Here is a 115343-nt window from a genome sequence, read left to right on the forward strand (position 1 = left end):
TGCTCCTCGAAGAGGGACGCCTCCCACAGCGCCGACTCGACCAGCGCCTCGGGGGTGGCCTTCCCGTACTTCTGGAGGAGGCGGCGGTCCAGCGAACCGGCGTTCACCCCGATGCGGATCGGCGTGCCGTGGTCGCGGGCCGCCTTGGCGATCTCCTTGACCTTGTCGTCGAACTGCTTGATGTTGCCGGGGTTCACCCGCACCGCCGCGCAGCCCGCCTCGATCGCAGCGAACACGTACTTGGGCTGGAAGTGGATGTCCGCGATCACCGGGATCTGCGACTTGCGGGCGATCGTGGAGAGGGCGTCCGCGTCGTCCTGGGTCGGGCACGCCACCCGCACGATCTGGCAGCCCGACGCGGTCAGCTCGGCGATCTGCTGAAGGGTCGCGCCGATGTCGGACGTACGGGTCGTCGTCATGGACTGCACGGAGACGGGGGCGCCGCCGCCGACCGCCACCGGTCCGACCTGGATCCGCCGGGAGGCCCGCCGCTCGGCGACGGGCCGGACCGGTACCTCGGGGACGCCCAAGGGAATGGCGGTCACGGGGTCAGTCCCGGTTCCCGCCGACCGTCTCGCGCATGGCCCGCAGCGACTCCTTCAGCGAGCCCATGGTGGCGAGGACGGCGGTGGGCTCGTAGCCGCAGTGCGCCATGCAGTTGGCGCAGCGCGGGTCCTTGCCCCGGCCGTACTTGTCCCAGTCGGTCTTCTCGATGAGTTCCCGGTACGTGGGGACGTAGCCGTCGCTCATCAGATAGCAGGGGCGCTGCCAGCCGAAGAGGGAGTAGTTGGGGATGGCCCAGGCGGTGCAGGGGAAGTCGACCTTGCCCTCCAGGAAGTCCAGGAAGAGCGGGGAGTGGTTGAGCCGCCACCTGCGGCGGTTGCCGCCCGCGAACGCCTTCTTGAACAGCTCCCGGGTCTGTTCGACGCCGAGGAAGTGCTCCTGGTCGGGGGCCTTCTCGTAGGCGTAGGCGGGCGAGATCATCATCTCGTCCACCTTGAGGTCGTCGTTGAGGTAGTTGAGCACCTCGACGATGGTCTGCGGGGTGTCCGTGTTGAAGAAGGTCGAGTTGGTGGTGACCCGGAAGCCGCGCCGCTTGGCCTCCTTGATCGCGGCCACCGCCTCGTCGAAGACGCCCTCCTTGGCCACCGACTCGTCGTGGCGTTCGCGCAGTCCGTCGATGTGGACGGCGAAGGCGAAGTACGGCGAGGGGGTGAACTTCTCCATCTTCTTGCGCATCAGCATGGCGTTGGTGCACAGGAAGACGTACTTCCGCTTGGCCACCAACTGTCGCACGATCTCATCGATCTGCGGATGCATCAGGGGTTCGCCACCGGCGATGGACACCATCGGCGCGCCGGACTCCAGGACGGCTCCGACGGCCTGGGCCACCGGCATGCGCTGCTTGAGCACCCCGGCCGGGTGCTGGATCTTCCCGCAGCCCTCGCACTTCAGATTGCAGGCGAACAGCGGTTCAAGCTCCACGATCAGCGGGAACTTGTCCCGCCGGCGCAGCTTTTGTTCGGCCAAGTATGTAGCGACCTTGATGGACTGGCGCAGCGGCATGGCCATCTGGCTCACCTCCTGGGGAGCAGCACATTACGGTGCCATTCGAAAAAGTTAGGCAGTACGGATCGCAGGACGCGGAAAGCTGATATTCCACCGCGAAGCGTGCCGATCCTGACCAGTTCATGTTCTGGAGCGTCCACGACCACCCGGACGGCCGCAACCGGGCGCTCGCCCGCGCGGACGGCGCTCAGCAGCGTGGCCGCCGATTCCATGTCGACGGCGATCGCGCCGGTGGCCAGCAGAGCGGACCGTTCCGGACCACGGACGACATGGTCGGAGCCGGTCAGCGGCCCGGTGTGGACGCTGCGGCCGGGCAGGGCCCGGGTGAGTTCCCTGACGAGTGCCTCGGTGCCCGCGCAGGCGATCGTGCCGCGCGGGTCCCGGGTCTCCTCGGCGACCACCAGGTCACCGGGGTGCATACCGGGGGCGAGTCCGGCGCAGAAGCCGGTGGCGAGGACGGCGGCCCCGGTCAGGGCCGGGTCGGCGAGGACCCGGCCCAGGGACCGCTCGGCGGCCCTGGGGCCCATGCCGGTGCGCACGACGGTGACCGGCCCGCTCGCACCGCCCCGGTCGCCCAGGCGCAGGGCGAGGTGCTCGATGCCGAGCGCGCAGGCGATCAGCAGCGGTGCGGCGGCGGGCTGGGGGGCCATCAGCCCTCCCCGGCCCCGGTCAGCGCGCCCTCCCCCACCCCGGCGAACGCTCCCTGTCCGGCCACGGCGAACGGGTCGCCGTGCACGTACCGGCCCAGAGCGGTGAGCGGGAAGACCTGCCGGTAGAGGTGGTAGTTGATGGAGAAGTCCCAGGGGAAGCCGGTGCCGGTGAAGTAAGGCTCGTCCCAGGAGCCGTCCTCCCGCTGGGTGGTGACGAGCCATTCGATGCCGCGTTCCACGGCCTTGGACTCCTGCTCACCGGCCGCGAGCAGCGCCATCAGCGCCCAGGCGGTCTGTGAGGCGGTCGAGGCGCCGCGGGCGCTCCAGCCTCTGGAGTCGTCGTAGGAGCGCAGGTCCTCGCCCCAGCCGCCGTCGTCGTTCTGCACCGACTCCAGCCAGCGCACGGCCCGGCGGATCGCCGGGTGCGAGCCGGGCAGGCCCGCGGCGGTCAGGGCGGGGACGGCCGAGCCGGTGCCGTAGAGGTAGTTGACGCCCCAGCGTCCGAACCACGAGCCGTCCGGCTCCTGTTCGGCGAGGAGCCAGGAGATCCCGCGCCGGGTGCGCGGGTCGTGGGCGAGGCCCTCGACGGCGAGCATCTCCACGACATGGGCGGTGACATCGGCCGAGGGCGGGTCGATGACCTCGCCGAAGTCGCAGAAGGGGAGCTTGTTCGGGAACGGGCTGGTGTTGTCGACGTCGAAGGCGCCCCAGGCCCCGTCCTTCGACTGCATGCCCAGCTCCCAGCGCACCCCGCGCGCCACCGCCTTGTCGACGCGGGCCCGGTCGGGGTGGCGGACCCGGCGCAGCGCGAGAATGACCTCGGCGCTGTCGTCGATGTCGGGGTAGTTGTCGTTGTGGAACTCGAACGCCCAGCCGCCGGGCTGGAGTCCGGGCCGCTTGACCGACCAGTCGCCGGGGCGCACGACCTGTTCGCTGAGCATCCAGTCGGCGGCCTTGACCAGTTGGGGGTGGTCGGCGGGTACGCCCGCGTCGGCGAGCGCGATGGTGGCCAGACAGGTGTCCCAGACCGGGGACTGGCACGCCTCGATCATCCGGGCGCCGTCCTCGCGCCAGACGGTGTAGCGGTCGAGGGACTCCAGGCCCGCGCGCATCACGGGGTGGTCGAGGTCGTAGCCGAGCAGGTGCAGGGCGATGATCGAGTACACGGCGGGCGGCTGGATCCCGCCCCAGGCCCCGTCGTTCTCCTGCCGCTCGATGATCCAGCGGGCCGCGGTGTTCATCGCGGCGCGGCGCAGGGCGCGCGGGGCGACCTTGCGGTACTGGTGCAGTGCCCTGTCGAGGCGTTGGAAGAGGCCGTCCCAGCTGGTCGCGGGGGCGAGGGGCGGCTTGGGGCGGGGCAGTGCGGGGTCGGCGTGCAGTTCGTCGAGCGGGAAGGGCGCCGGGCGGACCGGGCGTTTCGCGGAGACGATGGTGAGCGGCACGATGGTCTGGCGGGCCCAGCAGCCGAAGTCGTAGATGTTGAGCGGGACCCATTTCGGGAACCAGATCAGTTCGGGCGGGAGTTCGGGGAGGTCGTCCCAGCTCCACCAGCCGAACAGGGCGAGCCAGATCCGGGTGAAGACCCGGGCGGAGGCGAGGCCGCCCTGGGCGCGGATCCAGGTGGCGGCGCGGGCCATGTGCGGGGCGTCGGGCGCGTCGCCTGCGAGTCGGAGGGCGACGTACGCCTCGATGGTGGCGGACAGGTCGCCGGGGCCGCCGAAGAAGCTGGCCCAGGTGCCGTCCTCGCGCTGTTCGCCGCGGATGAAGAGGGCGGCGGCGCGGGTCGTGGATTCATCGCGGATGCCGAGGAACTGACGGAGCAGCAGATCCTCGGCGTCCATGGTCACATTGGTCTCCAGGTCGCCCTTCCACCAGCCCTGGGCGTCCTGGAGGGACAGCAGGAAATCGGTGGCGCGCAGGGTTGCGCGCCGAGCGGCCTCTTCGACCCCGGCCGCGACGGGGGTGGTGCTTTCGCTGGCCGCGGCAGCGCGGGGCGGCAGGGCCCCGGTGCTTCCGTCGGTCGTCGCTGTCATGGCTTCCCCTTCGTGCAGTGTGCAGGTGGTGCGTCTGCTGGGTCCGCCGTCGGCCGGTGCCTGATGGTCTGCTGCGCGCACCGGCCGGCGACTACGCGAGGATGGTTCGACCGATAGCGATCATCTCTTTCGTACGACGACGAAGTCGGCGAGCGCCGTGAACCGTGCCCGCACCGCGTCGGGCATGTCGATGGCGTCGAGGGCTTCGATGGCGGTGGTGTGCTGACGGCGGGCTTCCTGGGTGGTCCACTCCCGGCCGCCCGCCTCCTCGATCAGGGCGGCGCGGGCGGCGAACTCCTCCTCCGAGAAGTTCTCGAAGTCGCTGGCCTTGGCGTCGGCGGCGAGGATCTCGCCGAGCCGTTCGGAGGCCGGACCGCCCGCCGCGAGCGCGGCGACGACCGGCAGGGACTTCTTGCGCTGGCGCAGATCGCTCCACGCCTGCTTCCCGGTGGCGTCCGGGTCGCCCCAGATGCCGAGGAGGTCGTCCACGGCCTGGAAGGCGAGGCCGAGGTGGTGGCCGTACTTCTCCAGGGTGTCGGCGGTGCGGTCGTCCGCTCCGCCGAGCACGGCGCCGATGGAGCTGGCGCAGGCCAGCAGGGCGCCGGTCTTGTTGCCCTCCATCTCCAGGCACTCGGCGACGGTGACGCGGTCGCGGTGCTCGTAGGAGATGTCCTGGGCCTGTCCGTCGATGAGGGCGCGGGTGGCGGTGGTCAGCCGGCGGGCGGCGCGGGCCGCCTCGGCGGTGCCCAGCTCCAGCAGGACGTCGTTGGCCAGCGCGAACAGGGCGTCGCCGACCAGGATGGCCTGGGCGGGGCCGTGCACCTTCCAGACGGTGTCGCGGTGCCGGCGCTGTTCGTCGCCGTCCATGAGGTCGTCGTGGAGCAGGGAGAAGTTGTGGATGAGTTCGACGGCGACGGCACCGGGGACGCCGGTGCCGGGCGAGGCGCCGGTGACCTCGGCGGAGAGTACGGCGAGGGCGGGGCGGACGGCTTTGCCGCCGTCGCCGTCGGCGGGCCTGCCCTGGGCGTCGATCCAGCCGAAGTGGTAGGCGGCGACGGTGTCCATGGGGGGTGCCAGACGGTCGACGGCCGCCTTCAGCACCGGCGTGGCGAGGGTTCGGCCGCGCTCCAGGAGCGCGGTCACGTCCACCGCGTCGGCAGCCGTGGTGGCCGGGGGCACAGTGGGCACAGTCTCTCCTCTTGTCGCGGTACCGCGGGTTGTCGCGGTACCGGGGGTGCGGTGGCCTGCCCCGCGCGCGTCGGGTCTCATGCGGCCTCCTCGACGTCGAAGAGGTGCGCGGGGCGGGGGCGTCCGAGGGCGCTCAGGGCGGCCTCGGCCGCGCTGACACCGCTGCGGACCGCACCCTCCATGGTCGCGGGCCATCCGGTGGCGGTCCACGCTCCGGCCAGGTAGAGGCCGGGGGTCCGGGTGCGGGCGCCGGGCCTGAGCCGGCCGACGCCGGGGGTGGGAGCGAAGGTCGCGGTGCGCTCCCGGGTCACGAAGAAGTCCTTCACCTCGGCGTCCCGGGTGAGCGGCAGCAGCCGGTTCAGCTCGGGCAGGTACCGCTCGCGCAGCACGGAGACCGGGAGGTCGATCTCGTCCTGCGCGGCGGACTGGGACAGCGCGAGGTACTGGCCCTCCTTCAGCCCGGAGGCCGCGGTGCGGTCGAACACCCACTGCACCGGGGTGCCGAGGGCGGCGAGGAACGGGGTGCCGAGGACGGTGCGGTCGTAGATCACATGGACGTTGAGGATCGGGGCGGTGCCGATCTCCAGGAGCCGCTCGGGGGCGTCGAGCGCGCCCTGCGGGAGCAGGGCGTGGGCCTCGCGCTGGGGCACGGCGAGCACGACGGCGTCGGCCTCGACGCGTTCGCCGGGAACCTCCACGCTCCACCGGCCGTCTGCGAGGGTGGAGACGGAGGTGACGCGTGAACGGACCTCGGTACGGACGCCCGCGGAGTCGAGCGCCTTGCGGGCCAGCCGGTCGTGCAGTTCGCCGAGCGGGACGTGGGCCCAGCCGATGTCGGCCGCGCCCGGTTCGGACAGCAGACCGGTCTTGAACACCATCGCGGCGAGCGACAGCGAGGCGTCGCCCGCGACCGCGTTGAGGGTGGCGACCCCGACCAGGTCCCAGAGGGCCTCGACGGCACGCGCCGACTGGCCGTGCGCGGCCAGCCAGCCGCCGAAGTCCTGTCGGTCCAGGGCCGGATCGGTGAGGTCGAGCCCCTTGAGCGCGAGCGCGGCCCGGCCGACCTTGGCCCGTTCGGCGAGCGAGAGGTGCGGGTAGGTCGCGAGTCCCCGCCCCAGATGCAGGGGGACGGGCAGCGCGTCGCGCCGCAGCCGGCCCAGCCGTCGCCCCTCGGGGCGGTCGACGTCCACGACGGGTACGTCGAGGCGGTCCTGGAGCGGGGCGAGCGCCGTGCCGTCGATCCGGTCGAGGAACCAGCGGTAGGCGGTGCAGCAGCGCAGATACACGTGCTGGCCGTTGTCGACCGTCAGATCGCCGCGGGGGAAGGAGAAGGCGAGGCCGCCCAGGCGTGGCCTGCCTTCGAGCAGGGTGACGCGCAGCCCCGCGTCCGCGAGCGCGAGCGCGGCGGTGACACCGGCCAGGCCCCCGCCGACGACGACCGCGTCGCGCCCGGGTGCCGCCGGTACGGTGCGGTCCTCGCGTGGCTCCGTGCTGCCGTCGGTCATGACGCGCCCTCCCCTGAGCGGATGTGGGACGTCGCTCCGCGACGGCCGTCGGGCGCGGGGGGAAGGTCCCGCGCCGTGCGCCCGCGAATGTGCCGTGCCCTGTGTCGCCGGCCCGGTGGGCCGCCCTGCCCCAGGTCGTCCATCAAGCGCGCCTCCTGACGGTCCTGCGGGTGACGGTGCGGGTGTCGAGACCGGACAGTCCGCGGACGGCGACGTACGCCTTCTCGCGGCCGGGCAGCGAGACCCGGCCGCGCAGCACCGCCTCGGGGTCGCGTTCGATGCGGTCCAGCAGCCTGCGGTAGATGCCGGCCATGGCGGCGACACAGGCCCCGCTGCGCCGGTCGAGCATGGGGAGCAGCCGGTAGCCCTCGGCGAAGAGGGCACGGGCGCGGCGCACCTCGAAGTGGACGAGGCCCGCGAAGTCGGAGCCCTCCGGCGGGAGCGGTCCGGCGAACCCGGCCGAGCAGCCGAACTTGGCGAGGTCGTCGGCGGGCAGGTAGGTGCGTCCGCCCTCGGCGTCCTCGCGCACGTCGCGCAGGATGTTGGTGAGCTGGAGGGCGAGCCCGAGGGTGTCGGCGTACTCCGCGGCCCGCTCGGCGCCGCGGGCGCCCGCCTCGGTGCCGAACACGCCGAGGGAGAGCCGGCCGATGGCGCCCGCGACGCACCGGCAGTAGACCTTGAGGTCGTCCCAGGTCTCGTAGGTCTCGCCCCGTACGTCCATCTGGACGCCGTCGATCAGTTCGTCCAGCCCTTCGAGCGGGACGGGGAAGGCCCGGGCGGCGTGGCTGAGGGCGACCGCGACCGGGTCGGTGTCGTCCTCGGCGACCTCGCCGCCGCGGACCCGGGCGAGCAGCAACCGGGTCTCGTCCAGGCGGGCGAGCTTGACGTCGTCGGCCAGGTCGCCGTCGCCGATGTCGTCGACCCGGCGGGAGAGGGCGTACAGGGCCGACATCGCCCGCCGCTTGGGGGCGGGGAGCAGCCGGATGCCATAGGCGAAGTTCCTGGCCTGCTGTCCGGTGACGGTCTCGCAGTAGCTGTAGGCGGCGAGTACCGGCGCGGACAGGTGCGGTGTGACCTCCACGGCCCGGATCACCCCTCTCCTCGCAGAGTGACGCCCACCTGGCCCAGCAGCCGGAGCCTGCCGGGTTTCGGCGGGCCGGGAAGGACGTCGTACGCGGCGGCGGCGATCGCGTCGATCGCCGCCCTTCCCCCCGCCACGAACCCCGCGAGCAGCAGCCTGAGCCTGCCGTGGACGCTCCCCACGAGGGGGGCGCCCTCGGTCAGCAGATCGCGGGCGCGTTGTGCCTCGTACGCGATGAGGGCGCGTACCGAGGCGCCCGTGACCGGCGCGGCGAGGTCGGCTTCTTGCACGTGGAAACGCTTCATGTCCTCTGCGGGAAGGTAGATCCGGTCGCGGCCGAGGTCCTCGGCGACGTCCTGGAGGTGCTCCACGATCTGCAGCGCCGTGCAGATGGCGTCGGAGCGGCGGATCCGCTCGGGGGTGGCGGTGCCGGTGACGGCGAGGACGAGCCGGCCCACCGGGTTGGCGGAGAGTTCGCAGTACGCCAGGAGGTCGTCGTAGGTCTCGTAGCGGCTGACGAGCTGGTCCTGGCGGTTGGCGGCGATCAGGTGGAGGAAGGGCTCGGGGGTGAGGCCGTGGCGGTGGACGGTGGGCCGGAGCCGGCGCAGCAGGGGGTGGTGCGGTACGCCGTCGAAGACCCGGCGCAGGTCGGTCTCGAAGGCGTCGAGGAGGTGGAGCCGGTCCTCGGCCCGGTCGGGCGGCACGCCGAGGAGGCGGGCGTCCGCTCCGCCGGGGGCCAGGTCGCCGTCGCCGATGTCGTCCACCAGACGGGCGAAGCCGTACAGGGCCATGAGGTCGGCGCGCCAGGCGCGGGGCAGGAAGCGCGGGGCCACGGGGAAGTTCTCCGCGGCGGCCTTGTCCAGCGTGTCGCGTTCCGGATCGGGGGCGTGGGTCGCCGCGGCGGCCGTCATCGTCGGCTGCCCGGGGCGGGGACGGCACACGCTGCGAAGAGCTGGGGAGTTTCCGTAGCCATTGCCGTCACATCTCCCGTTCTACACTGCCTACCCAATACACACTATTTCGGACACGCCGCCCAGCGCTCCCCACGACGACCCCGGTACCGTGGGCGCGCATTATCGCCCCACTTGCCGTGATTCGGCACCCGTACAGCTTACGTTGTACAACGCGTGCAGGACCGTGGGGGTGTCCCAAGCATCACAAGAACACACCGATTGGCTCCAAGATTCCTTCGGCGAGCCATAGTTGACGTTTCCTTTGCAGACGCGGACCCCGCCGCGCGAGTTGCGACGGGGCCCGGGGCAATCGGGCGACCACCCCGCGAGGCTCCCTCGGGGACGGGGCGGCCGGTCCGCCAGGAACTGCCGGAAGAACCGGAAGAACCGGAAGGCGCAGAAGACCTAGAAGACCTAGAAGACGCAGCAGAACCGGAAGACGGGGAAGAACCCGGACACGGGCCTAGCGGCCGGTGAACTTTTCGTACTCCTTGAGGACCTCTTCGGTGGGGCCGTCCATCCGCAGTTCGCCGCGCTCCAGCCACAGCACCCGGTCGCAGGTGTCGCGGATCGACTTGTTGTTGTGGCTGACCAGGAACACCGTGCCGGCCTGCTCGCGCAGCTCCCGGATCCGGGCCTCGGAGCGCTTGCGGAAGGCGGCGTCGCCGGTGGCGAGGGCCTCGTCGATCATCAGGACGTCGTGGTCCTTGGCGGCGGCGATGGAGAAGCGGAGCCGGGCCGCCATGCCGGAGGAGTAGGTGCGCATCGGGAGGGTGATGAAGTCGCCCTTCTCGTTGATGCCCGAGAAGTCCACGATCTCCTGGTACCGCTCCTTGATCTGCTCGCGGGTCATCCCCATCGCGAGACCGCCGAGGATGACGTTGCGCTCGCCGGTGAGGTCGTTCATCAGGGCGGCGTTCACCCCGAGCAGGGAGGGCTGGCCGTCGGTGTAGACCTTGCCGCTCTCGGCCGGGAGGAGTCCGGCGATGGCCCGCAGCAGGGTGGACTTGCCGGAGCCGTTGGAGCCGATCAGACCGATGGCCTGGCCGCGGTAGGCGGTGAAGGACACCCCGCGCACGGCGTGCACCTTGCGCACCCCGCGCTCCTCGCCGCGCTTGACGATCCGGCTCAGGGCGGCGGTGGCGCTGCCCTTGCCGGTCTTGGCGCCGTTGACGCGGTACACGATGTGCAGTTCGTCGGCGACGACGGTGGGGATCTGCTGTCCGGGAAGCTGCTCAGCCACGGCCGTACTTCTCCTCAGCCTTCCAGAAGTACACGAACCCGCCCACGGCGAAGAGCACCGCCCAGCCCCCGGCGAGCGCCCAGACGTGCTGGGGCAGGTTCTCCGAGCCGTAGTCCTCGATCAGCGCGAAGCGCATCAGGTCCATGTAGATGGCCGCCGGGTTCCACTGGAGGATGTTGGCGATCCACTGCGGCTTGTTGGCCAGCATGATCGGGATGGAGTACATCACCCCGGAGGCGTACATCCAGGTCCGCATCACGAACGGCATGAGCTGGGCGAGGTCCGGGGTGGCGGAACCCGCGCGGGCCATAATCAGGGCCAGTCCGGTGTTGAAGAGGAACTGGAGCGCGAGCACCGGCACGATCAGCGCCCAGGACGCGTCCGGGTAGCTGCCGAAGGCGCAGGTCACCGCGAACAGCACGATCATCGAGAAGAGCAGTTGCTGGAGCTGTTGCAGCGCGAAGGAGATCGGCAGCGAGGCGCGCGGGAAGTGCAGCGCGCGGACCAGGCCGAGGTTGCCGGAGATCGCCCGTACGCCCGCCATCACCGAACTCTGGGTGAAGGTGAACACGAACACACCGGTGACCAGGAACGGGATGTACACGTCCCGGGACATGCCGCGGTCGGCCTGGAGGATCACACCGAAGATGAAGAAGTAGACCGCCGCGTTGAGCAGTGGGGTGACCACCTGCCACAGCTGGCCCAGCTTGGCCTGGCTGTACTGGGCGGTGAGCTTGGCTCTGGAGAAGGCCATGATGAAGTGGCGGCGGTCCCAGAGCCGGCGGACGTACTCGACGAGGGAGGGCCTGGCCCCGCTGACGGCCAGGCCGTGCTTCGCGGCGATCTGGGCCGCGGTCAGCGACTCGTCGGGCGACACGGGCGCGGTCACCGCGATCGTGTCGTCATGCGTTGTCTCACTCACTGGTGGCAGAAACTTTCGTCATCGATGTGCGCGACCCCGCGGGGCCTGGCCCGGAGCCGGGCCGGGCCCGCCGGGCCTGGCCCGAGGGCACCCGTCAGGGACGAGCTTGTCAGATCACCGGTGGCCGGCCCAGTCGGGTCAGCCGCCACACCGTACGCCACTTCATGGGCCGGCGGGGACCGCACGGACTGCTCCAGCCTTCCTTGAACCCGCCGAACCAGGCGCGCAGCGCGGGCCGGGAGGGGCGCCGGGCCAGCGTGAGCAGCATCCAGACGCCCAGATAGACCGGGACGAGGAGGGCGGGAAGGTGACGCCGGGCCAGCCAGACCCGGTTGCGGGCGACCATCCGGTGGTAGACCGCGTGCCGGGACGGGGCGGTCGTCGGGTGGTACAGGACCATGTCGGCCCGGTAGTCGATCATCCAGCCGGCGTCCAGGGCCCGCCAGGCCAGGTCGGTCTCCTCGTGGGCGTAGAAGAAGTCGTCCGGGAGACCGCCGACCTCGGCGATGACCGCGGTGCGTACGGCGCTGGCGCCGCCCAGGAAGGTGGTGACCCGCGAGGAGCGCATCGGGTCGGAGGCGCGCAGCCGCGGGACGTGGCGGCGCTGGGTCTGTCCGGTGTCCGGGTCGGCGATGCGGAAGCTGATGATGCCGAGCTTCGGGTCGTCGCTGAAGGCCCGGCGGCACAGTTCGGCGGTGTCGTGGTGGGCGAGGAGCCCGTCGTCGTCCAGGAAGAGCACGATGTCCACGTCCCGGCCCGCGGGCCCGAACGCCTCGACGCCGACATTGCGCCCGCCGGGTATCCCGAGGTTCTCGGGCAGTTCCACGGTGCGCACCCCGGCGGGGACCTCGGGGACGGGCGAGCCGTTGCCGACGACGACGACCTCGACGCGGTCGCCCTCCTGCTTGGCTATGGAGTCCAGCAGGGCGCGCAGTTCCTCGGGCCGGTTGCCCATGGTGATGACGACGACGCCGACCTTCTCGGCGGGGGCCGCGTTCACCGGAGCCTGCTCGACACGAGGATGGACACCAGGTGCAGCACCGTCTGGAGCAGGGCGATCCCGGCGAGGACGGCGACGCCCAGGCGGGTGAAGAAGAGATCGCCGCGGGAGGCGTCCAGGATCGCGAGCAGCAGGATCAGCAGGGACGCCTCGATGCCGAGGATCAGCCGGTGGAACTTGAGGGCGGCGGCGGCCTTGCGGGCGAGTGCCATGCCGGAGGAGCGGGGTTCGGCGGCGGACTCCTGGACCGGGGGCAGCCCGCCCTGGTGCCGGGCGACACCGACCAGGTCGGTCTCGGCCTTGATGAGGATGGCGCCGAGGGCGGCGAGGGTGCCGAGGAAGGCCCACAGCCAGTCGATCCGGCCGCTGCCCCACACATCGGCGGCGCGCAGCCCGAGGCCGACCAGGACGGCGGCGTCGGTCAGGTAGGCGCCGACGCGGTCCAGGTAGACCCCGCCGAGGGAGAACTGCTGCCGCCAGCGGGCGATCTCGCCGTCCACGCAGTCGAGCAGCAGATACAGCTGGACCATGACCACACCGAGCACGGCACCGGTGATGCCCGGCACCAGCAGCGCCGGGGCGGCGAGCACACCGCACAGGGTCATCAGGTACGTGAGCTGGTTGGGCGTGATTCTGGTGTTCACCAGGTAGCGGTCGACCCGCAGCGAGACCTCACGCATGTAGAGGCGTCCCGCCCAGTGCTCACCGCTGCGCCGGTCCTTGACCCCGGCGGGGTGCACGACCGGCCTTAGTTCAGCTACCGATGGCCTTGACATAGTCGGCGTAGATGTCCTTGATCTGGTCGGTGTTCAGGTCGAGGTGCTCAAGAATCGTGTAGCGGCCGGGCCGGGTGCGGGGGGCGTACTCCACGACCCGGACGAACTCCTCCGGGGTGAAGCCGATCTCCTGCGGCAGCACCGGCAGCCCGTGCCGGCGCAGTACCGCGGCCATGTAGGCGGACTCCTCGTGCGCGCCGCGCAGGTACATCGCGAAGGCCGCGCCGAGACCGCACTGCTCGCCGTGGGCGGCGGCGCGCTCGGGGTACAGCAGGTCGAAGGCGTGGTTGATCTCGTGGCAGGCGCCGGAGGAGGGGCGGGAGTCGCCCGACACCGACATGGCGATGCCGCTGAGGACCAGCGCCTCGGCCAGCACCTGGAGGAAGTCGTTGTCGGTGATGCCGCCGGGGTGGCGCAGCACCGCCTCACCGGCCTGGCGGGCCATGGCGGCGGCGAGGCCGTCGATCTTCTCGCCCTTGACGGCGTGGGCGAGTTCCCAGTCGCGGATCGCGGAGATGTTGGAGACGGCGTCGCCGATGCCGGCCCGGACGAAGCGGACCGGGGCCTGGCGGACGACGTCGAGGTCGATGACGACCGCGATGGGGTTGGGCACTCCGTAGGAGCCGCGCCCGGCGTCGTTGTCGAGGGTGGCGACCGGGGAGCACAGTCCGTCGTGGGCGAGGTTGGTGGGGACGGCGACCAGCGGCAGGCCGACACGCGCGGCGGCGAACTTGGCACAGTCGATGATCTTGCCGCCGCCGAGGCCGACGAGGGCGTCGAAGTGGCCGGCCTTCATCTCGCCGGCCAGGCGTACGGCGTCGTCCAGGGTGCCGCCGCCGACCTCGAACCAGGTGGCGCCGGGCAGGGAGGGGGCGATCCGCTCGCGCAGCCGGGCGCCGGAGCCGCCGCTGACGGCGACGGCGAGTTTCCCGGAGTGGGATATTCGCTCGTCGGCGAGGACACAGCCCAGGTCGTCCAGGGCGCCCGCGCGGATGTCGACGACGACCGGCGAAGGGATCAGCCTGGTCAGTACCGGCACGCGATCTCCCGTCCCCGGGCCAGATCGTCGTGGTTGTCTATCTCGACCCAGTCGAGGTCGCCGATGGGCGCCACGTCGATCCGGAAGCCGCGGTCGACCAGCGCCTGGTAGCCGTGCTCGTAGAACTGCTGGGGGTCGGTCTCCCAGACGCCGCGCAGGGCCTCGGCGAGGTCGGGGGCGGCGTCGCCCTCGATGAGGGTGACGCCGATGTACTCGCCGGTGGCCTCGGCGGGGTCCATCAGCTTGGTGATCCTCGTCACTCCGCGCTCGGGGTCGGCGACGACCTTCATCTCCTCGTCGGCGAGGTCCTTCACGGTGTCGAGCGCGAGGATGACGCGCCGGCCGTCGCCGCGGGCGGCGAGGAGGGTCTGCTCGACGGAGACGGGGTGGACGGTGTCACCGTTGGCGAGGATCACGCCGTCCTTGAGGACGTCACGGCCGCACCACAGGGAGTACGCGTTGTTCCACTCCTCGGCCTTGTCGTTGTCGATGAGCGTCAGCTTCAGTCCGTACGTCCGCTCCAGCGCTTCCTTGCGGGCGTACACGGCTTCCTTGCGGTAGCCCACGATGACCGCGGCCTCGGTGAGGCCGATCTCGGCGAAGTTGCCGAGGGTCAGGTCCAGCACGGTCGGCTCGCCCTCGACGCCCTCGGGGCCCACCGGCACCAGTGCCTTGGGCAGGGTGTCGGTGTAGGGGCGCAGACGCCGTCCTGCGCCGGCCGCCAGGACCAGGCCGATCATGCGGGTTCTCCTTCGTCGTGTACGGCGGGTGCGCCCCCGAGGTGGGAGGCGACCCAGAAGCGGACGCTCTCGGCGAGCACCAGCAGTGCCAGGGCCACGGCCAGGACCGTGAGCGCGACCGCGAACTGCGCTCCGGTGAGCAGTGCGGCGAGCAGTGCGACCAGCAGGGTGCGCCCGTCGTGTCCCCCGGCGGCCCGCACCAGCCAGGCGGGCGGCGCCCCGGCGTTCCCGCGGATGCGGTAGACCGTGTCGTAGTGATGGTAGGCGACGGCGGCCACCAGCCCGAAAGCCGCGGGAAGTGCTCCGTTCGCCTCTGATTCAGCCGCGAGGATCAGCACGGTGCCGTACTCGGCGGCCCGGAAGAAAGGCGGGACCAGCCAGTCCAGGGCGCCTTTGAGGGGGCGGGCGACGGCGGCGGCCGACAGCAGGACGTAGAGGACGGCGGCGCCGGCGGTCGCCCAGCCCGCTCCCCACAGCGCGGCGCAGATCACCAGGACGCCGCCGCCGACGGCGGCGGCGACGGGCGCCGGGACCGGCGGGACGAACCGCTTGAGGGCCTCGGCGAGGGGTCCGCTGTCCGCGAGGTCGGCGAGGGCCTGGGCGGCGCGGCCGGTGCGCCGGGCCTTGCGGGTCAGGGAGCGCAGGACGCGGCCGGCGGTGGTGTAGGCGGCGGCGAAGGCACAGCCGACCAGCAGCACGACGAGGGTGACGCGGGGGGTGGTGACCGCGGTGAGGACGGCGATCATCGCCCAGCGCTCACCGATCGGCAGCACGATCATCCGGCGTACCCACACCGTCCAGCCGACGCCGTCGAGGCGGCCGGAGAGGGCGGCGGTGGGGCTGGTGTTGGCGGCGGCGTCGTGGTTGGCCTCGTTGAAGGAGAAGTCGACGACGTGCCGGCAGGTCTGGAGGACCATGGCGCCGAGCGCGAGCGCCCAGACGTCGTCGCCGCCGCGGGCCGCGCCGAGGGCGAGTCCGGCGTAGTAGGCGTACTCCTTGGCCCGGTCGAAGGTGGCGTCGAGCCAGGCGCCGAGGGTGGAGTACTGGAGCGAGTAGCGGGCGAGTTGGCCGTCGGCGCAGTCGAGGACGAAGGAGGCGATCAGCAGCACTCCGGCCGCGACATAGCCGCCGCGGGTGCCGGTGGCCGCGCAGCCCGCCGCGATCAGGGCGGTGAGCAGCGAGGCGGTGGTGACCTGGTTGGGGGTCAGTCCCCGGCGGGCGCACCAGCGGGCGACGTAGCGGGAGTAGGGACTGATGAAGAAGGTGGTGAAGAAGCCGTCGCGGGCCTTGACCGCGGACTTCAGGCGTACGGCCTCGTCGTCCACGGCGGCGACGGCCTGCCGTGCCTCGTTGCGGGCCTGGGGGTCGCCCGGAACCTCGGCGACCAGGCTGCCCAGTTCGGGCCGGTACACCTCGGCGCCGTCGGCGGCCAGGGCGGCGCCGACCCGGTCGGGGAGGCTGTCGACGACGACCGTGCCCTCGGCGGAGCGCTCGCGGGCCATCGCGCGGGTCAGTTCCTGGCGGGCGGCCGGGCGGGCGGTGACCGCGCCGGGGAGGGCGGCGAGCGGGAAGCGGGGGTCGGTCAGGCCGAGCCGCAGCGCGTGCGCGTGGCCGACGAACCGGGCGTCCACGATCGCGACCCGCTGATCACCGGGCACCTGGGCGAGGAGCGTCTCGGCGTCGGTGGCGCCGGAGGCGATGCGCACCTCGAAGCCGAGCGACCGCAGATCGCCCTCCAGGGACGATCCCGGCCCCGGCTGACCGGTGAGGATGGCGGTCGACAACCGAACTTCACTCCCTGGGTGGCGACGCGTCCGCGCCGGTCATGAGCATGATGGGGACGCCCCCTGGGCGGCACCAACTGCACCGGGCGGGCGGCGTTCGGCAGAGGCTATCGGATGATCAGAAGACCACGTTCACCGCCCGTTCATGGTCCGGACGGCACGCCGTGCCCTGCCTGCACTGACGATCATCATGCGGGATGGCGGGGCCGCCGTACAAAATCCTGACGGGAACGAAGCGGCGGATCGGGCGTTTCCCGGGCATTGGGACCGGGGCTCCAGAGGTGCCGGGCGCGGGTGCCGGTGCGGGCGGGCGCCGAGCCGACGGCGGGGGCGCTCCGCCGGGCGCTTAGGGTGGGCGTCCATGACGTGGCTGATCACCGGCGGTGCCGGATACATCGGGGCCCATGTGGTGCGGGCCATGACGCGGGCGGGCGAGCGGGTCGTCGTACTGGACGATCTGTCGTCCGGGGTGCCCGCCCGGCTCCCGGCGGACGTGCCGGTCGTCAGCGGGTCGTACCTGGACGGGCCGCTGCTGCGGCGGCTCCTCGCCGAGCACGCGGTGACCGGGGTGGTGCATCTCGCGGCGCGCAAGCAGGTCGCCGAGTCGGTGGCCCGTCCCGTGCGCTACTACCGGGAGAACGTCGGCGGTCTGGCCACCCTGCTGGAGGCGGTGGCGGAGGCGGGCGTGGAGCGCTTCCTCTTCTCGTCCTCGGCGGCGGTCTACGGCAGTCCGGACGTGGCGCTGATCACCGAGAGCACGCCGTGCGCCCCGGTGAACCCGTACGGCGAGACCAAGCTGGCCGGTGAGTGGCTGGTGCGGGCGCAGGGCGAGGCGCACGGCATCGCGACGGTGTGCCTGCGCTACTTCAACGTGGCGGGCGCCGCCGCCCCCGAACTGGCCGACACCGGGGTCTTCAACATCGTCCCGATGGTCTTCGACCGGCTCACCCGCGACGAGGCCCCGCGCATCTTCGGGGCGGACTACCCGACGCCGGACGGCACCTGTGTGCGCGACTACATCCATGTCACCGATCTGGCCGAGGCGCACGTCGCGGCGGTCCGGCGGCTCTCGGACCGGTCCGCGAAGGGCGATCTGACCGTGAACATCGGACGCGGCGAGGGCGTCTCGGTGCGTGAGCTGGTGACCCTGATCGGCGAGGTGAGCGGCGACACCCGTCCGGCGGTCGTCGACCCCCGCCGCCCGGGGGACGCTCCGAGGGCGGTCGCGTCCGCCGCGCTCGCCGCCCGGGAACTGGACTGGACGGCCCGCCTCGGGGTCCGTCAGATGGTCGAGTCGGCCTGGCGGGGCTGGCAGCTCCGCCAGGGCTGACCCGCCCGCGCGGCTCCTCGCGCCCCGTCGGGCCTCTCACCCGCCTGCGCGTCCTGGTCCGGCCCCGACCCGCCCGCACGCCCCTGGTCCGGCCCTGGCCTGCCCGCACGCCTCTGGTCCGGCCTCTGACCTGCACTCCGTTTCCGCAGGTCAGAGGTGATGACAACGGTGTTCACTGCCGCGTTGCCTGATACCCCCCGCCCGTAGTTCACTGTGATCGCGGACCAGCACAGGAGGCGGTTGTCCATGGGTGTCGGGCATGACCACGCGCACGCCCCGCCCGGCGGCGGCGGTACCGGCACGGCGGCGTCGGCGTACCGGGGGCGGCTGCGCATCGCCCTGGGGATCACGCTCACGGTGATGGTCGTGGAGATCGTCGGCGGGGTGCTCGCCGACTCCCTCGCGCTGATCGCGGACTCGGCGCACATGGCCACCGACGCGGTGGGCCTCGCGATGGCCCTGCTGGCGATCCACTTCGCCAACCGGCCGGCGAGCGAGCGGCGCACCTTCGGCTACGCCCGCGCGGAGATCCTCGCGGCGCTGGCCAACTGTCTGCTGCTGCTCGGTGTCGGCGGCTATGTGCTGTACGAGGCGATCCAGCGGTTCATCACCCCGGCACAGACGCAGGGCGGGCTGACCATCGTGTTCGGTCTGGTCGGCCTGGTGGCGAACATGATCTCGCTGTCGCTGCTGGTGCGCGGCCAGAAGGAGAGCCTGAACGTCCGCGGCGCCTTCCTGGAGGTCGCGGCGGACGCGCTGGGCTCGGTCGCGGTGCTGGTGTCGGCGACCCTGGTGCTCACCACCGGCTGGCAGGCCGCCGACCCGATCGCCTCGCTGGTGATCGGCCTGATGATCGTGCCCCGGACGCTCAAGCTGCTCCGGGAGACCCTGGACGTGCTGCTGGAGTCGGCGCCCAAGGGGGTCGACATGGCGGAGGTGCGGGCGCACGTCCTGGCCCTGGACGGAGTCGAGGACGTGCACGATCTGCACGCCTGGACGATCACCTCGGGCATGCCGGTGCTCTCCGCCCATGTGGTCGTACGGTCCGACGTCCTGAACGCCCTGGGCCACGAGAGGATGCTCCACGAACTCCAGGGCTGTCTCGGGGACCACTTCGACGTCGAGCACTGCACCTTCCAGCTCGAACCGGTCGGACACGCCGAGCACGAGGCACGGCTCTGCCACTGACCGCGCGGCCCGGCGCCGCGGACCCCGGCACAGGGGGCGTGCGCTGATCGGCGTGCGCTCCCTCGCGCGGGGGACATGCCGGGAGTGCCCGGGAAGTGCCGGGCGGCGCCCGATTCGTACGGCAGACTGGGGCGAGGACCGAGGCGAAGGATGGGTATGCCGATCACACCTGCCACCGCGACGCACAGCTCGTCGAACGGCACCGAGGAATCGATCATGCTGGAACTGGTCGACGAGAGCGGAGTGGCCATCGGCACCGCCGAGAAACTCGCGGCGCACCAGCCCCCCGGACAGCTGCACCGGGCGTTCTCGGTGTTCCTCTTCGACGAATACGGCCGGCTGCTCCTCCAGCGGCGCGCGCTCGGCAAGTACCACTCCCCCGGTGTCTGGTCCAACACCTGCTGCGGCCACCCGTACCCCGGCGAGGCGCCGTTCGCGGCGGCGGCCCGGCGGACCTACGAGGAGCTGGGGGTCTCGCCGTCACTGCTGGCGGAGGCGGGGACCGTCCGGTACAACCACCCGGATCCGGCCTCGGGCCTGGTGGAGCAGGAGTACAACCATCTCTTCGTCGGCATGGTGCAGGCACCGCTGCGGCCGGACCCGGAGGAGGTCGGCGAGGTCGCGTTCGTGACGGCGCAGGAGCTGACCGAGCGGCACGCCGAGGGCACCTTCTCGGCCTGGTTCATGACCGTGCTGGACGCCGCGCGGCCCGCGATCAGGGAGCTGACGGGTCCGTCGACGGGCTGGTGAGCACCGCTCGGGTGCGCGGGGCCGGGCGGGAGCCTCCCCCGCGCCCCCGGCCCCGCGCGTCCCCGTCCCCCGGCCCACCGCGCCCCCGCGCCCCCGCGCCCGGGGACGCTCCCGCCCGGCGACCCGGCTCAGACCAGCCCGGGCACCCCGGGGATCCCGAGGGGCTTGAGCGGCAGGGCCGCCCAGATCACCTTGCCGCCGCTCGCCGTGTGCTCCACGTCGCAGGCCCCGCCCGCCTCCCGGGTGATCTCCCGCACCAGCAGCAGCCCCCGGCCGCCGGTCTGGCCGTGGTCGGCCTCCAGGGCGGTCGGCCGGTAGGGGTGGTTGTCCTCCACCGACACCCGCACCCACTCGGCGCCCACGGCCACCTCCACAGCGAGCATCGGCGAGAGCAGCGCCGCGTGCCGCACGGCGTTCGTGACCAGCTCCGACACGATCAGCAGCAGCCCCTGTGCCAGATCCTCGGAGACCGGCACCCCCTGCCGCGTCAGCAGGTCCCGCACGGCGTGCCGGGCCTGCGGGACCGAGGCGTCCACGGCGGGGGCGGTGAACCGCCAGACCCCCTCGTACGGCAGCGGGGGCGCCACCGTCGCCCTCAGCAGTCTCTCCGCGCCGCCTTCGGGGCATGGACCGGACTCAAGCCCGTAGTCGTCCATCGTCCGGTCGCCACCCTTGTGCTCGATTGTCACCACACGAAGAGTGTTGGGAACGGTTCGCCCCGGACCGGGTGACTGAACTGAAGTCAGCAATTATCGAACACTTCTGATCGTTGCCGTGTGTCGTGGTCGGCTCAGGGACTGCTCCTGACACCTGATGCCGACTTCGCGAACTCTTCGGGTTGTACGGGTTTGACCCCGGCGGCGTCCGGACCGCCGACCGGCCGACGTCGGCGCCCTGCCTGAGCGGCCGTTCAGTGGGCCCGGATAGCATCCCGCGCATGGAGCCGCAGCTGAGACACCGGGTCGCCGACTCGGTCGCCACCGTCGTCATCCACCATCCGGCCAAACGCAACGCCATGACCACCGCCATGTGGCGGGCGCTGCCCCCGCTGCTGGAGACCCTGGCCGCCGATCCCGCCGTACGCGCCCTGGTGCTGACCGGGGAGGGGCCCACGTTCTGCGCGGGCGCGGACATCTCCGGGCTGCTGGCGGCCCCCGACGAGGCACGGGACCTGGCGGTGGCCGCCGAGGAGGCGCTGGCCGCGTTCCCCAAGCCGACCCTGGCGGCGGTCCGGGGGCACTGCGTGGGCGGCGGGGCCCAGCTCGCCGCCGCCTGCGATCTGCGGTTCGCGCAGGAGGGCGCGCTGTTCGGGGTGACGCCCGCGAAGCTCGGGATCGTGTACCGGTCCTCGTCCACCCGGCGGTTGGTCGCGCTGGTCGGGCCGGCCACCGCCAAATACCTCCTGTTCTCGGGCGAGTTGATCGACACGGCACGGGCGCTGCGCACCGGCCTGGTGGACGAGGTGCTGCCCGAGGGCGAACTCGACGCGCGGGTCGCCGCGTTCACCTCGGTCCTCGCCTCACGCTCGCTGCTGACCCAGGCGTCGGCGAAGGAGTTCGCGAACGGGCGCCTCGACCGGGACGCCCACTGGGAGGAGCAGGGGCGCGGCAGCGGGGACCTCGCCGAGGGCGTCACCGCCTTCCTGGAGCGCGGTCGCCCCCGCTTCGGCTGGACCGTACCCGCGGCGGACCGGCCTGCTCCAGGCTGAACCGGCTGCTGTCGCGCATCGCCGCGACGAGGTGCGCGGGCGCCTTCTCGGGGGACCCGGCGTCGTAGGGCGGCTGCGGGTCGTACTCCGTGCCGAGCTGCACGGTCCGGGCCACGTCGTCGCCCGCGATCCGGCCGAGCAGGGTCAGGCCGCCGTCCAGGGTGGCCGTACGGATCCGGTAGGAGCCCGGCGTGTGCTTCTCGGCCCCGGCGAACACCTCCACCGGACCCGTGACATCGAGACTCTGCACCCCGTCGAGGAGGAGCACCAGAACGGTTCGCTGTGCCATGGCCCGATTCTTCGCGCACCCCGCCATGGCCGCAATGACGAACTTCCCACCTTTTCTGCCACCGCGGACATGCATGCGCGGCGGTACGCGGGTACCCGTCCCCGGACAGGAGCCAGTCAGGAGCCAGTCAGGAGCCGGATAGGAGCCGCTCAGAGGAAGAACGAAAGACCGTAAGTCGTCACAAAAGAGTCATTACAAAAGAGACATAACTGAACGAAAGGAATTTTCACATGCTGCGAGCCATCGCGGACGTGCTGCGCCAGATCGGCGGAGCCGTCGCCACGGTCGTCACCCTGCCCTTCCGCGCCCTCGCCCGGCTGTTCGGCGGAGCCTCCTCCTCCGGTCGGCGCGGAGCGCGGCGCGTCTGAGGGATCCGGCCGTGCCGGATGCCGCCCTGATCCCCGGTTGTCGGTGTCACCTGCCACAATTGCCGCGCAACCCGAAGTGGATAAGGCGGTACGGGACGTGACGACACCCGGGTCCCTGGCAGTGGGGTCCATCGAAGGCAGGATCGCCGAGGAACTCGGCGTACGGGAGCGGCAGGTCAAGGCCGCCGTGGAGCTGCTGGACGGCGGTTCGACGGTGCCCTTCATCGCCCGCTACCGCAAGGAAGCGACGGAGATGCTCGACGACGCGCAGTTGCGCACGCTTGAGGAACGGCTGCGCTATCTGCGGGAACTGGAGGAGCGCCGGACGGCGATCCTGGAATCCGTACGCGAGCAGGGCAAGCTCACGGACGAGTTGGAGGCGCGCATTCGCGGCGCCGAGACGAAGGCCCGACTGGAGGACATCTACCTTCCCTACAAGCCCAAGCGGCGTACGAAGGCGCAGATCGCGCGCGAGGCGGGCCTGGAGCCGCTCGCCCAGGGGCTGCTCGGCGACCCGACGGTGGAGCCGCAGGCCGCCGCCGCCGCGTTCGTGGACGCCGACAAGGGCGTCGCCGACGCGCAGGCCGCGCTGGACGGCGCCCGCGCGATCCTCACCGAGCGGTTCGCGGAGGACGCCGACCTGATCGGCGAGTTGCGTGAGCGGATGTGGGGGCGCGGGCGGCTGGCCGCGAAGGTGCGTGAGGGCAAGGAGGAGGCGGGAGCGAAGTTCGCCGACTACTTCGACTTCGCCGAGCCCTTCACGGCGCTGCCCTCGCACCGGATCCTCGCCATGCTGCGCGGCGAGAAGGAGGAGGTCCTGGATCTCGTCCTGGAGCCGGAGGAGGCCACCGACGGCCCGTCCTCGTACGAGGGGCTGATCGCCCACCGGTTCGGGATCGCCGACCGGGGCCGCGCCGCCGACAAGTGGCTGACGGACACCGTCCGCTGGGCGTGGCGCACCCGGGTGCTGGTGCACCTCGGCATCGATGTGCGGCTGCGGCTGCGTACGGCCGCCGAGGACGAGGCGGTCGGGGTGTTCGCGGCCAATCTGCGCGATCTGCTGCTCGCCGCCCCGGCGGGCACCCGCGCGACGCTCGGTCTCGACCCCGGGTTCCGCACCGGTGTGAAGGTGGCGGTGGTGGACGCGACCGGCAAGGTCGTCGCGACCGATGTCATCCACCCCCACGTCCCGGCCAACCGGTGGGACGAAGCGATCGCCAAGCTGGCCCGGCTCGCGCGGGACCACGCGGTCGACCTGGTCGCCATCGGCAACGGCACGGCCTCGCGCGAGACGGACAAGCTCGCCGGTGAACTCATCACGAAGCACCCCGAGCTGAAGCTGACCAAGGTGATGGTCTCCGAGGCCGGCGCGTCGGTGTACTCGGCGTCCGCGTTCGCCTCGCAGGAGCTGCCGGACATGGACGTGTCGCTGCGCGGCGCGGTCTCCATCGCCCGCCGTCTCCAGGACCCGCTGGCCGAGCTGGTGAAGATCGACCCGAAGTCGATCGGCGTGGGGCAGTACCAGCACGACCTGTCCGAGGTGAAGCTGTCGCGCTCGCTGGACGCGGTGGTGGAGGACTGTGTCAACGGCGTCGGCGTGGACGTGAACACCGCGTCCGCCCCGCTGCTGGCCCGGGTCTCCGGCATCACCTCCGGCCTCGCCGAGAACATCGTGGCCCACCGGGACGCCAACGGCCCCTTCACCTCCCGGGGCCAGTTGAAGAACGTGACCCGGCTGGGGCCGAAGGCGTACGAGCAGTGCGCGGGCTTCCTGCGGATCCGCGGCGGCGACGACCCGCTGGACTCCTCCAGCGTGCACCCCGAGGCGTACCCGGTGGTGCGGCGGATGGTGAAGACCGCCGGCCAGGAGGTCGCCGCGCTGATGGGCAACACCTCGGTGCTGCGCTCGCTGCGGCCCGGTGACTTCGTGGACGAGTCGTTCGGTCTGCCGACCGTGTCCGACATCCTCAAGGAGCTGGAGAAGCCGGGCCGGGACCCGCGGCCCGCGTTCAAGACGGCCACCTTCAAGGAGGGCGTGGAGAAGCTCTCCGACCTGGCGTCCGGGATGGTCCTGGAGGGCGTGGTCACCAATGTGGCCGCGTTCGGCGCCTTCGTGGACGTCGGTGTCCACCAGGACGGGCTGGTCCATGTCTCCGCGATGTCGAAGACGTTCGTGAAGGACCCCCGCGATGTGGTGAAGCCGGGCGACATCGTGAAGGTGAAGGTGCTGGACGTCGACATCTCGCGCAAGCGGATCTCGCTGACCCTGCGGCTGGACGACGAGGCCGCGCCGCAGGAGCGCGGGGCCGGTGGCGGCGGCCGGCCGCAGCGGGGCGGCGGGCGTCCGCCGCAGCAGCGGCAGGGCCGTGGCGGTGAGCGGGGCGGGCAGGCCCGTGGCGGTGAGCGGGGTGAGCGGGGCGGCTCGCGTCAGGCGGCGACGCCGCCCGCGAACAGCGCGATGGCCGACGCCCTGCGCCGGGCGGGGCTGCTGAACCCGAAGGACGGAAAGCGCCACTGAGCCGTCCCCGGACGAGCCCGGACCACGGGAAGCCCGGTCCTTCGTGTGCCGCGAGGGGCCGGGCTTCCCCGGCTTCGCCCTGAGGGCCCGGCCCGCACCGCCCCGCCCCTGTCGGACCCGGCCCCTACAGTGGCGGTATGACGACTTCGCGTGCCGCCACCGACCCCGCCCTACGGGTGCTCACCTGGGATGTCATGGCCTCCGGCGGCTACGAGACCTGCTGGGCGGAGCCGGGCGCGGACACCCTGCGGGCGCGGGGCCGGGCCGTCGGACTGACCCCGGAGCCGTACTGGATCTCGTACACGCTGGAGACCGGTGAGGGGTTCGTGACGCGGCGGCTCACCGTGACCGCGGAGACGGCGGCGCGCACCCGCACCCTGGACCTGCGGCGCGACGACGCGGGGCGGTGGACGGCGGACGGGGAGCGGCTGCCGGAGGTCGACGGGGCGCTGGACTGCGATCTGGGGCTGTGTCCGCTCACCAACACCATGCCGGTGCTGCGCCACCGTATGCACCGGGAGCGCGGTGAGCGGGAGTTCCTGATGGCCTGGGTGTCGGTGCCGGATCTGACCGTGCGGGCGTCCCGGCAGACGTACACGCATCTCGCGCGGACCGGCGGGGGCGGCGGGCGGGTGCGGTACGCCTCCGGGACCTTCCGCAGCGACCTGGACCTCGACGCGGACGGGTTCGTCCTCGACTACCCGGGGCTGGCCCGGCGCCTGACTGCGCGTTAGGTCGGGTCCGCTCAGCGTTCGGTGACCTTGCCGTCGGCGACCTCCAGGCGCCGGGTGACCTGCACGGCGTCCAGCATGCGGCGGTCGTGGGTGACCAGCAGGAGCGTGCCCCGGTAGGTGTCGAGGGCGGATTCCAACTGCTCGATGGCGGGCAGGTCGAGATGGTTGGTCGGCTCGTCCAGGACGAGCAGGTTGACGCCCTGGCCCTGGAGCAGGGCGAGGGCGGCGCGGGTGCGTTCGCCGGGTGAGAGGGTGTCGGCCGGGCGCAGCACGTGGTCCGCCTTCAGGCCGAACTTGGCGAGGAGGGTGCGGACGTCGACGGGGTCGACGCCGGGTGCGGCGGCGCTGAAGGCGTCGAGCAGGTTGCGCGGGCCGTGGAAGAGGCCCCGGGCCTGGTCGACCTCGCCGACCAGGACGCCGGAGCCGAGGGCCGCGTGCCCGGAGTCGAGCGGGACCCGGCCCAGCAGGGCGCCGAGCAGGGTGGACTTGCCGGAGCCGTTGGCGCCGGTCACCGCGATCCGGTCGGCCCAGTCGACCTGGAGGGTGACGGGGCCGAACGCGAACCGCCCGGGGTCGCCGGGGTCGCCGTGCCGTACCTCGGCGTCGCGCAGGCTCGCCACGACGGCGCCGGAGCGCGGGGCCGCGGCGATCTCCATGCGCAGGTCCCACTCCTTGCGGGGCTCCTCGACCACATCGAGGCGCTCGATCATGCGCTGGGTCTGGCGGGCCTTGGACGCCTGCTTCTCGCTGGCCTCGCTGCGGAAGCGGCGGCCGAGCTTGTCGTTGTCGCCCGCCTTGCGCCGGGCGTTCTTGACGCCCTTGTCCATCCAGGTCCGCTGCATCTGGGCGCGGTCCTGGAGGGCGGCCTTCTTGTCGGCGTACTCCTCGTAGTCCTCGCGGGAGTGGCGGCGGGCGACCTCGCGTTCCTCCAGGTAGGCCGCGTAGCCGCCGCCGTAGAGGTGGGTCTGCTGCTGGGCGAGGTCGAGTTCGAGGACCTTGGTGACGGTGCGGGTGAGGAACTCGCGGTCGTGGCTGACGACGACGGTGCCGGCGCGCAGTGCGCCGACGAAGCGTTCGAGGCGCTCCAGCCCGTCGAGGTCGAGGTCGTTGGTGGGTTCGTCCAGGAGGAAGACGTCGTAGCGGGACAGGAGCAGGGAGGCGAGGCCGGCGCGGGCCGCCTGGCCGCCGGAGAGCGCGGTCATCGGCTGGTCGAGGCCGATCACCAGGCCGAGGGAGCCGGCCACGTCCTCGGCCCGTTCGTCGAGGTCGGCGCCGCCGAGGGCCAGCCAGCGCTCCAGGCTGACGGCGTACGCGTCGTCGGCGCCCGGCGCCCCGTCCACCAGGCCCTGGGTGGCCTCGTCCATGGCGGTCTGGGCGGCGGCGACGCCGGTGCGGCGGGCGAGGAAGGCGCGGACGCTCTCCCCCGGGCGGCGCTCGGGCTCCTGCGGGAGGTGGCCGACGGTCGCGGTGGCCGGGGAGAGGCGCCGTTCGCCCTCCTCGGGCGGGGTCAGTCCGGCGAGCAGCCGCAGCAGGGTGGACTTCCCGGCTCCGTTGGCGCCGACGAGGCCGATCACGTCGCCGGGCGCCACGACGAGGTCGAGCCCGGTGAACAGGGAGCGGTCGGCGTGGCCGGCGGCGAGGTTCTTGGCGACGAGGGTGGCAGTCATCAGAGGGTCGATAGTAGTCGGCGCGGGGGCGGCCCGGTCGCTGTGGCACCGCTTCCACCGGTGGCACACCCGGGGCGTCGGACGGCTCCTTCCGCTACCGTCGCGGTGTGCTGAGCGGACAGAGGGACGATGTGATCGTCGTCGGTGGCGGGGTGGTCGGGCTGACGACGGCCGTGGTGCTGGCCGAGAGCGGGCGCCCGGTACGGCTGTGGACACGTGAGCCGGCCGAGCGGACCACGTCGGCGGTGGCGGGCGGGCTGTGGTGGCCGTACCGGATCGAGCCGGCCGCCTCCGTGCACGCGTGGGCGCTGCACACGCTGGGGGTGTACGAGAGTCAGGCCGCGTCGCCCGGGACGACCGGCGTGCGGATGGTCGAGGGGGTGCTGGGCGAGACGGACCCCGACGAGGTACGGGGGTGGGCGGCGGCCCGGCTGCCGGGGCTGCGGGCGTCCACGCCGGACGAGTACGGGGGCCGGGGCACCTGGGCGCGGCTGCCGCTGGTCGACATGGCGGCGCATCTGCCGTGGCTGCGGGAGCGGTTGGCGGCGGCGGGCGGCACGGTGGAGGAGCGGACCGTGTCGCCCGGGTTCCCGGAGGCGGACGCGGCGGTCGTGGTCAACTGCACCGGGCTGGGCGCCCGCACGCTGGTGCCGGACGCCTCGGTGCGGCCGGTGCGCGGTCAGTTGGTCGTGGTGGAGAACCCGGGCATCCGCACCTGGCTGGTCTCCGGCGACGAGGCGGCGGGGGACGGCGTCAAGTCCTACTTCTTCCCGCAGCCGGGCCGGCTGGTGCTGGGCGGCACGGCCGAGGACGACGTGTGGTCGACCGAGCCGGACCCGGCGGTGGCGGCGGAGATCGTACGGCGGTGCGCTCGGCTGCGTCCGGAGATCGCGGGGGCGCGGGTGCTGGAGCACCGGGTGGGGCTGCGGCCCGCGCGGGACGCGGTGCGCCTGGAGCGGGAGCGGCTGCCGGACGGCCGGCTGCTGGTGCACAACTACGGGCACGGCGGGGCGGGTGTGACGGTGGCGTGGGGGTGCGCGCGGGAGGCGGCGGCGCTGGCGGAGGGGTGAGGCCCCGTCCCCTGCGCCGGCTCCCGGGCCCGGGGCGGTCGGCTCCGGGCCCGGGGACGGTCACTCAGTGCTTGCCGATGGGGTCGCCCTCCACCTCGGTTCCCACGCCGGGTCCGACGCGGAGTTCGAACTCGCCGTCGTAGCGCTTGTGGCCCTCGATGACCGCCAGTTCGACGGCCTCGGAGCCCATCTCCTCGCGCACGATGAGCGGGTCGCGGCGCAGGTCGCGCATGAGGGCCACGCACATGAAGAGCATCACGACGACGAACGGGGCCGCCGCGAGGATCGTCAGGTTCTGCAAGCCGGTCAGCGCGTCGCCCTGGCCGCTGCCGACCAGCAGCATGACGGCGGCCACCGCGCCGGTCACCACGCCCCAGAAGACGACGACCGAGCGGCCGGGCTCCAGTACGCCCTTCTGGGAGAGGGAGCCCATGACGATCGAGGCGGCGTCGGCGCCGGACACGAAGAAGATGCCGACGAGAATCATCACCAGGAGGCTGCTGACGGTGGCGATCGGGAACTCCTGGAGGACAGCGAAGAGCTGTGCCTCGGGGGTGGACTGGTCGCCGACCTTGCCCTGTTCGGCCAGCTTCATCGCCGAGCCGCCGAAGACCGCGAACCAGACCAGGCTGACCGTGCTGGGCACGAGGATCACACCGCCGATGAACTGGCGGATGGTGCGGCCCCGGCTGATCCGGGCGATGAACATGCCGACGAAGGGCGTCCAGGAGATCCACCAGGCCCAGTAGAAGACGGTCCAGCTGCCCAGCCAGGCGGCGACGCCCTCACCGCCGCTGGCCTCGGTGCGCCCGGCGAGGTCGGGCAGGTCGCCGAGGTAGGCGAAGACGGAGGTGGGCAGCAGGTCGAGCACGATGACGGTGGGTCCGGCGACGAAGACGAACAGGACCAGCGCGAGGGCCAGCACCATGTTGATGTTCGACAGCCACTGGATGCCGCGCTCGATGCCGGAGACCGCCGAGGCGACGAAGGCGAGGGTCAGTACGGCGATGATGCTGACGAGCACGCCGGTGCTGACCTGGTCCATCCAGTCCAGCTCCTGCATGCCGGAGCCGATCTGGAGGGCGCCGAGACCGAGGGAGGCCGCAGAGCCGAAGACGGTCGCGACGATCGCGAGTATGTCGATGACCCGTCCGCTGAGCCCGTTGGCGTTGCGCTCGCCGATCAGCGGGGTGAACACGGCGCTGATGCTCTGCCGGCGACGGCGGCGGAAGGTGCTGTAGGCGATGGCGAGGCCGACCACGGCGTAGATCGCCCAGGGGTGGAGCGTCCAGTGGAAGAGCGTGGTGGCCATGGCCGTCTCCATGCGCTCACCGGAGTCGCCGGCGCCGGTGCCCGGCGGGGGCGTGAGGTAGTGCGCGAGGGGCTCGCTGACGCCGTAGAACATCAGGCCGATGCCCATGCCCGCGCTGAACATCATGGCGACCCACGAGACCGTGCGGAACTCCGGCGCCTCGTCCTCCGCGCCCAGCCGGATCCGGCCGTAGCGGCTGATGGCGAGCCACAGGGCGAAGACTACGAAGCCGGACGCGGCCAGCATGAACGCCCAGCCGCCGTTCTTCATCAGCCCGTCGAGCAAGGTGCTGGACACACTCTCCAGCGTGTCGGTCGCGACGGCACCCCACACGACGAACGCGAGGGTGAGGGCGGCGGTGACCCCGAACACGACCCGGTCGGTCCTCGGCCGGCCCGAGGCCGGCAGATGCGCTTCCGGGGGCGGCGGTAGATCTCCGGGTTCCGGGGCGTTCGTGCGCTGACTGTCGTGCGTCACAGGCGGGCCTTCCATGGGGAGAGGGACGTGAAGGACAGGAGAAACGCTCCTGCCCCCTACGCGCTTACCACATGTGGCGCAATCTGCACCCACCCAGGGGACCGGTGTCCGATCACCCGCCCGCCGAAACGTACCCGGTCGGAACGCTGGGGGTGGGGGCGGGGTGCCTGCCGACGCCCGAGCCGGGGATCTGCCGGGGGCGGCCCGACGGGCCTCTGCACGGCCGGAAACGGGCGGGTCGCGCGGGGGCGTGGGGGGCGGGTCGGCCGGGGGCCGGTGCGGCGGGTCGGCCGGGGGCCGGTGCGGCGGGTCGGCCGGGGGCCGGTGCGGCGGGTCGGCCGGGGGCCGGTGCGGCGGGTGGGCCGGGGGCTGCGCCCGACGGGTCCGCCGGGGCGGGGGCGGGCGGGTCGGCCGGGGGCCGGTGCGGCGGGTCGCGCGGGGGCGTGCGGGGCGGGTCGGCCGGGGGCCAGTGCGGCGGGTCGGCCGGGGGCTGCGCCCGACGGGTCCGCCGGGGCGGGGGCGGGAGGTTGCTGGGGCCCGCGCCGGCAGGCCGTCCCAGGGCGGCCGGTCTCTCTGGCTCCGGTCCGGCGGGCCGGAGCCAGACAGGTCTGCCGGGGCCGTGCCCGGCGATCTTCCCGGGGCCAGGTGTGGCGGGCCTCTCTGCCGGCGTTCCGGATATCGGTCAGCAGTCGAGCCAGGGCACCCGGGCCAGCAGTGTGGCCCGGGTGCCCTGCGCCGGCCCCTCCGGGAGCAGGGGCCAGCGGCAACGGCTCGGAACTCCCGGCCGACAGCCCGGCCCGGGGCTGCTGGATCGGCGGCTCGCCCCGGGCCTCGTGGCCGGCGCCCCGGCCCGGGGCGAGCGGGCGGCAACGCAGACCGGGGCTTCCAGTCGGCGGGGTGCCCCGGGCCCTGTGGCCAGCGACCCAGCCCGGGGCGACCCGGCGGCAAGGCGGACCGGGGCTTCCAGCCGGCGGGGTGCCCCGGGCCCTGTGGTCAGCGACCCGGCCCGGGGCGACCTGGCGGCGGGTTGCGCAGGGGCCCGTGGTCAGTAGCCCCCGCCCGGGGCGGGTCGTCGGCGATGGGGTTCGGGGGTGTCAGCAGTTCGGGATCGGTTGGGCCGGTGTCAGGTGGTAGGTCGCTCGTTCGTCCAGGAGCAGGGGGACCAGTGCGCGCAGGGACTGTCGCAGTGGTACGTATCTGCCGTCGCCGTCCGTGCGGGTGCGGATGCCGTGGAGGGCGAGTTCGTCCTTCACGTCGGCGTACTGGGCGTCGGTGAGCCGGTAGCCGCAGGGCGGGTCCTGGATCACCTCGGCACTGTCGGGCGGGTCGTTGTCGGCGCCGCCGAGGTAGACGGGGCCCGAGTCGCGGTACCCGGCGATCCGGGCCGCGCCCGTGGCCGACTCGATCCGGCCGCGTCGCTCGTCGCTGAAGTCGAACAGGCCGTCGAGGGCGGCGAGTTGGGAGTGGACGCGGCGCCGGTTGTTGAGCGACTCGTCCCGCTGCTCGGCCTCGGTGACCGGGTCGACGCGGCTCTCGATGAGCAGACCGGCCGCGTGCTTGGCACCGGACATGTTGCGCAGGATGCGCTCCTGTCCGTCCCCGGCGACCTGCCGGAGCGGCTCACCGGTGTCGGGGTCGGTCCAGATCCCGTAGGTGCCGGTGGAGTGGCCGGCGTCCCGCGCGGCGGGCCGGACGTACGCCTCGGACAGGGTTCGCGCCTCGTCGTGCACGGCGTCGGCCGTGTTGAGGTTGCGCGGCCACAGGTCGAACAGGTCCTTGTCGTAGTACCGGGGGGTGGCCCCGTACTCGTGCAGGTCGTAGATGATGTCGGGCTCGCGGTCGCGGACCACGGCGGCCAGGGCGCGGCCCTCGTTCGTGGCGAGGGCGACGTGGTCGCGGTTGATGTCGACGCCGTCCGCGTTGCCCCGGGTGTCGGCGGCCCGGCCGTCGGGGTTGGCGGTGGGCACCACGAGCACGGTGGTGCGCTCCAGGAAGCGCCGGGTGTCGCGGTCCTTGGCGTGGGCCAGGTCGCGGACGGTCGTCAGACAGGCTTCGCGGCCCGAGGGTTCGTCGCCGTGCTGACTGCACACCAGGAGCACGGTGTGGGCGCTGTCACGGGCGCCGACGCGGACGAGTTGCAGCGGCCGGTTCTGCCGGGTGGTGCCGATGCGGGAGATCGACACCCGGTCGCTCGCCCGGTCCACGGCGGCGAGGAACCGCTGTTCCTCGGGCTGGGTGGTCCAGCGGGCGCCGTCGGTGCGTTCGAACCCGGTGCGCGGGGGCGCCGCGTCGGCGGCCCGGGCGGGGGCGGTCAGCAGGGACGTGGTGAGTGCCGCGGTGACGGCGGCGGTGGTCAGGGCCAGGGCGCGGGAACGGCGGTTCACCGGCCTCCCTCCGGGACGCGCTGGACGGTGGCGGGCGGCTCGACCCCTTCGAGTCCGGCGGCCGGGGCGGCGGCGCGGGCTCCGGCGGTGGCGCGGGCGAAGGCGCCGGTGCCGCCGACGACGGGGACGTGCGCCGTGGTGCGGGAGAGGTCGAGGCCGAGGGTCGGCCGGTCCGCGGGCGGTTCGATCAGCCCGCCGTCGGTGCCCGCGACGATCAGCGCGAGCCGGTGTCCGGCGGGTACGACATGGTCGGTGGCGGCCAGGTCGAGGGTGAGGGTGTACGCCTTGCCCGGGGTGAGCGGGCGGCCCTCGCCCGGCGAGGCGTGGGTGCCGAGGTCGGCCCAGCCGCGGCTGAGGACGGTGTGCTCGACGTCCGCCGTGCGGGCCGCGGTCTCCCGGAAGCAGGCGCTGTCGCCGGTGGTGCTCGCGCCCCAGCAGGTGCGTTCGGGCAGGGTGCTGATGCCTTCGCCCGCGGCGGAGTAGTCGCGGATGGTGGCGGGGCCGAGGTCGACGAGGACGGCGCTGAGGTGGGCCGTCGGGGTGCTGGGGGTCGCGGTGACGGTGACCTTCGAGGAGCCAGACAGCCGCAGGTCGCGGGTGAGCGGGGCGGTGACGAAGCCGGCCTTGTCCGGGGTGGACACGCCGATGTCGGTGGCCCAGTCGCCCTCGCCGCGGGCGGGGTCGTCGGTGAAGGTCTCGGTGCCCTTGCCGGTGCGCAGGCCGAGGGTGCCGACGCCGGGCTCGGTGCCCTTGGCGGGCTTCAGCCGTACGGAGTCGGTGGCGCGGGGCGGCCACACGTCGGAGGTGACCCACTGGTCCGGCCGGCGCTCGATGTCGGCCATGGGCTCGTCGTCGATGCCGTTGTCATAGCCGAGGAGTTCATGGTCGAACCAGCGGTGCAGGGTGTTCACCCAGTCGGCGCGGCGGAAGTCGAAGGGGTCGACATGGCCGACCTGGGAGAGCCAGATCTTGCGGTCGACGCCGTTCTTCGCGAGGGCGTCCCACCACTGGCCGAAGTGCTTGGCGCGGACGTTGAGGTCCTGGGTGCCGTGCACGACGAAGACGCTGGCCTCGACGTCGTCGGCGTCGGGGACGTAGTTCCGCTCGGACCACAGCCCGGTCCAGTCGCCGGTGCGCGGGGCGCCGTCCACGATCTTCTGCTGGACGGCGGCGCAGCGGGCGCGGGCCTCGGGGCTCTCGACGTAGTTCGACAGCCAGTCGGGGCCGGAGTCGAAGAGCGGGGCGCCCTGCGAGAAGTAGTAGTCGTACCAGGAGGAGATGGCGCCGATGGGGACGATGGTCTCCAGGCCCTCGACCCCGGTGGCGGCGACGCCGTTGGCGATGGTGCCGTCGTAGCTCTTGCCGATCATGCCGGTGCGGCCGTTGGTCCAGTCGGCCGAGGCGCGGGTGGTGCCGGTGCGGGTGGTGTAGGCGGTGCCGCGGCCGTTGAGCCAGTCGATCACGGCCTTCGCGGACTGGATGTCGGAGCGTCCGCCGACGTCGACACAGCCGTCGGAGCGGTTGGTTCCGGCGAGGTCGACGCCGACGAAGCCGTAGCCGCGGGGCACGAAGTAGTTGTCGTAGTACAGCGGCATCTGCACGATGTCGCCGTCGGCGTCGTACGTCTTGCGCTGGCCGTCGTTGCCGCGCCCGCAGCAGGAGTAGTACGGGCTGGCGTCCATGATGACGGGGATCTTGCGGCCCCGCTGGGCGGGTTCGGACGGCCGGACGATGTCGACGGCGACCCGGTCGGTCCGCCCGTCGCCGTCCCCGTCGAGCCGGGTGTCCACCCAGACGGCCTCGCGCACGGCGCGGTCGTAGGAGTAGACCGGCTGGCTGGTGCGCGGGCCGGTCCCGGTGGCGGTCGCCTGGGCGGGGGTGAGGAGGGTGGCCATCAGGGCGGCCGTGGCCGCCGTCGCGAGCGGTCTCCAGATCGTGAAGCGCGTGCGTTTCGGCATGCGGCGGACGGTACCCCGGTCAACTCCCGCGCAGAAGAGGGCGGCTGAGGGAGTGCTGTGAAGGTGTGTGGCCGGATCTCGCCGCCGGAACGGGTGTGTTCGGAGGGGTTCACGACCCTTCATGTCGGCCGAATGGCGATCGTGTGACAGGTGGGGCCGTGGACAGCCCCGGGGGGACAGGGCGTACATAGGGTTCGAACAGTCTTCGGTCCCCCCTGATCCGGTTCACCCGACCGGATCCCTACGACTTGGAGCTTTCGTGCACCGCAGATTCATCGCGCCGGGCGCGCTCGCCGCGGCCTCCCTGCTGCTGGCGATCCCGGCATCGGCCGCGAGCGTGTCCCCCGGCGCACCGGGCATCGGCGACCCCTACTACCCGGACTACGGCAATGGCGGCTACGACGTCTCCCATTACGACCTGCGGCTGAAGTACCGGCCCGCCGACGACCGTCTGGAAGGCACCGCGACCCTCCTCGCCCGCACCACCCAGGAGCTGAACCGGTTCAATCTGGACTTCCTGCTGGACGTCTCCGAGGTGCGGGTCAACGGCGTCAAGGCCGCGTTCCGGACAACCGGCGAGCACGAGCTGGAGATCACGCCGGGGAAGACCCTGGCCAAGAACACACCGGTCACCGTGGTCGTGCGGTACGCGGGCGTGCCGTCGTCGGAGCAGGCGTACGGCTTCACCAGCTGGCTGCGTACCCCGGACGGCGGGGTCGCCGCGAACGAGCCCGAGGCGGCCTGGTGGTGGTTCCCCAGCAACGACCATCCGCTCGACAAGGCGACGTACGACGTCTCCGTCCAGGTCCCCGACGGCACCCAGGCCATCTCCAACGGCACCCTCCAGTCGGCCGTCTCGCGGGCCGGCTGGACCCGCTACAACTGGCGGTCGAACAAGCCGCAGGCCAGCTATCTCGCCACCCTCGCCGTCGGCCGGTTCGACCTCACCACCGGCACCACCGAGAGCGGCATCCCGGTCGTCAACGCCTACAGCAAGGACCTGGGCGACCACGCCGGCGCCGCGCGGGCCAGCATCGAGCGCACCGGTGAGATCGCCGACTGGCTGACCGGGTACTTCGGGCCGTACCCGTACAACGCGCTCGGCGGCTACGTCCCGAACACCACCACCGGGTACGCGCTGGAGACCCAGACCCGGCCGTTCTACAGCCCGCGCCAGTTCGCCAACGGCTCCAACACCTCCGTCGTCGTCCACGAGATCGCCCACCAGTGGTACGGCAACCTGGTCTCCGTGGCGGGCTGGAAGGACATCTGGATCAACGAGGGCTTCGCCCGCTACTCCCAGTGGCTGTGGTCCGAGCACGAGGGCGAGGGCACGACCCGGGAACTCGCCGACTACGCGTATGCCTCCCGGCCCGCCGGCGACCCGTTCTGGAAGGTCAGGCCGGGTGACCCGGGCCCGGACAACCAGTTCCACTCGGCCGTCTACGACCGGGGCGCGCTGGCGCTCCAGGCGCTGCGCGAGGACATCGGGGACGAGGACTTCTTCACCCTCCTCAAGGGCTGGCCGAAGCGGTACGCGCACGGCAACGCCACGGTCGCCGACTTCCGCCGCTACGCCGAAGAGGTGAGCGGACGGCCGCTGGCCGCGCTGTTCGACACCTGGCTGTATCAGCCGTCCAAGCCGGGGGCACCGGCCGCCGCCGAGGCGTCCCTCGGCACGGCCAAGGCCCCTGAGCAGCCCAGGTCGTGGAAGAAGATCGCGGCGACGAACGACGTGCACGCGCACTGACGGGGAGTCGGCGCGCCGGGTGCGGCGCCACGGTGCCGCACCCCTGCCGTCGCTGAGACGCGCGCCCGCGCTGACGCGCCTGACCGGCGTCGTCGGTCTACGGTGGGCCTGTGCGCCGGGCGGCCCGTACGGCACGGGCCGTCCTCGTGGCGTGCGGGCCCCGGCTCCGCCCGGCGGTCCGTGGGACGAGAGCGAAGGAGCCGTCGGGTGCGGGACGTCGCGATCATCGAGGCACCGTCCGTGCTGGGACTGCGGCCCACCGGGGTCGAGGAACTGCCCGGGGCACTGCTCGGCGCGGGTCTCGCCGAGGGCGTCGGCGCGCAGCGCGCGGGCCGGGTGGAGCCGCCGCCGTACGAGCCCGAACGGGATCCGGCGACCGGGGTGCTCAATCCGGCCGGTATCGCCGAGTACTCCGTGCGGTTGGCGGACGTGGTGGGCGAGGTGCTCGACACCGGCCGGTTCCCGCTGGTGCTCGGCGGGGACTGCAGCATCCTGCTTGGTCATCTCCTCGCGCTGCGGCGGCGGGGCCGGTACGGGCTGCTGTTCCTCGACGGGCACACCGACTTCTACCAGCCCGAGGCCGAGCCGGTGGGCGAGGTGGCCTCCATGGAACTGGCCGTCGCCACCGGGCGCGGGCCTCGGGTGCTGACCGATCTGGAGGGCCGGGCGCCGCTGGTCCAGGACGCGGACGTGGTCGCGCTCGGCTTCCGGGACGCCACCGAGTCGGCGGTGTTCGGCAGACAGCCGCTGCCGGACGCGCTGCACACGATGGATCTGCACACGGTCCGTGAACTGGGCGCGGCCGAGGCCGCCCGGCGGGCCGTGGAACTGCTCACCGCGGACTCCGGCAGCGCCGGGTACTGGCTGCATCTCGATGTGGACGTGCTGGACGACGCCGTGATGCCCGCCGTCGACTACCGGCTCTCGGGCGGGCTGGCCTGGGAGGAACTCGACGCGCTGCTGGACGCCGCGCTCGCCTCGCCGGGGGTGGTGGGGATGGGCGTCACGATCTTCAATCCCCGGCTGGATCCGGACGGGGACATCGCGTTGCGGCTGACGGAATGCCTGGTGAGGGCGTTCGAGAGAGCGCGCGGGGGTCCTTCGGGGGGCTGAGCGGGAGCGGGCCCTTGGGGGGTGTGGGGGGCCGACGGGGGCTGTGTGTCGGGGGGGGGCGATGGGGCTGTGTGGGGCCGACGGGGGGGCTGTGGGGGGGGTGGTGACCGGGCTGTGTGGGGCCGACGGGGGCTGTGGGGGGCCGCTTCGGGGCTGAGCCCGGGTTGCGACGGGTGGTGTTGTCTCGCGTGGTTCCCCGCGCCCCCGAGGGGTTGTCGCCCGACGTCAGTCCGTCATACGGGTCAGTTCGCCCGCCGTCGTGCGGGACGCCTTGCGCCGGATGGCGTACCAGCCCACCACCAGCATCGCCGCGATCACCGGGATCAGCAGCAGGGTCCTGCGGCCGACCTCCGGGTCGTTCCACATCATGCCGAGACAGGCCAGCAGGAACGCGATCGTGGCGATCTCCGTGACAGGGCTGCCGAAGAGCCGGAAGTGGGGGCGCTCCAGCAGGCCCGCCCGGGCGCGGCGCACGAAGATCAGATGGCAGATCATGATGATCACCCAGGTGCTGATGATCCCGAGCGAGGCCACGTTCAGCACGATCTCGAACGCCTGGGCGGGCACGAGGAAGTTCAGGCCGACGCCGAGCACACAGACGCCGCAGGTCAGCAGGATGCCGCCGTACGGGACCTGGCTGCGGTTCATCACCGCCGTGAACTTGGGGGCCGAGCCCGCCATCGCCATGGACCGCAGGATGCGGCCGGTGGAGTAGAGGCCGGAGTTCAGGGAGGACATGGCGGCGGTCAGCACGACCAGGTTCATCACATCGCCGGCCGCCGGGACGCCGATCTTCGACAGGACGGTGACGAAGGGGCTCTCCCCGGCGGAGTAGGCGGAGCCGGGCAGCAGCAGGGCGAGCAGGGCGACCGAGCCGACGTAGAAGATGCCCACGCGCCACATGATGGAGTTCACCGCGCGCGGGACGACCTTCTCCGGCTCGGCGGTCTCACCCGCGGCGACACCGACCAGTTCGAGGGCGGCGTAGGCGAAGATCACGCCCTGCATGACCAGGACCACCGGCATCAGTCCGTGCGGGAAGACCCCGCCGCCGTCGGCGATGACTCCCGGGCCGGGCGTGGTGCCGCCCACCTCCTGCCGGGTGACCAGCAGGAAGATTCCGATCAGCATGAAGCCGACGAGGGTGGCGACCTTGATGATCGCGAACCAGAACTCCATCTCGCCGAAGATCTTCACCGAGATCATGTTCACGGCCAGCACGACCGCGAGCGCGATCAGCGCCAGCACCCATTGGGGTACGTCGGTGAACATGCTCCAGTAGTGCGTGTAGAGCGCGATCGCGGTGATGTCGGCGATTCCGGTGGTCGACCAGTTGAGGAAGTACATCCAGCCCGCGACGTACGCCCCCTTCTCGCCGAGGAACTCGCGCGCGTACGACACGAAGGAGCCGGAGGAGGGCCGGTACAGGACCAGCTCGCCGAGGGCACGGACCACGAAGAAGGCGAAGATTCCGCAGACCAGGTAGGCCAGGGCGAGTGCGGGGCCCGCGTTGTTCAGCCGGCCGCCGGCACCCAGGAAGAGGCCGGTGCCGATGGCGCCACCGATGGCGATCATGTTGACGTGGCGGGCCTTGAGGTCCTTGCTGTAACCGGCGTCGCCCGCGTCCGCGGGGGTGGCGGTCGCCCCGCTCCCGGCGGTGGCCTTGGCCGTGTCCACGGCGTCGTTGCTCACGGGTGGTACCACTCTCTGGTGCGCCCCAGCGGTGTGCGCTCGGGTGTCCGTACATGCCTCGGTCCGTGCCGCGTGACCTGAGGTGACCCGGCACAGACCGAAGGTGCATCTTTCCATATGCATCGGCTGCAAACCGCGTTCGGCGATGGGCGGGGGGGTGATCCAACGGTGGTGTGGGTGGTGTCACAGTGGCGGTGGTACAGCGATACTGCTGCACATGACGACCGACACCGGGGAGCGGCCCGGGCCGCCCCTCACCATCGACGAGCTGGCCGCGCGGGCGGGCGTCACGGTGCGGACGGTCCGCTTCTACGGGACCAAGGGGCTGCTGCCGCCGCCGGTGCTCGGCCCGCGCCGCGTGGGGCACTACGGGCCGGAGCATCTGGCGCGGCTCGGGCTGATCGAGGAGTTGCAGCACCAGGGGATGACCCTGGCCGCGATCGAGCGCTATCTGCGGCAGCTCCCGCCCGGCCTGAGCGCCGACGACCTCGCCATCCACCGCGCGGTGGTGGCGTCCTGGGCGCCGGAGGTACGGGACACGGTCACCCTGGTCGAGCTGGAGCGGCGCGCCGGGCGGGCGCTGGACGAGGCGGATCTGGAGCGGCTGGCGGCGATGGGCGTGGTGGCCGTGGAGGGCGACGCGTTCCGGGTGGACGCGGGGCTGCTGCGGCTGGGCGTGGAACTGCTGGACGTACCGCTGTCGCAGGAGGCGATCCTGGCCGCGCGTGCCGTGCTGATCGAGCACTCGCGCGCGGCGGCGCACGAACTGTCGGCCCTGCTGCGCGAGGAGGTCGCGGAGCGGGACGCGGACGCCGTGAAGTCGCTGTCGGCTCATATGCAGCCGCTCGTGGTCCAGGCCCTGCTGACCACCTTCCAGCGCTCCCTGAGGGAGGAACTGGGGGCGTGGCAACGGGGGGTCGGCCCTTAGCGGGCCGCTCTGTCGGCGGTGCGTCCTTGGGCGGGGCGGTCGGGCCCTTCAGGCGGTGAGGGGAGCGCCGGCCTCGCGCCTCATCACAGGCACCCGGGCCCGGTGACCGCGGACCCGGACCCCGGTGGCGGTCGCCCGGCATCTGGTGGCGGAGGCCGGCACACCACCCGGCAGTCACAGGGCGCGTCCGGGCGTCGGCGGCGTGAGGGGGCCTCCGGGCGTCGGCGGCGTGAGGGCTGATGGGGCCTCGCGGGCCGTTTCCGGCACGCCGTGTGCCGCCGGGTCGGCGTTCATCGCCGCCCGGTCTCCCCGCCGCGTGGTCGTCCGTGGTGCCCCCGCCGACGTGGTCGTCCGTGGTGCCCCCGCCGCGCTGTCGGGCCGTGGTCGCGGGAGGCGGGGGCACCTGGGGGTCAGTGGGTGTCCGTGAAGGTCTCGCCCCTCTCCGCCTTGGTGACCAGCAGCGCGGGCGGGTCGAAGCGGGTGCCGTAGCGGTCGGCGAGTGCGCGGGCGCGGGCGACGAAGCCGGGGAGGCCGCCGTCGTAGCCGTTGATGTACTGGAGGACGCCGCCGGTCCAGCCGGGGAAGCCGATGCCGAGGATCGAGCCGATGTTGGCGTCCGCGACGGAGGTCAGGACGCCCTCTTCCAGCAGGCGCACGGTGTCCAGCGCCTCGGCGAACAGCATGCGTTCCTGCATGTCCTCGAACGGGATCCCGGCGCCTTCACGGGTAAAGTGCTCACGGAGCCCGGGCCAGAGCCCGGCGCGCTTGCCGTCGTCGCCGTAGTCGTAGAACCCGGCGCCGCCGCTGCGGCCGGTGCGGCCGAACTCGTCCACCATGCGGTCGATGACGGCCTCGGCGGGGTGCGGAGTCCAGGTGCCGCCAGCCTCCTCGACGGCCTGCCGGGTCTCCTTGCGGATCTTGCGCGGGAGGGTGAGGGTCAGCTCGTCCATGAGGGAGAGCACCTTCGCCGGGTAGCCCGCCTGGGCGGCGGCCTGTTCGATCGACGCGGGCTCGATGCCCTCGCCGACCATGGCGACGCCCTCGTTGATGAAGTGGCCGATCACCCGGGAGGTGAAGAAGCCGCGTGAGTCGTTGACGACGATCGGCGTCTTGTTGATCTGCCGGACCAGGTCGAAGGCGCGCGCGAGGGTCTCGTCCCCGGTGCGCTCGCCCTTGATGATCTCGACCAGGGGCATCTTGTCGACGGGCGAGAAGAAGTGCAGCCCGATGAAGTCGCCCTGGCGTTCCACGCCCTCGGCGAGGGCGGTGATGGGCAGGGTGGAGGTGTTGGAGCACAGCAGCGCGTCCGGCGCGACGACGTCCTGGATCTCCTGGAACACCTTGTGCTTGAGGGCGGTGTCCTCGAACACGGCCTCGATGACGGCGTCACAGCCCGCGAGGTCGGCGGCCTCGGAGGTGGGGGTGATGCGGGCGAGCAGCGCGTCGGCCTTCTCCTGGGTGGTGCGGCCCCGGGCGACGGCCTTGGCGCACAGTTTCTCGGAGTAGCCCTTGCCCCGGGCGGCGGCCTCGGGCGACACATCCTTGAGTACGACGTCGATGCCCGCGCGGGCGCACGCGTAGGCGATGCCGGCGCCCATCATCCCGGCGCCGAGCACCGCGACCCTGCGGACCTGGCGGCGCTCGACACCCTGCGGGCGGTTGGCGCCGGAGTTCACGGCCTGGAGGTCGAAGAAGAACGCCTGGATCATGTTCTTCGACGTCTGTCCCGCGGCCAGCTCGACGAAATAGCGGGCCTCGACGACCTGCGCGGTCTCGAAGTCGACCTGGGCGCCTTCCACGGCCGCGGCGAGGATCGCGCGCGGGGCCGGGTAGGGGGCGCCGTTGGTCTGCTTGCGCAGGGTGGCCGGGAAGGCGGGCAGGTTGGCGGCGAACTTCGGGTGCGCCGGGGTGCCGCCCGGGATGCGGTAACCGGGGCGGTCCCACGGCTGCTGCGACTCGGGGTGGGCGTCGATGTAGGCGCGGGCCTTGGCGAGCATCTCCTCGCGGGTGTCGGCCACCTCGTGGACCAGGCCGTTCTCCAGGGCGCGCCGGGGGTTGTACTGGGTGCCCTGGAGCAGCACCTTCAGCAGGGCGTCGGTGATGCCGAGCAGCCGGACGGTGCGGACGACGCCGCCGCCTCCGGGGAGCAGGCCGAGAGTGACCTCGGGACAGCCGATCTTCGAGCCGGGCGCGTCGAGGGCGACCCGGTGGTGGCAGGCGAGGGCGATCTCGTAACCGCCGCCCAGGGCGGCGCCGTTGAGGGCGGCGACGACCGGCTTGCCGAGGGTCTCGATGCGGCGCAGCTGACGCTTGATCGCCATACCGCCGTCGAAGAGCTGCTGGGCGGTGTCGGGGGTGACGCGGATCAGGTCGCGCAGGTCGCCTCCGGCGAAGAAGGTCTTCTTGGCGGAGGTGAAGACGATTCCGCGGACGGAGTCGCGCTCGGCCTCCAGCCGGTCGGTGACCGCGGCGAGCGAGTCGCGGAACGCCTGGTTCATGGTGTTGGCGGACTGGTCGGGGTCGTCCAGGACGAGGGTGACGACGCCGGTGTCGTCCTGTTCCCAGCGGATGGTGGTGCTCGTGGTCATGGGTGTCTCCGGGTCGGGGGGTGGTCGGTGGGTGTCCGCCGCTGGGGACGTCAGACGCGTTCGACGACGGTGGCGATGCCCATACCGCCGCCCACGCACAGGGTGGCGAGGCCGTAGCGCTTGTCCTGGCGCTCCAGTTCGTCCACGAGGGTGCCGAGGATCATCGCGCCGGTGGCGCCGAGCGGGTGGCCGAGGGCGATGGCACCGCCGTTGACATTGACCTTGTCCAGGCCGATGCCCATGTCCTTGGCGAAGCGCAGGACGACGGCCGCGAACGCCTCGTTGATCTCGACCAGGTCGATGTCGTCCATGGTCAGACCGGCCTTGGCGAGGGCCTTGCGGGTGGCGGGGGCGGGCCCGGTGAGCATGATGGTCGGCTCGGAGCCGGAGACGGCGGCGGAGACGATCCGCGCGCGCGGGGTGAGGCCGTTGCGCTCCCCCGCCTCCTTGGAGCCGATCGCGACGAGCGCGGCGCCGTCCACGATGCCGGAGGAGTTGCCCGCGTGGTGGACGTGGTCGATCTTCTCGACCCAGTGGTACTTCTGGAGCGCCACGGCGTCGAAGCCGCCGAGGTCGCCGATGTCCGCGAAGGACGGCTTCAGCCGGGCGAGGGAGTCGGCGGTGGTGCCGGGCCGCGGATGCTCGTCGTGGTCGAGGACGATCAGCCCGGCGCGGTCCTTGACCGGGACGACGGAGCGGGCGAAGCGGCCCTCCTTCCAGGCGGTGGCCGCGCGCTCCTGGGACAGTGCCGCGTACTCGTCCACGTCGCGCCGGGAGAAGCCCTCGATGGTGGCGATCAGGTCGGCGCCGATGCCCTGGGGCACGAAGTTCACGGCGAGGTTGGTCATCGGGTCGTTGAACCAGGCGCCGCCGTCCGAGGCCATCGGCACCCGCGACATCGACTCGACGCCGCCCGCGAGGACCAGGTCCTCCCAGCCGGAACGGATCTTGGCGGCGGCCATGTTGACGGCTTCCAGGCCGGAGGCACAGAAGCGGTTCTCCTGGACCCCGGCCACGGTGTCGGGCAGGCCCGCCGCGACGGCCGCGATGCGCGCGATGTCGGAGCCCTGGTCGCCGACGGGGCCGACCACGCCGAGCACGATGTCGTCGATCGTCGCCGGGTCCAGTCCGGGGAAGCGGGCGCGCAGTTCGTGGATGAGTCCGGTCACCAGGTCGATGGGCTTGGTGCCGTGCAGGGCGCCGTTCGCCTTGCCGCGCCCGCGCGGGGTGCGGATCGCGTCGTACACATACGCTTCGGTGCTCACGGGGTGGCCTTTCGGGGGTGTGAGGGTGGTCGCGGGTCGGCGGAGGGGGCGTCGGGCACGGCGGCTGCGGGAGCGGTGACTGCGGACGCGGCGGATACGTCGGTTGCGGGCGCGTCGCGTACGACGACTGCGGCAGGTACGGCTGCGGCGTCGGGTACGACGGCTGCGGCGGGTACGACGGCTGCGGCGGGGGGCACGGTCAGTCGCCCTTCGCTGCGCGTCCCGGCCCCGGGGTGTCGCGGGCCGGTCCGGGTATGTCCCCGTCGCGGGCCGGTCCTGGCAGGTCCCAGTCGCGGGTGACCTCGGCGGTGTCCGCGCCGGGCCGGGCGGGGCCGCCGCGCAGGGCGGCCGGGGTGGCGGAGAAGCGGGGCGCGGGCGCCGGCTGGGTGATGCCGGCGTGCTCGGTGAAGGTGCCGCGGGCGGCGAGATGCGGATGCCGGGGCGCCTCACGCAGCGTCAGGACGGGGGCGACACAGGCGTCCGTGCCCTCGAAGGCGGTCGCCCACTCGTCGCGCGTACGGGTCCTGAAGCGCTCGGCGACCAGGGTGCGCAGCTCGGCCCAGCGGGCGAGGTCCTCGCGCGCGGGCGCCCGGTCGGCGATGCCGAGGATCCGCAGGAATTCGTCGTAGAACTTCTGTTCCAGCGCGCCGACGGCCATGTGACCGCCGTCGGCGGTCTCGTAGGTGCCGTAGTACGGGCAGCCGCCGTCGAGGAGGTTGGCGCCGCGGCGGTCCTGCCAGCCGCCGGCCGCGAGCATGCCGTGGATCATCGAGGCGAGATGGGCGGCGCCGTCCACGATGGCCGCGTCCACGATCTGCCCGGTGCCGGTGGCGCGGGCGTGGTGGAGGGCGGCGAGGACCCCGACGACGAGGTAGAGCGAGCCCCCGGCGTAGTCGCCGAGGAGGTTGGCGGGGGCGGGCGGGGGCCGGTCCGGGTCGCCGATCATGCCGAGGGTGCCGGTGAGGGCGAGATAGGCGATGTCATGGCCGGCGCGCCGGGCGAGGGGGCCGTCCTGGCCCCAGCCGGTCATCCGGCCGTAGACCAGCGCGGGGTTGCGGGCGTGGCACTCGTCGGGGCCGACGCCGAGCCGCTCGGCGACACCGGGCCGGAAGCCCTCCACGAGGACGTCCGCGCGGGCGACGAGGTCGAGGACGCGGGCCGGTCCGTCCGGGGCCTTCAGATCGACCAGGACCGAGCGTTTGCCGCGGTTGGTGACGTCGTACGCCGGGTCGACGGCGAGCCCCTGCCCGCCGGGGCGGTCCACGCGGACCACGTCGGCGCCGAGATCGGCCAGGAGCATCCCGGCGAACGGCCCGGGGCCGATCCCGGCCAGTTCCACCACCCGCACCCCGGCGAGCGGCCCGGTGCCGACCGTCCCCGTTCCTGCCATGCGGGCCATGCGGGTCCCCTTCGCCATGACACAACCGCTGTAACACCAGTGATGCTAAGAACACGTTCCAGTCGGCACAAGCCCTCGACGAGCAAGCGCTTAGTCCATTGTCGGCCACCGTCAGCGGCGGTCCAACTCCGCGACGCGTCTCTTCGCGGCGACGGCCCGGTAGCTCTCCTCCACCCAGTCGCGGAGCAGCCCCGCGGCCGGGGCGCCCGCCGGCTCCAGGGGGACGTAGACCCAGCCGGCTCTGCCCAGGCCGTAGCCGGCGGGCTCGGCGCCGGGGGCGGTGAGGGCGTGGGCGTGCGTGGTGTCGTCCGTCAGCTTGACCGTCAGGCGCAGCGGAAAGCTGCCGTCCTCGACGCCGAGGAAGACGAAGACCTTCTTGTCGACCTTGGCGACGGACTCCCCCCACGGGAACTCCTCGACGGCACCGGGCAGCGCGAGGGCGAACGCGCGCGCCTGGTGCCACTTGTCCAGAGCGACTCGGGCCACCGCCATCAAAACCTCCCACTCGCCGTACGACCCGCACCCACCACGCTAGCCTCGGGCACTGACATCGGCTCGGACCACGGGACCCGGGGAGTGGCATGACCAGGCTGGACACGACGGACCGTGCCTACGACGTCGTACTGTTCGGGGCCACCGGCTTCGTCGGCACGCTGACGGCGGAGCACCTCGCCGCACGCGCCCCGAAGGGGCTGCGCTGGGCGGTCGCCGGGCGCAGCGAGCAGCGGCTGCGCGCCCTGTGCGACCGGTTGCCCGGCGGCGACGCGATCGGGGTGCTCCCGGCCGACGCGCACGATCCGGACGCGATGCGCGCGCTCGCCGGTCAGGCGCGTGTGGTGGCGACGGCGACCGGCCCGTACCAGGTGCACGGCGAGCGGCTCGTGGCCGCCTGCGCCGATCTGGGCACGGATTACGTCGATCTGTGCGGCGAGCCCGAGTTCGTGGATCTGATGTATGTCCGGCACGAGGCACGCGCGCGGGAGACCGGCGCCCGGCTGGTGCACGCGGCCGGGTTCGAGTCGGTGCCGTACGACCTGGGCACCTCCTTCACGGTGCGGCACCTGCCGGAGGGGGTGCCGCTGACCGTGGACGTGTTCGTCAGCGCCGGCGGCATGTTCTCCGGCGGCACCTTCGCCTCCGCGCTCGGCCAGTTCGCGCGGGTGCGGCACCTGGTCGCCGCCGCGCGGGACCGCAGGCGGTACGAGCCACGTCTGGTGGGGCGTCGGGTGGCGGCGCCGGCGTCGGCGCCCCGGTTCGTCGGGGAGGTGGGCGCGTGGGCGGTTCCGCTGCCCACCGTCGACCCGTGGATCGTGTGCCGGTCGGCCCGCGCGCTGGAGCGCTACGGGCCGGACTTCCGCTACCGCCAGTACGCCGCCGTACGACGGCTCCCGATCGCCGTGGGCGGAGTCGTGGCCGTCGGCGCGCTAGCCGCCGCCGCGCAGGTGCCGGCCGTCCGGCGACGGCTCTCGGACCGCTACCCGCCGGGTGAGGGGCCGAGCGCCGAGAAGCGGGAGCGGAGCTGGTTCTCCCTGCGGTTCGTCGGCGAGGGGGCGGGACGCCGGGTGTTCACCGAGGTCACGGGCGGTGATCCGGGGTACGGGGCGACGGCGGCGATGTTCGGCGAGGCCGCGCTGGCGCTGGCCCTCGACGATCTGCCGGACACCGCGGGACAGGTCACCACGGCGGTCGCCATGGGTGACGCCCTCACCGAACGGCTCCGCCACGCGGGGCTCAGGTTCCGCGTGGCGGCCACCCGCTGACCGAGGGCCCTCACAGGGGCCATTCGATGAGCGTGTAGATCATCCCGGCGATCCATCCCACCGCCGCCACCACGGCCAGGACGAGCCCGACCAGCACCGCCCGCTCGACGGGACGGCCGGGGTCGGACAGGGGCTCGGGAGCGCGGTGCGTCGTCATGTGTCCAGCGTGTCGGGCGGGACGGGGTTCGGACATCCGTACGGATACTCAGACGACGTACTCAGACGAGGTACTCAGACGAGGTACTCGGTCGACGTACTCGGTCGACGTGCTCAGTCGGCGCACTGGGTCGGCGTACTCGGTCGACGTCACGCGGTCCCCCAGGTCCGCCGCTCCCCCAACCGCCGCTCCCCCCTGTCCCCCGATTTGAGACTTCGGGACGACGAACGCCCGCCCCACCCCGTATTCCCGGGCCGATCGGCCGCCGAAGTCCCCACAAGGACTTCAATGAAACACTTGAAGGGAGTGGGGGACACCGGATCGGAAAGGCGGTGGACGACGTGAAGTTCGTCCTTGAGGTGACTGTGGACGACGACGGGGCGATGGCCCGGGACCCGGCCGGTGAGCTGGGCCGGATCCTGCGGTACTGGGGCGGGAACATCCACCACTACGCCGTGCGGCCGGGCGACGCGAGCGAGATCTACGACTCGGAGTACCGCGAGGTCGGTGCGTGGCGGGTGACCGACTCCCCCGGCGCCTCCCCGAGCGCCTCCTGAAGCGCCTCGCGGCACAGCGCGTCCGCCCTGCGGGTGGTCTCGGGCAGGCGGTAGGCGGGGGTGAGCGCGAGGGTGTGGGCGCACGCGGTGTCCAGGCTCACGCGGTGGCCCACGGAGACGTACACCGGCTTGACCCCGGCGCGGGTGCGCAGCGCCCGCCCGACCTCCTCGGTACCGGCCATGAGCGGGGCGGACGCGCCGCGCGGGGTGCCCGGCATGTCGTAGGTGAAGGTGAACGGGTTCTTCGCCACGCCGATGGTCGGCAGGCCGGTGAGCACCCCGAGGTGGCTGGCGAGGCCGAAGCGGCGCGGGTGGGCCAGACCGTAGCCGTCGCACACGATCAGACCGGGCGGGACGGGCAGTGCCGCGAGGGCGGCGAGGACGGTGGGGATCTCACGGAAGGCCAGCAGGCCGGGGACGTAGGGGAAGGAGATCCGGCCCACGGCGGTGGCCTCGGCGACCACGTCGAGGCTCGCCGCGTCGAGCACGACGGCCGCCGCGGCGACGAGGTCGCGCTCGTCGTCGTAGGCGACGTCGACCCCGGTGACCCGGCCCGATCCCGGCGGCGGCCCGGGCTGGTCCAGCACCACCCGCGCGCGCAGTTCGTCCTGTACCGCGCGGGCCTGCTCCTCGGTGGCGGGCCAGCCCGCCGGAATGTCTACGGTCGTCATGGTGGGTCGAGCCTAGCCAGGGCCTCTCGTTCGGATCATCCCGGCGTCGCGGGGGCGGCACGCACTCCCCCACCGCCCCCGGGCGTGGGGGCACGCGCGGTGTTCCGGTGCCGTGCCTCGCGAGGCGGAGGGCCGCCTGCCCGTGCACGCTGTGTCCGGCCGCGCGGTGGCGGGGGCTTCGCGGGCCGGGCCCTCGAAGCCGTCCGGTCCGGCTCAGCGTTCCAGGCGGGCCACCCGGCCCTTCTCGCCCGCCGCCCAGCAGCCCAGGTCGAGGGTGCAGTCGACGGTGTCGTACGAGCCCTGGTCGACGGTGCGCCAGGTGCGGCCCGCGTCGGTGGTGAGGTCGGTGCCGGTGGGTCCGACGGCCAGGGCCGTGGTGCGGCTGTACGGGAGCCAGGCGACGCCGGAGCGGTAGGCGGGCGGGGGTGTGGCCGCGGGGCGCCAGGTGCGGCCCGCGTCGGTGGTGCGGGCGCCCGCCCGGGGGGACGCCTGGTCGGGGCGGTAGTCGCCGCCGACGGCCAGGCCGTGCGTACGGTCGCGGAAGGCGAGGGCGAAGACTCCGCGCGCGGGGTCGCCCGCCGGGAGGGGGCTGTCGGTGGCGGTCCAGGTGAGGCCGCGGTCGGCGGAGTGCAGCACCCGGGCGCGCGCGGCACCGCCGGTCGCCATCCACACGTCCCGCGAACCGGCGGTGACCAGGCACTGCCCGCTCGCTGCGAACCCGGCCTCGCCCTGCTGCGCGGGCGGCATCCCGGTGTCGGGCAGCACCTTCCAGGAGCGTCCGCCGTCGCGGGTGGACAGGATGCGGAACTTTCCGTCCACCGGGTCGCTCATCGCGAGTCCGTTGCGGGAGTCGAAGAAGGCGAGACAGTCGTAGAAGGCGCGCGCGTCGGTGTTGCGGAAGGACTCCGTCCAGGTCGCTCCGCCGTCGTCGGTGCGGTACACGCGCGATGCCTCGCCCTCGCCGATGGCCAGGACCACGGCGCGGCGGGCGTCGAACGCCTCGATGTCCCGGAACTGGAGGTCGGTGGTGTCCGGCGGGGAGACGTCCCGCCAGGTGGAGCCGCCGTCGGTGGTGCGCAGCACGGTGCCTCCGGTGCCGGCCACCCAGGCGGTCCCGCGGCTGACGGCGGCCAGTCCCCGGTAGCGGACGTCGGGGGTGCCGGTGTCCTTGGACTCCCAGTGCGGGGCGCCGCCGTCCCGGCCCTGCGTCTGCGTCTGTGCCTGCGCCTGTGCCGGTGTCTGCGCCTGTGCCTGTTCCCGTTGCTGGGTCTGTGCCTGGGCGGGGGCGGGTACGGTCGCGAGGGCGGCCAGCGCCGCCGTCCACGCCGTCGCCACGGCCACCGCCCGCCGCGCGGCCGTCGCGCGAGCCGTCGGCTCCCCCGGCCGCCCCGTGCGTGCCACCCGTACCGTGCGTCGCGTACTCCCCTTGGGCCTCATGGCCGGGCAAGCTAGCCGACCGCCCCGATGCCGTCCAGACCGCCCCGGTACCGTCCAGAGCGCCCCGTTACCGTCCGGGGCGGGTCGTGGGTCGTCCTGGGCGGCCGTGGCATGGTTCGCCCCGATCGTGGGACACGGTGACAGAGGTCACTGCGGATTTCGATGCACTTTCCGGCCCGGATTCTCGTCTTCTCCGGTGACCGGTCCCATCCGTCCCGGAGCATGCCGCAGCCCGATCACGGGCCCGCTCCGCCGTCACCGAGGGAGCAACGCCATGAGCACTGTCATCGAGCAGCCCGTGGAGGCCCGCCTCGTCGCCGCCGCGCCCCGTATGCCGCAGATCCCGGCGACGCTGCGGTACGACCGCAATGATCCGTTCGCGGTACGGATGGCCTTCCCCGCCCAGGCCACGCTGGAGGGTGTGGAGGTGTGCTGGACCTTCGCGCGCGAACTGCTCGCGGCGGGGCTGCACGGTCCGGAAGGCCAGGGCGACGTGCGGGTGCGGCCGTACGGGTTCGACCGGACGGTGCTGGAGTTCCACGCCGTGGAGGGCACCGCCGTGGTCCATGTCCACTCGGCGGACGTACGCCGTTTCCTGGAGGCGACGGACGGTCTGGTCACGGAGGGCCTGGACCGGCTCCGCGGCGACCTGGACCGCGATCTCGCGGAGCTGCTGCGCGACGCACGCTGACCGGGGCCGCCCGTCATATCCGTCGCCCGTTCATATCCGTCGCCCGTCATATCTGTCGCCCGTCATATCCGTCGCCCGTCATATCCGTTGACAGCCCCAGCACTGCCCCGTACGGTGTAGAAGTCCTGTTGCCGCCGATTGGAGAAGGACGTTGCTCGTCTGAGGTCCTGAGACACCACACCGCACCTGATGGGTGCCGGTGCTGCGTGCGACCTCGGTGTTCGAGCCGTTCTCAGCGGAGCAGGGCTTTTTCATGCGCCCAGGACTCCCGGCCCACCGCTCCGGTCGCCGTACGCCGTGTCTCGATACGCGTTGCTGCCCCTTTCGCACCGAGCAACCGCGAGGCCCTATGTCTACCTCTCTCACTCTCACCTCCCTCACCTATGCCTGGCCCGACGGCACGTCCGTCTTCGAGGGCCTGGACGCGTCGTTCGGCCCGGGCCGCACCGGGCTCGTCGGCGTCAACGGTTCGGGGAAGTCGACCCTGTTGAAACTCGTCGCGGGCGAACTGACCCCGGCCGAGGGCGCCGTGCGCGTCTCCGGCGAGGTCGGCTACCTCCCGCAGAACGTCACCCTGGACACCGCGCTCCGCGTCGACCAGGCGCTCGGCATCGACCGCACGCGGGCCGCGCTGCACGCCATCGAGGCGGGCGATGTGGCCGAGGAGCACTTCGAGACCGTCGGCGACGACTGGGATGTCGAGGAACGCGCCCTGGCCACGCTCGGCGAACTCGGTCTCGGCCATGTCGAGCTGGACCGCACCGTCGGTGAGGTGTCCGGCGGGGAGTCCGTGCTGCTGCGCCTGGCGGCGCTGCTGCTGGAGCGGCCGGACGTGCTGCTCCTGGACGAGCCGACGAACAACCTCGACGTGTACGCGCGCAGACGGCTGTACACGGCCGTGCAGTCCTGGACCGGCGTCCTGATCGTGGTCAGCCACGACCGGGAGCTGCTGGACCTGGTCGACCAGATCGCCGATCTGCGCTCCGGGGAGATCACCTGGTACGGCGGCACCTACTCGGCCTACGAGGAGGCGCTCGCCGCCGAGCAGGAGGCCGCTGAGCGCATGGTGCGCGTCGCCGAGGCCGATCTGCGCAAGCAGAAGCGCGAACTGGTCGACGCGCAGGTCAAACTGGCCCGCCGCAAGCGGTACGGCCAGAAGATGTACGAGCAGAAACGCGAGCCGAAGATCGTCATGGGGCTGCGCAAGCGCACGGCGCAGGAGTCCGCGGGCAAGCACCGCATCCTGCACGAGGAGCGGCTCGCCGGCGCCAAGGAGCGGCTGGACGAGGCGGCGGAAGCGGTACGGGACGACGACGAGATCCGCGTCGATCTGCCGTACACCGCCGTCCCGGCCGGGCGGACCGTGCTGTCGGTGCGCGACCTGGAGCTTCGGTACGGGGCACGCGTCGACGGCGGGTTCGATCTGTACGGTCCCGAGCGGATCGCGCTGATCGGGCGCAACGGGGCGGGCAAGACGACCCTGCTGCGGACCGTCGCCGGGGAGCTGGAGCCGGTGTCCGGCACGGTGACGGCGCATGTGCCGCTGCGGTTCCTGCCGCAGCGTCTGGATGTGCTGGACGGCTCGCTGACCATCGCGCAGAACGTGGCCCGGTTCGCGCCCGGCGCCACCCACCAGCAGATCCGCTCCCGGCTGGCCCGCTTCCTGTTCCGGGGCGAGCGCGCCAACCAGCGGGCGGGGACACTGTCCGGCGGGGAGCGCTTCCGGGCGACCCTGGCGGCGCTGATGCTGGCCGAGCCGGCCCCGCAGCTGCTGATGCTGGACGAACCGACGAACAACCTGGACATGGCGAGCGTGCGGCAGCTCACCGGAGCATTGGAGGGATATGAAGGGGCCTTGATCGTGGCCAGTCACGATCTGCCGTTCCTGGAGTCGATCGGCATCACCCGCTGGCTGCTGCTGGACGGGGAACTCTCGGAAATCACGCCAGAGGCTGTCGGGTTTGACGCCTAGCGTCGCCCGTATGCACCTGTCGAGCGAGTACCTCACCATCGTCGGAGCCAGGGAGAACAACCTCAAGGACGTCACCCTGCGGATCCCGAAAGGCCGGCTGACCGTGTTCACCGGCGTCTCGGGGTCCGGGAAGTCGTCCGTCGTGTTCGACACCATCGCGGTGGAGTCACAGCGCCAGCTGAACGAGACGTTCACCTGGTTCGTGCGCAACCGGCTGCCCAAGTACGAGCGGCCACGGGCGGACGCGCTGGAGGACCTCACCCCCGCGATCGTGGTCGACCAGAGGCCGATCGGCGGGCACTCGCGCTCGACGGTCGGCACGATGACGGACATCTACTCGGTGATGCGGGTGCTGTTCTCCCGGCACGGCACCCCGAGCGCCGGGGAGGCGACGGCGTACTCGTTCAACGACCCGTCGGGCATGTGCCCGCGCTGCGACGGGCTGGGCCGCACGGTCCAGCCCGACTGGGAGCGCATCCTCGACCCGGCGTTGTCGCTCGCGCAGGGCGCGGTGCGCTTCCCGCCGTTCACCGCGGGCACGTGGCAGGGGCAGACGTACGTCAACAGCGAGGAGCTGGACCCGCATCGGCCGGTCGGCGAGTTCAGCGCGGCCGAGCGGGAGTTCCTGCTGCGCGGGCGGCAGGGCAGCGAGGTCTCCGTGGACGGGGCGGGCGGCAGCCGGACCATCGGCTACGAGGGGCTCGCCGACCGGTTCGAACGACTGTTCCTCAAGCGGGACATGTCGGCGATGAGCCAGCGGACCCGCGATCTGGTCGGCCGGTTCCTGGTGGAGGGCGTGTGCCCGCAGTGCGCGGGGGCCCGGCTGAACGCGGCGGCGCTGGCGTCGCGGATCGGCGGACGGTCCATCGCCGACTGCGCCCGGATGCAGGTCACGGATCTGATCGAGGTGCTGAAGGAGATCGACGACCCGGTGGCCCGGCCGATCGCCGCGGCGGCCGTCGGCGCGCTGGAGCGGGTCGACACCATCGGCCTCGGCTATCTCAGCCTCGACCGGGAGATCTCGACGCTGTCCGGCGGCGAGGGGCAGCGGCTGAAGACCGTACGCCATCTGGGGTCCAGCCTGACCGGGCTGACGTACATCTTCGACGAGCCCAGTGTCGGGCTGCACCCGCGCGATGTGCACCGGCTGGGGGAACTGCTGCTGCGGCTGCGCGACAAGGGCAACACGGTGCTGGTCGTGGAGCACGACCCGGATGTGATCGCGCTGGCCGACCATGTCGTGGACATGGGGCCCGGGGCGGGCACGGCGGGCGGCACGGTGGTGTTCGAGGGCCCGCCCCGCGCACTGGCCGAGGCCGACACGCCGACCGGGCGGTGTCTGGGACGTCGTACGGCGGTCAAGGAGCGGGTGCGCGAGGCCGTGGGCGGGCTGTGGGTGAAGGGGGCGGACCGGCACAACCTGCGGGAGGTGACGGTGGAGTTCCCGACCGGGGTACTGACCGCGGTGACCGGGGTCGCCGGGTCCGGGAAGTCGACGCTGGTCAGGCAGTTCACCGAGGCCCACCCGGACGCCGTGGTCGTGGACCAGTCCGCGATCGGCATCTCGGCACGGTCCAACCCGGCGACCTACCTCGGCGTCCTGGACCCGGTACGGAAGCTCTTCGCGCGCGAGACGGGCGCCGACGTGGGGATGTTCAGCTTCAACTCCTCCGGGGCGTGCCGCTCCTGCGAGGGGCGCGGGATCATCCACAACGACCTCGCCTTCATGGACCCGGTCACCACCGTCTGCCCCGACTGCCGGGGGCGGCGCTTCAAGGACGAGGTGCTGCGGCTGACCGTGGCCGGGCACTCCATCGCGGACGTCCTGGACATGACCGCCGGGCAAGCCCTGGACTTCCTCACGGACCAGGGACTGCGGCGAAGGCTCCAGGCGCTCAAGGACGTCGGGCTGACGTATCTCACCCTCGGCCAGCCGATGTCGACGCTCTCCGGCGGCGAGCGCCAGCGCATCAAGCTGGCCACCCGGCTGCACCGGACGGGCGCGGTGTACGTGCTGGACGAGCCGACGACCGGTCTGCACATGTCGGACGTCGACCGGCTGCTCGCGCTGCTCGACCGGCTCGTGGACGGGGGCAACACGGTGGTCGTGGTCGAGCACAACCTGGACGTGATCGCGCACGCGGACTGGATCGTCGATCTGGGCCCGGACGGCGGCCGGGACGGCGGCCGGGTCGTCTTCGAGGGCACCCCGCGCCAACTGCTCACCGCGCGCGGCTCGTTCACGGGGGACCATCTGCGCGGGGCGGTCGGCTGAGCCGCGGGCGGCGGTCGGGCCGGACGAACGGTCCTCGCGCAGGGGTGTTGTGGGTGCGGGTGGGCGCTGCATGATGGCCCACCAGTGGCCACCCGCGCACCGGTACCACCCCCGGCGCCGGGTCCACCGCCACGGCCCGCCACCACCGTCCCGGAGAGATCCCCCGTGCCCCGTCAGAAGGCCCTTGTCCGCCGTCCCGGACCCCGACTCGCCGAAGGGCTCGTCACGCACGTCGAGCCCGCCGACGTCGATCTCGACCTGGCGGTCGAGCAGTGGGACGCCTACGTGGCGACGCTGCACGCCCACGGCTGGGACACCGTGGAGGTCGCCCCGGCCGACGACTGCCCGGACGCGGTGTTCGTGGAGGACACCGTGGTCGTCTACAAGAACGTCGCCCTGATCACCCGCCCCGGCGCCCCCTCCCGGCGGGACGAGACACCCGCCGTCGAGCAGGCGGTGGCGGGCGTCGGCTGCTCGGTGAACTGGGTCTGGGAGCCGGGCACGCTGGACGGCGGCGATGTCCTGAAGATCGGCGACACGCTGTACGTGGGCCGTGGCGGGCGCACCAACGCGGCCGGTGTGCAGCAGCTACGGGCCGCCTTCGAACCGCTCGGGGCGCGGGTGGTGACGGTGCCGGTCAGCAAGGTGCTGCATCTGAAGTCGGCGGTCACGGCGCTGCCCGACGGGACGTTCGTCGGGCACCTCCCGCTGCTGGACACGCCGTCGCTGTTCGGGCGGCTGCTGCCGGTGCCGGAGGAGTCGGGGGCGCATGTGGTGCTGCTCGGCGGCGACCGGCTGCTGATGGCGGCGAGCGCGCCGAAGTCGGCGGAACTGTTCGCCGATCTCGGTTACTCACCGGTTCCGGTCGACATCAGCGAGTTCGAGAAGCTGGAGGGCTGTGTGACATGCCTCTCGGTCCGGCTGCGCGAGCTGTACGCGTGACGCCCCCGGATCCGCGCCGGGGACGGCGGGCCGCCGCCGGGATCAGCGCCGGGACCTGCGCTCCCGAGCCTCCCGATGTCCCCGGGCGGGTGATATCGAGCGACTCCTCGCCCGCCCTGATCGTTCCCAGGACGGCGTGTGAGCTGCAATCCTTACCGCGGACTTAACCTACGGTTTCGTAACCTACGGATTCGTAGCCTACGATCCCGTAGGTTCCCGGCACCGCTCGCCGGGCCCGTCCCCCTTGCACGACGCCCCCTGGAGTTTTCGTGACGATCAGCCCTCCCCATCTGGGCAGCCCCTCCGTCTGGACCGACGCCCGGCTGTTGTACGCGCTGGAGGAAGTGGTCGAGCAGGAGCTGAACCGGCATCTCAAGGTCGCCAAGGACTGGATGCCGCACGAGTACGTCCCCTGGAGCGACGGCCGGAACTTCCCGGGCCTGTTCGAGGACGGCGAGGCGTGGGAGAAGGAGCAGTCCAAGGTCACCGAGATCGGCCGTATAGCGCTGGTCGTCAACCTGCTCACCGAGGACAACCTGCCCAGCTACCACCACGAGATCGCCTCGCTCTTCGGCCGCGACGGCGCCTGGGGCACCTGGGTGCACCGCTGGACCGCCGAAGAGGGCCGGCACGGCATCGTGATGCGTGACTATCTGCTGGCCTCGCGCGCGGTGGACCCGGACAAGCTGGAGCAGTTCCGGATGGCCCACATGAGCGAGGGCTTCGAGTCCGACAACCGGCACTCGATGCTCCACTCGGTCGCCTACGTCGCCTTCCAGGAACTGGCCACCCGGATCTCGCACCGCAACACGGGCCACCAGTCCGGGGACCCGGTCTGCGACCGTATGCTCGCGCGCATCGCGACCGACGAGAACCTGCACATGGTCTTCTACCGGAACCTGCTCCGGGCCGCCTTCGAACTCGCCCCCGACCTGACGATGCAGGCCGTGCGGGACGTGGTGGTGAACTTCCGGATGCCCGGTCACGGCATTCCGGGCTTCGAGCGGGCCGCCGCGCAGATGGCCATCGGCGAGGTGTACAACCTGCGCATCCACCACGACGACGTGATCCAGCCGGTGCTGCGGTTCCTGAAGGTCCTGGAGATCGACGACCTCGGCCCCGACGGACAGGCCGCTCAGGAGGAGCTGGGGCTGTACATGGGCGGGCTGGACGCGGAGGCGCTCCGGTTCGACGAGAAGCTGGCGGCGCGCAAGGCGCGGATGGCGGCCCGCGGCAAGGTCTGACCCGCCGCACGGCGGCCGGACCCCGGGATACTCCTGTGCGGGTTGCGCCCGCCTGGGGCATCATGCGGCCATGCTGCACACCATCAGGACCCGTCAGGCGGTCCGTTTTCTGCTGGGACTCGTCGATGACGAGGACACGGCGGAGCGCGTACGGACGCGTACAGGACTGCCCGGGTCCGACGACCCGTCGGAGCTGCGGGGGGCCCGGCTCTCCGCGTGGTTCACGGGCACGGCACCCGTCTCCCTGCTGCTGTGGGTGCTGGAGGAGGACGATCCGGAGCTGAACACCCTGGTGTGGCGGCACCCGCGGGCGGACGAGTTCTTCCGGCGGGCCATCGCGCGCGGGGTGCCGTTCGGCGCCGGACGCACCGCACCGGTCGCCGTGGAAGCCCGGCTGCGCGGGTCGGAACCGCCCGTGCCGGAGGCGTACACCCGGTACGGGCTGGCCGGCGCGCTGGCCGAGGGCACCTCCATGGCCGCCGCGCGCCGGGCCGCGTCCATGGTCCTGACCGCGGACGACTGGGCGGAGGCCGCCCGCGCCGATGCGGCCGGACCGCTGCCCGGATACACGCGCTGGGCCCTGGCCGTACGTCCCGACTGCCCGCCCGCGCTGCGCGCGCGGTTCGGCGATCACCCCAAGTTCACGCACCGGGTGCGGCGGGCCGGGGTGCTCGCGGGTCCGGCGTCGTACGCCACCGGGTGGGAGCCGGCGGGTCAGGTGCTGAGCGTGCTGACGCTCGGAGCCGAGTTGTTCCCGCGCCGGGTGGGTGAGGCCGAGGACGCGCTCCGCCCCCTCGTACGGGACCACTTGGGTGATCGCGAGGAGGCATGGGCGGTGCTGGCGCAGGTGGTCGACACCTTTCACGGGACGGTACCGGAGCTGATGATCACCTCCGGTGCCCTCGCCTGACACGTGGTGCGGAGGGGGGCGGGGCGGCTGGATTCGAACCAGCGTCATTCGGTTGTGGAGACCGTGCGCCTGCCTCTGCGCTACGACCCCGCCCTTGGGGTCGGAGCGTCATGGCTGTGCGGGATGTCAGTGGCGGCTGCTATCCATGAGGGCACGGGAAAACTGCCGGGTCCGGGGCGGGGACGCACGGCACGGGGACGTACGGGGCTTCGGGGGATGTCATGGGGGACGGGGAGCGGGGGCGGCTACGCCCCCTCGTGGTCGAACTGGCCGACCGCAGGGCGCTGGAGCGGTACCGGCCCGCGGATCCGGCGGTGGTCGCCGAGGCGCGGCGGCTGAAGGAGGCCGCGTTGCTGGACTTCGGGCTGACCGAGTCGGCGGTGGCGTCCTGGCTGTACACGAAGTGCCATCATCAGATCGCGACGACCGCGGTGGACACGGCGGCCGTGGTCGCCTCCGGCGACGGCACCTGTCTGCTGCTGTACAACCCTGACTTCTTCGTCGGGCTGGGGCTGGACGGGGTGAAGTTCGTGCTCTTCCACGAGGCCCGGCATCTGGTGCACCGCCATCTGTTCGCCGAACCCGGGCTGCGGGCGGACCCGGTGTTCACGGTGGCCGCCGAGGTCGCCATCAATCATGTCGCGCTGGTCCGGCTGAGGCGTACGCGGCTTCCGCTGCTGGACGGCCGGCCCACGGGCGTGGATCCGCGCGAGGTGTACACGGCGTACGAGGCGGACCTGACGGCGCAGGGCCTGGAGCCGGTCGTGTACGGGACGTTCGTCGAGACGGATCTGCGGGTCCACTCCGAGCTGCGGCGGATGCGCCGGCCACCGGTGCCGGCGTCCCGGCTCTGTCCGCGGCTGACGGAGGGGGCGGTCCCCGCCGATCAGGAGACCGTCGACGCGGTGGTGGGCTCGGCGCTGCTCAACGCGCTGCTCGCGGCGCGGCGCGGGCACCCGGGCGCCGAGGCGGAGTTGCTGGACCTGATGGACCGTACGGGGGACGGCTCGCGGGCGGCGCGGATCTGGGGGACCCTCGGCGCGGGGGTGCTGCGCGGGCGGAGCGCACGTACTGGCACGGTGGACTGGTGGCAGCGCTGGCTGGTCGATGTGCTCGCCTCCCGGCTGCGGGAGGGCGAGCGGCTGGTGTACCCGAAGAAGCGGGGCGCGCTGCTGGCCGCGCTCGGTCGGGAGCCGATGCTCTCGCGGCGCGGGCCGGTCCGCGAGAAGGTGCTGGTCATCGCGCTCGACACCTCGGGTTCGATGCCGGACCGGGTGATCGAGTGGCTCACCGGACTGGTCGGCGGGATCGACGGGGTGGCGGCGCACTGGCTGTCGTTCGACGCCGTGGTGATGCCCTTCGAGCCGGGTGAGCGGGTCCACGGCGGCGGGGGTACGAGCTTCCAGGTCGTCGCCGACTATGTGGAGGGCCGTACGGAGGTCCGGGGGCGGCGGCTGGACGTCACCCCGGACGCCGTGATCGTCCTGACGGACGGGTTCGCGCCCACGATCACCCCCGCCGAGCCGGACAAGTGGATCTGGCTGATCACGGCGGACGGCGACGAGTGGCCGGAGCGCCACAGCCCACCGATGGCCTGCCACCGGATCAGCCCCCCGACCCGCTAGCGCGACCACAGGACACCGCACATGACCACGGAACCCCGGCCGATCACCCCGGACACCCGCCGCACGCCCCTTCCGGAGGACCGGCCGGGACCGGCCCGCGACGCCCCCGTGCCGTCCCGGCTGGAGGCGTTCATCGACGCGATGATCGACATGGGCCAGACGGGCCAGATCTTCGGCGAGCACGGCATCGGGAAGACCTCGACGTTCTTCTCGCATCTCGCCCGCGCCCACCCGGACACCACCCTGGTCTACGTCCCGGCGGCCAATCTGACCCCGGACGATCTGCTGGTCAACGCGCCGGTGCGGGACCCGCACAGCGGTGAACTCGTCCTGCGTCAGCTGGTGATGAGCGCGCTGAAGCCGGGGAAGCCGTTCGTGCTGCTGATCGACGACTCGCTCCAGGCGGGCGACACCATCCAGGCGCAGCTGATGCAGGTCGCCTGCAACTGGACGCTGGGCGAGCACGATCTGCGCGCGCTGGGCTGCGTCGGGGTGTTCCTGTCGGACAACGAGTCGCTGGCGGAGACCTCCACGCGGCGCGGTGACTTCGCGCTGCTGGACCGTATGGTCACCCTCCGGGTCACGGCGAACGACACCTCGTGGCGCCGGCATCTCGCCGCCGCGTACCGGCCGTGGGACCTGGACCCGGTGTTCACCCTGTGGGCCTCGCTCCCGCCCGCGCTGCGCGAACTGCTCTCGCCGCGCACCCTGGACCATGTCCTGGCCAACGCCAGGGAGGGCTTCCCGCTGCGCTGGGGCCTGCCGCTGCTGGACGGCGAGCGGCTGCGACTGGCCGAGCCGCGCCCCGACGGCCGGCCCGGCCAGGACCGTACGGCCGAGATCCTGGACCGGATCGCCGAGGCACTGGGGGTGCCCAATCCCGTGACGGTCCCCGATCCGGTACGGCAGGTGGTGCGGGCGGCGCTGCGCAACCGCTGGTCGGTGCTGCTCCAGGGGCCGCCGGGCTGCGGCAAGACCGAGCTGGTGCGGGAGACGGTCCGGGCAGGGCTGGGCCGGGACGCCCTGTACTTCTCGCTGCCGGTGACCCATGTCGAGGACCTGTGCGCACCGCTGCCCGCGCCGGACGGCACGCTGGAGAACCTGCTGGCCGCCCCGTTCACCGGGCCGGAGCCCAAGGCGATCGTGTGGGACGAGTACAACCGGCCCAAGGACAAGGCGGCGTTCGCCAAGCTGATGGAGATCACCCAGGAGTGGTCGCTGGCGGGCCGCCGGATCGAGAACCTGCGGGCACAGATAGCGATCCAGAACCCGCCGTACCATCTGGGCCGCAAGCTGCTGGTGTCCCGCAACAACATCGCCCAGGCGACCCGGTTCACGGCCTCGCTCGACCTCGACCCGCGGGACATCCCGGCCAACGAGTGGCTGATCGCCCGGTACGGCTCGGACGCGGAGACGGTGCTGGAGTGGTGGAAGCACGACATCGACGAGGAGGGCCGGGCGTGGATCACCAAGCGCACCATGGAGCGGCTGATCAAGCTGCATCGGCGGGGGCTGCCGCTGGAGATGGCGACGGTCTACCTCGGTGACGGGGAGTACGCGCCGGTACCGCTGAGCGCGCTGATCGACCGGCTGCGGGGCCGTCCTGTCACGGGGCTGCGGGAACTGGCCCGGGACGCGCGGACGTGGGAGAACCGGCTGTGCCGGGCCGCCGAGCTGTCCGAGGAGGGCGGCGACGACAGCGACGTGGTCCACCAGATCCTCGCCAACGCGGAGTTGTCCCAGCTGAAGAAGTACCGCGCGGTGGTCACCCGCCTGGTGTCCCACCTCCCGCCGAAGCTGCGGGCGACCTATCTGGTGGGGGCGTCGCGGGAGCAGCAGCGGTTCTGGACCGGGGTGTTCATGGCGATGCGGAGATGACGGCTCGTCGGCGGCGCCGCCCGGCGGTCGCAGGCCGCTGCCGTGCGGCGGCGTCCTGTTTCCGCCCCGGGCGTCACCTGCACGAGGGAACGGCACGTCAGGGCGGGCGGTGCTGCGGGGAATCGGCCGAGCGGCACGGTCGAATGGTCGGGACGCTCGAATGAACGGCACGTCGAAAGGACCGACCCCGTGACCGCTCCGTCCGTGATCGACCACGGCACCTCCGCCGGGTACAGCCTCCCTCTGGCCTACTGGCTGGCGCAGGCGTCCGACCTCGCCTACAAGGACGAGTCCCTCATCGAGGACCAGGCCCGTTCCTGGGGCTTCGACCGGGTGCGCCACCACAGGACGTCGTTCACCCCGCCGTTTCCGTTGCAGGACACGCAGGCGTACACCGTCGCCAGCGACCATATGATCATCACCGCGTTCCGTGGTACGGAGCCGGTCCAGATCCGCGACTGGCTCTCGGACGCCACGACGCCCCCGTGGCCCGGTCCGGGCAGGACCGGCTACATCCACTACGGGTTCGCCGAAGCCCTCCAGTCGATCTTCCCGAGCCTCACGGACACCCTGGCCGAGTTGCGTACCGGTGATCAGACGGTGTGGTTCACCGGCCACAGCCTCGGCGGGGCGCTGGCGATGCTCGCCGGGGCGCGGATGTATCTGGAGGAGCCGAGGCTCCACGCGGACGGCGTCTACACCTACGGCCAGCCCCGTACCTGCGACCGGCTGCTGGCCGAGGCGTACAACAACGGCTTCAAGAACCGGATGTTCCGCTTCGTCAACAACAACGACGTCGTGCCGCAGCTACCGCCCGAGCCGGTCTTCACCCACGTCGAGAGCCTGCGCTACATCGACTCCAAGGGCAGGCTCCGTGAGTCGACGGGACTGGTGGCCGGCCTCGCGGACCGCGCCCGAGGGCTGACGGCAGACGCCTTCGCCCCGGCCTCGGACGGTCTCCGCGACCACTCCATCAAGCGGTACATCGCAGCGATCGAACGCAACCTCGCTTGAGGGGAGGGGGTTGATCGGCGGGGGTCGGCGGGGTTGGCGGGGGTTGGCGGGGCCTGGTCGGCAGGTCGGGCCGACGGGCCCGGGTGGGGGGCTTGGGCGGCGGGCCTGGGCTGGGCTGGGCGCCTGGTCGGGGGGCCTGGGTGAAGGGCCTGGTCGGCGGGCCTGGCGCGGCGAGCCCGGGCTGGGCACCTGGTCGGCGGGTCCGGGTGGGGCTTGGGCAGCGGGTCCGGGGCAAGGGCCTGGTCGGCGGGCCTGGCCTGGGCTGGGCGCCTGGTCGGCGGGCCCGAGTGGAGGGCCTGGCCAGCGGGCCCGACGGGTCGGACCGATCGGTCCGGACGGGCCGCTCGCGCGGTAGAGCCTGTTCGGCGGCGCCGATCCGTGAGCCCGACCGGCGGACGCGAGCCGCGAGCCTGACCGGTAAGCCCGAGCGGCGGGCCCGACCAGCGGGCCCGACCGACGGGCCCGCCTCTGGGCCTGACCAGCGGACCGTCCGGTTGACCTGGTTCGTCCGGTCCGCCTCGTCACCTGGTCCGCGCGGTCTCCACGGGTCTCTACGGCTCTCCCCGTTCTCCCCGGTCCGGCCGCGCTCCCCCGGGCCGGTTGGTCCGGCCGGGGTCTCGGGGCCGGACGGGCCGGACGGTCGGGGGGCGGGTGCATCCGGACGGGGCGGTCTCGCGGTAGAGACAGTGACAGCGTCACGGGTCGCCGTGGCGGACGACGAGTGGGCGAAGCGGCGAGCGGGCGAGCGGCCGGCGCGCAGGTGACGAGCAGGCGGGCGACGGAATCCCATCATGAGCGAGAACGAGACCACGCCGACCGGCGCACGGCCCGAGCAGGGCCTGGCCTGTCTGGTGACCGGTGCCAGCGGATACATCGGCGGACGTCTGGTGCCCGAACTGCTCGACGCGGGGCACCGGGTGCGCTGTCTGGTGCGCACCCCGGCCAAGCTGCGCGACCTTCCCTGGGCCGACCGGGTGGAGATCGTGCGGGGCGATGTCACCGACGCGGAGGCCGTGGCGGGGGCGATGGACGGCATCGACGTCGCCTACTACCTCGTGCACTCCTTGGGCGGCGGGGCCGGTTTCGAGGAGAAGGACCGCGCGGCGGCCCGCGTCTTCGGTGACCAGGCCCGCCGGACGGGCGTCGGCCGGCTCGTCTACCTGGGCGGGCTGACGCCCCCCTCGGTGCCCGAGCGGGAACTCTCCCCGCACCTGCGCTCCCGCGCCGAGGTCGGGAACATCCTGCTCGCCTCCGGGGTGCCGACGGCCGTGCTGCGCGCCGCGGTGATCATCGGCTCCGGCTCGGCCAGTTTCGAGATGCTGCGCTATCTCACCGAGCGGCTGCCGGTCATGGTCACCCCGCGCTGGGTGCGGACCCGGATCCAGCCGATCGCCGTACGGGACGTGCTGCGCCTGCTGACCGGCTGCGCCCGGCTGCCCCGCGACGTGAACCGCGCCTTCGACATCGGCGGCCCTGAGGTGCTGACGTACCTCGACATGATGCGCCGGTACGCCGCCGTGGCCGGCCTGCCGCGACGGCTGATCGTCCCGGTGCCCGTCCTCACCCCCGGGCTGTCCAGCCACTGGGTGGGCCTGGTGACGCCGGTGCCCGCCGCGATCGCGCGGCCTCTGACGGAGTCCCTGCGCCACGAAGTGGTCTGCGCGGAGAACGACATCGAACGGTACGTGCCCTCCCCGCCCGGTCACCCGCTCGGCGTCGACCGGGCCGTGACCCTCGCCCTCCAGCGGATCCAGGAGGCCCAGGTGGCCACCCGCTGGTCGTCGGCGGCCGTGCCGGGAGCGCCCAGCGACCCGCTGCCCGGCGACCCCGACTGGGCGGGCGGCAGCCTCTACACGGATGTGCGGGAGCGCGACGCCGATGTCGCCCCGGAGACGCTCTGGGAGGTCGTCGAGGGCATCGGCGGGGAGAACGGCTGGTACTCCTTCCCGCCCGCCTGGGCGGTACGGGGCTGGCTCGACCGGGTCATGGGGGGTGTGGGCCTGCGCCGGGGACGGCGGGACGCCCGGCGGCTGCGGGCCGGCGACAGCCTGGACTTCTGGCGGGTGGAGGAGATCCAGCGCCCCCGCCTGCTGCGGCTGCGCGCGGAGATGCGGCTGCCCGGGCTGGCCTGGCTGGAGATGCGGGTGGAGGGGGACGGGCCCGTACGGTACCGGCAGCGCGCCCTGTTCCATCCGCGCGGTCTGCTCGGTCACCTGTACTGGTGGAGCATCTGGCCCTTCCACGCGGTGGTGTTCGGCGGCATGGCCCGCAACATCGTCGCCGCCGCCGAGCGGACGGCGAACGCCTCGGACCCGCCCTCCACAGCGAAGGCGGGGGCGGGGGCAGGGGCCGGGGGCGTCCGTACCCGCTCCCGGCGCCTCTTCGGCAGGAGCGGGGGAAGCCGATGACCACGCATGTCTCGGTCGTCCTGTTCACCGCCGACCTGCGGGTGCACGACCATCCGCCGCTGCGGGCCGCGCTGGACGCCGCCGACGCCGTCGTGCCGCTGTTCGTCCGGGACCGCGCGGTGGAGGCGGCCGGGTTCACCGCGCCGAACCGGGCCGCCTTCCTGGACGACTGCCTCGCCGACCTCGACGCCGCGCTGCGTGAGCGGGGCGGCCGGCTCGTGGTGCGCTCCGGCGATCCGGTGGAGGAGGTGTGCCGGGTGGTCACCGAGGCGGACGCCGACGAGGTCCACATGTCGGCCGGGCACAGTGCCTTCGCCGCCCGCCGGGAGGAGCGGTTGCGCGCGGCCCTGGAGGCGTCGGGGCGACGGCTGTTCGTGCACGACGCGGTCACGGTCGCCGTACCGCCCGGGGTCCTCACCCCCGCCTCCTCCGACCACTTCGCCGTCTTCACGCCGTACCACCGGCACTGGGACCGCACACCGCTGCGGACGGTCGTCGGCGCCCCGCGCAGGGTTCCCGTACCCGACGAGGTCACCGGCGAGGAGCTTCCCGTGCCGGGGGCCACGGTCGAGGGGACCTCCCCCGCGCTGCCGCGAGGCGGGGAGAGCCGCGCCCGCGCACAGGTGACCGCGTACTGGCGGGACGGTCTGGACGCCTACGACGACACCCGCGACGACCTCGGCGGGGACACGACCTCCCGGTTCTCCGCCGCGCTGCACTTCGGCACCCTGTCCCCCGTGGAGCTGATCCACCGGGCCCGGCGCCGTGGCGGCACCGGCGCCGAGGCGTTCGTACGGCAACTCGCCTGGCGCGACTTCCACCGCCAGGTGCTCGCCGCGCGGCCGGACAGCGCCCACGCCGACTACCGCACCCAGCACGACCGCTGGCGTTCCCCGCGGGCGGCGGGCGCCGACATCGACGCGTGGCGGGAGGGGCGTACCGGCTATCCGGTCATCGACGCGGCGATGCGCCAGCTGCGCGAGGAGGGCTGGATGCACAACCGGGCCCGGCTGCTGACCGCGAGCTTCCTGGCCAAGAGTCTCTACGTCGACTGGCGCATCGGCGCCGCGCACTTCCTGCACTGGCTGGTGGACGGCGATCTGGCCAACAACCAGCTCAACTGGCAGTGGATGGCCGGCACCGGCACGGACACCCGCCCCAACCGGGTCCTCAACCCGGTCACCCAGGGCAAGAAGTACGACCGGGACGGCACCTACATCCACCGCTGGGTGCCCGAACTGCGCGGGATCGGGGCGCCGTCGGTGCACGAGCCGTGGAAGCTCCCGGGCCCGGACCGGGCCGCCGTCGACTACCCCGAACCCGTCGTCGACCTCGGCGAAGGGCTGGACCGCTTCCGGCGGGCCCGCGGCAAGCAGCCCTGACGGGACCGGTGAGGGTCGGCACGGCGGCCCCCACCGGTCCCGTACAGCACCTCATCCGGCCCGTTCGGCCGCCCAGCGCAGGGCGGCCGAGCGGCCCCGGGACGGTACGGTCCACAGGTCGTGGCCCTTCAGTCCCCACCGCGCGAGCAGGGTGTTGGCGGCGAGGAAGCCGCTGGTGGCGGCGCGTTCCATCAGGGCCACCGGCAGTCCGGTGCGGACCGTGTCGCCCGCGACGACCAGTCCGTCCGTGGGGGTGCGCACAGCCGGACGGTCGAGGTAGCCGCCGACCGGGAACAGCGGGCAGTCCGCCCGCCATTCGTGGCGCGCGTCGAGCACCCGGGCGGCGGCCGTCTCCGGGTAGACGCGGTGCAGGGCACCGAGCAGTTCGTCCTGGATCTGCCGGTGCTCGGACTTCGCGGGCAGGGCGTAGGCGTGCAGTTCCAGCACCGAGCCGCCGGTACGGGCCGCCCAGCGGGCGGCCTCGCCCTCCCAGGCGCTGAGCACACTCACGTTGTCCAGCGGGCCGTAGCCGCTGGTGCCGAGGAAGCCGGGGCGGTCCGCGCGTACCGGCCGGTCCAGCCACAGCCGGGAGACCAGGAACGGCGGGGCGGTGCGCAGTCGCGCCGCGCGGTCCCGCCACGCGGCGTCGCCGAGCGAGCCGGAGCGGGCCACCAGCGCGCGCAGGCCGGACGGGTCGAGGGCCAGGACGACGGCGTCGTACGTCGACCGGGTCGTTCCGGTTGTTTCGGTCGTTCCGGTCGTCCCGGTCCCTGCCGCGGTCACGGTGAAGGCGCCCTGGTCCGACACGTGGACCTCGTCCACCGGCTCGCCGGTGCGTACCTGTGCGCCGAGTCCGTCGAGGCGGTGGGCGAGCGGGTCCCACAGCGCCTGCGGGAAGGGCTCCGTCGGCACGTCGAACAGCAGCCCCTCGGCCGAGCCCAGGAAGTAGATGTGGAACATCAGTGCCATCTCGGCGGCCGACAGGTGCCGGGGGTCGGCGAAGAAGCTGCGGGAGAACACCTCGAAGGCCAGATGCCGGGCCGCCGCCGGGAACCGGACGGCTTCCAGGAAGTCGTGGGCGCTGGTGTGGTCGAGCCGGTCGTAGATCTCGGGCACCCGTACGTCGAGCAGCGGCAGCGCGGCACGCGGGCGGATCCGGGCCAGGTCCCGCACGCCGAACGACTCGCTCAGCGCGACGAAGCCGAGGGCGCTCAGCGGCGGGGTGCGGGGCACCTTGCGGAAGCTGTCCTCGCGGCCGGCGGAGTGCCGCAGCGGGTAGTCGGGCAGCGCGGTCAGCCGGCTCAGGGTGGGGTCGGTACGGCGGAGCAGGGCGCGCAGGTTGTAGTACTGCCGGAAGAACGCGTGGAAGCCCCGGCTCATGGTGACCGTCGTGCCGTCGGTGAGCCGGGTGGGCCAGCCCGCCAGCCGGCCCCCGAGCCGGGTGTCGCGTTCGTACAGGGTGACGCGCACCCCGCGTTCGGCCAGCGCGGTGGCCGCGGTCAGGCCGGCGATGCCGCCGCCGACGACCGCCGCGCGGGGCGCCGTAGCACTCTGGGCCCGTGCCCGGCCCGGCGTCGCGCGCAGACGTCGGGCCCGTCGGTCCCGGCCGGGGCGGGGGGTGCGGGGGGAGCCGATCACCGGCCCGCCTCCCCGGTGCGGTGCGGGCGGGCGGCGACGACCGTGTGGGTGATGCCGGTCTGCCAGCCCGGCAGCGGCACCACCCGCACCTGCTCGAACCCGGCCTCCCCGACCCGCCGGGCGAGTCGTCCGGCCGTGTCGAAGGTGACGACGCTGTGCCGGAGGTGGCGGTACAGCGCTCCGTCGCCGAGCAGGGTCGCGACCGGCAGGACGAGTCCGCCGCAGACCGCGTTCCACACGGCCCGGTGCGCGCGGTGGCCGCTGAGCGCGTACTCGTGGACCGCCAGTCGGCCGCCCGGCGCCAACAGAGCGTGGGCACGGGCGAGGACCGTGTCCGGGTCGGCCGTGTTGCGCAGCAGGTAGGCGGCGAAGACGGCGTCGAAGGGGCCGTCGATCCCGGCCTCGGCCAGTTCCTCCACGGGGGCGTGGACGAAGCGGACCGGCCGGTGCCAGGGCCGTTGCGCCGCGCGCCGCAGCATGCCGGACGAGGCGTCGACGGCGGTGAGGTGCGCGCCGGGCAGTACGGCGGCCAGGGCGGCGGTGGAGGCGCCGGTGCCGCAGCCGAGGTCCAGCACCCTCAGCCCGGCGCCGCCGTCGGGCAGGCCGAGCCGCCGGACGGAGCGCCGGAGGTGGGCGTGGTAGCCGGGGTTGGCCGCCGTCAGGGTGTCGTAGCTGCGGGCGGCGTGGTCGAACGCGGTGGCCAGGTCGGCGTCGCGGAGTACGGACATGCCTGCCGTCTCTTTCTCGGGGGGCGGTCGTCGGGCGTCAGTCGTCAGTCGTCGGGCGTCAGTCGTCGGGCGTCAGTCGTCGGGCGTCGGGTGGTGGGCGGTGGGCGGGTGGCTCGGTCAGGGGGCTGTCGGGGCGTCGGGGGTGGTCGGTCGCGGGGTGTCGCCGTCGGGTCCCGGGCGGTCGCGGCGGGGGGTGAACGGCAGGGCGAGGGCCGAGCCGAGCATCGCGGCGACGGGCACGTGACGGCCGAGCGACAGGTCCTCCGGCAGGCTGGTGCGCCCGTCCAGGAAGCGCAGCAGCAGCGGTGCGGGGACCCGGGTGAAGAGGCGGGTGAAGAAGGCAGGGCCGTCCACCCTGCCGCGGTCGAGGGCGTGGAGCAGCACGGCGTCCATGAAGCGGGAGCGCGCCGAATGGGCGGGCGGCGGCAGCGGGTGGCGTCCGGCGTGGAGCGCGGCGGCGACGGCCGCGCACTGGCGTTGCACGGCGCTGAAGGCATAGCCGGTCGAGGGCCGCACGGCACCGGCCGAGGCGCCGATCCTGAACACGCCTTCGGCCGTCGAGCGGGGGAAGTCCCCGTCGGTCATGGGGATGACGCCCTGCTCGCTGGCGGTGATCTCGTGTCCGCCGGTTCTCAGCACCCGTCCGGTGTAGTCGGTGAGCGCCCGGTCGTGGGCGTCGCGGTCGAGGACCCGGCGGGTGAACTCCGTGTACTCGACGAGGGCTTCGCGCGATCCGGTCGGCAGGACGTAGCCGAAGGACAGGCCCTGCGTCGGCTGCGGGGTGCGGAAGTCCATGAACTCCACGGTGCCGGGGTCGAACACGGGCCGTCGGGTGCGGACGAACCAGCCGCGGAAGTGCTGCATGAGGGTGGTGCGGGCCGGGGGCAGGCGGCTGGGGGGACGGGAGTCGAACACCCAGCGGGCGTGGACGGTCAGCGGGCTCCCGTCGGGGCGCCGGGCCCGTACCCGGGTGCCGCCCGGCACGGATCCGACCTGTTCGGCGAGGGCTTCGACGGTGGTCACCCAGGGCCCGTCCGCGACCGTCCGCAGCACATGGTCCTCGAACGCGTCGGAGTCGAGCATCTTGTAGCGCAGCGGAGCGAGGGCGGCGTCGATCGTGCTCCCGTCACGGGCGCGCGCCCGCAGCCGCTCCCAGGAGGCCGTGAGCAGGCGGTCGTAGGGGCCCGGCCCGTCCTCCCAGTAGCACCAGGTGCGCCGGGCGGTGCGCATCGGTCCGGGGGGTGCCGCCAGGAGCACCGTCCGGACCGGGCGCGCGCCCGCGGGGGGCCGGGCGAGCCGCAGGGCGAGCGACAGACCGGCGGCACCGGCCCCCACCACGACGGCATCGCACTCGATGTCCACGACGGCTCGCTCCCTTCCCGGTCGATCCGTCCGCCTGCTCGGTTCTCGGCCGATTTCCCTGCCCGGTCGTCCGCACTCGGTCGTCCGCTCGGTTCTCTTCTCCGCTGTCTCCTGCTGTCTCCTGCTGTCTCCTGCTGTCTCCTGCTGTCTCCTGCTGTCTTCCGGTCGACCGGTCCCGGTGGATGCAGTCGCGGGGCCGATCGGCGTGGGCGCATCCGTTCGGGGGCCCCGGGCGGAAGGGGTGGAGAGGAACGTGACAGGACAGGCGAGAGGATCCGCGATGCGCTCCACCCACGCGCCCGGGCCGCCCACGGCGGAGGTACCGCTCGGGCCGCCCGCCGGGCCCGGTCGTCGTCAGCCCCCGGAACCGGCCGGTCCGCCGGAGGCGTCCGACGTGGACACCGATGTCGCCGGCGCCGTCGGCCGGGAGGTACGGGCCCTGCTGGCGGACCGGCTCGCGCAGTGCCGGGAACTGGACCCCGTGTTCGCCCACGACATCGCCGAGCGGATCGCCCGCTTCACCGGGCGCGGCGGTGGCCGGATCCGACCACGGCTGCTGTGGTGGTCGCTGCGGGCCTGCGGCGGCGGGGAGGAGGCGCCCCAGGTGCGGGCCGCGTTGCGGACGGCGGCGGCGCTCGACCTCATCCAGACCTGTGCCCTCGTCCACGACGACCTGATGGACCGGGCTGCGGTACGGCGCGGCGGCCCGGCGTTCCACACGGACGTGGCGGACCAGTACGCCGGGTCGGTGTCACGCCCCACCGCCGACCGGCTCGGCACCTCTGCCGCGCTGCTCGCCGGAGACGTGGCGCTGGCCTGGGCGGACGACGCCCTGACGGAGTCGCTGCTGGAAGGTGGCCTCCCCCGTGCCACCACGGGCCGGCTGCACGAGGTGTGGCGGGCGCTGCGTACGGAGATGGCGGCGGGCCAGTACCTGGATGTGCAGGGGCAGGCCGCCGGGGTCTACACCGCGGCACGCGCGGTCCGCGCCGCCGGTCTCAAGAGCGCCCGGTACTCGGTGGAACGGCCCCTGGAACTGGGGGCGGTGCTCGCCGGGGCGGACGCCGCCACCACGCGGGCGCTGTGCCGGGCCGGGCGCAGCGCGGGTCTCGCCTTCCAGCTCCGGGACGACCTGGACGATCTCTTCGCCGACCCCGAGGTCACCGGCAAGCCGGCGGGCGGGGACGTCCGGGAGGGGAAACCGACGTATCTGCTGACCGCCGCGCGGACCCTCGCCGCGGCCTCCTACGACCGGCGCGCGCTCAAGGTGCTGGAGCGGGCGACGGGCCGAGCCGACGGAGCCGGACAGGCAGGGCAGGCAGGGCACGCAGGGCAGGCAGGGCACGTAGGACAGGCCGGCCTCGGTGCCGAGGAGCTGGCCGAGGTGCGGGCGGCCGTCGTCGCCACGGGCGCCCATGACCTGGTGCGGAGCCGGATCGCCCGGCTGACCGCGCAGTGCCTGAACCAGCTCGGCGACGCCGCTCTGGAGCCGGTGGCCGCCGGCCGACTGCGCACGCTGCTGACCGAGATCACCGAGATCCCCCCGGAGATCGCCGGCTCCACGGAGGTCACCGGCATCACCGACCTCGCCGGCGATCCCCCCGCCCCCGCCGCCCGGCCCGCGAACGACACGGAGACCAGCCGATGACCCGACGGACGACCGGAACGACGGGGACGACCGGGACGACCGGGACGACCGGGACGACCGGGACGGCGGGCCCCACGACAGACCCCACGTCGGACCCCACGACGCCCCGCAGGACGACGGCGACGACCGACGCCACCACGCTCCGCAGGGCGACCCGGCCGGCGACCCGCACCATCCCGGGCCCCACCGATCACGTCGTCGTGGTCGGCGCCGGACTGGCCGGGCTGTCCGCCGCCCTGCATCTGCTGGGCGCGGGCCGCCGGGTGACCGTGGTCGAACGCGGCGAGCAGCCCGGCGGCCGGGCCGGTCGGCTGGAGCGCGGCGGCTATCTGATCGACACCGGCCCCACCGTGCTGACCATGCCGGACATCGCCGACGAGGCGTTCGCGGCGGTGGGCGAGAAACTGCGCGACCGGGTCGAACTGATCGAGCTGCACCCCGCCTACCGGGCGCGCTTCGCCGACGGCACCAGTCTGGACGTACACACCGGCGCCGACGCGATGGAGGCCGAGATCGAACGGTTCGCCGGAGGTGCCGACGCCGCGGGCTACCGGCGGCTGCGCCATTGGCTGGGCGAGCTGTACCGGGCCGAACGCGGGCGTTTCCTCGACGCCGACTTCGATTCGCCGCTGCGGCTGCTCGGCCCCGACCTGGTCCGGCTCGCGGCGCTCGGCGGGCTGGGCCGCTGGCACGCCCAGGTCGCCCGCCATCTGCGGGACGAGCGGCTGCGCCGGGTCTTCACCTTCCAGGCCCTGTACGCCGGGGTCCCGCCCGAACGGGCCCTGGCCGCGTACGCGGTGATCGCCTACATGGACACCGTCGCCGGGGTGTACTTCCCGCGCGGGGGCATGCACGCCCTGCCCCGGGCGATGGCCGACGCCGCCGCCGCGGCGGGCGCGGAGTTCCGCTACGGGCGGCCGGTGACCCGGCTGGAGCGCCGCGGCGAACGCATCACCGCCGTGATCACCGCGGGCGAGCGCATCCCCTGCGACGCCGTCGTCCTCACCCCCGACCTGCCGGTGGCCTACCGGCTGCTGGGCCGCACCCCGCGCCGCCCCGCCCGGCTGCGGCACGCGCCCTCCGCGGTGATCCTGCACGCCGGCTGCGACCGCACCTGGCCGGAGCTGGCCCATCACACGCTGTCGTTCGGCGAGGCGTGGCGGGGCACCTTCCGTGAGCTGACCCGGACCGGTGAGCTGATGCGCGATCCGTCCCTGCTGATCACCCGGCCCACCGCGACCGACCCCACGCTGGCCCCGCCGGGCCGCCATCTGCACTACGTCCTCGCCCCCTGCCCCAACACCGCCATCGGACCGCGTGCCGCCGAATGGACCGCGCTCGCGCCCCGCTACCGGGACAGCCTGCTGCGCGAACTCGACGGCCGGGGCCTCGCCGGGATCGCGTCGGCGATCGAGGAGGAATGCCTGGTGACCCCCGCCGACTGGAGCGCCGCGGGGCACCCCGCGGGCACTCCGTTCTCGGCCGCGCACACCCTCGCCCAGACGGGGCCGTTCCGCCCCCGCAACCTGGTGCGCGGCACCGTCAACGCCGTCCTCGCCGGGTGCGGCACGACGCCGGGCACGGGAGTGCCGCCCGTGCTGCTGTCCGGGAAGCTGGCCGCCGCGCGCATCACCGGCCCGTCCGGCGACGGCGTCCGCTCCCGTCCCCGCCGCCGCATCCCCGGGCTGGGGCTGGGGCTGGGCTCGGGGCCACGATCAGGCCCTGGTCGGACCCCGCAAGGAGCCCGCCCGTGACCGCCCGCGAACTGGACGCCGCCGGTATCACCGACCCGCGGTTGCGTGCCGCCTACGCCCGGTGCCGGGCGCTCAACGCCCGCCACGGCCGCACCTACTTCCTCGCCACCCGGCTGCTGCCCCCGGACCGGCGTCCCGCCGTGCACGCGCTGTACGGCTTCGCCCGCTGGGCGGACGACATCGTCGACTCCCCCGACGGTCCGACCGGCGCCGCCGACCTCGACGTGACGGCGCGGCGGGCCGCCGCCCTGGACCGGCTGGAGGGCGACCTGGCCCGCGGTCTGGCGGGCGGGCCCGGCACCGCGCCGGTGGTCGCCGCGCTGGCCGACACCAGCCGCCGGTACGACATCGCGCACCGGCACTTCGCCGACTTCCTCGCGGCCATGCGCAGCGATCTGACGGTCACCGAGTACGCCGACCCCGCCGGGCTGCGCGGGTACATGCACGGCTCGGCGGCGGTGATCGGCCTCCAGATGCTCCCCGTCCTCGGCACCGTCGTCCCCCGCGACGAGGCCGCTCCCTACGCCGCCGAACTGGGCGTCGCGTTCCAGCTGACCAACTTCCTGCGGGACGTCGGCGAGGATCTCGACCGCGGCCGGGTCTACCTGCCCCGCGACCTGCTCGCCGCGCACGGCGCCGACCGGGACCTGCTGCTCCACTGCCGTCGCACGGGCCGCACCGACCGCCGGGTCACCGCGGCACTGCGGGCGTTCGAGGCCCTCACCCGCGCCGCCTATCTGCGCGCCGTCCCCGGCATCGCGCTGCTCGATCCGGTGGCCCGGCCCTGTGTGCGCACGGCGTGCGTGCTGTACGGCGGCATCCTGGACGCCGTTGCCGCCGACGGCTGGTCGGTGCTGCACCGCCGTGCCGTGGTGCCCCGTCGGCGGCGCGCGCTGCTCGCCGCCGACGGGCTGTTCCGGGTGGGCGCGGCCCGGCTCGCCGCCCGCCGCGCCGGACCTGCGGCGGCCGTCCGTCGCGCCGGTCCCACGGCGGCGACCGCGCGGACGCCGTACCGTCCGCCGTCCGCCGTCCGCGAGGAGGTCAGGTGACATCCGGTGCGCCGCGTCGGCCCTGGCGTCCGCCCCTGCGGCTGCGCCGCCGCCCCGTCGCCTGGGAGCGCCAGCGCCCCACCTGGCGCGAGGCACGGCCCGCGCTGATCGCCGGGGCGCTGGAACGGGCCCGGTCCAGGGCGGGCGGCGAGTGGTACGTCGTCGGCGCCACCCGGGACCTGTCCCCGGACCGGCCGCTGGCGGGCACCGTCGCGGGCCGTGAGTTCGTCGTCTGGCGTGACCCGCGCGGCCGTCTCGTCGCCGGGCCCGGTATCTGCCCCCACCTGGGCGCACCGCTGGGGGACGCTCGGCTGCGCTGCGGCACCCTGGTGTGCCACTGGCACGGACTCGCCCTGGACGGCGGGCCGTTCGCCGGGTGGGAGCCCTGGGCCGCCCACGACGACGGGGTGCTGCTGTGGGTGCGGCCACCCGGCGGTGCGGCCGACGGTGGTGGCGGCCCCACCGCCGCGCCGCCGGTTCCGGAGCGTCCCGCCGTGGCCGGGGCGCTGACGGCCGTGTACACGGGAACGGGGCGCTGCGAGCCGGAGGACGTGGTGGCCAACCGGCTCGACCCCTGGCACGGGGCCTGGTTCCACCCGTACTCGTTCGTCGATCTGACCGTCGTGGAGGAACCCGACGGCAAGGGCGAGGACGGCGGTGCCGGGAACGGGAACGGGAACGGGGCCTGGGACGGAGACGGGGCGGGGGCCGGGGACGGAGATGGGGCCAGGGCCGGGGACAGGGAAGGGGACGGTTTCACGGTCGATGTCTCCTTCAAGGTGGCCGGTCGTCTCGTCGTCCCGGTCCGGGCCGAGTTCACCGCTCCCGCGCCGCGCACGGTCGTCATGCGAATCACCGAGGGGGAGGGCGCGGGCTCGGTCGTGGAGACCCATGCGACGCCGCTCGCGACGGCACCGGACGGCGGGCCGCGCACGGCGGTCGTGGAGGCCGTGATCGCCACCTCGGGGCGGCCGGGCTTCGCCCTGGCACGGCGGGCCGCCCCCGTGCTGCGCCCGCTGATGAGCCGTGCGGCGGGGCGGCTGTGGCGGGACGACCTGGCCTACGCCGAGCGCCGCTGGGCCCTGCGCTCGGCCGGGCTGTTCCCCGGCTGAGCGCCCCGCGCGGGATCGGGCCCTGTTCGGGCGGACCGGCGACACCGGCCTGCCCAGGCCGCCCGGTCTACCCAGGCCGCCGGTCTACCCGGTCTACCCGGTCCGCCCTGTCTACCCGGTCCGCCCTGTCTACCCGGTCTACCCAGGCAGGCCAGGTTGCCCGGACAGGCCGACCAGCGTCCGCACCGCCGCCCCCAGGCTCGTACAGCGCGGGAAGTCGCCCGCCGCACGCCGGTCCCAGCCGGGGCCGGTCGGCAGGAGCACAGGGCGTCTGCGGGCCCCGGCGGGCCCCCACTCCAGCCCGGCCACATGACGGGCCAGCGGCAGCGAGGCCGTCGAGCGGGCCTGGGCCCACAGGACGACCGCTGCCGGACCGGTGCGGCGGACGCACGCCAGCAGCGCCTCGACCGGAACGGCCGCTCCCAGCATGCGGGTCGGCACACCGGCCTCCTCCAGCGCCGCGTCCAATGCCTCCAGCGGCAGCGAGTGCTGCTCTCCGGGAGCGCAGGCCAGGACCACCAGGTCGCTGCCGGACGGCGGCTGCGCGGGACGGGGCAGCACCAGGGGCGCACGGCGCAACGCGGTCGAGATCTGCCACGACAGCAGATGCTCCACCTCCACGTAGCGGTCGCCGGAGGACTCCCACTTGCGTCCCACCGCGCGCAGGGTCGGGACCATCACGTCCTCCCAGGCGGTCACCAGCCCGTGCTGGACGACCGCGTCCAGCAGCCGCCCGCCCAGTTCCGGGGCGTCCAGCCGTACGGCGGCCCGCGCCAGCCCCCGGCACTCCTGCCGTACGTCACCGAGCGGCAGCCCGCCGCCCGCGCCGCCGCGCCGGGCCCCCTCGCGCGGCGACGGGGTGACCGACGGGTCGGCGGACCCGGCGCCGGCAGGGGCTCCCGGCTCGGCACCGTGCGCGAGACGGGCCACCCGGCCGCCTCCGCCGGGGGCGCGCCGGCCGCCGCGAGCCGGCACATCTCCTCGACCATCGCCACATCGCGTGGACTCCAGCGCCGGTGTCTGCCCCGCGACCGCAGGGCCGGGCCGAGCCCGTAGCGACGGTCCCAGGAGCGCAGTGTGGTCGGGGATACGCCCAGGCGGCGGGCGACCGCGCCGGTGGTGAGCCCGGCCGTTCCGGTGACATCGGCCGTCTCAGGTGTGTCGGGCACACCGTTCGTACCCGGTGGGTCGGTCATGCTCCTCGTCTCCGGCCGTGCGGGGCGCCCGGACCGGTCCGTCCCGTTCACGTCCCCGGCCCCCAGTCTATTTCGATGCGGTATCGATGCAAGTTGTGACGGTCATTCTCCCCGGCGCACGCTGGGCGCACCGGACGGCGCCCCGTCCAGAACGGTGCAACCGACGGGCGCGCGTCCTCTCCGCCGATGCCGCCGCACCCGTCTCACGAGGAGAGATGTGGTCATGGACCGTTTCCCCGCCGCTCCAGATCTCGCCGTCGCCGCGGCCCGGACGACGCCCACCGTGGACCCGCCCCTCGGTCCTGTGCCCGGCGAGAGCGACGCGGTCTGGACCGCGCTCCACCGTCAGTGGGGCGGACTGGTCCACGGTCTGGCCCACCGGGCGCTCGGCGACCCGCGCGAGGCCGAGGACGTGACCCAGCAGGTGTTCACCGACGCCTGGCGCGGCCGGCACGGATACACGGCCGAACGCGGCACCCCGGCCGCCTGGCTCATCGGCATCACCCGCCGGAAGGTGGCCGACGCGCTCACGGCACGGGCCCGGCGCGCCCGGCTCGCCTCGGCGGCGGGTGAACTGGCCTCGGTACGGGAGCAGGTGAGCACCGGCGGTCCGGAGGCTGCGCTGGACCGGGTCGTGGTCGGACGGGCCCTGCTGCGGCTCACCCACGCCCAGCGCAAGGTGCTGCTCCTGGCCTACTACGAGGACCTCACCCAGAGCCAGATCGCCCGGATCACCGGCTGGCCGCTGGGCACGGTCAAGAGCCACACCCGGCGCGGACTGGACCGGCTGCGCGTCTGCCTGGAGGACGAGGGCGTCCCGGCGGCCTGAGCGGTGCGAAGGGGCTCACCACGCCGCCTCCCGGTAGTCCTTCAGGAAGACGCCGGAGACGGGGGAGCCGGACTCGCCCCGGACGATGGGGTCGTAGACGCGGGCCGCGCCGTCGACCACGTCCAGCGGGGTGCGGAATCCGGCGTCGGCCATCCGGGCCTTCTTGGGGGCCGGGTTCTCGTCGGTGATCCAGCCGGTGTCCACGGCGCACATGTGGACCCCTTGTTCGGCGAGTTCGGCGGCGCTGGTGCGGGTGAGCATGTTCAGGGCGGCCTTGGCCATGTTGGTGTGGGGATGGCCGGGCATCTTGTTCCGTACGGCGAACCGGCCCTCCACGGCGGTGACGTTGACGACGTAGCGGCGGGGGTGGGGCGAGGCCAGCAGCAGCGGCAGCAGCCGGTCGCAGAGCAGGGCCGGGGCGAGCGCGTTGACCAGTTGGGTCTCCAGGACCTCGGCCGGGTCGAGGGCGCCGAGCCGGGCGGACCAGGAGTTCTCCGGGGCGGGGTCCGGCAGCAGCCCCGCCTCGTCGGCCTCCCGGAGCACGGCGGGCAGTGCGCTGCCGTCGCCGCCGCCGGCCAGTCGGTGCCGCATGGGTATGAACCCCGGAGCCTGGAGGAACCCCGCGATGCCCTCCTTGCCCCCGGCGCCCTCGATGCCCTCGATGCCCTCGGTCTCGCCCCGCGCGAGCAGCGCGTAGGACTCCGGTGGGCGGCGGACGGTCTGTGCCGCGTTGTTGACGAGGATGTCCAGCGGACGGCCCGCGTCCCGCAGTTCCTCGCACAGGCCCAGCACCTGGCGCGGGTCGCGCAGATCGACGGCGACGACGGTGAGCCGGTCCAGCCATCCGGCGCTGTCCGGCGCGGCCCGGAAGCGGCGCAGGGTGTCGTACGGGAAGCGGGAGGTGACGACGAGTTCGGCGCCGTCGCGCAGCATCATCAGGGCGAGCTGGAAGCCGATCTTCACCCGGCCGCCGGTCAGCAGGGCGCGGCGGCCGGTCAGGTCGGTGCTCAGGGCGCGGCGGGCCGTGTTGTCGGCGGCGCAGTCGGGGCACAGCCGGTGGTAGAAGGAGTCGACGTGTCGATAGGACGCCTTGCAGACATAGCAGTACCGCGCCCGGTGGAAGACGCCGCCCGCACCGGGCTCGGCCAGCGGGGCGTCCTCGCGCCGGTCGACCGCGCCGGTCGCCGTCGCGGCCATCGTCTCGGCGTCGGCGGCCGACAGCGCGGAGCCCCGGGCCTTGCGGCGGCGCAGCCGCCCTTCGCGCGCGTAGGACGCGGCGACCTGCTCGGTGCGCAGCCGTACGGGGTCGTCCACGGGCAGCGCGCGCAGCTTGCCGACGACCCGGTGGAAGGCCGCGAGGTCGTCCTCGGTGACCGCGTCCCGGTCCGTCATGTGCCCCGCCCCACCGTGTGCCGTACGTCCTGTGGTGGGCCCCGGCCGGATTCGAACCGGCGTACCCGCCATGCCATGGCGGTGAGTCTGCCTCTGCTCTACAGGGCCCGGACGCAGCCCGGGGATCGGATTCGAACCGATGTGTGTCGCCTCAGCATGGCGCGCGCCTGCCTCTGCGCTACGCCCGGGTGCGCTCGGGGATCCTAACCCCGGCGCGCGCTCCGGCCGTAGCGGGATTCCGGTGGTGGCCGGTGGTCAGTTGGGGGTGCGGCGCAGTCGCATCCGCTCTTTCTCGGAGAGGCCGCCCCAGACACCGAAGCGCTCGTCGTTCTCCAGGGCGTACTCCAGGCAGGCGCGGCGGGTCTCGCACATGCCGCAGATGCGCTTGGCCTCGCGCACCGAACTGCCCGGATCGGGGAAGAAGAAGTCCGCCCCGGTCTGCGCGCACAGGGCCTGGTCCTGCCAGGTGGGGGCGGCCGGGGTCATGGCGTCGAAGTGCATACCGGGATCGTGGCGGACCGCGCGAAACGTTTGCTCAACGCGGGATCAACGCCGTCGCCCACGGCCGGTCGGCGCCGGTGTCCGTCCTCCCCCTCGCCCCTGATGGTGCACCGGCCGTCCGGCCCGACGCACGGCGGCGCGCGGGGCGGATCGCGGGGCGGACTGCGGGGCCGATCGTGGGGCCGATCGTGGGGCGGACTGCGGGGCGGACTGCGGGGCGGATCGCGAGGTGGATCGTGGGCCGGGTCGCCGTCGGTGAGCGCGAGCGATTGTCAGTGGGCGGTGCGAGACTCGGCAGTGGAAGGAACAGCGGGTTCCCAGGAAGGTGATCATGATCAGCACCCATTTCGTCACCGGCGCACCGAACTGGGTCGATCTCGGGACGCCCGACATCGACCGGGCCACCGCCTTCTACAGTGCGTTGTTCGGCTGGCGGCTCCAGTCGGCCGGTCCGGAGAGCGGCGGCTACGGCTTCTTCCAGCGCGACGGCCGGACGGTCGCGGGGGCCATGCAGACCCCACCGGACCAGGGCCCGCCGGTCTGGACGGTGTACTTCCAGAGCCCGGACGCCGATGCCACGGCCGAGGCGGTCGGGCGGGCGCACGGCCGTGTGGTCAGCGCGCCGAGAGAGGTGCCGGACAAGGGCCGGGTGGCGCTGCTGGCCGACCGGGCGGGGGCGCCGTACGGCATCTGGCAGCCGGGCCGGCTCAAGGGCCTGGACGTGGTCGGTGAGCACGGGACGCTGGTGTGGGCGGAGCTGCACACCCCCGACATCGCGGCGGCTGCGGGGTTCTACAACACGGTGTTCGGCTGGGAGACCTCGTCGGTCAGCTTCCCCGGCGGCTCCTACACCTGCGTCAACGCGGCCGGGCAGGGCGAGGCCGCGGCGTTCGGCGGCCTCGTACCGCTGGACGACGACCCGGTGGAGAGCGACGCGGAGCCGCACTGGCTGCCGTACTTCGGGACGGCCGACCCGGACACGGTCTGCGCCAGAGCCACCGAGCTGGGCGGCACGGTGCGGCTGGCCCCGCTCGATCTGCCGGACGTGGGCAGGATCGCCAAGCTGAGCGATCCCTTCGGCGCGCGCTTCGCCGTGATCAGAGGGGAGCCGAGGCAGACGGGCTGAGGAGCTGAGGAGCTGACGGCTGAGGAACTGACGGGCTGGCGGGCTGAGGAGGCGACGGGCTGGCGGGCTGGCGGCTGACGGCCGGGGAGGACGGGCTCTCCCGTCCCTCACGCCGAGGCCCTGCGCACCAGTGTGGTCGGGAGGATCACTCCGGTCGGCGTCGGCACCGCGCCGTCGGGGCCGCCACGGAGGGCGTCCAGCAGCCGTCGGGCCATCAGTCGGCCCATCCCCTCGATGTCCTGACGTACGGTCGTCAGGGGCGGGTCGGTCTGCTCGGCGATCGGCACCATGTCGTCGAAGCCGACGACCGCGACCTCGTCCGGCACCCGCACGCCACGCTCCCGCAGCACCCGCAGGGCTCCCACCGCGGTGAGGTCGTTCGCGGCGAACACGGCGTCCACGTCGGGGCACCGGTCCAGGAGTTCCCGCATCGCCCGCTCGCCCCCGGCGGGGGTGAAGTCACCGTGCGCCACCAGCGCCGGGTCGGCGTCGGGGAGGACGTCCCGGTAGCCGTCGAGCCGGTCCGCCGCCGAGGTCTGGTCGAGGGCTCCGGTGATGTGCGCGACCCGGCCGCGACCGAGCGCCAGCAGATGCCGTACGGCCTCCCGCGCACCGCCCCGGTTGTCGCTGTCGACGAACACGGTGGACGCGAGGGGGCCGAGCGACCGGCTGTCGGTGGACCCACCGGCCCCGGTGGGCTCGGTGGCTCCGGTGGGCCCGGTGGCTCCGGTGCCGCGTTCGCCGTCGCCCCAGCCGGGTCGGCCGCCGAACACGGCGGGGACCCCGGCGCGGTGGATGAGGGCGGGGAGGGGGTCGTCGAGGTGGAGGGAGAAGACGAGGGCGCCGTCGACATGGCCGCCGGCCAGATAGCGGCCGACGCGGGCGTGGTCGTCGCGGCCCTCGGTGAGGAGCAGGACGAGTTGGTTGTCGTGGGCGGTGAGTTCCTTGCTGATGCCGCGGAGTTGGAGCGCGAAGAAGGGGTCGGCGAAGACGCGGGTCTCCGGTTCGGCGACGACCACGGCGATCGCGTCGTGGCGCCGGGTGACAAGGCTGCGGGCGGCCTGGTTGGGGACGTAGCCGAGTTCCTCGACGGCCCGGAGCACCCGCTCCACCAGTGGCGCCCGCACCCCGTCGCCGCCGTTGACGACGCGGGAGGCAGTGGCCCGTGACACACCGGCCCGCGCGGCCACTGCCTCCAGGGTGGGGCGCGGTGCTGCCTCGGTCACGGGGGGCTCCTCCTCGACGGCTGCGGATCAGGATAGCCACAGGTCATGAGGCGGGGAGGCCGCTCACCGCAGGGCGTTCCGCACCCGGCCGGACCGCTCGGCGTCCGGCCGCAGGTCGGGCACAGCCCCGGATCCCGGGCCGGGCAGCGGATCCCGGCAGCGCTTCGGCCCCGGGGCCCGGTTCAGAGGCGGCCCGTGTAGGTCTTCCCGATCCAGTGGGCGTCCGTCAGACAGCGGCGGTCGTGGCCCTCGGCGATGTGCCGGCTGAAGGCGGGGTGCCCCGCCGCGGCCTGGTGGTGCATCCAGGTCACCAGCCAGGTCAGCCGCTCGGCCGCGACCGCGGGCAGTCGGCCGCGCTCGGCGTCGGAGAGTCCGTAGGTGTCGGCGAACAGGCGTAGTCGGCGCAGTGCCTCGGGTACCGGCAGGGTGTGCTCGGTCTCGTCCGGGGCGTAGAGCGGGACGAAGCGGTAGGCGGTGTAGGCGGCGTCCCACAGGCGCGGGGCCGGGTGGGCGGTGTCGAAGTCGATCAGGGCCACCGGCAGACCGTCGGCGAACACCGTGTTGTAGGTGGCCGCGTCGCCGTGGCAGATCACCTCCGCCGGTGCGCGGGGCGGGAGTTGCCAGTGGTCGTCCGGCTCCCGGGGGAAGCGGGCGGAGGCGTCGTGGAAGGCCCGCAGGAGCTGGGCCATGGCGATCAGGGAGGCGTCGCTCCGCACCTGCGGGGCGGCGAAGTCGTGGCCGACGTCACCGGGCAGGAACTCCACCCGTTCCTCCGTGCCGTCCTCGCTGAGCCCGTGGGGACGCGGCGCCCCGGTGAATCCCGCCTCGCGCAGATGGGCGAGGAGACGTTGGACCGTGGCGCTCCAGGCCCCGGCCGGACGGCGGACGAGCCCACCCTCGCGGACGACTTCGTTCACCCCGCCGACGAACACTTCCCGGTCTTCCACCACTTCCCGATCCGCCACCACTTCGCGATCCGCCACCACTTCCCGATCTGTCACCACTTCCCGATCTGTCACGTGGGGCAGGCTCATCACCGTCGCCTCCCTCAGGCCAGCAGATCCACCCGCGTCCCCAGCCCCCGCTCCTCGGCCCGCCGGTGGGCGAGCCAGGCCAGGGCCAGGTCCTGCCAGGGCAGTCCGACCGGGGCGTACACCGTTCGCTCGGACGGCCCGGTCCGGCCGGGGTGTTCGCCCCGCAGCACCTCGCCCAGCGTCGCGTCGGCCGCCGCCGCGGGCAGACCGGCCGCCGCCAACGCGCCCGTCGCGGCGGCTGCTTCACGGTCGTCGACCACCACGAGCGCCGCCGCGAGCAGATCGGCGGACAGTTCCTGCTTGCCCGGCTCGTCCGCGCCCAGGCTGGTGACGTGACGGCCGGGCGGGACGTCCGCGAGGGTCAGCACCGGCTCCCGCGCCCAGGTCGCGAGCAGCACGAGGTCGGCCGCGGCGGCGACCTCCCGCGCGGAGGCCACCACCCGGCCGGCGTGCCGTGCCGCGAACGCCGCCGCCCGCGCTCCGTCCGTGTCGTGCACGAGGAGCGCGTCACGGGGCCGCAGTGCCGCCAGCCCCCGTACCATCAGCTCGGCCTGCGCGCCCGCGCCGATGACACCGACCGTCCCGGCACCGCCGTCCGCCCCGCCCGGCGCCGCCAGCGCATGGGTGCCCAGCGCGGCCGACAGCCCGGTGCGCCAGGCCGTCAGGGTCGCGGAGTCCAGCAGCGCGAGAAGTGTGCCGTCGCGCCCGCTGTGCAGACAGACCACGCCCCGCAGTGCCGGGCGGGCGGCGGGGAACTTGGCGTTGACCTTGACCGTGTAGGCGTCGATGCCGGGGAGGAGTCCGGGAAGGAGGGCGGTCGCGGTGCCGGGGAACGGCAGATCGGTCCGTACCCGCAGGCCGGTGGCCGTGTCGGTCGCGTGGACGAACCCGTCCCGCAGCGCGGCGGCACACGCCTCCGGCTCCAGCACGGCCTCCAGGTCACTTCGGGTGAGGAGTCGAGTCACCCGGCCATGATCCCTCCTGCCGGCCCCGGACCCCAGACCCAGACCCCAGACCCCAGACCCCAGACCCCAGACCCGGACCCCAGACCCCGGACCCAGACCCAGACCCCGGACCCGGACCCGGACCCCGGACCCCAGACCCCAGACCCCAGACCCCGGACCCGGACCCCAGACCCCGGACCCGGACCCGGACCCCAGACCCCGGACCCAGACCCCGGACCCGGACCCGGACCCCAGACCCCGGACCCAGACCCCGGACCCGGACCCGGACCCCGGACCCCGGCCCACGGCCCACGGCCCACGGCCACCCGCATCCCGACGTCGGCACCGACGCCCGACGGACCCAACAGGCCCCCGGGGGCTCCCCGCCGGCCCCTCGCGGACCCCGGCGAGCCCCACCGGCCCCGACCCCGCACCGCACCGCCCCCGGCCCGACACGCACTCAGTGCACGTGCCCCTCCGCCCCGGAGCCGGAGCCCTTCCCGTCCGAGCCCCCCGCACCCGAACCCCCTGCCCCAGAGTCCCCCGCCCCAGAGCCGGAGCCCTTCCCGTCCGGACCCTTCGCGCCCGAGTCCCCCGCCCCGGAGCCCGAGCCCCCGGCCCCAGCCCCCGCACCACCCCCGGCCCCAGCCCCAGCCCCGGCCCCAGCCCCCGCACCACCCTCAGCCCCGGCCCCGGCCCCGGCCCCACCGTGCCCCCCATGCCCACCCCCCGGGTCGTACCCCGGGATCGTGCCGTCCTTCTTCTTCACCAGGAACAGCCCGACCATCCCCATGTCGGAGTGGCTCTGGACATGGCAGTGGTACATCCACGCCCCGGCGCCCACCCCCTCCCCCGCGATGATCTGGAAGCCGAAGGAGTCGGCGGGGCCCACGATCTTGTTGTCGATGACCTGGCTGGGGTCGTCGGGGCCGGTCAGCATGCCGGTGCGGTTGTCGGCCCAGCGATGACCGTGGATGTGGAACGTGTGGTAGTACTCGCCGTGTGTGATCATCACGAACTCGACCCGGTCGCCCACGGTCGCCTCGAAGTCCGGACCGGTGTGCGCGGGACGGTTGTTGATGGACATGTCGTTGAAGACGATGGTGTGGGTGCGGTCCGGCAGGACGTCGCCCTTGCGCCGGACGACGACCGGGCCGTAGAGCCCGTTGCGGATGCCGCCGGTGCCGTGCTCGGTGCCGACGACATGGTCGTGGTAGTGCCAGTACCCCGCGCTGCCCGCCCGCCAGGTGCCGTCCTTGCGGCGGCCGGGCGTGTGGGTGCGCCAGGTGTAGACCCGGGTGGCGCCGGGCTCGACATGGCTGTTGTTCATCTTCGTGCCGTCGCTGGTGATCTCGTAGTCGAGGCCGTGGACGTGCAGGCTGACCGGGACGTCCATGGTGTTCTCGAACTCGACGTGCAGCGTGTCGCCCTCGTTCAGCTCGATCAGCGGGCCGGGCACGCTGGCCTTGCCCTTCTCGAAGCCGTAGCCCATCTTGCCGCCGTCGAGCCGTTCGGCGTAGAGCTTGATCCGTCTGGTCTCTCCGCCGGCCGGCGCGGTACGGGCCGGGCTCTCGGCGCTCACGGCATCGGGTCCCAGAGACAACGATGTCGCGACCGCCGCACCACCCAGCACCACCCGCCGGTTGAACGCGCGCCTGTCCATGCCGAACTCCCCACTCAGCCGATTCTCAGCCGGACCCGGCCACGCGGCCGAACCCGACGGACGCCGAACGCACTTCACCGACACCTCGCCGAACGTCCGCCCCGGGTACGGGACTCGGGGCCAGGGGTGTCGGAGGTACGGGATTCGGACAGTAGCCGGGGCCCCACCGTTTATCCACACTCAGGACAAAGTTTGTTTCTTCACGGTCATACCTATTGGCGAACCGAGCAAAGGGGTCTAGCTTCCTTGGCGCCGACTGTGAACCGACGAGGGGTGGATGACCACATGCGGTCCACGACGCTCCAAAGACCCGATCCTTCACCCGGGTCCAACCCGAACAGACGCCCCGGCAGCCGGACCGGAGGGAACGCGAGGCGGGCCCTGACAGCCGTCCTCGCCGCCGGATTCGTCACCGCCGGGCTGCTCTCCGGCCCGTCCGCGAGTGCGCGCCCGGCCCCGGATCCGTCCCTGACAACGATGTCCATCAAGTCGCCCCCGGGCGGCGCGCAGGTACGAGTGCTGATCTTCTACGGGTCCGCCGCACCCGGCGACGAGTCGCCCGTGGTGAACGCCGGTATCGAGGCGGTCGAGAGGATCGGGCTGACCGGGCCCGCCGGGCAGCGCTTCACCACCGAGGCGACCGACGACGCCTCGGTGTTCACCAACGCGACCAAGCTGGGCCGTTTCAACGCGATCGTGCTGCTCACCGGGGGCGGGGACATCCTCGAACCGGAGCAGGAGGCGGGCCTGGAGGCGTACATGGAGGCCGGTGGCGGCTTCCTCGGCGTCCATGACGCCGCCAAGGCCGAGCCGTACTCGGACTGGTTCACCGGGCTGATCGGCGCGCGGCCCGCCGCGTCGAGCCCGTCGAACGTGCAGCGGGCGACCGTCGAGGTGGGTGACCGTCAGCATCCGGCCACCAAGGATCTGCCGCTGACCTGGAAGCGGCCCGACGTCTGGTCGAACTGGACGAAGAACCCGTCCGGCGAGGTGCACACGGTCGCCCGGGTGCGCGAGGCGTCGTACAAGCCGGGCGCGAGCGCCAACGGGGCGGACCATCCGGTCAGCTGGTGCCGTGACTACGACGGCGGGCGCTCCTTCTACACCGGTATGGGCGGTACGGCGGCGGCGTACGACGAGACCGACTTCCGCGGTCATCTGCGCGGCGCGCTGCTGTGGACGACCCGGTTGGCGCAGGCCGACTGCAAGGCCACCATCAACGGCAACTACACGTCCGAGCGGCTGACCAAGCCCAACCAGCCGGGCCGGAACGACCAGATCGGCGAGCCGCACGGGCTGGTCACCGCGCCCGACGGGCGGGTGTTCTACATCGGCCGGGGCGGTGCCGACTCCTCGCAGCCGGTGATCACCGACTGGAACAACCCGGACATCGGCAAGGGCAAGGGCGAGATCCACGTCTACGACCCGAGGACCAAGCAGGTCACCCTGGCCGGCGCGCTGACCGTGTTCGGCAACAAGGGCGGCGGCGACGAACTGGTCAAGGTGGAGGAAGGGCTCGTCGGGATCGAGCTGGATCCGGGGTTCGCCCGGAACGGGTGGGTGTATCTGCACTACACCCCGCACTCGGAGATCGACCGGGACACCCGGACGGCGGATCGGCGGGTCTCGCGGTTCACCCTGGACCATGCCACCAACAAGCTGGATCTGAGCAGTGAGAAGGTGCTGCTGGACTGGCCGGTGCAGATCCACAGCTGCTGTCACGCGGGCGGCGGGATGACCTGGGACTCCCGGGGCAACCTGTACATCGCGACGGGTGACAACAACTCCAGTGGCTTCAGCGGCGGTTACTCGGGCAACAACCCGCAGCCGAACTACAAGGGCCTCTCCTTCGCCGACGCCCGCCGGACCTCCGGCAACACCAACAACCTCAACGGGAAGATCCTGCGGATCCACCCGGAGCCGGACGGGACGTACACCCTGCCGGCGGGGAACCTCTTCACCGGCAAGGAGCCCGACGAGGGCGGCGGGAAGACCCGGGGCGAGATCTATGTGATGGGGGTGCGCAACCCGGCGCGGATCTTCGTGGACCAGAAGACGGACACCCTGTACGCGGGGTGGGTCGGCCCGGACGCCGGGTCGCCGTCGACCACCTGGGGGCCGGCGAAGTACGACACGTTCGCCGCGATCACCAAGGCGAGCAACCGGGGCTGGCCGTTCTGCATGGGCAACAAGCAGCCCTACCGGGACCGCAATCTGCCCGATCCGTCGCAGCCGCTGGGCTGGTACGACTGTGACGCCCCGAAGAACGAGTCGCCGAACAACGACGGTCTGGTCAATCTGCCGCCGGTCACCGGGAACAACATCTGGTACTCGCCGCAGGGCGGCGGACCGGACTTCCCGCGCGACGCGAACGGTGTCCCCTCGTACAAGTCCGAGGAGGCGACGTACGCGCTGCCGTGGCTCAAGGGTGGCGGGCAGGCCGCGATGAACGGGCCGGTGTACCGCTACGACTCCGCGTCGGACAGCGCGGTGAAGTGGCCGTCGTACTGGGACGGCAAGTGGTTCGTCGGTGACTTCTACGACGGTGACCAGCCGCGCAACGCGGTGGTGATGGACCCGAAGACCGTCGGCGACGGCGGGGTCCCGGTCCACTCGGAGACGCTGAAGAAGATCGTGCCGGTCGGCACCGACGGCATCAAGAACCTCATGGACTGGAGATTCGGTCCGGACGGCGCGCTGTACGCGCTCGACTACGGCCGGGGCTTCTTCACCTCGGACGCCAAGTCGGCGCTGTGGCGGGTCACCTACACCGGCGGCGGCCCGACCCCGGCCGCAGGCCAGCTCGCGAGGGGGGCCAAGTGAGACATCCGATCCGTACGAGCCCTGCGGTACGGCAGCGAAGACTGCTGACCGCCCTGGTGGCGGCCGTGCTGATGACGCTGGGGCTGCTGTCGGCCCCGGCGGTCGGCCAGGCCGGGAAGGACGCGGCACCGGCCGCCGCCGCTGCCGCGGCCGAGCAGACGCTGACGTGGACGGCGGGCGACCCCATCGACCGCTATCTGTCGGCGCCGAAGACGGCGGTGGCGGGTCCGGCGACGATCGTCTTCGAGAACAGCACGGCGACCGGCAACACCACCGGGATGCCGCACACGCTGACGTTCGTCACCAGCGACCCCGAGTTCAACAGCGATGTCACCCTCAACATCCTGGCCAATCCGTCGGACGCCCAGGGCGGCAAGCACACCGCCCAGGTCAACCTCACGCCGGGCCGGTACTTCTACCACTGCACGATCCCCGGCCACGGCATGATGCAGGGCATCCTGGTGGTGACCGAGGGCTCCGGTGAGGACACCACCGCACCGCAGACCGGTGCCCGGGTGACCGGTACCCAGAACGGCGAGGGCGCGTACGTGGGCGCGGCGACCGTGGCGGTCGAGGCGACCGACGAGTCGGGCGGTTCCGGGGTCGACCGGATCGAGTACGCGATCGGTGACGACGGCGCCTGGCAGCCGTACACCGCGCCGGTAGTGATCGACCAGGTCGGTGCGCACAAGGTGAGGTACCGGGCCACCGACAAGGCGGGCAACACCGCCGCCGAGAAGGCCGCCGAGTTCACGGTGGTGCCCCCGCCGACGGACGACACGACGGCGCCGGAGACCTCGGCGACGGTGTCCGGTGAGCGCGATCCGGCCGGGGCGTATCTCGACATGGCGACGGTGACGGTCTCCGCCTCGGACACCGGCTCGGGCGTCAACACCATCGAGTACGCGATCGGCGCCGGCGCCTGGCAGCCGTACGCCGCCCCGGTGATGGTCCACCAGGTGGGGAGTCACACCGTCCGCTACCGGGCCACCGACAAGGCGGGCAATGTGGCGGCCGAGAAGAGTGTGCAGTTCACGGTGGTGTCCGCGCCGCAGGAGGACACCACCGCGCCGGTGACCGGTGTCGCGGTGGACGGCTCGCGCAACTCGGACGGCGCCTACATCGGCAACGCCAAGGTGACCGTCACCGCGACGGACGAGGGCGGTTCGGGCGTCGAGCGGATCGAGTACTCGCTGGACGGGGGGCCGTATCTGGTCTACTCCGCTCCCGTGGTGGTCGACCGGGCCGGCGCGCACGCCCTCGCCTACCGGGCGACCGACAAGGCGGGCAACACCGCCGCCGCGCGGACCGTGAACTTCACGGTGGTGCGCAGCGGTCCGCCGCCGCCGAACTGCGCCGAGTACGACGAGCGGCTGACGGTCATCGTCGGCACGGTCGACTCGGGGGTGCCCAACCGGCTCACCGAGAGCCGGTGCCGGATCAACGAGATCATCGAGGACGAGAAGGAGTGGACGTCGCACGCGCTGTTCCTCAAGCACGTCAAGACGGTCCTCGACAAGCTCCGCAAGGACGGGGTGATCGACCGGCGCGAGCACACCGCGATCACCGGCGCGGCCAAGCGGTCGGGGATCGGCAAGCCGGGTCAGGACACCGGCTACCGCCCGCTCTTCGACGGCAGCGCCGACTCGTTCGCCAAGTGGCAGCACGCGGGCGGCGGTTCGTTCGGGCTCAACGCGGACGGCTCGATGACCAGCGGCACCACCAGGGGCGGGCTGGGCATGCTGTGGTTCCCGCAGCGCAAGTACGGTGACTTCTCGCTGCGGCTCCAGTGGCGGGACGACGCGCCGGGCACGGGCAACGCCAACTCCGGGGTGTTCGTGCGGTTCCCGCAGATCGTCGACCATCCGGAGGAGTCGCGGCCGGAGTGGGTCGCCATCAAGTTCGGTCATGAGGTGCAGGTGCTCGACCGGCCCGACGGCGACATGTACAAGACCGGTTCCGTCTACGGCTTCGACCGGGTGGGGCTGGCCGGTGCGGGGGTGACCCAGAAGGGCACCTGGAACGACTACGAGATCCGGGTGGTGGACCAGCACTACTCGGTCTACCGCAACGGTGTGCTGATCAACGAGTTCGACAACACCGGCGGTCAGGAGTTCGTCCCGCCGCGCTCGGACGACCCGGGCACGGACGGCCGGCGCTACGCCTCCGGGTACATCGGGCTCCAGGTGCACGGCACGACGGATGTGATCTCGTACCGGGACATCAGGATCAAGGAGCTGTAGCCGGCGGGACCACCCGGCTGTGACCTACGGCGGTCCTTCCGTCGCGGGTTCGGGCGGCGCCTCCGTTGGGGGCGCCGCCTTCTTGTCGTGCTTGGCGCGGCTGGGCTGCACCCGCTTGGGTTCGCCCGGCATCTTCGGGTACTCCGGCGGGTAGGGCAGATCGGCCAGCCCGTGGTCGCGTTCGTCGCGGGCGGCCAGGTCCAGCAGGGCTTCCAGGGAGTAGCGGTGGTCGTCCATGTCGGCGTGGACGTCGCCGACCTCGGCGAAGCGGACGGGCATGGTCGCCAGGTCGAAGTCACGGGGGTGGACCTCGCCGACCTCCTCCCAGCGCAGGGGCGCGGAGACGGGGGCGTGCGGGCGGGGCCGTACGGAGTAGGCGGAGGCGATGGTGCGGTCGCGGGCGGTCTGGTTGTAGTCGACGAAGATGCGTTCGCCGCGCTCCTCCTTCCACCACTTGATGGTGACCTGGTCCGGCATCCGGCGTTCCAGTTCGCGGCCGACGGCGATGGCGGCGCGGCGTACCTGGGTGAAGGTCCAGCGGGGTTCGATCGGTACGAAGACATGCAGTCCGCGTCCGCCGGAGGTCTTGGGGAAGCCGCGCAGCGCGCCGAACTCGTCCAGGACGGCGCGGAGTTCGTGGGCGGCGCGCACGGCGTCGTCGAAGTCGGTGCCGGGCTGCGGGTCGAGGTCGATCCGGAGTTCGTCGGGCCGGTCGACGTCGTCGCGCCGCACCGGCCAGGGGTGGAAGGTGAGAGTGCCGAACTGGGCGGCCCACACCACGGCCGCCTCCTCGGTCGGGCACATCTCGTCGGCGCTGCGTCCGCTGGGGAAGGTGATGTGCGCGGTGGGGATCCAGTCGGGCATGTTCTTGGGTGCCCGTTTCTGGAAGAAGGACTCGCCGGTGACGCCCTCGGGGTAGCGCTCCAGGGTGGTGGGGCGGTCGCGCAGGGCGCGCAGGATGCCGGGGCCGACGGCGATGTAGTAGCGCGCGAGGTCCAGCTTGGTGAATCCGCGCTCGGGGAAGAAGACCTTGCCGGGACTGGACAGCCGTACGGTTCGGCCGGCCACTTCTAGTTCCACCGCTTCGCCCATGCGTGCCACGGTAGGCGTGCCACCCTGACCGCGCATATCGGGCGAAAGCCCTGTAGGGGGCGGAGAATCTGAGGCATGGATCTGCCGGTGATGCCGCCCGTGAAGCCGATGCTCGCCAAGTCCGTGGCGCGGATCCCGCCGGGCATGCAGTACGAGGCGAAGTGGGACGGGTTCCGGGCGATCGTGTTCCGCGACGGTGCCGAGGTCGAGCTGGGCAGCCGTACCGGAAAGCCGCTGACCAGGTACTTTCCCGAGCTGGTGGAGGCGCTGAAGGAGCGGGTGCCACGGCGCTGTGTGCTGGACGGGGAGATCGTGATCGCGCGTGAGGGGCGGCTCGACTTCGACGCGCTGACCGAGCGGATCCATCCGGCGGACTCACGGGTGCGGATGCTCGCGGAGCGTACGCCGGCGTCGTTCGTGGCCTTCGATCTGCTGGCGCTCGATGACGAGTCGGTGCTGGACGTGCCGCTCAGCGACCGGCGGGCGCTGCTGGTCAGGGCGTTGTCGGGGGCGACCCCTCCGGTGCATCCGGCTCCGGCGACGACGGATGTGGAGCGGGCGCGGCAGTGGTTCGAGCAGTACGAGGGGGCCGGTCTGGACGGGGTGATCGCCAAGCCGCTGACGTTGAGGTACCTCCCGAACGAGCGGGCGATGTTCAAGATCAAGCATGAGCGCACGGCGGATGTGGTGGTGGCGGGCTACCGCCTGCACAAGAGCGGCCCGATCGTCGGTTCGCTGCTGCTGGGCCTCTACGACGATCGCGGCGCCCTCCAGCATGTGGGGGTGTCCGCCGCGTTCTCGATGAAACGGCGCGAGGAGCTGATCGAGGAGCTGGAGCCGCTGCGGATGGCGGAGGTGACCGGGCATCCCTGGGCGGCCTGGGCCGAGGAGTCGGCGCACGAGGCGGCGCGGCTGCCGGGGGCGCCGAGCCGCTGGTCGGGCAAGAAGGATCTGTCCTGGGTGCCGCTGCGGCCGGAGCGGGTGGCCGAGGTGGCCTACGACCACATGGAGAACGGCGCCCGCTTCCGCCACACGGCCCGCTTCCGCCGCTGGCGCCCGGACCGCACACCGGCGAGCTGTACGTACGCGCAGCTCGACGAGCCGGTGAGCTACGACCTCGCGGAGATCCTGGGGCGGGGCGACTGACGGACGCCCCGCCGCCCGGGGAGCCGGACGCCCCGCCGCCCGGGGAGCCGGGCGGCCCGGCACCGGGCACGGTCGGGGCCCGCGCGCAACCCGGGACTGCTCCGATCGGCCCACACCCCCTCCGGCCATCGGGGTACTTCCGCCCACCCGACCGCTACCGCTCCCGGAACGAACGGGTAGGGCCACCGAACAGCAGATCAGCACACCATCAGAAAAACCGACGGGCGGGTGGCGACGGTGGGCACGACAGAGGGAACGCGCTCCGGACACGGCGCGGCACACGCACGGCGCACCGCCAGGGCGGCGGCGCTGCTGGCCGCGGCCGTGACGGTCTCGCTGGCGGCGGGCTGCACATCGGGACAGGGCGACGACGGCCGCACCCCCGTCACCCCCACCCCCAGCGCGTCCACCGCCCCCTCCCCGTCCCGGAGCGCGCCCACAGCCACCGGACCGGTACTCGCCGTGAAGATCGACAACGTACCGGCGGCGCGCCCGCAGACCGGTCTGAACGCGGCGGACATCGTCTACGTCGAACAGGTCGAGGGCGGTCTGAGCCGGCTGATGGCGGTGTACGCGACGGCCTTCCCGCAGTCCGTCGGACCGGTGCGCAGCGCCCGCGAGAGCGACCTGGAACTGCTGCGCCAGTTCGACGAGCCGACCCTCGCCTTCTCCGGGGCCCAGGGCAAGCTGCTGCCGGCCATCGACAGTGCTCCGGTGCACGCGGAGCCGCCCGGCGCGGCCCCCGACGCCTACACCCGCTCCACCGACCGCTCCTCCCCGCACAACCTCTACCTCCGCCCGGACCGGCTGATCCCTCGGCCGCCCGGGGTCGCCGCGCTGACCACGGGCTTCCGGTTCGGCCCCGCCCCGGCGGGCGGCACCCCCGTGAACTCCCGGACGGTCCACTATCCGTCCGCCGGGTTCACCTTCACCTGGTCGCGGCAGCGGGAGCGCTGGCTGGTCGCGATGGACGGCAGAGAGGCGACGACGACGGACGCCGGTGCCCTCGACCCGGCCACGGTGGTGGTCCAGCACGTCGGCATCCGCGAGTCCGCGTACCACGACTCCCTCGGCAACCACACGCCGTACACCGAGACGGTCGGCTCCGGCACCGCGGAGGTGCTGCGGGACGGCAAGGCGTACGACGCCCGGTGGGACCGCCCGGACGCGGCCTCGGGCACCCGGTTCACCACGGAGGACGGCAAGCCCCTGGACTTCGCGACCGGTCAGGTGTGGGTGGTGTACGTGCAGGAGTGAGGGCGGGCGTGAGCGTGGGAGTGAGCGTGGGAGTGAGGGCGGGCGTGAGCGCGGGCGAGGCGGCGGGCGTGAGCGCGGGCGAGGCGGCGGGCGCCTGCCTACGCAGGCCCGGCCCCTGCCGGACACAGGCCCCGGCCCCCTGCCGGGCTCAGCCCCTGCCCCTGCCCGGCTCAGGCCCCTGCCCTTGTCGGGCTCGGCCCCGGCCCCGGTCCTGGCTGCTCACGCCCGCCCCACCAGCGGCTCCTCCGGATTGCGCAGCCCCTCCGCCGCGTCCGCGACCCGGCGGATCAGGGCGAGGAACACGGCCCGCTCGTCGGCGTCGAGCGGTGCCAGGAAGACCTGGTTCATCCGGGCGGTGCGCACGGTGAGCCGGCGGTGGGCGCGGACACCGTCCTCGGTGAGGCGCAGCAGGAAGCGGCGTCCGTCCTGCGGGTCACGCACCTTGTCCAGCAGGGCGCGGCGGCTGAGTCTGCTGATCACCTCGGCGATGGTCGACCGGTCGAGCCCCACCCGCTCCCCCACGGTCCGCTGGTCCAGGCCCGGTTCGGCGACGAGCGCGTTCAGGACGGCGAACTGCGGCGAGGTGATCTCCTCCGAGACCATCGTGTTCCACAGCAGGTGGTGCGCCTGCTGAAGTCTGCGGGCGAGGTGCCCGGGGTGGGTGGCGAGATCCACCGCGGCCATCTGTGACTCCCCTGGTCGAATTGGTCGGTGCACTGAACAATACCGGTCGCCTCCCTCCCTGTCCGCCGCCGCGGGAGCGGCACTCCGCCCGGCTGTGGACGGGGTATTGACGGCTCGCTGGTCACGGTGGCAGCGTGAAGGACGTTCGCAGGGACAAGCCCGTTCATATACTCAGTGCCCTGACTATTTCGGGTCGGGACGCCTGGCGGAGATGAGGCTTCGGGGATGGACAAGGTGGTCGCCTCGGCCGCGGCTGCGGTGGCCGATGTGCCGGACGGCGCGTCGCTCGCGGTCGGCGGTTTCGGGCTCAGCGGGGTCCCGAACGTACTGATCCAGGCCCTCCACGAGCGCGGGACCCGCGGTCTCTCGGTGGTGTCGAACAACTGCGGGGCGAAGGAGTCCGGGCTGGCCGTGCTGCTGGCCGCCGGGCGGATCGCGCGGGTGACGGGGTCGTACATCGGGGCGAACAAGGAGTTCGCCCGGCAGTACCTCGCCGGTGAGCTGGAGGTGGAGATGATCCCGCAGGGCACGCTGGCGGAGCGGCTGCGCGCGGGAGGGGCCGGGATCCCCGCGTTCTACACCCCCGCGGGCGTCGGCACCCAGATCGCCGAGGGCGGACTGCCCTGGCGCTACGACGGCGCCGGGGGCGTCGCCCTCGCCTCCCCCGCCAAGGAGGTGCGCGACTTCGACGGCACCGACCACGTCCTGGAGCGCGGTATCCGCACCGACTTCGCCCTCGTCCGCGCCGCCCGCGGCGACCGGCACGGGAACCTGGTCTTCGCCAAGTCCGCCCGCAACTTCAATCCGCTGGCCGCCATGGCCGGACGGATCACCGTCGCCGAGGTGGAGGAACTGGTCGAGCCCGGCGCCCTCGACCCCGACGCCGTGCACCTGCCCGGCATCTTCGTCCAGCGGGTCCTCGCCCTCACCCCCGGACAGGCCGCGGACAAGGGGATCGAGCGGCGGACGGTGACCGCCTGATGGCCTGGACACGGGAGCAGATGGCCGCCCGAGCGGCCCGCGAACTCAGCGACGGACAGTACGTCAACCTGGGCATCGGCCTGCCCACCCTCATCCCCAACCACCTCCCCGAGGGGGTGGAGGTGGTGCTGGAGTCGGAGAACGGCATCCTCGGCACCGGCCCCTACCCCACCGACGACCAGGTCGACCCCGACCTCATCAACGCCGGGAAGGAGACCGTCACCGTCCTGCCCGGCGCCTCCTTCTTCGACTCCGCGCTCTCCTTCGCCATGATCCGGGGCGGGCACATCGACGTCGCCGTGCTCGGCGCGATGCAGGTGTCGGCCGGCGGGGACCTCGCGAACTGGGCGGTCCCCGGCAAGATGATCACCGGTATCGGCGGTGCCATGGATCTCGTCCACGGCGCCCGCACCGTCATCGTCGTGATGACCCACACCGCCAAGGACGGCACCCCGAAGCTCCTGGAGCACTGCACCCTGCCGCTCACCGGCAAGGCGTGTGTGAACCGGGTCGTCACCGACCTCGGTGTCCTCGACGTCACCGACGACGGCCTCCTCCTCGTCGAGACCGCCCCCGGTGTCACCGCCGACGCGGTCCTCGCGGCGACCGCGGCCGAGGTCCGCGTCGGCACCGGTACCGGGGCGGGGGACGGCACCGGTGTGGGCGCCGGTGTCGGTGTGGGCGTCGCTGCCCGGCGTCAGGAGCGGGCGTGACCACCCCCGGGCCGCTCACGCAGCACGACATCGACCAGGAGATCGCGGCCCGGCACGCCGCCTACGCGAAGGGCGTCGCCGAGGGGGCGCCCGTCGAGCACCACCCCCGCCGCGACTACCCCCCGTACCGCTCCTCGGCGCTGCGGCATCCGCGGCACCCGCTCGTGGCGATCGACACCGCCCGGGACCCCGAACTGGTCGAACTGGCCTCGCCCGCCTTCGGGGAACGGGACCTCACCGAGAGCGACAGCGATCTGACCCGCCGGCACGCGGGCGAGCCGATCGGAGAGCGGATCACCGTCTCCGGGCGGCTCCTCGACCGCTCCGGGCGGCCGGTGCGCGGCCAGCTCATCGAGGTCTGGCAGGCCAACGCGGCGGGCCGCTACGCCCACCAGCGCGAGCGGCACGACGCCCCGCTCGACCCGCACTTCACCGGCGTCGGCCGCACCCTCACCGACGCGGCGGGCCGCTACGCCTTCACCACGATCCGGCCCGGCCCCTACCCCTGGCGCAACCACGACAACGCCTGGCGCCCCGCACACATCCACTTCTCGTTCTTCGGCCCGGCGTTCATCCAGCGGCTCGTGACCCAGATGTACTTCCCGGACGACCCGCTGTTCGCCCACGACCCGATCCTCCAGTCCGTGACGGACGACAGCGCCCGGCGGCGGCTGGTCGCGACCTACGACCACAGCCTGTCGGTACCGGAGTTCTCGCTCGGCTACCGCTGGGACGTGGTGCTCGACGGCCCGCACGCCACCTGGACCGAGGAAGGACGCTGACCGCCATGGCACCCACCGGCACCGGCCGCCCGGAACCGCTGCCGCCGACCCCGTCGCACACGGTCGGCCCGTTCTACGGCCACGCGCTGCCCTTCACCGGCGGCGAGGACATCGCGCCCCTCGGCCACCCGGACACCGTCACCGTGCACGGATACGTCACCGACGGGGAGGGGCAGCCGCTGCCGGACGCCCTCGTGGAGATCTGGGGGCCGGGCCCGGACGGCGCCCTCCCCCGGACGGACGGCTCGATGCGGCGCGACCCCGCCTCCGGGGGCTTCGCGGGCCGCAACGGGGTGGAGTTCACCGGCTGGGGCCGGAGCCAGACCGACGCCGACGGCCACTGGTACGCCCGGACGCTGCGGCCCGGCGCGCGCGGGGGCAACGCCCCCTATCTGAGTGTGTGCGTGTTCGCGCGCGGGCTGCTGGTCCATCTGTTCACCCGGATCTACTTCCCCGGCGACGCCGCCGCGCTCGGCGCCGACCCGCTGCTGTCCGCCGTCGCGAGGACGCGCCGGGACACGCTGATCGCGCGCGAGGAGCGCGCGGGCGCCTACCGTTTCGACATCCGCCTTCAGGGCGAGGGCGAGACGGTCTTCCTGGAGTTCAGGTGACATCCGAGCCGTACGGGCCCGCGCGGGCGCTTCCCCTCGACGCCGGTCTGCTCTCCCCCGGGTGGGCCGGCTCCCCCGTCGCGTCCGCGACCGGCGACGGGGCCTTCCTCCAGGCGCTGCTGGACGCGGAGGCGGCCCTGACCCGGGCCCAGGCCGCCCTGGGCCTGGCCCCCGCCGAGGCGGCGACCGCGGTCACCGAGGCGGCCGACGCCACGCGGTACGACATCCTGTCCCTCGCCCTGCGGGCGCGTGACGGGGGCAATCCGGTGATCCCGCTGGTGGCCGATCTGACGCGGGCCGTGGGCGCGCGGCACGGGCCGTACGTCCACCGGGGCGCGACCAGCCAGGACATCCTCGACTCGGCGTCGATGCTGGTCGCCGTCCGTGCCCTCGGGCCGGTCCTCGCCGATCTCGCGCGCACCGAGCGGGCGCTGGGCCGGCTGGCCGCCGCGCACCGGGACACCGCGCTGCCCGGCCGGACCCTCACCCAGCACGCGGTGCCGACGACGTTCGGGCTGAAGGCGGCCGGGTGGCGCTCGCTGGTGCTGGACGCCCGCGACCGGCTGACCGCCGTACGGGACGCGCTGCCCGCGCAGCTCGGGGGTGCGGCGGGCACCCTGGCCGCCTTCGGGGCGTACGGCGCCGAGGACCCGACCGCGCTGCCGGCGGCGTACGCCCGTGAACTCGGTCTGCGGGCGCCGGAGTTGCCCTGGCACACCCTGCGCACCCCGGTCGCCGATCTCGCCGGGGCGCTGGCCTTCACGGCGGGTGCGCTCGGCAAGCCCGCGGTGGATGTGCTCACCCTGTCCCGCACCGAGATCGGCGAGGTGGCGGAGGCGGCGGGCGGCGGCTCCTCCGCGATGCCGCACAAGTCGAATCCCGTACGGTCCACCCTCGTCGTCGCCGCCGCGCGCCGGGCGCCGCAGCTCGCGGCCACCCTGTACGGGTCGCTGGTGGCCGAGGACGAGCGGCCCGCCGGGGCCTGGCACGCCGAGTGGGAGCCGCTGCGGGAGCTGCTGCGGCTGGTGGGCGGGGCGGCCCGGGACGCCGCCGAGCTGGCCGAGGGACTGCGGGTGCGGCCGGAGGTGATGCGCGCCCATCTGGGGCTGACGGGCGCGGCGATCGTCTCCGAGCGGCTGTCCGCCGAACTGTCCGCGACGCTGGGCCGGGCCGGGGCCCGGGACCTGCTCGCCCGGTCGGCCGCCGAGGGCCGCCCGCCGCACGAGGTGCCCGGACTCGCGGGCGCCGATCTCGACCCCACCCACTACACGGGCTCCGCCGGGGCCCTCACCGACCGTGCGCTGGAGCGACGTTGACTCTTCTCGCCCATCTCGTGGAGGGGCCCGCCGCCGCGCCCCCGCTGCTGCTCGGCCCCTCGCTCGGGACGTCGTACGCCCTGTGGGACGCGGTCGCGCCCGAGCTGTCGGCGACCCACCGGGTGATCCGCTGGGACCTTCCGGGGCACGGGGGCTCGGCGCCGGAGCTGATCGGGGCGGGGGCGCGGGTCGGGGACCTCGCGGAGCTGGTGCTGACGCTCGCGGACGCACTGGGCGTGGAGCGGTTCGCCTGGGCCGGGGTGTCACTCGGCGGGGCGGTGGGGCTGCATCTGGCGGTGCACCACCCCGAGCGGGTGACCTCGCTGGCAGCGGTCTGCTCCTCCGCCCACTTCGGCGGGGCCCGGCCCTGGGAGGAGCGGGCGGCGCTGGTGCGGCGCGAGGGGACGGCCGGGCTGGCGGACCACGCGGACAGCCGCTGGTTCGCGGGGGACTTCACCGTGCCCCGGCTGGTCCGGGACCTCCGGGCCGCCGACCCGGGCGCCTACGCGGCCTGCTGCGACGCGCTCGGCGCGTTCGATCTGCGGTCCCGGCTCGGGGACATCCGGGTCCCGACCCTGCTGATCGCCGGGCGCGAGGACCCGGCGACCCCGCCGGCGCATCTGCGGGAGATCGCGGACGCGGTGCCGGACGCGACGCTGGTGGAGCTGCCGGGCGCCTCCCATCTGGCGCCCGCGCAGCGCCCCGAGGCCGTCCTGACCGCCCTGCGGGCCCACTTCGACGGGCTCGCGGGGCGGGGCACGGCGGTCCGCCGGGAGGTGCTCGGGGACGCGTACGTGGACCGCGCCCAGGCCCGGCAGACCCCGTTCACCGCCCGCTTCCAGGACTTCATCTCACGCTACGCCTGGGGCGAGATCTGGACCGACCCCACGCTCTCGCGCCGGGAGCGCAGTCTGATCACGCTGACCGCGCTGGCCGCCCACGGGCACCAGGACGAACTGGCCCTGCATGTGCGGGCGGCCCGCCGAGGCGGTCTGACCCCCGACGAGATCGGCGCGGCACTGCTCCAGACGGCGGTCTACTGCGGGGTTCCGACGGCGAACTCGGCGTTCACGACGGCCCAACGGGTGCTGGCGGAAGACGACCAGGCGGGCGGGGAGCAGCACCCGACGGACCGATGAGGGGCGATCGAGGGTCGCCGCGCATGCCCGCCCGGGTACCGGTTCACGGTGTGGGCCCGGTCGAGCGGTTCAGCCCCTCCAGTGCCAGTTCCGCCCGCTGGACCAGGCCGTCCGCGCCGCAGGAGCGCGCGAGGGTCAGACCGCGGTGGAGTTCCGCCGCCGAGCGGGCGGCGCTGCCGTGCTCGATCCGGGCCGCGGCGTGTTCGTACTGGCAGGGCGACGCCTCCAGATAGGTCACCGCCTGGGCCGTGAGGGCGACCTTGCGCCGGCCCGTCTCCAGCGCGGCGGCGCAGCGCAGGGCCTCGCCGATGGCCGTGTCGGTGCCGAAGCGCTCGGCCTGGCGGCGGGCGTCGGAGGCCAGCCGGGCGGCCCGGACCGGGTCCTGCGTGGCGAGGGACACGGCGAGATCCACGGTCCAGGGCGCCAGCACCGGGTTGTGGCCACCGCGTGCCGCTGCCGCCTTCTCGGCGGCCTCCAGTTCGTCGACGCCCTCCTCGGTACGGCCCACCGCGATCAGCAGCCGGCCCCGCACCGAGCGGGTGTCGGGCAGCACGATGGTCGATGGGTACGGAGGCGCGAAGCCGTACTGTTCGGCGATCGACCAGGCTTCGGCGACATGGCCGCGGGCGAGGAGGGTGTCCACGAGCCCGCAGGTCGCCGACCAGTAGAGCGGCAGTCCGCGTCCGACGCGCTCGGCGATGCGCAGCGACTCGCGCAACACCTCCTCGGCGTCCTTCAGACGGCCCCGTCTGCGGTGGGCGAGACCGAGGAACGCGTTGGCCAGCGCGAGATGGCCGCCGCTCCAGCCCGCCGAGGTGTAGGCGCGCAGCGCCTCGGCGAAGAGGCTCTCGGCGCGGTCGAGCCGGTCGGCGTACGCGTAGCTGCTGCCGAGCATCATCAGCAGTTCGATGCCCCACTCGGTGTCGGTCCAGCCGAGGCCCGGCGCGAGCCGCCCGTTGACGAGGGCGCGGTCGCACAGCTCGACGACCTCCTCGGCGTTCTCGCCGTGGTTCATGGCGTCGAAGCCGCGCAGGATGAGCAGGGCGCGTTCGGAGTTGTCGCGGCCGGTACAGGTGCGGGCGAGGGCGGCGAGCCGTTCGGCACGGCCGGGTGTGGCGGCCTCGCCGTAGATCCCCTCCCACATGTACTGCACGGCCCGCAGCCGCATCCGGGCCGGTCCCTCGGGCTGGCGCGCGGCCTCCGCCGCGACGGTGCGGATGGCCTGTTCGAGCTGGTCGTTGTGGAGCAGGGCCTGGGAGAGGCGGACGACGGCGTCGACGCGTTCGTCGCCGTCGAGGCCGCGCATGGTGAGCGCGGTCCGGAGGTGCCCGATGGTGGTGGCGGGCGCGGTGAGATAGGTGGCGCAGCCGAGTTCGTAGAGGACGGCCGCGTGCACCTCGGGCCGGGGCGGTTCCTCCAGGGCGCGTTCCAGACAGCGGCGGGCGGCGTCCGGGGCGCCGACGGCGAGGTGTTCCCTGGCGGCCTCGCGGAGTTGCTCGACCAGTTCGGCGTCGTCGTCCGGGTGGACCTGGAGCAGATGCCGGGAGGCCGCGGCGGCGCCGTGCCCGGAGTCGGTGAGGAGCCGGGCGGCTATGCCGTGCATCGCGGTGCGCAGCGCGTCCGGGATGGAGTGGTAGACGGCGCTCGCGATCAGCGGGTGCACGAACTCCAGCTCGCCGACGGCCGCGCGGGCGCTCGCGCCGTCGGGTTCGGTGAGGATGCGGGCGGCGCGCAGCCGTTCGGCGCAGCGCGGGGCCTCGTCGGGGCTCATGGTGACGAGGCGGGCGACCAGGTCGACGCTGATGCCGGTGCCGAGGATGGCGGCGGCCCACGCGAACCGGGTGGCCTCGACGCCGAGTCCCTCCAGCCGGGTCACCAGTCCGCCGCCGCGCGCCGAGCGGTTGAGGTCGCGCAGTTCTCCGGCCGAGCCCTCGACGGGTTCGATCTGGCTGTCCTGGACCTTGGCGAGGAGTTCGACGGTGTCGTACGGGTTGCCCGCGGTGACCGCCCAGACCTCGCGGCAGAACGCGGAGTCGGCGTGTTCGCCGAGGGTGGCGCGGGTGAGTCCGGCGGTGGCGGTCGGGGTGAGCGCGCTGAGGTCGGTGACCCGGCCGCTGTGTTCCGCGACGGCGTCGAGGTGGCGGGCGCTGTCGCCGCCGACCTCGTCGGATCTGCGGGCGACGACGACCAGGACGGCGAGGTCGTCGAGGCGTTCGGCGAACGCGGCGAGCCAGCCCAGGGTCTCCTGGTCGGCCCAGTGGGCGTCGTCGATCAGCAGGACGAGCGGGTACTCGCGCTCGGCGAGGCGGCGCACGGCGGCGACCAGTCCGTCGCGGACGCCTTCCGGGTCGGCCTGCCGTTCGCCGGGCTCCGTTATGCCGAGGGCGGGTCCGGCGAGGTCGAACCAGTCGCCGAGGTAGTCGCGGGCCTCTTCGGGCAGCAGGGAGACGAGCGCGGGCTGGAGGAGCTGCCGTACGACGTTGAACGGCACGGAGCGCAGGGTCTCGCCGCCGCGCGCCGACCAGACGGTGCAGCCGCGCTCCTCGGCGATGGCGCGGACCGTGCCCAGCAGCGCGGTCTTGCCGAAGCCGGCGTCGCCCCGCAGCATCAGCAGGGCGCCGGACGAGGGGCGGCCCACGCACAGGGCCTCCACCGCCTGCCGGAGGGCGGCGACTTCCTCGTCCCGCTCCCACGGCGGCGCCGAGGCCGCCGCCGTGGGCCGTTCCTGCGTCATCCCGCTACCTCCCCGAGTCGCCCGAATGACGTACAGGGGTTGAGCGTAGCCGCAGTCCGGGCCATGTGGTGGCGGGTATCCGGGAGCCGTTGCCGGGTCGGGTGAACTGGGATGACGCCGGGCGACGCGCCGGGCGTGCGACGGGGGTTTGCGGGGCGCCCGGACGGTCAACAGCCCTGGGGTGAAAGAGACTTTCCGCAAACGGACGGCGGGCCCGGACGGGCCGCGGGTACGGGCCCTGGCGGCGGGCTCGGTGGGCAACTTCATCGAGTGGTACGAGTTCGGTGTCTACGGCTACTTCGCCACTGTGATCGCCGCGCGGTTCTTCACCCCGGAGGGCGGCGGGGAGGGCGAGGCGCTGGTGCGCACCTATGCCTCGTTCGCGCTGGCGTTCTTCTTCCGGCCGATCGGCGCGGCCGTGTTCGGGCGCCTCGGTGACCGGATCGGGCGGCGGCCGGTGCTGATCCTGGTCGTCTCCCTGATGACCGGGGCCACGGCGCTGATCGGGCTGCTGCCGACGTACGCGGCGGTCGGCGGGCTCGCGCCGTGGCTGCTGACCCTGCTGAGGGTGGTGCAGGGGCTGTCGGCGGGCGGGGAGTTCGGGGGTGCGGTGGCGCTGATGACGGAGTTCGCGCCGCCGGGCCGGCGGGGGCTGTACGGGGCGTGGCAGTCGTTCACGGTGGCGCTGGGGCTGCTGGGCGGGGCCGGGGTGGCGGCGGTGCTGGCGAGCGCGCTGACGGAGCAGCAGGTGCAGTCGTGGGGCTGGCGGGTGCCGTTCCTGCTGGCGGTGCCGCTGGGGCTGGGCGCGCTGTGGCTGCGGTTGCGGCTGGACGAGACGCCGTCGTTCGTCCGGCGGCACGAGGGGGTGCCGGTGCGGCCGTCGCGGCGGGAGGTCGCGGGGGCGATCGCGCTGGGCGCGGGGCGGGTGATGGGGTGGGCGGCGGCCGGGTACACCTTCCTGGTCGTGCTGCCGTCGTATCTGCAGAGCACGCTGGACGCGAGCTTCCAGCAGGCGCTGGTCGCCACCGTCCTGGCCAATCTGGGGTTCGCGGTGACGATCCTTCCGGCGGGGCTGCTGAGCGACCGGGTGGGGCGGCGGCCGGTGATGCTGGCCGGGGCGCTGCTGGTGACGGTGCTGGCGGTGCCGCTGCTCGATCTGCTCCAGGACCCGGGCGCGTCGGCGGCGGTCCAGGGGGCGGCCGTGTGCTGCGCGGGCGCGGTGGTGGGGCTGCTGGCGGGGCCGGGTCCCGCGATGCTGGCGGAGATGTTCCCGACCACGGTGCGCTACACCGGTCTGGGCCTCTCCTACGCGCTGTCCAACGCCGTGTTCTCCGGCTGTGCGGGGCTGATCATCACGGAGGCGGTGCAGCGCACCGGTGACGCCGACATCCCGGCGTACTACGCGGCCGTCGCCTGTGCCGTGAGTGTGCTGGCGCTGGCTACCGTGCCGGGGGTGACCCGAGCGGTGGAAGGAGAGACACGGTGACCTCGGCGCGGGACGAGCGGGAGGAGAGGGCGACGGTGAGCGACGCGGGGAGCGAGGGGGCGGGCCCACTGCGGGTGATCGGCCTGATGTCCGGGACGTCGTACGACGCCATCGACGCGGCGGCGGCCGAACTGCGCCTCGTCGGGGACACGCTGGTGCTGCGCCCGCTGGGGACGGTGAGCGAGTCGTACGACGACGGACTGCGCGCGGCGCTGGCGGCGGCGCTGCCGCCGGGCGCGGTGACGCTGGGGGACGTGTGCCGGCTGGACACCCGGATCGGGCAGGCGTTCGCGGCGGCGGCGGTGCGGGCCGACCGCGAACTGTGCGGGGGGCGCGGGGATCTGGTGGCCTCGCACGGGCAGACCGTCTACCACTGGGTGGAGGGCGGGGCGGTGCACGGGACCCTTCAGCTGGGGCAGCCCGCGTGGATCGCGGAGGCGACCGGGCTGCCGGTGGTGGCCGACTTCCGGCCGCGGGACGTCGCCGCGGGCGGACAGGGGGCGCCGCTGGTGAGTCTGGTGGACCTGCTGTGGCTGCGCGGCCGTCCGGGGACCCCGGTCGCGCTCAACCTCGGCGGGATCGCCAACCTGACGGCTCCCGACGGCACGGCGTACGACACCGGCCCGGGCTGTGCGCTGATCGACGCCGCCGCGCGGGGGTTCAGCGGCGGGCGGCTCCCGTACGACGCCGAGGGGCGGCTGGCGGCGGCCGGGCGGGTCGACGGGACGCTGCTGGCCCGGCTGCTGGCGGAGCCGTACTACGCGCTGCCCGCGCCGAAGACCACCGGCAAGGAGGTGTTCCACCCGGGCTATCTGCGGGACGCGCTGGCCGGGGTGGGCAGGCTGACCGCCGAGGACGTGATCGCCACGCTCACCGCGCTGACGGCCCGTACGGTCGCGGACGCGGTACGGGCGGTGGGCGCGACGGACGTCCTGGCCTCGGGCGGCGGCACCCGCAACCCCGTGCTGATGCGCGGGCTCGCCGATCTGCTCCCCGGGGTCGCGGTGCGCCGCTCGGACGCCCTGGGTCTCCCGGCGGACGCGAAGGAGGCGTACGCCTTCGCGGTCCTCGGGTTCCTCACCGCCCACGGGCTGCCCGGCACGGCCCCGGCGAGCACCGGCGCCCGGCACCCCAGCGTGCTCGGCTCCCTCACCCCGGGGAACGGCGGTCTCCGGCTGCCGCCACCGGTGGGCGGGGGCGGGCCGCGACGGCTGGTGGTCGAGGGGTGAGGGGGGCCGGTGAGCACGGTTGAGCGGCTGGGGTGGTTCCTTGTGTGAAGATGACCGGTCCCTCTCATCCCGCTTTCACGGTTGCCTCATACGGTTAGGTCATGACGCAGGTGACTCCTCCCGGGTGGTACCCGGATCCCGGGCAGACAAGTGACGGTCCGCCCACCGAGCGCTGGTGGGACGGCAAGGCATGGACGGAGCGGACCCGTCCCACGGGCCAGGCCGCCGCGTGGGGTCCCGCGGGGCAGCAGGCGGCCGAGGGGCCGGCCGCCCCCTCCTCCCCCGCCGACACGACCCCGTCCGGCACGGCTCCTTCCGGCACGGCTCCTTCCGACGCGACTCCTTCCGACGCGACTCCGTCCGACGGGGCTCCGGCGGGCCCCGCTTCCTCCGAACCGGCTTCCTCCGGCCCGGCCTCCCCCGACGCGGCCTCGGCGGGCGGGGCTTCGGCGGGCGGGGCCTCCCTCGACAAGGGCACCTCCGGCGGGGCTTCCTCCTCCGCACCGGCTCCCCCCGGTGCCGGGGCCTCCGACACCGTGGGCGGCGCCCCCTCGCCCGCCGCGCCGCAGGACCCGGCGGGGCAGCCGGCGTTCGCCGCCTATCCGGCCCCGGCGGGCTATCCGGCCCCGGCCGGTCCTCCCGCCCCGGGGGCCTACCAGGCGCCCCCCGGGTATCCCGCGCCCCCGGCCGGGTTCCCGGGCTACCCCGGTCAGCCGGGGCACCCCGGTCAGCCCGCCTATCCCGGTTACCCGGGGCACCCCGGCTATCCGGGCTACCCGGTGCAGCCGGAGGGCGGCCGGCGGCGCGGGCTGCGGACCGCGATAGCCATCGGCGTCGCCGCCGTGGTCCTGGCCAGCATCGGGGTCGGTGTGTACGCGCTGACCGGCGACGACGACGGCGGCGACAACGTACGCAGCGGACCGAGCCCGAGCGCGCCCGGTCAGGGCGGCCCGTTCGGCGAGGGCGACGAGGGCGGCCCCGGCGGCGGTGAGGGCGGCGGTCCGTCGCGGAGCCCGCAGCAGTCCGCGCCACCGGAGGTGAAGGGCGGCGGCACGGTGGCCGACCCGCTCAACGGGATCAGCATCGAGGTGCCGGAGGGCTGGACGGGGCAGGCCATGAGCGTCGGCGCGCAGATCACCTCCGAGGACACCTACGACTGCCCGGGCGACCCCTCCAAGAGCTGCACCAAGGGCGGCGCGTACTCGGCGCCCGCCATCGCGCTGGACACCGAGGGCTCGACGCCCGAGGAGGTGGCGAAGGCGGACATCGAGGCCAACGCCGAGGAGTCCTACGGCGGCGCCACCTACGGCGAGATCACCTCGCACGAGGTGCTGGCCTCCGAGGCCGTCACGGTGGCCGGGCAGAAGGGCTACAAGGTCCGCTGGAAGGCGGTGACCAGCAAGGGCGCCGACGGCATCGTGGAGTCCCTGGCCTTCCCCTCCCCCGGCAACAAGGAGCAGCTCGTGGTGGTGCGGATCGGCGTGGACGACGACCAGAAGGAGTCCACGGTCGACCGGATCGCCGAGAGCATCAAGGCGGCGACGGGCGGCGGGAACGGCCAGGACATCTGAGCGGTCCCCGACGATGCCGGCCGGGTGGGGGTGCCTCTCCGCTCCAGAGGAACCCCACCCGGCCGGGGGTGCGCGCCGCCCCCGTCCCCACGGTGCGGCGCGGACAGGTCACCGTCCAGTCATCCCTGTGACGGCGACCTGTGTCCATGGGCCGGGGCGAGCCCGAGCGCGGGCAGCACCGCGGCCTCGACGAACCGGACGAGATAGTCCGGATCGGCGTGCCGGCCTTCGAGCACCGCCCGGGCCCGCAGCACGCCGAACATCTGCACCGGCACGTACTCCAGGGCCGGATGCCCGGCCGGGACCTCGCCACGCTCGACGCCGCGCCGGAGGATCTCCCGCAGCGCGTCGACCTCGGGTCCCACGACCGCCTCGCGCAGCGCCCGGCCCAGCTCGGCGTCCTGCACCAGGGCGTGGCCCAGCGCCTGGAGCAGCCGGGTGTCGTCGGCCGACACCTTCCCCGCGGCGCGGGCCGCCTCGACCAGGTCCCCGGCGAGCGTGCCGGTGTCGATGCCGCTGAACCGCGGGCACTGGCTGGAGCGCAGCGCGGCGGCCACGAGCCTCGGCTTGGTCCTCCACTGCCGGTACAGCGTGGACTTGCTGCACCGGGTGCGGGCGGCGATGCCCTCCATGGTGACCGCGTCGTAGCCGCAGGCGCGCAGCTGACCGAGCACGGCGTCAAAGAACTCCTGCTCACGCTCGCGCGTCAGCTTGGAGCGGCGCGAGGCGCCGACCGTCTCCGGTCGGTCCGCGGCCTGCGACGTCATGGAGGGCTCCTCACTCGTACGGGGTGTGCCGAACGCCACCGATACGTCAGTGTACCGATACTGAAGCGTATCGGTACACTGACGTATCGATACGAGTTCGTGTCGATTGCTGTACGCAGCCGTTCGCCCGCCTGCGTCACCGGTGGACGTCAGTGAAGGGGCCGGGGGATGAAACGACCAGCCGAGCCGGCTCCGGCGGAGTCCGACCCACCGGAACGACCGGAACGACCGGGACGGCTTGGACGGCTTGGACGGCTTCAACGAACGGAACGACCGGGGCCCTCGGGTCGGCCGCGAATAGCCCGGGAGCTGCTGCTCGTCGTGGGCTTCTTCCTCGTCTACAAGCTGGGCCGGCACCTCGCCACCGGCAACACCGCCGAAGCCTTCCGCAACGCGCGCCGGGTGTGGGACGGGGAGCGGGCCCTCGGACTGCCCGCCGAGAACGCGGTGCAGTCCCTGCTGCTGCACGGCGACACCCTGGTCCGCGCGGCCAACACCTTCTACGCGACCGTCCACTTCCCGGCGACCGTGCTCTTCCTGGCCTGGCTGTACTGGCGCCGCCCCGCGCACTACCTCTGGGCCCGCCGGGTGCTGGCCGCCCTCACGGCCGCCGCGCTGGTGCTCCACCTGGTCTTCCCGCTGGCCCCGCCCCGAATGCTCGCATGGACCGGGATGATCGACACCGGCGCCGTGCACGGGCCGTCGGTGTACGGGCCGCCCGCGACCGATCAGCTCTCCAACCAGTTCGCCGCGATGCCCTCGCTGCACTTCGGCTGGGCCCTGATGGTGGCGGTCGGGCTGATCGCCGCGACCCGCACCCGCTGGCGCCCGCTGTGGCTGCTGCACCCGCTGCTGACCCTGCTCGTCATCGTCGGCACGGCCAACCACTACTGGCTGGACGCGGTCGTCGCCGCCGCGCTGCTCGGACTCGCGCTCGCGGTGCTGCGCGCGCCGCGCCGTACCGCCGGGCCGGTGGCCGCGGTGCCCGGCGCGCGCCGGGCCGCCGAGCGGCCCCCGCTGGTCGGGGCGGGCCGATGAGCGCCTCGCTGCTCGCCGTCGTCCTCTCCCTGCTCTCCGCCGTCGGGTACGCCGCCGCGGCCGTGGCCCAGCAGCGGCTCGCCGCCCGCTCCCCCGGCCCCGGGCTGGTCCGGCTGCTGCGGGCCGGGGCCTGGTGGTGGTCGGTGCTGCTCAACGCCTCCGCCGCGCTGCTGCATGTGGTGGCCCTCACCTACGGGCCGCTGACGCTGGTGCAGCCGCTCGGCGCGCTGACCCTGGTGGCCGCGGTGCCGCTCGGGGCGCGGCTGGCCGGACGACGGGTGAGCGCGGCGGAGTGGCGGGGCACGGCGTTCACGCTGGTGGGCCTCGCCGCGCTGCTCGCGACCGCGACCGGCCCGGCGCCCGACGATGTGCTGAGCGGGTCCGAGGCGCTGCTGGTCTCGGGCGCCACCGCGCTGCTGATCGGGGTGCTCTGTCATCCGGGTGCCCGGCCCGGGCTGCGGCACGCCACCGCGTCCGGGGCCGCCTCCGGGGTCGCCTCGGCGCTCACCCAGACGGTGACGGTGGCCGCGACGGACGGCTCCGGGTCGCCCTTCGGCCTCCAGGTGATCGGCGTGGCCGTGCTCGTCGCGGCGTTCGCGTCCGGCGGGCTGCTGCTGGCGCAGACCGCCTACCGCGACGGCCTCGGCGCGCCGCTCGCGGTGGTCACCCTGGCCAACCCGGTGGCCGCCGCGCTGATCGGCGTGATCCTGCTGGGCGAGCGCTTCCAGGGCGGCGCGGCCGGGATCGTCCTCGCCCTGACCGGTGCCGCCCTGGCGTCCTGGGGCGTCCTGCTGCTGTCCCGCGCGGAACCGGGACCCGCGCGGGACAGCAGCAGGACGCCCGCGCCGCCCGGCCCGCTACCGGCCGTCCCGAGACAGCCGACCGCGCCCACGCCGGCACCGCCCCCGGCCGAGCCGGCCCCGACACCCCAGGGCTGCCCTCGTTAGGGCCTGGGCCGAGGGTCGGTGAGGATCGCCGGGTCGCTCACCCCGGGCCGTCCGTTCTCGACGTGGCCGGCGCAGCGGCGCAGGAACGCGGGGTCAGACCCGGAGGTGACGGTGAGGTCGTACCAGCGACGGCTGCGCTCCAGTCCGACGGTGCGGCGGGTGCGGGCGCCTGGGCGCAGCCGGACGGTGCGGGGCCTGCCGCCGTAGCCGTCGGTGATCCGCAGTGTGACCGTGGCCCGGCCCGGGTTGGTGAGGGTGAGCCGGAGGTCGTCGCCGTCGTGGCGGGCGGTGACCTCGGGTCCGGCCGTGGCGTTCGCGCCCTTGAAGGTGCGCAGGAAGCCGTTGGGGCCGTGCACGGTCAGATCGTAGGAGCCGCCGGAGTACGCCGAGTTCCAGGTGTCGGAGAGGGTCTTGCCCGCTTCGGTGGTGTACTGCCAGGGGCCGTCGGTGCGGTTACCGGAGGTGACGAGGAAGGCGGCACCGGCCTGGGCGCCGGAGGCGAGGGTGAGGGTGAACGTCCCGGCCGCCGCGTCCACCGAGCCGTCCACCAGCGGGGCGTACTTCAGGGGGCGGGTCGGGCGCCGGCCGCGCTCCTGGCGGGGCATGTCCGGGTCGGCGGGCGGGGTGGGCCGGTAGTCGGGGTGGCGGTCCCGGTCCGGCGGCTCGTAGGCGTCGGTGTCGGGCAGCCGGCCGGGCCGGGTGTCCTTGCGGGAGAAGTCGAACGCGGCCGTGAGATCGCCGCAGACCGCGCGGCGCCAGGGCGAGATCTGGGGCTCCTCGACGCCGAAGCGGCGCTCCATGAAGCGGATGACGGAGGTGTGGTCGAGGGTCTCGGAGCAGACGTAGCCGCCCTTGCTCCAGGGCGAGACGACCAGCATCGGCACGCGCGGGCCGAGTCCGTAGGCACCGGCCGGGCGGCCCGCGTCGCCCCGGTAGAGGTCGAGGGAGACGTCGACGGTGGACTTGCCCTGCGCGGGCGACTTCGGCGGCAGCGGCGGTACGACGTGGTCGAAGAAGCCGTCGTTCTCGTCGTAGGTGATGAACAGGGCGGTCCTGGCCCAGACGGCCGGGTTGGAGGTCAGCGCGTCCAGGACCTTGGCTATGTACCAGGCGCCGTAGTTGGTGGGCCAGTTGGAGTGCTCGCTGAACGCCTCGGGGGCGGCGATCCAGGAGATCTGCGGGAGCCGGTCGGCCCGGACGTCGGCGCGCAGCCGGTCGAAGTAGCCGTCGCCGTTCTTGACGTCGGTGCCGGTGCGGGCCTTGTCGTACCAGGGCTCGCCGGGCACGGCGTCACGGTACTTGTTGAAGTAGAGCAGCGAGTTGTCGCCGTAGTTGCCGCGGTAGGCGTCGGGGATCCAGCCCCAGCGGCCGGCCGCGTCGAGGCCGTCGCCGATGTCCTGGTAGATCTTCCAGGAGACACCCGCCGCCTCCAGGCGCTCGGGGTAGGTGGTCCAGTCGTAGCCCAGTTCGTCGTTGCCGAGGACGGGGCCGCCGCCCTTGCCGTCGTTGCCGGTGTGGCCGGACCACAGGTAATAGCGGTTCGGGTCGGTGGAGCCGATGAACGAGCAGTGGTAGGCGTCGCAGACGGTGAAGGTGTCGGCGAGGGCGTAGTGGAAGGGGATGTCCTCGCGGGTGAGGTAGGCCATGGTGGTGGTGCCCTTGGCGGGCAGCCACCGGTCGTACTTGCCGCCGTTGTAGGCGTGCTGGCCGTCGGTCCAGCCGTGCGGCAGGCCCTCCAGGAACTGCATGCCGAGGTCGTCGGCGTCCGGGTGGAAGGGCAGGACTTCCTGGCCGGCCCGGGACTGGTGCCAGACCGACCTGCCGCTGTCGAGGGTGACCGGGCGGGGGTCGCCGAAGCCGCGTACGCCGCGCAGGGCGCCGAAGTAGTGGTCGAAGGATCGGTTCTCCTGCATCAGGACGACGATGTGCTCGACGTCCTCGATGGTGCCCTTGCGGTGGTGGGCGGGGAGTGCGGCGGCACGCTCGATGCTGCTCGACAGGGCGCTGAACGCCGTGGTGGCGCCCGCGATCTGGAGGAACTTGCGCCGGTTGACTTCGGGCATGGATGGGGGACCTCTCGTCCTGTGTGGTGCGACCTGCCGGGGAGGATGACGTTCTGCGCGCGCAAGGAGTGTTCCAAGGGCACCGAACGTCAGGGAAGGGTGTGGTGACCGGCGTGTGAAAGCCGTCGGTACGTGCGGTGTTGCGGCAGGTGAGAGAGGTGCGTGCGGTGTGCGGGGGGTCGGTGGGGCGGGGGTGGGCGCCGCCGCGGGGGCGGGGGACGGCGGCGCCCCCCGCCCGCCGGTGCGGGCGGTTGGTGGGAGGCGGCCTTGGCGGTACGGCTCAGACGCGCAGCCAGGCCGCCGTGTCCCGCGGCAGCCGGCCCCGGGGGTCCAACGGGCCGCTGGTCAGCAGGAGACCGGTGTGGTCGGGCAGGTCGACGGGGGCCTCGGCGAGGTTGACCAGGCAGTGGGCGCCGTCCGCGCGGGTGAAGTGCAGGACGCCTGCGGGGGCGGGCAGCCAGGTGAGCGGGCCGTCGCCGAAGACCGGGCGCAGCCGGATCGCCTCGCGGTACAGGCGCAGCATCGAGCCCGGGTCGGCGGCCTGGACATCGGCGGCGTACGACGTCCAGTCGGCGGGCTGGGGCAGCCAGGGTTCCTGGTGCGAGCCGAAGCCGGCGTACGGGGTGTCGTGCTGCCAGGGCAGCGGGACGCGGCAGCCGTCGCGGCCGGGGTCGGTGCCGCCGGAGCGGAAGTGCATCGGGTCCTCGATGCGTGCGCGGGGGATCTCCGCCTCGGGCAGGCCGAGTTCCTCGCCCTGGTAGACGTAGACCGCGCCGGGCAGGGCGAGGGAGAGCAGGGCGGCGGCGCGGGCCCTGCGGGTGCCGAGGGTGAGGTCGGTGGGGGTGTCGAACGCCTTGGTGGCAAAGGCGAACGCGGTGTCGTCACGGCCGTAGCGGGTGACCGTACGGGTCACGTCGTGGTTGCACAGGACCCAGGTGGCGGGAGCGCCGACGGGGGCGTGCTCGGCGAGGGTCTCGTCGATGGAGGCGCGCAGCCGGTCCGGCTCCCAGGGGCAGGACAGGAAGGCGAAGTTGAAGGCGGTGTGGAGTTCGTCGGGGCGCAGATAGCGGGCGAAGCGCTCGGTGTCGGGGAGCCAGACCTCGCCGACGAAGACGCCGTCGTACTCGTCGGCGACCCGCCGCCAGGAGCGGTAGATGTCGTGCAGTTCGTCGCGGTCCACGAAGGGGCTGGGGTCGCGGCCCTCCACATAGTCCGGGAGGGCGGGGTCCTTGGCGAGCAGGGCGGCGGAGTCGATGCGCACGCCGGCGACTCCGCGTTCGAACCAGAACCGGAGCACCTCCTCGTGCTCGCGGTGGACGGCCGGGTGGGCCCAGTTGAGGTCGGGCTGTTCGGGGGTGAACAGATGGAGGTACCAGTCGCCGTCGGGCAGCCGGGTCCAGACCGGCTCGGTGGAGCCGGCGAACTGGGAGGGCCAGTCGTTGGGCGGGATCTCGCCCCGCTCGCCGCGGCCGGGCCGGAAGTGGAACAGGTCGCGCTCGGGGCTGCCGGGTCCGGCCGCGCGTGCGGCCCGGAACCACGCGTGCTGGTCGGAGACATGGTTGGGCACGATGTCGACGATGGTGCGGATGTCCAGCTCACGTGCCTCGGCGATCAGCTTCTCGGCCTCGGCGAGGGTGCCGAAGGCCGGGTCGATGCTCCGGTAGTCGGCGACGTCGTAGCCGCCGTCCTTGAGCGGCGACAGGTACCAGGGGGTGAACCACAGGGCGTCCACGCCGAGGTCGGCGAGGTAGGGGAGCCGGGCGCGGACCCCGGCGAGGTCGCCGGTGCCGTCGCCGTCGCCGTCCGCGAAGCTGCGTACGTACACCTGGTAGATGACGGCGGAGCGCCACCAGTCGGAGGGTTTCCGGGCAGGGGTGGGCTGTGCCACGGTGCTGGCCTTTCTGTCGGTCGTGTGGGGGGCGGCGGGTGTCAGCCCTTCGTGCTGCCCGCGCTGATCCCGGCGATGATGTGGCGCTGGAAGATCAGGAACATCGCGACCATCGGGATGCTGGCGATCACCATGGCGGCGATCAGCACGGTCAGCTGGATGTTCTGCGACAGCTGGACCAGTGCCACGCTGATGGGCTGCTTGTCGGTGTCGGAGAAGACCATCAGCGGCCAGAGGAAGTCCTGCCAGACGGCGACCAGGGCGAAGATGGACACGACGCCGAGCACCGGCCGGGACATGGGCAGGACGATCGACCAAAGGACGCGCAGCTTTCCGGCGCCGTCGATCTCGGCGGCCTCCAGCACATCGCGGGGGATCTGGTCGAAGAAGCGTTTGAGCAGATAGAGGTTGAAGGCGTTGGCGACGGCGGGCAGCCAGATGGCGAGCGGGTCGTTGAGCAGTCCGAGATCGGCGACCGTGAGGTACTTCGGTACGACGAGGGCCTGGGCGGGGACCATCAGGGTGGCGAGGATGCCGCCGAGGATCACCGCGCCGAAGACCGGGCGCAGCTTGGACAGGGCGTAGGCGGCGGCCGTGCAGAACACGAGCTGGAAGAACCAGGCGCCGGCCGCCTGCACCACCGTGTTCCACAGGTGGGTGGGGAGCTGCATCAGTTCCCAGGCGTCGGTGTAGCCGGTGGACTCCCACCGCTCGGGGACCAGGGTGGGGGGTGTACGGGCCACCTCGTCCGGTGACTTCATCGCGCCCGTCACCATCCAGTAGACGGGGAAGAGGAAGGCCGCGGTGAACAGCAGGACGACGCCGGTGAAGACGCTCCAGTAGACGGCCCTGCCGCGGGGGCGGGCGAGGGCCGCCGGGGAGACCAGGGTCCGGGTGCTCATGCGCTGTCCCCCTCGGAGCGGGTGAGCCGCAGGTACAGGGCGGAGAAGGCGCCGAGGAAGAGCAGGAGCATCACGCTCAGCGCGCAGGCGCCGCCGAAGTCGTTGTAGAGGAAGGCGTATTTGTAGATCAGGTAGAGCACGGTGACGGTGGCGTTCTCGGGGCCGCCGCCGGTGATGACGAACGGTTCGGTGAAGACCTGCATGGTGGCGATGATCTGGAGCAGCATCAGCATCAGGATCACGAACCGGGTCTGCGGGATCGTGACGTGCCGGATGCGCTGGAGGAGGTTGGCGCCGTCGAGTTCGGCGGCCTCGTACAGCTCGCCCGGGATGGACTGGAGGGCGGCCAGGTAGATCAGGACCGTGCCGCCCAGGTTGGCCCAGGTCGCGACGGCGACCAGGGAGATCAGGGCGGTGTCGGCGCCGTTGGACCAGTTCGAGGTGGGCAGGTGCAGAAAGCGCAGGGTTTCGTTGGCCAGTCCGGTGCCGGGGTCGTAGAACCACTTCCACAGCAGGGCGCTGACCACCGGCGGGATCATCACCGGGAGGTAGACCACGACGCGGAAGAACGCCTTGGCGTGGCGTAGTTCGTTGAGGACCAGGGCGAGCACGAACGGGACGGCGAAGCCGACGAGCAGGGCGAGCAGGGTGAAGGTGAAGGTGTTCTTCCAGGCCGCGGTGAACTCCGGGTCGCCCCAGACCCGGGTGAAGTTCTCCGTGCCGACCCACTCGGGGGCGGCGCCGGGGGTGTACTTCTGGAAGGCGATGACGACCGCGCGGATCGCCGGGTACCAGGAGAAGAGGGCGAAGCAGATCAGTCCGCCGAGCAGGAAGC

91 protein-coding genes, 3 tRNA genes and 1 pseudogene (1 of these 95 running past the window's edge) are annotated in these 115343 nt (G+C 73.2%); 45 read left to right on the forward strand and 50 right to left on the reverse strand.

What is annotated here, in order from left to right; all coding sequences use genetic code 11:
* From ACIQNG_RS16995 to ACIQNG_RS17065, 15 genes are all read right to left on the reverse strand, one after another.
* The coding region (locus ACIQNG_RS16995) for a flavodoxin-dependent (E)-4-hydroxy-3-methylbut-2-enyl-diphosphate synthase (RefSeq protein ID WP_401485735.1) at positions 1–545 on the reverse strand (545 nt) is incomplete at its 3' end.
* Between the two features lie 4 nt (positions 546–549).
* The gene (hpnH, locus tag ACIQNG_RS17000) at positions 550–1572 is read right to left on the reverse strand and encodes an adenosyl-hopene transferase HpnH (protein WP_401424585.1); all 1023 of its coding nucleotides are present in this window, start codon (positions 1570–1572) and stop codon (positions 550–552) included.
* 5 nt (positions 1573–1577) lie between these two features.
* Positions 1578–2219 (reverse strand): 1-hydroxy-2-methyl-2-butenyl 4-diphosphate reductase, encoded by a 642-nt coding sequence (locus ACIQNG_RS17005; RefSeq protein ID WP_401424586.1) that lies wholly within the window; start codon positions 2217–2219, stop codon positions 1578–1580.
* Positions 2219–4252: a squalene--hopene cyclase gene (gene shc, locus ACIQNG_RS17010; protein WP_401485737.1), complete on the reverse strand. Its 2034-nt coding sequence runs from the start codon at positions 4250–4252 to the stop codon at positions 2219–2221. Before shc ends, ACIQNG_RS17005 begins: the two co-directional genes overlap by 1 nt.
* A 120-nt stretch (positions 4253–4372) precedes the next feature.
* On the reverse strand, positions 4373–5440 hold the full coding sequence (locus ACIQNG_RS17015) for a polyprenyl synthetase family protein (protein WP_401424588.1): 1068 nt from the start codon (positions 5438–5440) through the stop codon (positions 4373–4375).
* 77 nt (positions 5441–5517) lie between these two features.
* On the reverse strand, positions 5518–6945 hold the full coding sequence (gene hpnE / locus ACIQNG_RS17020; RefSeq protein WP_401485738.1) for a hydroxysqualene dehydroxylase HpnE: 1428 nt from the start codon (positions 6943–6945) through the stop codon (positions 5518–5520).
* Between the two features lie 142 nt (positions 6946–7087).
* The gene (hpnD, locus tag ACIQNG_RS17025; RefSeq protein WP_401485740.1) at positions 7088–8038 is read right to left on the reverse strand and encodes a presqualene diphosphate synthase HpnD; all 951 of its coding nucleotides are present in this window, start codon (positions 8036–8038) and stop codon (positions 7088–7090) included.
* Positions 8035–8937 carry a squalene synthase HpnC gene (hpnC, locus tag ACIQNG_RS17030; protein WP_401485741.1) on the reverse strand — a complete coding sequence of 301 codons (903 nt, stop codon included), beginning with the start codon at positions 8935–8937 and terminating at the stop codon, positions 8035–8037. The genes hpnD and hpnC overlap by 4 nt, the downstream gene beginning before the upstream one ends.
* Before the next feature lie 505 nt (positions 8938–9442).
* Entirely contained in the window at positions 9443–10222 is a 780-nt protein-coding gene (locus ACIQNG_RS17035) for an ABC transporter ATP-binding protein (protein ID WP_401424592.1), read from the reverse strand.
* Complete coding sequence (locus tag ACIQNG_RS17040) at positions 10215–11144, reverse strand: ABC transporter permease (RefSeq protein WP_401424593.1); 930 nt, start codon at positions 11142–11144, stop codon at positions 10215–10217. Before ACIQNG_RS17040 ends, ACIQNG_RS17035 begins: the two co-directional genes overlap by 8 nt.
* Before the next feature lie 109 nt (positions 11145–11253).
* Complete coding sequence (locus ACIQNG_RS17045) at positions 11254–12099, reverse strand: glycosyltransferase family 2 protein (RefSeq protein ID WP_401486288.1); 846 nt, start codon at positions 12097–12099, stop codon at positions 11254–11256.
* A 41-nt stretch (positions 12100–12140) separates the two neighbouring features.
* The gene (locus ACIQNG_RS17050) at positions 12141–12884 is read right to left on the reverse strand and encodes a CDP-alcohol phosphatidyltransferase family protein (RefSeq protein ID WP_401424594.1); all 744 of its coding nucleotides are present in this window, start codon (positions 12882–12884) and stop codon (positions 12141–12143) included.
* Positions 12885–12897: 13 nt separating this feature from the next.
* On the reverse strand, positions 12898–13959 hold the full coding sequence (locus tag ACIQNG_RS17055; protein ID WP_401485743.1) for an iron-containing alcohol dehydrogenase family protein: 1062 nt from the start codon (positions 13957–13959) through the stop codon (positions 12898–12900).
* Positions 13947–14699 (reverse strand): sugar phosphate nucleotidyltransferase, encoded by a 753-nt coding sequence (locus ACIQNG_RS17060; RefSeq protein WP_401424596.1) that lies wholly within the window; start codon positions 14697–14699, stop codon positions 13947–13949. Before ACIQNG_RS17060 ends, ACIQNG_RS17055 begins: the two co-directional genes overlap by 13 nt.
* The gene (locus ACIQNG_RS17065) at positions 14696–16483 is read right to left on the reverse strand and encodes a DUF5941 domain-containing protein (protein ID WP_401485744.1); all 1788 of its coding nucleotides are present in this window, start codon (positions 16481–16483) and stop codon (positions 14696–14698) included. Before ACIQNG_RS17065 ends, ACIQNG_RS17060 begins: the two co-directional genes overlap by 4 nt.
* A 361-nt stretch (positions 16484–16844) precedes the next feature.
* Between ACIQNG_RS17065 and galE the strand changes: the two genes are divergently transcribed.
* The 3 genes from galE (at position 16845) to idi (ending at position 19751) form a co-directional block, all read left to right on the forward strand.
* Positions 16845–17813, forward strand: a complete 969-nt coding sequence (gene galE, locus ACIQNG_RS17070) for a UDP-glucose 4-epimerase GalE (protein WP_401485746.1) — start codon at positions 16845–16847, stop codon at positions 17811–17813.
* 246 nt (positions 17814–18059) lie between these two features.
* Positions 18060–19001, forward strand: a complete 942-nt coding sequence (locus ACIQNG_RS17075; RefSeq protein ID WP_401485748.1) for a cation diffusion facilitator family transporter — start codon at positions 18060–18062, stop codon at positions 18999–19001.
* Positions 19002–19157: 156 nt separating this feature from the next.
* Positions 19158–19751 (forward strand): isopentenyl-diphosphate Delta-isomerase, encoded by a 594-nt coding sequence (idi, locus tag ACIQNG_RS17080; RefSeq protein ID WP_401485750.1) that lies wholly within the window; start codon positions 19158–19160, stop codon positions 19749–19751.
* 128 nt (positions 19752–19879) lie between these two features.
* Here the strand turns inward: idi and ACIQNG_RS17085 are convergent, their stop codons facing one another.
* Positions 19880–20407 (reverse strand): ATP-binding protein, encoded by a 528-nt coding sequence (locus ACIQNG_RS17085; RefSeq protein WP_401486291.1) that lies wholly within the window; start codon positions 20405–20407, stop codon positions 19880–19882.
* Between the two features lie 281 nt (positions 20408–20688).
* Here ACIQNG_RS17085 and ACIQNG_RS17090 point away from each other — a divergent pair, with 281 nt between their 5' ends.
* Positions 20689–21459, forward strand: a complete 771-nt coding sequence (locus ACIQNG_RS17090; RefSeq protein WP_401424601.1) for an enoyl-CoA hydratase/isomerase family protein — start codon at positions 20689–20691, stop codon at positions 21457–21459.
* Here the strand turns inward: ACIQNG_RS17090 and ACIQNG_RS17095 are convergent.
* Entirely contained in the window at positions 21383–21748 is a 366-nt protein-coding gene (locus ACIQNG_RS17095; RefSeq protein ID WP_401485752.1) for a hypothetical protein, read from the reverse strand. The two genes, ACIQNG_RS17090 and ACIQNG_RS17095, sit on opposite strands and share 77 nt — an antisense overlap.
* Before the next feature lie 230 nt (positions 21749–21978).
* On the opposite strand from ACIQNG_RS17095, the gene ACIQNG_RS17100 reads away from it, so the two are divergent.
* From ACIQNG_RS17100 to ACIQNG_RS17110, 3 genes are all read left to right on the forward strand, one after another.
* Positions 21979–22116 (forward strand): LPFR motif small protein, encoded by a 138-nt coding sequence (locus ACIQNG_RS17100; RefSeq protein WP_401424603.1) that lies wholly within the window; start codon positions 21979–21981, stop codon positions 22114–22116.
* Positions 22117–22213: 97 nt separating this feature from the next.
* On the forward strand, positions 22214–24634 hold the full coding sequence (locus ACIQNG_RS17105) for a Tex family protein (protein WP_401485754.1): 2421 nt from the start codon (positions 22214–22216) through the stop codon (positions 24632–24634).
* A 137-nt stretch (positions 24635–24771) separates the two neighbouring features.
* Positions 24772–25368 (forward strand): putative glycolipid-binding domain-containing protein, encoded by a 597-nt coding sequence (locus tag ACIQNG_RS17110; RefSeq protein WP_401485756.1) that lies wholly within the window; start codon positions 24772–24774, stop codon positions 25366–25368.
* An 11-nt stretch (positions 25369–25379) separates the two neighbouring features.
* On the opposite strand, the gene ACIQNG_RS17115 is transcribed toward ACIQNG_RS17110, so the two are convergent.
* Positions 25380–27035 carry an ABC-F family ATP-binding cassette domain-containing protein gene (locus tag ACIQNG_RS17115; RefSeq protein WP_401485758.1) on the reverse strand — a complete coding sequence of 552 codons (1656 nt, stop codon included), beginning with the start codon at positions 27033–27035 and terminating at the stop codon, positions 25380–25382.
* Between the two features lie 107 nt (positions 27036–27142).
* Here ACIQNG_RS17115 and ACIQNG_RS17120 point away from each other — a divergent pair, with 107 nt between their 5' ends.
* The gene (locus tag ACIQNG_RS17120; RefSeq protein WP_401485760.1) at positions 27143–28105 is read left to right on the forward strand and encodes an FAD-dependent oxidoreductase; all 963 of its coding nucleotides are present in this window, start codon (positions 27143–27145) and stop codon (positions 28103–28105) included.
* 64 nt (positions 28106–28169) lie between these two features.
* On the opposite strand, the gene ACIQNG_RS17125 is transcribed toward ACIQNG_RS17120, so the two are convergent.
* The 3 genes from ACIQNG_RS17125 to ACIQNG_RS17135 all read right to left on the reverse strand — a co-directional run bounded on the left by ACIQNG_RS17125 (position 28170) and on the right by ACIQNG_RS17135 (position 34236).
* Positions 28170–29909 (reverse strand): BCCT family transporter, encoded by a 1740-nt coding sequence (locus ACIQNG_RS17125; protein WP_401485762.1) that lies wholly within the window; start codon positions 29907–29909, stop codon positions 28170–28172.
* Between the two features lie 1079 nt (positions 29910–30988).
* Entirely contained in the window at positions 30989–32278 is a 1290-nt protein-coding gene (locus ACIQNG_RS17130) for a M14 family metallocarboxypeptidase (RefSeq protein WP_401424609.1), read from the reverse strand.
* Positions 32275–34236, reverse strand: coding sequence for a Xaa-Pro dipeptidyl-peptidase (locus tag ACIQNG_RS17135; protein WP_401485764.1), 1962 nt, complete (start codon positions 34234–34236; stop codon positions 32275–32277). Before ACIQNG_RS17135 ends, ACIQNG_RS17130 begins: the two co-directional genes overlap by 4 nt.
* Before the next feature lie 259 nt (positions 34237–34495).
* On the opposite strand from ACIQNG_RS17135, the gene ACIQNG_RS17140 reads away from it, so the two are divergent.
* A complete protein-coding gene (locus ACIQNG_RS17140) occupies positions 34496–35986 on the forward strand; it encodes a M1 family metallopeptidase (RefSeq protein WP_401485766.1) in 1491 nt (496 codons plus the stop codon).
* Positions 35987–36193: 207 nt separating this feature from the next.
* Positions 36194–37099: an arginase family protein gene (locus ACIQNG_RS17145; RefSeq protein ID WP_401424612.1), complete on the forward strand. Its 906-nt coding sequence runs from the start codon at positions 36194–36196 to the stop codon at positions 37097–37099.
* A 225-nt stretch (positions 37100–37324) separates the two neighbouring features.
* Here ACIQNG_RS17145 and ACIQNG_RS17150 read toward each other — a convergent pair whose 3' ends face one another.
* On the reverse strand, positions 37325–38791 hold the full coding sequence (locus ACIQNG_RS17150) for an amino acid permease (protein ID WP_401485768.1): 1467 nt from the start codon (positions 38789–38791) through the stop codon (positions 37325–37327).
* 217 nt (positions 38792–39008) lie between these two features.
* Here ACIQNG_RS17150 and ACIQNG_RS17155 point away from each other — a divergent pair, with 217 nt between their 5' ends.
* Positions 39009–39719, forward strand: coding sequence for a MerR family transcriptional regulator (locus ACIQNG_RS17155; protein WP_401424614.1), 711 nt, complete (start codon positions 39009–39011; stop codon positions 39717–39719).
* A gap of 410 nt (positions 39720–40129) precedes the next feature.
* On the opposite strand, the gene ACIQNG_RS17160 is transcribed toward ACIQNG_RS17155, so the two are convergent.
* The 4 genes from ACIQNG_RS17160 to ACIQNG_RS17175 all read right to left on the reverse strand — a co-directional run bounded on the left by ACIQNG_RS17160 (position 40130) and on the right by ACIQNG_RS17175 (position 45463).
* On the reverse strand, positions 40130–42307 hold the full coding sequence (locus ACIQNG_RS17160; RefSeq protein WP_401485770.1) for a 3-hydroxyacyl-CoA dehydrogenase NAD-binding domain-containing protein: 2178 nt from the start codon (positions 42305–42307) through the stop codon (positions 40130–40132).
* Between the two features lie 50 nt (positions 42308–42357).
* A complete protein-coding gene (locus ACIQNG_RS17165; RefSeq protein WP_401424616.1) occupies positions 42358–43572 on the reverse strand; it encodes an acetyl-CoA C-acetyltransferase in 1215 nt (404 codons plus the stop codon).
* A 199-nt stretch (positions 43573–43771) separates the two neighbouring features.
* On the reverse strand, positions 43772–44962 hold the full coding sequence (locus tag ACIQNG_RS17170) for a CaiB/BaiF CoA transferase family protein (protein WP_401486294.1): 1191 nt from the start codon (positions 44960–44962) through the stop codon (positions 43772–43774).
* A 120-nt stretch (positions 44963–45082) separates the two neighbouring features.
* The gene (locus ACIQNG_RS17175; protein ID WP_401424617.1) at positions 45083–45463 is read right to left on the reverse strand and encodes an MmcQ/YjbR family DNA-binding protein; all 381 of its coding nucleotides are present in this window, start codon (positions 45461–45463) and stop codon (positions 45083–45085) included.
* An 89-nt stretch (positions 45464–45552) separates the two neighbouring features.
* Between ACIQNG_RS17175 and ACIQNG_RS17180 the strand changes: the two genes are divergently transcribed.
* Entirely contained in the window at positions 45553–46731 is a 1179-nt protein-coding gene (locus ACIQNG_RS17180) for a saccharopine dehydrogenase family protein (protein WP_401485772.1), read from the forward strand.
* 10 nt (positions 46732–46741) lie between these two features.
* On the opposite strand, the gene mmpA is transcribed toward ACIQNG_RS17180, so the two are convergent.
* The gene (gene mmpA, locus ACIQNG_RS17185; RefSeq protein ID WP_401485774.1) at positions 46742–46888 is read right to left on the reverse strand and encodes a morphogenic membrane protein MmpA; all 147 of its coding nucleotides are present in this window, start codon (positions 46886–46888) and stop codon (positions 46742–46744) included.
* 341 nt (positions 46889–47229) lie between these two features.
* Here mmpA and ACIQNG_RS17190 point away from each other — a divergent pair, with 341 nt between their 5' ends.
* Positions 47230–47445 (forward strand): hypothetical protein, encoded by a 216-nt coding sequence (locus ACIQNG_RS17190; RefSeq protein ID WP_401486296.1) that lies wholly within the window; start codon positions 47230–47232, stop codon positions 47443–47445.
* Here ACIQNG_RS17190 and ACIQNG_RS17195 read toward each other — a convergent pair.
* A complete protein-coding gene (locus tag ACIQNG_RS17195) occupies positions 47370–48116 on the reverse strand; it encodes an endonuclease V (RefSeq protein ID WP_401485776.1) in 747 nt (248 codons plus the stop codon). The genes ACIQNG_RS17190 and ACIQNG_RS17195 overlap by 76 nt on opposite strands.
* Before the next feature lie 213 nt (positions 48117–48329).
* Positions 48330–49457 carry a WD40/YVTN/BNR-like repeat-containing protein gene (locus tag ACIQNG_RS17200; protein ID WP_401486299.1) on the reverse strand — a complete coding sequence of 376 codons (1128 nt, stop codon included), beginning with the start codon at positions 49455–49457 and terminating at the stop codon, positions 48330–48332.
* 370 nt (positions 49458–49827) lie between these two features.
* Between ACIQNG_RS17200 and ACIQNG_RS17205 the strand changes: the two genes are divergently transcribed.
* The 6 genes from ACIQNG_RS17205 to ACIQNG_RS17230 all read left to right on the forward strand — a co-directional run bounded on the left by ACIQNG_RS17205 (position 49828) and on the right by ACIQNG_RS17230 (position 57587).
* Positions 49828–50244, forward strand: a complete 417-nt coding sequence (locus ACIQNG_RS17205) for an SsgA family sporulation/cell division regulator (RefSeq protein ID WP_401424622.1) — start codon at positions 49828–49830, stop codon at positions 50242–50244.
* A 349-nt stretch (positions 50245–50593) separates the two neighbouring features.
* Complete coding sequence (locus ACIQNG_RS17210; protein ID WP_401485780.1) at positions 50594–52216, forward strand: ABC-F family ATP-binding cassette domain-containing protein; 1623 nt, start codon at positions 50594–50596, stop codon at positions 52214–52216.
* Positions 52217–52226: 10 nt separating this feature from the next.
* Positions 52227–54491 (forward strand): ATP-binding cassette domain-containing protein, encoded by a 2265-nt coding sequence (locus ACIQNG_RS17215; RefSeq protein WP_401485782.1) that lies wholly within the window; start codon positions 52227–52229, stop codon positions 54489–54491.
* Between the two features lie 165 nt (positions 54492–54656).
* Positions 54657–55433: a dimethylargininase gene (gene ddaH / locus ACIQNG_RS17220; RefSeq protein WP_401485784.1), complete on the forward strand. Its 777-nt coding sequence runs from the start codon at positions 54657–54659 to the stop codon at positions 55431–55433.
* Positions 55434–55702: 269 nt separating this feature from the next.
* Entirely contained in the window at positions 55703–56677 is a 975-nt protein-coding gene (locus ACIQNG_RS17225; RefSeq protein ID WP_401424626.1) for an acyl-ACP desaturase, read from the forward strand.
* Positions 56678–56747: 70 nt separating this feature from the next.
* Complete coding sequence (locus tag ACIQNG_RS17230; protein ID WP_401485786.1) at positions 56748–57587, forward strand: hypothetical protein; 840 nt, start codon at positions 56748–56750, stop codon at positions 57585–57587.
* Positions 57588–57604: 17 nt separating this feature from the next.
* On the opposite strand, the gene ACIQNG_RS17235 is transcribed toward ACIQNG_RS17230, so the two are convergent.
* Positions 57605–57679, reverse strand: a tRNA-Trp gene (locus ACIQNG_RS17235).
* Positions 57680–57808: 129 nt separating this feature from the next.
* Between ACIQNG_RS17235 and ACIQNG_RS17240 the strand changes: the two genes are divergently transcribed.
* The 5 genes from ACIQNG_RS17240 (at position 57809) to ACIQNG_RS17260 (ending at position 65894) form a co-directional block, all read left to right on the forward strand.
* Positions 57809–59212, forward strand: coding sequence for a hypothetical protein (locus ACIQNG_RS17240; protein ID WP_401485788.1), 1404 nt, complete (start codon positions 57809–57811; stop codon positions 59210–59212).
* A 21-nt stretch (positions 59213–59233) separates the two neighbouring features.
* Positions 59234–61090, forward strand: coding sequence for an AAA family ATPase (locus ACIQNG_RS17245; RefSeq protein ID WP_401485790.1), 1857 nt, complete (start codon positions 59234–59236; stop codon positions 61088–61090).
* 189 nt (positions 61091–61279) lie between these two features.
* The gene (locus ACIQNG_RS17250; RefSeq protein WP_401424630.1) at positions 61280–62104 is read left to right on the forward strand and encodes a lipase family protein; all 825 of its coding nucleotides are present in this window, start codon (positions 61280–61282) and stop codon (positions 62102–62104) included.
* Positions 62105–62895: 791 nt separating this feature from the next.
* A complete protein-coding gene (locus tag ACIQNG_RS17255; RefSeq protein WP_401485792.1) occupies positions 62896–64512 on the forward strand; it encodes an SDR family oxidoreductase in 1617 nt (538 codons plus the stop codon).
* Positions 64509–65894: a cryptochrome/photolyase family protein gene (locus ACIQNG_RS17260; protein ID WP_401485794.1), complete on the forward strand. Its 1386-nt coding sequence runs from the start codon at positions 64509–64511 to the stop codon at positions 65892–65894. The genes ACIQNG_RS17255 and ACIQNG_RS17260 overlap by 4 nt, the downstream gene beginning before the upstream one ends.
* A 51-nt stretch (positions 65895–65945) precedes the next feature.
* Here ACIQNG_RS17260 and ACIQNG_RS17265 read toward each other — a convergent pair whose 3' ends face one another.
* From ACIQNG_RS17265 to ACIQNG_RS17275, 3 genes are all read right to left on the reverse strand, one after another.
* Positions 65946–67532: an FAD-dependent oxidoreductase gene (locus ACIQNG_RS17265; protein ID WP_401485796.1), complete on the reverse strand. Its 1587-nt coding sequence runs from the start codon at positions 67530–67532 to the stop codon at positions 65946–65948.
* Positions 67529–68260, reverse strand: a complete 732-nt coding sequence (locus ACIQNG_RS17270) for a class I SAM-dependent methyltransferase (protein ID WP_401485798.1) — start codon at positions 68258–68260, stop codon at positions 67529–67531. The genes ACIQNG_RS17265 and ACIQNG_RS17270 overlap by 4 nt, the downstream gene beginning before the upstream one ends.
* Positions 68261–68377: 117 nt before the next feature.
* The gene (locus tag ACIQNG_RS17275) at positions 68378–69622 is read right to left on the reverse strand and encodes a lycopene cyclase family protein (protein WP_401485800.1); all 1245 of its coding nucleotides are present in this window, start codon (positions 69620–69622) and stop codon (positions 68378–68380) included.
* 280 nt (positions 69623–69902) lie between these two features.
* On the opposite strand from ACIQNG_RS17275, the gene ACIQNG_RS17280 reads away from it, so the two are divergent.
* The 4 genes from ACIQNG_RS17280 to ACIQNG_RS17295 all read left to right on the forward strand — a co-directional run bounded on the left by ACIQNG_RS17280 (position 69903) and on the right by ACIQNG_RS17295 (position 75185).
* Positions 69903–71270 carry a polyprenyl synthetase family protein gene (locus ACIQNG_RS17280; RefSeq protein WP_401485802.1) on the forward strand — a complete coding sequence of 456 codons (1368 nt, stop codon included), beginning with the start codon at positions 69903–69905 and terminating at the stop codon, positions 71268–71270.
* 173 nt (positions 71271–71443) lie between these two features.
* On the forward strand, positions 71444–73024 hold the full coding sequence (crtI, locus tag ACIQNG_RS17285) for a phytoene desaturase family protein (RefSeq protein ID WP_401486300.1): 1581 nt from the start codon (positions 71444–71446) through the stop codon (positions 73022–73024).
* Positions 73021–74073 (forward strand): phytoene/squalene synthase family protein, encoded by a 1053-nt coding sequence (locus ACIQNG_RS17290; RefSeq protein ID WP_401485804.1) that lies wholly within the window; start codon positions 73021–73023, stop codon positions 74071–74073. The genes crtI and ACIQNG_RS17290 overlap by 4 nt, the downstream gene beginning before the upstream one ends.
* Positions 74070–75185 carry a DUF5914 domain-containing protein gene (locus ACIQNG_RS17295; RefSeq protein WP_401485806.1) on the forward strand — a complete coding sequence of 372 codons (1116 nt, stop codon included), beginning with the start codon at positions 74070–74072 and terminating at the stop codon, positions 75183–75185. Before ACIQNG_RS17290 ends, ACIQNG_RS17295 begins: the two co-directional genes overlap by 4 nt.
* A gap of 138 nt (positions 75186–75323) precedes the next feature.
* Here the strand turns inward: ACIQNG_RS17295 and ACIQNG_RS17300 are convergent.
* Positions 75324–76381 (reverse strand): annotated as a pseudogene (locus ACIQNG_RS17300) (MerR family transcriptional regulator).
* Positions 76382–76604: 223 nt separating this feature from the next.
* Between ACIQNG_RS17300 and ACIQNG_RS17305 the strand changes: the two are divergent.
* Entirely contained in the window at positions 76605–77210 is a 606-nt protein-coding gene (locus tag ACIQNG_RS17305) for an RNA polymerase sigma factor (RefSeq protein ID WP_401485808.1), read from the forward strand.
* Positions 77211–77225: 15 nt separating this feature from the next.
* Here the strand turns inward: ACIQNG_RS17305 and ACIQNG_RS17310 are convergent, their stop codons facing one another.
* From ACIQNG_RS17310 to ACIQNG_RS17325, 4 genes are all read right to left on the reverse strand, one after another.
* Positions 77226–78602, reverse strand: a complete 1377-nt coding sequence (locus ACIQNG_RS17310; RefSeq protein WP_401485810.1) for an SDR family oxidoreductase — start codon at positions 78600–78602, stop codon at positions 77226–77228.
* Between the two features lie 36 nt (positions 78603–78638).
* Positions 78639–78710, reverse strand: a tRNA-Ala gene (locus ACIQNG_RS17315).
* Between the two features lie 8 nt (positions 78711–78718).
* Positions 78719–78791 (reverse strand) — tRNA-Ser (locus ACIQNG_RS17320).
* A gap of 66 nt (positions 78792–78857) precedes the next feature.
* Positions 78858–79103: a WhiB family transcriptional regulator gene (locus tag ACIQNG_RS17325; protein ID WP_401424641.1), complete on the reverse strand. Its 246-nt coding sequence runs from the start codon at positions 79101–79103 to the stop codon at positions 78858–78860.
* Between the two features lie 331 nt (positions 79104–79434).
* Between ACIQNG_RS17325 and ACIQNG_RS17330 the strand changes: the two genes are divergently transcribed.
* Positions 79435–80229 (forward strand): VOC family protein, encoded by a 795-nt coding sequence (locus ACIQNG_RS17330; protein ID WP_401485812.1) that lies wholly within the window; start codon positions 79435–79437, stop codon positions 80227–80229.
* 107 nt (positions 80230–80336) lie between these two features.
* On the opposite strand, the gene ACIQNG_RS17335 is transcribed toward ACIQNG_RS17330, so the two are convergent.
* The 4 genes from ACIQNG_RS17335 to ACIQNG_RS17350 all read right to left on the reverse strand — a co-directional run bounded on the left by ACIQNG_RS17335 (position 80337) and on the right by ACIQNG_RS17350 (position 85096).
* Positions 80337–81455 (reverse strand): LacI family DNA-binding transcriptional regulator, encoded by a 1119-nt coding sequence (locus tag ACIQNG_RS17335; RefSeq protein ID WP_401485814.1) that lies wholly within the window; start codon positions 81453–81455, stop codon positions 80337–80339.
* A 182-nt stretch (positions 81456–81637) separates the two neighbouring features.
* Entirely contained in the window at positions 81638–82372 is a 735-nt protein-coding gene (locus ACIQNG_RS17340) for a phosphotransferase enzyme family protein (protein WP_401485816.1), read from the reverse strand.
* A 131-nt stretch (positions 82373–82503) separates the two neighbouring features.
* Positions 82504–83454: an NAD(P)-binding domain-containing protein gene (locus tag ACIQNG_RS17345; protein WP_401485818.1), complete on the reverse strand. Its 951-nt coding sequence runs from the start codon at positions 83452–83454 to the stop codon at positions 82504–82506.
* A 439-nt stretch (positions 83455–83893) separates the two neighbouring features.
* Positions 83894–85096 (reverse strand): multicopper oxidase domain-containing protein, encoded by a 1203-nt coding sequence (locus ACIQNG_RS17350; protein ID WP_401485820.1) that lies wholly within the window; start codon positions 85094–85096, stop codon positions 83894–83896.
* Positions 85097–85381: 285 nt separating this feature from the next.
* Here ACIQNG_RS17350 and ACIQNG_RS17355 point away from each other — a divergent pair, with 285 nt between their 5' ends.
* Together ACIQNG_RS17355 and ACIQNG_RS17360 are read left to right on the forward strand one after the other, a co-directional pair.
* Entirely contained in the window at positions 85382–87919 is a 2538-nt protein-coding gene (locus ACIQNG_RS17355; protein ID WP_401485822.1) for a ThuA domain-containing protein, read from the forward strand.
* Between the two features lie 71 nt (positions 87920–87990).
* Entirely contained in the window at positions 87991–90162 is a 2172-nt protein-coding gene (locus ACIQNG_RS17360; protein ID WP_401486303.1) for an OmpL47-type beta-barrel domain-containing protein, read from the forward strand.
* 24 nt (positions 90163–90186) lie between these two features.
* Here the strand turns inward: ACIQNG_RS17360 and ligD are convergent, their stop codons facing one another.
* Positions 90187–91254, reverse strand: coding sequence for a non-homologous end-joining DNA ligase (gene ligD, locus ACIQNG_RS17365; RefSeq protein ID WP_401485824.1), 1068 nt, complete (start codon positions 91252–91254; stop codon positions 90187–90189).
* A 75-nt stretch (positions 91255–91329) separates the two neighbouring features.
* On the opposite strand from ligD, the gene ACIQNG_RS17370 reads away from it, so the two are divergent.
* Entirely contained in the window at positions 91330–92400 is a 1071-nt protein-coding gene (locus tag ACIQNG_RS17370; RefSeq protein ID WP_401424648.1) for an ATP-dependent DNA ligase, read from the forward strand.
* A gap of 228 nt (positions 92401–92628) precedes the next feature.
* A complete protein-coding gene (locus ACIQNG_RS17375; protein WP_401485826.1) occupies positions 92629–93657 on the forward strand; it encodes a DUF3048 domain-containing protein in 1029 nt (342 codons plus the stop codon).
* A 219-nt stretch (positions 93658–93876) separates the two neighbouring features.
* Here ACIQNG_RS17375 and ACIQNG_RS17380 read toward each other — a convergent pair whose 3' ends face one another.
* Positions 93877–94341, reverse strand: coding sequence for a MarR family winged helix-turn-helix transcriptional regulator (locus ACIQNG_RS17380; RefSeq protein WP_401424650.1), 465 nt, complete (start codon positions 94339–94341; stop codon positions 93877–93879).
* A 225-nt stretch (positions 94342–94566) separates the two neighbouring features.
* Here ACIQNG_RS17380 and ACIQNG_RS17385 point away from each other — a divergent pair, with 225 nt between their 5' ends.
* Genes ACIQNG_RS17385 through pcaD form a run of 6 tightly spaced genes read left to right on the forward strand, consistent with a single transcriptional unit; the run spans position 94567 to position 99883 of the window.
* Positions 94567–95322, forward strand: coding sequence for a CoA transferase subunit A (locus ACIQNG_RS17385; protein ID WP_401485829.1), 756 nt, complete (start codon positions 94567–94569; stop codon positions 95320–95322).
* Positions 95322–96035 carry a CoA transferase subunit B gene (locus ACIQNG_RS17390; protein ID WP_401485831.1) on the forward strand — a complete coding sequence of 238 codons (714 nt, stop codon included), beginning with the start codon at positions 95322–95324 and terminating at the stop codon, positions 96033–96035. The genes ACIQNG_RS17385 and ACIQNG_RS17390 overlap by 1 nt, the downstream gene beginning before the upstream one ends.
* Positions 96032–96817, forward strand: coding sequence for a protocatechuate 3,4-dioxygenase subunit beta (pcaH, locus tag ACIQNG_RS17395; protein WP_401485833.1), 786 nt, complete (start codon positions 96032–96034; stop codon positions 96815–96817). The genes ACIQNG_RS17390 and pcaH overlap by 4 nt, the downstream gene beginning before the upstream one ends.
* 5 nt (positions 96818–96822) lie before the next feature.
* The gene (gene pcaG, locus ACIQNG_RS17400) at positions 96823–97428 is read left to right on the forward strand and encodes a protocatechuate 3,4-dioxygenase subunit alpha (protein ID WP_401485834.1); all 606 of its coding nucleotides are present in this window, start codon (positions 96823–96825) and stop codon (positions 97426–97428) included.
* On the forward strand, positions 97425–98744 hold the full coding sequence (gene pcaB / locus ACIQNG_RS17405) for a 3-carboxy-cis,cis-muconate cycloisomerase (protein ID WP_401485836.1): 1320 nt from the start codon (positions 97425–97427) through the stop codon (positions 98742–98744). The genes pcaG and pcaB overlap by 4 nt, the downstream gene beginning before the upstream one ends.
* Positions 98741–99883, forward strand: coding sequence for a 3-oxoadipate enol-lactonase (gene pcaD / locus ACIQNG_RS17410; protein WP_401485837.1), 1143 nt, complete (start codon positions 98741–98743; stop codon positions 99881–99883). Before pcaB ends, pcaD begins: the two co-directional genes overlap by 4 nt.
* A gap of 43 nt (positions 99884–99926) precedes the next feature.
* Here the strand turns inward: pcaD and ACIQNG_RS17415 are convergent, their stop codons facing one another.
* Positions 99927–102617: an ATP-binding protein gene (locus tag ACIQNG_RS17415; RefSeq protein WP_401485839.1), complete on the reverse strand. Its 2691-nt coding sequence runs from the start codon at positions 102615–102617 to the stop codon at positions 99927–99929.
* Positions 102618–102798: 181 nt separating this feature from the next.
* On the opposite strand from ACIQNG_RS17415, the gene ACIQNG_RS17420 reads away from it, so the two are divergent.
* The 3 genes from ACIQNG_RS17420 to ACIQNG_RS17430 all read left to right on the forward strand — a co-directional run bounded on the left by ACIQNG_RS17420 (position 102799) and on the right by ACIQNG_RS17430 (position 106903).
* Positions 102799–104103 (forward strand): MFS transporter, encoded by a 1305-nt coding sequence (locus ACIQNG_RS17420; protein ID WP_401485841.1) that lies wholly within the window; start codon positions 102799–102801, stop codon positions 104101–104103.
* A gap of 68 nt (positions 104104–104171) precedes the next feature.
* The gene (locus tag ACIQNG_RS17425; RefSeq protein ID WP_401486306.1) at positions 104172–105332 is read left to right on the forward strand and encodes an anhydro-N-acetylmuramic acid kinase; all 1161 of its coding nucleotides are present in this window, start codon (positions 104172–104174) and stop codon (positions 105330–105332) included.
* 101 nt (positions 105333–105433) lie between these two features.
* Complete coding sequence (locus ACIQNG_RS17430) at positions 105434–106903, forward strand: DUF2510 domain-containing protein (RefSeq protein WP_401485843.1); 1470 nt, start codon at positions 105434–105436, stop codon at positions 106901–106903.
* Positions 106904–107022: 119 nt separating this feature from the next.
* Here the strand turns inward: ACIQNG_RS17430 and ACIQNG_RS17435 are convergent, their stop codons facing one another.
* Positions 107023–107670 carry a TetR/AcrR family transcriptional regulator gene (locus ACIQNG_RS17435; RefSeq protein WP_401485845.1) on the reverse strand — a complete coding sequence of 216 codons (648 nt, stop codon included), beginning with the start codon at positions 107668–107670 and terminating at the stop codon, positions 107023–107025.
* A 321-nt stretch (positions 107671–107991) separates the two neighbouring features.
* On the opposite strand from ACIQNG_RS17435, the gene ACIQNG_RS17440 reads away from it, so the two are divergent.
* Together ACIQNG_RS17440 and ACIQNG_RS17445 are read left to right on the forward strand one after the other, a co-directional pair.
* Positions 107992–108708, forward strand: a complete 717-nt coding sequence (locus ACIQNG_RS17440; protein ID WP_401485847.1) for a phosphatase PAP2 family protein — start codon at positions 107992–107994, stop codon at positions 108706–108708.
* Entirely contained in the window at positions 108705–109655 is a 951-nt protein-coding gene (locus ACIQNG_RS17445; protein ID WP_401485849.1) for a DMT family transporter, read from the forward strand. Before ACIQNG_RS17440 ends, ACIQNG_RS17445 begins: the two co-directional genes overlap by 4 nt.
* Here ACIQNG_RS17445 and ACIQNG_RS17450 read toward each other — a convergent pair.
* The 4 genes from ACIQNG_RS17450 to ACIQNG_RS17465 form a co-directional block, all read right to left on the reverse strand.
* The gene (locus ACIQNG_RS17450; RefSeq protein ID WP_401485851.1) at positions 109652–111718 is read right to left on the reverse strand and encodes a phosphocholine-specific phospholipase C; all 2067 of its coding nucleotides are present in this window, start codon (positions 111716–111718) and stop codon (positions 109652–109654) included. The genes ACIQNG_RS17445 and ACIQNG_RS17450 overlap by 4 nt on opposite strands.
* Before the next feature lie 280 nt (positions 111719–111998).
* Positions 111999–113606: an alpha-amylase family glycosyl hydrolase gene (locus ACIQNG_RS17455; protein ID WP_401485853.1), complete on the reverse strand. Its 1608-nt coding sequence runs from the start codon at positions 113604–113606 to the stop codon at positions 111999–112001.
* Positions 113607–113647: 41 nt separating this feature from the next.
* Positions 113648–114508 (reverse strand): carbohydrate ABC transporter permease, encoded by an 861-nt coding sequence (locus ACIQNG_RS17460; RefSeq protein ID WP_401424664.1) that lies wholly within the window; start codon positions 114506–114508, stop codon positions 113648–113650.
* Positions 114505–115343 carry the 3' portion of a carbohydrate ABC transporter permease gene (locus ACIQNG_RS17465; protein WP_401485855.1) on the reverse strand. It continues 118 nt past the right edge of the window, so only the last 839 of its 957 coding nucleotides appear in the window; the start codon falls outside the window, past its right edge; the stop codon is at positions 114505–114507. Before ACIQNG_RS17465 ends, ACIQNG_RS17460 begins: the two co-directional genes overlap by 4 nt.

This window comes from Streptomyces sp. NPDC091377 (genome assembly GCF_044757045.1).
Classification (GTDB): Bacteria; Actinomycetota; Actinomycetes; order Streptomycetales; family Streptomycetaceae; genus Streptomyces.

What these genes read in the sequence shown, in the direction of transcription:
- shc (WP_401485737.1), bottom strand. Translation starts at nt 4,252, where the DNA reads ATGACAGCGACGACCGACGGAAGCACCGGGGCCCTGCCGCCCCGCGCT.
- ACIQNG_RS17370 (WP_401424648.1), top strand. Translation starts at nt 91,330, where the DNA reads ATGGATCTGCCGGTGATGCCGCCCGTGAAGCCGATGCTCGCCAAGTCC.
- galE (WP_401485746.1), top strand. Translation starts at nt 16,845, where the DNA reads ATGACGTGGCTGATCACCGGCGGTGCCGGATACATCGGGGCCCATGTG.
- ACIQNG_RS17160 (WP_401485770.1), bottom strand. Translation starts at nt 42,307, where the DNA reads ATGACCACGAGCACCACCATCCGCTGGGAACAGGACGACACCGGCGTC.
- ACIQNG_RS17180 (WP_401485772.1), top strand. Translation starts at nt 45,553, where the DNA reads ATGACCAGGCTGGACACGACGGACCGTGCCTACGACGTCGTACTGTTC.
- ACIQNG_RS17210 (WP_401485780.1), top strand. Translation starts at nt 50,594, where the DNA reads ATGTCTACCTCTCTCACTCTCACCTCCCTCACCTATGCCTGGCCCGAC.
- ACIQNG_RS17380 (WP_401424650.1), bottom strand. Translation starts at nt 94,341, where the DNA reads ATGGCCGCGGTGGATCTCGCCACCCACCCCGGGCACCTCGCCCGCAGA.
- idi (WP_401485750.1), top strand. Translation starts at nt 19,158, where the DNA reads ATGCCGATCACACCTGCCACCGCGACGCACAGCTCGTCGAACGGCACC.
- pcaG (WP_401485834.1), top strand. Translation starts at nt 96,823, where the DNA reads ATGGCACCCACCGGCACCGGCCGCCCGGAACCGCTGCCGCCGACCCCG.
- ACIQNG_RS17170 (WP_401486294.1), bottom strand. Translation starts at nt 44,962, where the DNA reads ATGGCAGGAACGGGGACGGTCGGCACCGGGCCGCTCGCCGGGGTGCGG.
- ACIQNG_RS17460 (WP_401424664.1), bottom strand. Translation starts at nt 114,508, where the DNA reads ATGAGCACCCGGACCCTGGTCTCCCCGGCGGCCCTCGCCCGCCCCCGC.
- ACIQNG_RS17305 (WP_401485808.1), top strand. Translation starts at nt 76,605, where the DNA reads ATGGACCGTTTCCCCGCCGCTCCAGATCTCGCCGTCGCCGCGGCCCGG.
- ACIQNG_RS17215 (WP_401485782.1), top strand. Translation starts at nt 52,227, where the DNA reads ATGCACCTGTCGAGCGAGTACCTCACCATCGTCGGAGCCAGGGAGAAC.
- ligD (WP_401485824.1), bottom strand. Translation starts at nt 91,254, where the DNA reads ATGGGCGAAGCGGTGGAACTAGAAGTGGCCGGCCGAACCGTACGGCTG.
- ACIQNG_RS17325 (WP_401424641.1), bottom strand. Translation starts at nt 79,103, where the DNA reads ATGCACTTCGACGCCATGACCCCGGCCGCCCCCACCTGGCAGGACCAG.
- ACIQNG_RS17060 (WP_401424596.1), bottom strand. Translation starts at nt 14,699, where the DNA reads ATGATCGGCCTGGTCCTGGCGGCCGGCGCAGGACGGCGTCTGCGCCCC.
- ACIQNG_RS17075 (WP_401485748.1), top strand. Translation starts at nt 18,060, where the DNA reads ATGGGTGTCGGGCATGACCACGCGCACGCCCCGCCCGGCGGCGGCGGT.
- ACIQNG_RS17260 (WP_401485794.1), top strand. Translation starts at nt 64,509, where the DNA reads ATGACCACGCATGTCTCGGTCGTCCTGTTCACCGCCGACCTGCGGGTG.
- ACIQNG_RS17090 (WP_401424601.1), top strand. Translation starts at nt 20,689, where the DNA reads ATGGAGCCGCAGCTGAGACACCGGGTCGCCGACTCGGTCGCCACCGTC.
- ACIQNG_RS17100 (WP_401424603.1), top strand. Translation starts at nt 21,979, where the DNA reads ATGCTGCGAGCCATCGCGGACGTGCTGCGCCAGATCGGCGGAGCCGTC.
- ACIQNG_RS17095 (WP_401485752.1), bottom strand. Translation starts at nt 21,748, where the DNA reads ATGGCACAGCGAACCGTTCTGGTGCTCCTCCTCGACGGGGTGCAGAGT.
- ACIQNG_RS17205 (WP_401424622.1), top strand. Translation starts at nt 49,828, where the DNA reads ATGAGCACTGTCATCGAGCAGCCCGTGGAGGCCCGCCTCGTCGCCGCC.
- ACIQNG_RS17450 (WP_401485851.1), bottom strand. Translation starts at nt 111,718, where the DNA reads ATGCCCGAAGTCAACCGGCGCAAGTTCCTCCAGATCGCGGGCGCCACC.
- ACIQNG_RS17330 (WP_401485812.1), top strand. Translation starts at nt 79,435, where the DNA reads ATGATCAGCACCCATTTCGTCACCGGCGCACCGAACTGGGTCGATCTC.
- ACIQNG_RS17390 (WP_401485831.1), top strand. Translation starts at nt 95,322, where the DNA reads ATGGCCTGGACACGGGAGCAGATGGCCGCCCGAGCGGCCCGCGAACTC.
- mmpA (WP_401485774.1), bottom strand. Translation starts at nt 46,888, where the DNA reads ATGACGACGCACCGCGCTCCCGAGCCCCTGTCCGACCCCGGCCGTCCC.
- ACIQNG_RS17280 (WP_401485802.1), top strand. Translation starts at nt 69,903, where the DNA reads ATGCGCTCCACCCACGCGCCCGGGCCGCCCACGGCGGAGGTACCGCTC.
- ACIQNG_RS17085 (WP_401486291.1), bottom strand. Translation starts at nt 20,407, where the DNA reads ATGGACGACTACGGGCTTGAGTCCGGTCCATGCCCCGAAGGCGGCGCG.
- ACIQNG_RS17270 (WP_401485798.1), bottom strand. Translation starts at nt 68,260, where the DNA reads ATGTCCGTACTCCGCGACGCCGACCTGGCCACCGCGTTCGACCACGCC.
- ACIQNG_RS17125 (WP_401485762.1), bottom strand. Translation starts at nt 29,909, where the DNA reads ATGGAAGGCCCGCCTGTGACGCACGACAGTCAGCGCACGAACGCCCCG.
- ACIQNG_RS17245 (WP_401485790.1), top strand. Translation starts at nt 59,234, where the DNA reads ATGACCACGGAACCCCGGCCGATCACCCCGGACACCCGCCGCACGCCC.
- ACIQNG_RS17230 (WP_401485786.1), top strand. Translation starts at nt 56,748, where the DNA reads ATGCTGCACACCATCAGGACCCGTCAGGCGGTCCGTTTTCTGCTGGGA.
- ACIQNG_RS17115 (WP_401485758.1), bottom strand. Translation starts at nt 27,035, where the DNA reads ATGACTGCCACCCTCGTCGCCAAGAACCTCGCCGCCGGCCACGCCGAC.
- ACIQNG_RS17110 (WP_401485756.1), top strand. Translation starts at nt 24,772, where the DNA reads ATGACGACTTCGCGTGCCGCCACCGACCCCGCCCTACGGGTGCTCACC.
- ACIQNG_RS17175 (WP_401424617.1), bottom strand. Translation starts at nt 45,463, where the DNA reads ATGGCGGTGGCCCGAGTCGCTCTGGACAAGTGGCACCAGGCGCGCGCG.
- ACIQNG_RS17155 (WP_401424614.1), top strand. Translation starts at nt 39,009, where the DNA reads ATGACGACCGACACCGGGGAGCGGCCCGGGCCGCCCCTCACCATCGAC.
- ACIQNG_RS17385 (WP_401485829.1), top strand. Translation starts at nt 94,567, where the DNA reads ATGGACAAGGTGGTCGCCTCGGCCGCGGCTGCGGTGGCCGATGTGCCG.
- ACIQNG_RS17445 (WP_401485849.1), top strand. Translation starts at nt 108,705, where the DNA reads ATGAGCGCCTCGCTGCTCGCCGTCGTCCTCTCCCTGCTCTCCGCCGTC.
- ACIQNG_RS17355 (WP_401485822.1), top strand. Translation starts at nt 85,382, where the DNA reads ATGCGGTCCACGACGCTCCAAAGACCCGATCCTTCACCCGGGTCCAAC.
- hpnC (WP_401485741.1), bottom strand. Translation starts at nt 8,937, where the DNA reads ATGACGGCCGCCGCGGCGACCCACGCCCCCGATCCGGAACGCGACACG.
- ACIQNG_RS17360 (WP_401486303.1), top strand. Translation starts at nt 87,991, where the DNA reads ATGACGCTGGGGCTGCTGTCGGCCCCGGCGGTCGGCCAGGCCGGGAAG.
- hpnH (WP_401424585.1), bottom strand. Translation starts at nt 1,572, where the DNA reads ATGGCCATGCCGCTGCGCCAGTCCATCAAGGTCGCTACATACTTGGCC.
- ACIQNG_RS17415 (WP_401485839.1), bottom strand. Translation starts at nt 102,617, where the DNA reads ATGACGCAGGAACGGCCCACGGCGGCGGCCTCGGCGCCGCCGTGGGAG.
- ACIQNG_RS17430 (WP_401485843.1), top strand. Translation starts at nt 105,434, where the DNA reads ATGACGCAGGTGACTCCTCCCGGGTGGTACCCGGATCCCGGGCAGACA.
- ACIQNG_RS17255 (WP_401485792.1), top strand. Translation starts at nt 62,896, where the DNA reads ATGAGCGAGAACGAGACCACGCCGACCGGCGCACGGCCCGAGCAGGGC.
- ACIQNG_RS17005 (WP_401424586.1), bottom strand. Translation starts at nt 2,219, where the DNA reads ATGGCCCCCCAGCCCGCCGCCGCACCGCTGCTGATCGCCTGCGCGCTC.
- ACIQNG_RS17435 (WP_401485845.1), bottom strand. Translation starts at nt 107,670, where the DNA reads ATGACGTCGCAGGCCGCGGACCGACCGGAGACGGTCGGCGCCTCGCGC.
- ACIQNG_RS17195 (WP_401485776.1), bottom strand. Translation starts at nt 48,116, where the DNA reads ATGACGACCGTAGACATTCCGGCGGGCTGGCCCGCCACCGAGGAGCAG.
- ACIQNG_RS17240 (WP_401485788.1), top strand. Translation starts at nt 57,809, where the DNA reads ATGGGGGACGGGGAGCGGGGGCGGCTACGCCCCCTCGTGGTCGAACTG.
- ACIQNG_RS17045 (WP_401486288.1), bottom strand. Translation starts at nt 12,099, where the DNA reads ATGGGCAACCGGCCCGAGGAACTGCGCGCCCTGCTGGACTCCATAGCC.
- ACIQNG_RS17135 (WP_401485764.1), bottom strand. Translation starts at nt 34,236, where the DNA reads ATGCCGAAACGCACGCGCTTCACGATCTGGAGACCGCTCGCGACGGCG.
- ACIQNG_RS17310 (WP_401485810.1), bottom strand. Translation starts at nt 78,602, where the DNA reads ATGACGGACCGGGACGCGGTCACCGAGGACGACCTCGCGGCCTTCCAC.
- ACIQNG_RS17350 (WP_401485820.1), bottom strand. Translation starts at nt 85,096, where the DNA reads ATGGACAGGCGCGCGTTCAACCGGCGGGTGGTGCTGGGTGGTGCGGCG.
- hpnE (WP_401485738.1), bottom strand. Translation starts at nt 6,945, where the DNA reads ATGACCGACGGCAGCACGGAGCCACGCGAGGACCGCACCGTACCGGCG.